The sequence below is a fragment of the Streptomyces sp. NPDC044003 genome, assembly GCF_056435185.1.
Genome location: NZ_JBWKFA010000005.1, coordinates 510,339 through 624,946, shown reverse-complemented (window position 1 = coordinate 624,946; position 114,608 = coordinate 510,339). Strand labels below are relative to the sequence as shown.

Annotated in this window: 96 protein-coding genes and 1 pseudogene (2 of these 97 cut by a window edge); 61 read left to right on the top strand and 36 right to left on the bottom strand. The window is 73.2% G+C overall.

Annotation, left to right across the window (positions count from 1 at the left end):
• The 3 genes from recN to AC07AW_RS23310 all read left to right on the top strand — a co-directional run.
• Nucleotides 1–1,241, top strand: the 3' portion of a protein-coding gene (gene recN, locus AC07AW_RS23320; RefSeq protein WP_478817375.1) for a DNA repair protein RecN. It extends 502 nt beyond the left edge of the window; 1,241 of the gene's 1,743 nt are visible here — the last part of the coding sequence; the start codon falls outside the window, past its left edge; it ends in the stop codon at nt 1,239–1,241.
• Complete coding sequence (locus AC07AW_RS23315; protein ID WP_478817374.1) at nt 1,238–1,993, top strand: hypothetical protein; 756 nt, start codon at nt 1,238–1,240, stop codon at nt 1,991–1,993. The genes recN and AC07AW_RS23315 overlap by 4 nt, the downstream gene beginning before the upstream one ends.
• Before the next feature lie 159 nt (nt 1,994–2,152).
• Nucleotides 2,153–3,235: a glycosyltransferase family 4 protein gene (locus AC07AW_RS23310; protein ID WP_478817373.1), complete on the top strand. Its 1,083-nt coding sequence runs from the start codon at nt 2,153–2,155 to the stop codon at nt 3,233–3,235.
• A 290-nt stretch (nt 3,236–3,525) separates the two neighbouring features.
• Here the strand turns inward: AC07AW_RS23310 and AC07AW_RS23305 are convergent, their stop codons facing one another.
• Entirely contained in the window at nt 3,526–5,148 is a 1,623-nt protein-coding gene (locus tag AC07AW_RS23305) for a PucR family transcriptional regulator (RefSeq protein WP_478817372.1), read from the bottom strand.
• Nucleotides 5,149–5,309: 161 nt separating this feature from the next.
• On the opposite strand from AC07AW_RS23305, the gene AC07AW_RS23300 reads away from it, so the two are divergent.
• Nucleotides 5,310–6,824, top strand: a complete 1,515-nt coding sequence (locus tag AC07AW_RS23300) for an APC family permease (protein ID WP_478817371.1) — start codon at nt 5,310–5,312, stop codon at nt 6,822–6,824.
• Between the two features lie 28 nt (nt 6,825–6,852).
• On the top strand, nt 6,853–8,490 hold the full coding sequence (locus AC07AW_RS23295; protein ID WP_478817370.1) for a flavin monoamine oxidase family protein: 1,638 nt from the start codon (nt 6,853–6,855) through the stop codon (nt 8,488–8,490).
• 6 nt (nt 8,491–8,496) lie between these two features.
• On the opposite strand, the gene AC07AW_RS23290 is transcribed toward AC07AW_RS23295, so the two are convergent.
• Nucleotides 8,497–9,879: an FAD-binding oxidoreductase gene (locus tag AC07AW_RS23290; protein ID WP_478817369.1), complete on the bottom strand. Its 1,383-nt coding sequence runs from the start codon at nt 9,877–9,879 to the stop codon at nt 8,497–8,499.
• 68 nt (nt 9,880–9,947) lie between these two features.
• Nucleotides 9,948–11,750, bottom strand: a complete 1,803-nt coding sequence (locus AC07AW_RS23285; RefSeq protein ID WP_478817368.1) for a glycoside hydrolase family 15 protein — start codon at nt 11,748–11,750, stop codon at nt 9,948–9,950.
• Between the two features lie 581 nt (nt 11,751–12,331).
• Between AC07AW_RS23285 and AC07AW_RS23280 the strand changes: the two genes are divergently transcribed.
• The 13 genes from AC07AW_RS23280 (at nt 12,332) to AC07AW_RS23220 (ending at nt 27,488) form a co-directional block, all read left to right on the top strand.
• On the top strand, nt 12,332–13,981 hold the full coding sequence (locus AC07AW_RS23280) for a CTP synthase (protein ID WP_392154903.1): 1,650 nt from the start codon (nt 12,332–12,334) through the stop codon (nt 13,979–13,981).
• 75 nt (nt 13,982–14,056) lie between these two features.
• The gene (locus AC07AW_RS23275; RefSeq protein WP_478817367.1) at nt 14,057–14,683 is read left to right on the top strand and encodes an NUDIX domain-containing protein; all 627 of its coding nucleotides are present in this window, start codon (nt 14,057–14,059) and stop codon (nt 14,681–14,683) included.
• A 630-nt stretch (nt 14,684–15,313) separates the two neighbouring features.
• Entirely contained in the window at nt 15,314–17,299 is a 1,986-nt protein-coding gene (locus AC07AW_RS23270) for an AAA family ATPase (RefSeq protein WP_478817366.1), read from the top strand.
• A 147-nt stretch (nt 17,300–17,446) separates the two neighbouring features.
• Entirely contained in the window at nt 17,447–18,562 is a 1,116-nt protein-coding gene (gene ald, locus AC07AW_RS23265) for an alanine dehydrogenase (protein WP_478817365.1), read from the top strand.
• A 460-nt stretch (nt 18,563–19,022) separates the two neighbouring features.
• Nucleotides 19,023–20,048 (top strand): ParA family protein, encoded by a 1,026-nt coding sequence (locus AC07AW_RS23260; RefSeq protein WP_030212665.1) that lies wholly within the window; start codon nt 19,023–19,025, stop codon nt 20,046–20,048.
• Nucleotides 20,045–20,539, top strand: a complete 495-nt coding sequence (locus AC07AW_RS23255) for a hypothetical protein (RefSeq protein ID WP_478817398.1) — start codon at nt 20,045–20,047, stop codon at nt 20,537–20,539. Before AC07AW_RS23260 ends, AC07AW_RS23255 begins: the two co-directional genes overlap by 4 nt.
• 46 nt (nt 20,540–20,585) lie before the next feature.
• The gene (locus tag AC07AW_RS23250) at nt 20,586–21,788 is read left to right on the top strand and encodes a segregation and condensation protein A (RefSeq protein WP_478817364.1); all 1,203 of its coding nucleotides are present in this window, start codon (nt 20,586–20,588) and stop codon (nt 21,786–21,788) included.
• Nucleotides 21,785–22,378 (top strand): SMC-Scp complex subunit ScpB, encoded by a 594-nt coding sequence (gene scpB / locus AC07AW_RS23245; protein WP_392154250.1) that lies wholly within the window; start codon nt 21,785–21,787, stop codon nt 22,376–22,378. The genes AC07AW_RS23250 and scpB overlap by 4 nt, the downstream gene beginning before the upstream one ends.
• Nucleotides 22,378–23,643 (top strand): pseudouridine synthase, encoded by a 1,266-nt coding sequence (locus AC07AW_RS23240; RefSeq protein ID WP_478817363.1) that lies wholly within the window; start codon nt 22,378–22,380, stop codon nt 23,641–23,643. The genes scpB and AC07AW_RS23240 overlap by 1 nt, the downstream gene beginning before the upstream one ends.
• Nucleotides 23,644–23,890: 247 nt before the next feature.
• Nucleotides 23,891–24,961: an AAA family ATPase gene (locus tag AC07AW_RS23235; RefSeq protein ID WP_478817362.1), complete on the top strand. Its 1,071-nt coding sequence runs from the start codon at nt 23,891–23,893 to the stop codon at nt 24,959–24,961.
• Nucleotides 24,958–25,695 (top strand): NUDIX hydrolase, encoded by a 738-nt coding sequence (locus tag AC07AW_RS23230; protein WP_478817361.1) that lies wholly within the window; start codon nt 24,958–24,960, stop codon nt 25,693–25,695. The genes AC07AW_RS23235 and AC07AW_RS23230 overlap by 4 nt, the downstream gene beginning before the upstream one ends.
• Nucleotides 25,692–26,723, top strand: a complete 1,032-nt coding sequence (locus AC07AW_RS23225) for an ADP-ribosylglycohydrolase family protein (RefSeq protein ID WP_478817360.1) — start codon at nt 25,692–25,694, stop codon at nt 26,721–26,723. Before AC07AW_RS23230 ends, AC07AW_RS23225 begins: the two co-directional genes overlap by 4 nt.
• Before the next feature lie 3 nt (nt 26,724–26,726).
• Nucleotides 26,727–27,488: a nucleotidyltransferase domain-containing protein gene (locus AC07AW_RS23220; RefSeq protein WP_478817359.1), complete on the top strand. Its 762-nt coding sequence runs from the start codon at nt 26,727–26,729 to the stop codon at nt 27,486–27,488.
• Here AC07AW_RS23220 and AC07AW_RS23215 read toward each other — a convergent pair.
• Together AC07AW_RS23215 and AC07AW_RS23210 are read right to left on the bottom strand one after the other, a co-directional pair.
• Nucleotides 27,468–28,157 (bottom strand): nucleotidyltransferase domain-containing protein, encoded by a 690-nt coding sequence (locus AC07AW_RS23215; RefSeq protein ID WP_478817358.1) that lies wholly within the window; start codon nt 28,155–28,157, stop codon nt 27,468–27,470. The two genes, AC07AW_RS23220 and AC07AW_RS23215, sit on opposite strands and share 21 nt — an antisense overlap.
• A gap of 10 nt (nt 28,158–28,167) precedes the next feature.
• Nucleotides 28,168–28,686 (bottom strand): Rieske (2Fe-2S) protein, encoded by a 519-nt coding sequence (locus AC07AW_RS23210; RefSeq protein WP_478817357.1) that lies wholly within the window; start codon nt 28,684–28,686, stop codon nt 28,168–28,170.
• A gap of 133 nt (nt 28,687–28,819) precedes the next feature.
• On the opposite strand from AC07AW_RS23210, the gene AC07AW_RS23205 reads away from it, so the two are divergent.
• From AC07AW_RS23205 to der, 6 genes are all read left to right on the top strand, one after another.
• Entirely contained in the window at nt 28,820–29,251 is a 432-nt protein-coding gene (locus AC07AW_RS23205; RefSeq protein WP_478817356.1) for a YidB family protein, read from the top strand.
• A gap of 107 nt (nt 29,252–29,358) precedes the next feature.
• Nucleotides 29,359–29,721, top strand: a complete 363-nt coding sequence (gene aroH, locus AC07AW_RS23200; protein ID WP_359511260.1) for a chorismate mutase — start codon at nt 29,359–29,361, stop codon at nt 29,719–29,721.
• Complete coding sequence (locus tag AC07AW_RS23195) at nt 29,718–30,806, top strand: prephenate dehydrogenase (protein ID WP_478817355.1); 1,089 nt, start codon at nt 29,718–29,720, stop codon at nt 30,804–30,806. Before aroH ends, AC07AW_RS23195 begins: the two co-directional genes overlap by 4 nt.
• A gap of 424 nt (nt 30,807–31,230) precedes the next feature.
• A complete protein-coding gene (gene cmk, locus AC07AW_RS23190) occupies nt 31,231–31,989 on the top strand; it encodes a (d)CMP kinase (RefSeq protein WP_478817354.1) in 759 nt (252 codons plus the stop codon).
• Nucleotides 31,986–32,630: a lysophospholipid acyltransferase family protein gene (locus tag AC07AW_RS23185; protein ID WP_478817353.1), complete on the top strand. Its 645-nt coding sequence runs from the start codon at nt 31,986–31,988 to the stop codon at nt 32,628–32,630. The genes cmk and AC07AW_RS23185 overlap by 4 nt, the downstream gene beginning before the upstream one ends.
• A 70-nt stretch (nt 32,631–32,700) precedes the next feature.
• Nucleotides 32,701–34,149: a ribosome biogenesis GTPase Der gene (der, locus tag AC07AW_RS23180; protein WP_478817352.1), complete on the top strand. Its 1,449-nt coding sequence runs from the start codon at nt 32,701–32,703 to the stop codon at nt 34,147–34,149.
• Between the two features lie 75 nt (nt 34,150–34,224).
• On the opposite strand, the gene AC07AW_RS23175 is transcribed toward der, so the two are convergent.
• On the bottom strand, nt 34,225–34,494 hold the full coding sequence (locus AC07AW_RS23175; RefSeq protein ID WP_392154269.1) for a hypothetical protein: 270 nt from the start codon (nt 34,492–34,494) through the stop codon (nt 34,225–34,227).
• 197 nt (nt 34,495–34,691) lie between these two features.
• A complete protein-coding gene (locus tag AC07AW_RS23170) occupies nt 34,692–35,474 on the bottom strand; it encodes a hypothetical protein (protein ID WP_478817351.1) in 783 nt (260 codons plus the stop codon).
• A gap of 217 nt (nt 35,475–35,691) precedes the next feature.
• Here AC07AW_RS23170 and AC07AW_RS23165 point away from each other — a divergent pair, with 217 nt between their 5' ends.
• On the top strand, nt 35,692–36,321 hold the full coding sequence (locus AC07AW_RS23165) for a LysM peptidoglycan-binding domain-containing protein (protein WP_478817350.1): 630 nt from the start codon (nt 35,692–35,694) through the stop codon (nt 36,319–36,321).
• Between the two features lie 4 nt (nt 36,322–36,325).
• Here the strand turns inward: AC07AW_RS23165 and AC07AW_RS23160 are convergent, their stop codons facing one another.
• From AC07AW_RS23160 to AC07AW_RS23150, 3 genes are read right to left on the bottom strand one after another with little or no spacing between them, the layout of a single operon-like run.
• Nucleotides 36,326–36,982 carry an ABC transporter ATP-binding protein gene (locus tag AC07AW_RS23160; protein WP_478817349.1) on the bottom strand — a complete coding sequence of 219 codons (657 nt, stop codon included), beginning with the start codon at nt 36,980–36,982 and terminating at the stop codon, nt 36,326–36,328.
• Nucleotides 36,979–39,684, bottom strand: coding sequence for an ABC transporter permease subunit (locus tag AC07AW_RS23155; protein ID WP_478817348.1), 2,706 nt, complete (start codon nt 39,682–39,684; stop codon nt 36,979–36,981). Before AC07AW_RS23155 ends, AC07AW_RS23160 begins: the two co-directional genes overlap by 4 nt.
• Nucleotides 39,672–40,070, bottom strand: coding sequence for a hypothetical protein (locus tag AC07AW_RS23150; protein WP_478817347.1), 399 nt, complete (start codon nt 40,068–40,070; stop codon nt 39,672–39,674). The genes AC07AW_RS23155 and AC07AW_RS23150 overlap by 13 nt, the downstream gene beginning before the upstream one ends.
• A 137-nt stretch (nt 40,071–40,207) precedes the next feature.
• On the opposite strand from AC07AW_RS23150, the gene AC07AW_RS23145 reads away from it, so the two are divergent.
• The 4 genes from AC07AW_RS23145 (at nt 40,208) to AC07AW_RS23130 (ending at nt 44,752) form a co-directional block, all read left to right on the top strand.
• On the top strand, nt 40,208–40,714 hold the full coding sequence (locus AC07AW_RS23145; protein WP_478817346.1) for an MTB12 C-terminal domain-containing protein: 507 nt from the start codon (nt 40,208–40,210) through the stop codon (nt 40,712–40,714).
• Nucleotides 40,692–41,984, top strand: coding sequence for an ABC transporter substrate-binding protein (locus tag AC07AW_RS23140; protein ID WP_478817345.1), 1,293 nt, complete (start codon nt 40,692–40,694; stop codon nt 41,982–41,984). Before AC07AW_RS23145 ends, AC07AW_RS23140 begins: the two co-directional genes overlap by 23 nt.
• Nucleotides 41,985–42,064: 80 nt before the next feature.
• A complete protein-coding gene (locus AC07AW_RS23135) occupies nt 42,065–43,339 on the top strand; it encodes a glycosyltransferase family 4 protein (RefSeq protein WP_478817344.1) in 1,275 nt (424 codons plus the stop codon).
• 444 nt (nt 43,340–43,783) lie between these two features.
• A complete protein-coding gene (locus AC07AW_RS23130; RefSeq protein ID WP_478817343.1) occupies nt 43,784–44,752 on the top strand; it encodes a helix-turn-helix transcriptional regulator in 969 nt (322 codons plus the stop codon).
• On the opposite strand, the gene ctaD is transcribed toward AC07AW_RS23130, so the two are convergent.
• Nucleotides 44,709–46,403 (bottom strand): aa3-type cytochrome oxidase subunit I, encoded by a 1,695-nt coding sequence (ctaD, locus tag AC07AW_RS23125; RefSeq protein ID WP_478817397.1) that lies wholly within the window; start codon nt 46,401–46,403, stop codon nt 44,709–44,711. The two genes, AC07AW_RS23130 and ctaD, sit on opposite strands and share 44 nt — an antisense overlap.
• A 308-nt stretch (nt 46,404–46,711) precedes the next feature.
• Here ctaD and AC07AW_RS23120 point away from each other — a divergent pair, with 308 nt between their 5' ends.
• Nucleotides 46,712–46,927, top strand: coding sequence for an I78 family peptidase inhibitor (locus AC07AW_RS23120; protein WP_478817342.1), 216 nt, complete (start codon nt 46,712–46,714; stop codon nt 46,925–46,927).
• A gap of 103 nt (nt 46,928–47,030) precedes the next feature.
• Here the strand turns inward: AC07AW_RS23120 and AC07AW_RS23115 are convergent, their stop codons facing one another.
• Nucleotides 47,031–47,861, bottom strand: a complete 831-nt coding sequence (locus tag AC07AW_RS23115; protein WP_478817341.1) for a phosphatase PAP2 family protein — start codon at nt 47,859–47,861, stop codon at nt 47,031–47,033.
• Nucleotides 47,862–48,332: 471 nt separating this feature from the next.
• Between AC07AW_RS23115 and AC07AW_RS23110 the strand changes: the two genes are divergently transcribed.
• Nucleotides 48,333–50,084: an MFS transporter gene (locus tag AC07AW_RS23110; RefSeq protein ID WP_478817340.1), complete on the top strand. Its 1,752-nt coding sequence runs from the start codon at nt 48,333–48,335 to the stop codon at nt 50,082–50,084.
• Between the two features lie 43 nt (nt 50,085–50,127).
• On the opposite strand, the gene AC07AW_RS23105 is transcribed toward AC07AW_RS23110, so the two are convergent.
• Nucleotides 50,128–50,562, bottom strand: coding sequence for a cell division protein SepF (locus AC07AW_RS23105; RefSeq protein WP_478817339.1), 435 nt, complete (start codon nt 50,560–50,562; stop codon nt 50,128–50,130).
• A gap of 322 nt (nt 50,563–50,884) precedes the next feature.
• On the opposite strand from AC07AW_RS23105, the gene AC07AW_RS23100 reads away from it, so the two are divergent.
• Nucleotides 50,885–52,123: a DUF5685 family protein gene (locus AC07AW_RS23100; protein ID WP_478817338.1), complete on the top strand. Its 1,239-nt coding sequence runs from the start codon at nt 50,885–50,887 to the stop codon at nt 52,121–52,123.
• Between the two features lie 28 nt (nt 52,124–52,151).
• Here the strand turns inward: AC07AW_RS23100 and AC07AW_RS23095 are convergent, their stop codons facing one another.
• Nucleotides 52,152–53,117, bottom strand: a complete 966-nt coding sequence (locus AC07AW_RS23095) for an ABC transporter substrate-binding protein (RefSeq protein ID WP_478817337.1) — start codon at nt 53,115–53,117, stop codon at nt 52,152–52,154.
• Complete coding sequence (locus tag AC07AW_RS23090) at nt 53,114–53,593, bottom strand: GNAT family N-acetyltransferase (RefSeq protein ID WP_478817336.1); 480 nt, start codon at nt 53,591–53,593, stop codon at nt 53,114–53,116. Before AC07AW_RS23090 ends, AC07AW_RS23095 begins: the two co-directional genes overlap by 4 nt.
• 406 nt (nt 53,594–53,999) lie before the next feature.
• On the opposite strand from AC07AW_RS23090, the gene AC07AW_RS23085 reads away from it, so the two are divergent.
• The 8 genes and pseudogenes from AC07AW_RS23085 (at nt 54,000) to AC07AW_RS23050 (ending at nt 62,344) form a co-directional block, all read left to right on the top strand.
• A complete protein-coding gene (locus AC07AW_RS23085) occupies nt 54,000–54,848 on the top strand; it encodes an amino acid ABC transporter permease (protein WP_478817335.1) in 849 nt (282 codons plus the stop codon).
• On the top strand, nt 54,845–56,662 hold the full coding sequence (locus AC07AW_RS23080) for an FAD/NAD(P)-binding protein (RefSeq protein WP_478817334.1): 1,818 nt from the start codon (nt 54,845–54,847) through the stop codon (nt 56,660–56,662). The genes AC07AW_RS23085 and AC07AW_RS23080 overlap by 4 nt, the downstream gene beginning before the upstream one ends.
• Before the next feature lie 46 nt (nt 56,663–56,708).
• The gene (locus tag AC07AW_RS23075; protein ID WP_478817333.1) at nt 56,709–57,593 is read left to right on the top strand and encodes an amino acid ABC transporter permease; all 885 of its coding nucleotides are present in this window, start codon (nt 56,709–56,711) and stop codon (nt 57,591–57,593) included.
• Complete coding sequence (locus AC07AW_RS23070; protein ID WP_478817332.1) at nt 57,590–58,438, top strand: amino acid ABC transporter ATP-binding protein; 849 nt, start codon at nt 57,590–57,592, stop codon at nt 58,436–58,438. Before AC07AW_RS23075 ends, AC07AW_RS23070 begins: the two co-directional genes overlap by 4 nt.
• A 202-nt stretch (nt 58,439–58,640) precedes the next feature.
• Nucleotides 58,641–59,536: pseudogene (locus AC07AW_RS23065) on the top strand (LLM class flavin-dependent oxidoreductase); the annotation flags it as partial.
• Nucleotides 59,533–60,321: a DUF1684 domain-containing protein gene (locus AC07AW_RS23060; protein WP_478817331.1), complete on the top strand. Its 789-nt coding sequence runs from the start codon at nt 59,533–59,535 to the stop codon at nt 60,319–60,321. The pseudogene AC07AW_RS23065 and the gene AC07AW_RS23060, both read left to right, overlap by 4 nt.
• Before the next feature lie 205 nt (nt 60,322–60,526).
• Nucleotides 60,527–61,381 carry a S1 family peptidase gene (locus AC07AW_RS23055; protein WP_478817330.1) on the top strand — a complete coding sequence of 285 codons (855 nt, stop codon included), beginning with the start codon at nt 60,527–60,529 and terminating at the stop codon, nt 61,379–61,381.
• An 81-nt stretch (nt 61,382–61,462) separates the two neighbouring features.
• Nucleotides 61,463–62,344 (top strand): S1 family peptidase, encoded by an 882-nt coding sequence (locus AC07AW_RS23050; protein ID WP_478817329.1) that lies wholly within the window; start codon nt 61,463–61,465, stop codon nt 62,342–62,344.
• 226 nt (nt 62,345–62,570) lie between these two features.
• Here the strand turns inward: AC07AW_RS23050 and AC07AW_RS23045 are convergent, their stop codons facing one another.
• Nucleotides 62,571–63,614, bottom strand: coding sequence for an ABC-2 transporter permease (locus AC07AW_RS23045; RefSeq protein WP_478817328.1), 1,044 nt, complete (start codon nt 63,612–63,614; stop codon nt 62,571–62,573).
• A 152-nt stretch (nt 63,615–63,766) separates the two neighbouring features.
• On the opposite strand from AC07AW_RS23045, the gene AC07AW_RS23040 reads away from it, so the two are divergent.
• The 3 genes from AC07AW_RS23040 to AC07AW_RS23030 all read left to right on the top strand — a co-directional run bounded on the left by AC07AW_RS23040 (nt 63,767) and on the right by AC07AW_RS23030 (nt 69,222).
• A complete protein-coding gene (locus AC07AW_RS23040; RefSeq protein WP_478817327.1) occupies nt 63,767–67,210 on the top strand; it encodes a DNA polymerase III subunit alpha in 3,444 nt (1,147 codons plus the stop codon).
• Nucleotides 67,207–68,184, top strand: a complete 978-nt coding sequence (locus AC07AW_RS23035) for a DNA polymerase Y family protein (protein ID WP_478817326.1) — start codon at nt 67,207–67,209, stop codon at nt 68,182–68,184. Before AC07AW_RS23040 ends, AC07AW_RS23035 begins: the two co-directional genes overlap by 4 nt.
• Before the next feature lie 168 nt (nt 68,185–68,352).
• Complete coding sequence (locus AC07AW_RS23030; protein ID WP_478817325.1) at nt 68,353–69,222, top strand: esterase/lipase family protein; 870 nt, start codon at nt 68,353–68,355, stop codon at nt 69,220–69,222.
• On the opposite strand, the gene AC07AW_RS23025 is transcribed toward AC07AW_RS23030, so the two are convergent.
• Both AC07AW_RS23025 and AC07AW_RS23020 read right to left on the bottom strand, forming a co-directional pair.
• Nucleotides 69,219–70,181 (bottom strand): lytic polysaccharide monooxygenase auxiliary activity family 9 protein, encoded by a 963-nt coding sequence (locus AC07AW_RS23025; protein WP_478817324.1) that lies wholly within the window; start codon nt 70,179–70,181, stop codon nt 69,219–69,221. The genes AC07AW_RS23030 and AC07AW_RS23025 overlap by 4 nt on opposite strands.
• Before the next feature lie 124 nt (nt 70,182–70,305).
• On the bottom strand, nt 70,306–70,974 hold the full coding sequence (locus AC07AW_RS23020; RefSeq protein ID WP_392154319.1) for a response regulator: 669 nt from the start codon (nt 70,972–70,974) through the stop codon (nt 70,306–70,308).
• A 135-nt stretch (nt 70,975–71,109) separates the two neighbouring features.
• Between AC07AW_RS23020 and AC07AW_RS23015 the strand changes: the two genes are divergently transcribed.
• From AC07AW_RS23015 to AC07AW_RS23000, 4 genes are all read left to right on the top strand, one after another.
• Nucleotides 71,110–72,093 (top strand): Bug family tripartite tricarboxylate transporter substrate binding protein, encoded by a 984-nt coding sequence (locus AC07AW_RS23015; protein ID WP_478817323.1) that lies wholly within the window; start codon nt 71,110–71,112, stop codon nt 72,091–72,093.
• On the top strand, nt 72,090–72,626 hold the full coding sequence (locus tag AC07AW_RS23010; protein WP_478817322.1) for a tripartite tricarboxylate transporter TctB family protein: 537 nt from the start codon (nt 72,090–72,092) through the stop codon (nt 72,624–72,626). Before AC07AW_RS23015 ends, AC07AW_RS23010 begins: the two co-directional genes overlap by 4 nt.
• Before the next feature lie 3 nt (nt 72,627–72,629).
• Nucleotides 72,630–74,120: a tripartite tricarboxylate transporter permease gene (locus AC07AW_RS23005; protein WP_478817321.1), complete on the top strand. Its 1,491-nt coding sequence runs from the start codon at nt 72,630–72,632 to the stop codon at nt 74,118–74,120.
• Between the two features lie 126 nt (nt 74,121–74,246).
• Complete coding sequence (locus tag AC07AW_RS23000; RefSeq protein WP_478817320.1) at nt 74,247–74,657, top strand: DUF6299 family protein; 411 nt, start codon at nt 74,247–74,249, stop codon at nt 74,655–74,657.
• Nucleotides 74,658–74,805: 148 nt separating this feature from the next.
• Here AC07AW_RS23000 and AC07AW_RS22995 read toward each other — a convergent pair whose 3' ends face one another.
• Both AC07AW_RS22995 and AC07AW_RS22990 read right to left on the bottom strand, forming a co-directional pair.
• Nucleotides 74,806–75,285: a ribonuclease FAU-1 family protein gene (locus tag AC07AW_RS22995; RefSeq protein ID WP_478817319.1), complete on the bottom strand. Its 480-nt coding sequence runs from the start codon at nt 75,283–75,285 to the stop codon at nt 74,806–74,808.
• Entirely contained in the window at nt 75,266–76,189 is a 924-nt protein-coding gene (locus tag AC07AW_RS22990; RefSeq protein ID WP_478817318.1) for an N-acetyltransferase family protein, read from the bottom strand. The genes AC07AW_RS22995 and AC07AW_RS22990 overlap by 20 nt, the downstream gene beginning before the upstream one ends.
• A gap of 74 nt (nt 76,190–76,263) precedes the next feature.
• On the opposite strand from AC07AW_RS22990, the gene AC07AW_RS22985 reads away from it, so the two are divergent.
• A complete protein-coding gene (locus AC07AW_RS22985) occupies nt 76,264–76,638 on the top strand; it encodes a GntR family transcriptional regulator (protein ID WP_392154332.1) in 375 nt (124 codons plus the stop codon).
• A 12-nt stretch (nt 76,639–76,650) separates the two neighbouring features.
• Here the strand turns inward: AC07AW_RS22985 and AC07AW_RS22980 are convergent, their stop codons facing one another.
• Nucleotides 76,651–77,781: a DUF5925 domain-containing protein gene (locus AC07AW_RS22980; RefSeq protein WP_478817317.1), complete on the bottom strand. Its 1,131-nt coding sequence runs from the start codon at nt 77,779–77,781 to the stop codon at nt 76,651–76,653.
• Nucleotides 77,782–77,961: 180 nt separating this feature from the next.
• Between AC07AW_RS22980 and AC07AW_RS22975 the strand changes: the two genes are divergently transcribed.
• On the top strand, nt 77,962–78,768 hold the full coding sequence (locus AC07AW_RS22975) for an SGNH/GDSL hydrolase family protein (RefSeq protein WP_478817316.1): 807 nt from the start codon (nt 77,962–77,964) through the stop codon (nt 78,766–78,768).
• On the opposite strand, the gene AC07AW_RS22970 is transcribed toward AC07AW_RS22975, so the two are convergent.
• Nucleotides 78,752–79,696, bottom strand: coding sequence for a protein kinase domain-containing protein (locus tag AC07AW_RS22970; protein ID WP_478817315.1), 945 nt, complete (start codon nt 79,694–79,696; stop codon nt 78,752–78,754). The genes AC07AW_RS22975 and AC07AW_RS22970 overlap by 17 nt on opposite strands.
• A gap of 321 nt (nt 79,697–80,017) precedes the next feature.
• On the opposite strand from AC07AW_RS22970, the gene AC07AW_RS22965 reads away from it, so the two are divergent.
• Entirely contained in the window at nt 80,018–80,290 is a 273-nt protein-coding gene (locus tag AC07AW_RS22965) for a hypothetical protein (RefSeq protein WP_478817314.1), read from the top strand.
• Between the two features lie 262 nt (nt 80,291–80,552).
• On the opposite strand, the gene AC07AW_RS22960 is transcribed toward AC07AW_RS22965, so the two are convergent.
• The 3 genes from AC07AW_RS22960 to AC07AW_RS22950 are packed head-to-tail and all read right to left on the bottom strand — an operon-like array spanning nt 80,553 to nt 83,510.
• Nucleotides 80,553–81,749 carry a CaiB/BaiF CoA transferase family protein gene (locus AC07AW_RS22960; RefSeq protein ID WP_478817313.1) on the bottom strand — a complete coding sequence of 399 codons (1,197 nt, stop codon included), beginning with the start codon at nt 81,747–81,749 and terminating at the stop codon, nt 80,553–80,555.
• Nucleotides 81,750–81,798: 49 nt separating this feature from the next.
• Nucleotides 81,799–82,575, bottom strand: a complete 777-nt coding sequence (locus AC07AW_RS22955) for an ABC transporter permease (RefSeq protein ID WP_478817312.1) — start codon at nt 82,573–82,575, stop codon at nt 81,799–81,801.
• The gene (locus AC07AW_RS22950; RefSeq protein WP_478817311.1) at nt 82,572–83,510 is read right to left on the bottom strand and encodes an ATP-binding cassette domain-containing protein; all 939 of its coding nucleotides are present in this window, start codon (nt 83,508–83,510) and stop codon (nt 82,572–82,574) included. Before AC07AW_RS22950 ends, AC07AW_RS22955 begins: the two co-directional genes overlap by 4 nt.
• A gap of 63 nt (nt 83,511–83,573) precedes the next feature.
• Here AC07AW_RS22950 and AC07AW_RS22945 point away from each other — a divergent pair, with 63 nt between their 5' ends.
• Nucleotides 83,574–84,302 (top strand): TetR/AcrR family transcriptional regulator, encoded by a 729-nt coding sequence (locus tag AC07AW_RS22945; RefSeq protein ID WP_478817310.1) that lies wholly within the window; start codon nt 83,574–83,576, stop codon nt 84,300–84,302.
• Here the strand turns inward: AC07AW_RS22945 and AC07AW_RS22940 are convergent.
• From AC07AW_RS22940 to hmgA, 3 genes are all read right to left on the bottom strand, one after another.
• Entirely contained in the window at nt 84,289–85,533 is a 1,245-nt protein-coding gene (locus tag AC07AW_RS22940; protein WP_478817309.1) for a type ISP restriction/modification enzyme, read from the bottom strand. The two genes, AC07AW_RS22945 and AC07AW_RS22940, sit on opposite strands and share 14 nt — an antisense overlap.
• Before the next feature lie 189 nt (nt 85,534–85,722).
• Nucleotides 85,723–86,472, bottom strand: coding sequence for a GntR family transcriptional regulator (locus AC07AW_RS22935; RefSeq protein ID WP_351190500.1), 750 nt, complete (start codon nt 86,470–86,472; stop codon nt 85,723–85,725).
• A 40-nt stretch (nt 86,473–86,512) separates the two neighbouring features.
• Nucleotides 86,513–87,826 carry a homogentisate 1,2-dioxygenase gene (gene hmgA, locus AC07AW_RS22930; protein WP_478817308.1) on the bottom strand — a complete coding sequence of 438 codons (1,314 nt, stop codon included), beginning with the start codon at nt 87,824–87,826 and terminating at the stop codon, nt 86,513–86,515.
• 163 nt (nt 87,827–87,989) lie between these two features.
• Here hmgA and AC07AW_RS22925 point away from each other — a divergent pair, with 163 nt between their 5' ends.
• The 8 genes from AC07AW_RS22925 to AC07AW_RS22890 all read left to right on the top strand — a co-directional run bounded on the left by AC07AW_RS22925 (nt 87,990) and on the right by AC07AW_RS22890 (nt 98,680).
• The gene (locus tag AC07AW_RS22925; RefSeq protein ID WP_478817307.1) at nt 87,990–90,092 is read left to right on the top strand and encodes a right-handed parallel beta-helix repeat-containing protein; all 2,103 of its coding nucleotides are present in this window, start codon (nt 87,990–87,992) and stop codon (nt 90,090–90,092) included.
• A complete protein-coding gene (locus tag AC07AW_RS22920; RefSeq protein WP_478817306.1) occupies nt 90,089–91,066 on the top strand; it encodes a hypothetical protein in 978 nt (325 codons plus the stop codon). The genes AC07AW_RS22925 and AC07AW_RS22920 overlap by 4 nt, the downstream gene beginning before the upstream one ends.
• Nucleotides 91,063–92,367 carry a hypothetical protein gene (locus tag AC07AW_RS22915; protein ID WP_478817305.1) on the top strand — a complete coding sequence of 435 codons (1,305 nt, stop codon included), beginning with the start codon at nt 91,063–91,065 and terminating at the stop codon, nt 92,365–92,367. Before AC07AW_RS22920 ends, AC07AW_RS22915 begins: the two co-directional genes overlap by 4 nt.
• Before the next feature lie 170 nt (nt 92,368–92,537).
• Entirely contained in the window at nt 92,538–93,200 is a 663-nt protein-coding gene (locus AC07AW_RS22910) for a TetR/AcrR family transcriptional regulator (RefSeq protein ID WP_478817304.1), read from the top strand.
• 75 nt (nt 93,201–93,275) lie between these two features.
• Nucleotides 93,276–95,474, top strand: a complete 2,199-nt coding sequence (locus tag AC07AW_RS22905; RefSeq protein WP_478817303.1) for a molybdopterin-dependent oxidoreductase — start codon at nt 93,276–93,278, stop codon at nt 95,472–95,474.
• Between the two features lie 148 nt (nt 95,475–95,622).
• Nucleotides 95,623–97,065, top strand: coding sequence for a CitMHS family transporter (locus AC07AW_RS22900; RefSeq protein ID WP_478817302.1), 1,443 nt, complete (start codon nt 95,623–95,625; stop codon nt 97,063–97,065).
• Between the two features lie 162 nt (nt 97,066–97,227).
• Nucleotides 97,228–97,956, top strand: a complete 729-nt coding sequence (locus AC07AW_RS22895; RefSeq protein WP_478817301.1) for a hypothetical protein — start codon at nt 97,228–97,230, stop codon at nt 97,954–97,956.
• A complete protein-coding gene (locus AC07AW_RS22890; RefSeq protein WP_478817300.1) occupies nt 97,943–98,680 on the top strand; it encodes a class F sortase in 738 nt (245 codons plus the stop codon). The genes AC07AW_RS22895 and AC07AW_RS22890 overlap by 14 nt, the downstream gene beginning before the upstream one ends.
• A 69-nt stretch (nt 98,681–98,749) precedes the next feature.
• Here AC07AW_RS22890 and AC07AW_RS22885 read toward each other — a convergent pair whose 3' ends face one another.
• From AC07AW_RS22885 to AC07AW_RS22875, 3 genes are all read right to left on the bottom strand, one after another.
• Complete coding sequence (locus tag AC07AW_RS22885; RefSeq protein ID WP_478817299.1) at nt 98,750–102,097, bottom strand: ATP-binding protein; 3,348 nt, start codon at nt 102,095–102,097, stop codon at nt 98,750–98,752.
• A gap of 109 nt (nt 102,098–102,206) precedes the next feature.
• Nucleotides 102,207–105,071, bottom strand: a complete 2,865-nt coding sequence (locus AC07AW_RS22880) for an FG-GAP-like repeat-containing protein (RefSeq protein WP_478817298.1) — start codon at nt 105,069–105,071, stop codon at nt 102,207–102,209.
• A complete protein-coding gene (locus AC07AW_RS22875; RefSeq protein WP_478817297.1) occupies nt 105,071–107,638 on the bottom strand; it encodes a S8 family serine peptidase in 2,568 nt (855 codons plus the stop codon). The genes AC07AW_RS22880 and AC07AW_RS22875 overlap by 1 nt, the downstream gene beginning before the upstream one ends.
• A 573-nt stretch (nt 107,639–108,211) precedes the next feature.
• Here AC07AW_RS22875 and AC07AW_RS22870 point away from each other — a divergent pair.
• On the top strand, nt 108,212–109,603 hold the full coding sequence (locus tag AC07AW_RS22870) for an aldehyde dehydrogenase family protein (RefSeq protein ID WP_478817296.1): 1,392 nt from the start codon (nt 108,212–108,214) through the stop codon (nt 109,601–109,603).
• 20 nt (nt 109,604–109,623) lie between these two features.
• A complete protein-coding gene (locus AC07AW_RS22865; protein WP_478817295.1) occupies nt 109,624–110,706 on the top strand; it encodes a Zn-dependent alcohol dehydrogenase in 1,083 nt (360 codons plus the stop codon).
• A 51-nt stretch (nt 110,707–110,757) separates the two neighbouring features.
• On the opposite strand, the gene AC07AW_RS22860 is transcribed toward AC07AW_RS22865, so the two are convergent.
• The 5 genes in view from AC07AW_RS22860 to AC07AW_RS22840 are tightly spaced (at most 4 nt apart) and all read right to left on the bottom strand, a layout consistent with a single transcriptional unit that may run on beyond the window.
• A complete protein-coding gene (locus AC07AW_RS22860) occupies nt 110,758–111,684 on the bottom strand; it encodes a PDR/VanB family oxidoreductase (RefSeq protein WP_478817294.1) in 927 nt (308 codons plus the stop codon).
• Nucleotides 111,685–111,688: 4 nt separating this feature from the next.
• On the bottom strand, nt 111,689–113,140 hold the full coding sequence (locus AC07AW_RS22855) for a purine-cytosine permease family protein (RefSeq protein ID WP_478817293.1): 1,452 nt from the start codon (nt 113,138–113,140) through the stop codon (nt 111,689–111,691).
• A complete protein-coding gene (locus AC07AW_RS22850; protein WP_478817292.1) occupies nt 113,137–113,448 on the bottom strand; it encodes a Rieske (2Fe-2S) protein in 312 nt (103 codons plus the stop codon). The genes AC07AW_RS22855 and AC07AW_RS22850 overlap by 4 nt, the downstream gene beginning before the upstream one ends.
• A complete protein-coding gene (locus tag AC07AW_RS22845; protein WP_478817291.1) occupies nt 113,445–114,317 on the bottom strand; it encodes an iron-containing redox enzyme family protein in 873 nt (290 codons plus the stop codon). The genes AC07AW_RS22850 and AC07AW_RS22845 overlap by 4 nt, the downstream gene beginning before the upstream one ends.
• On the bottom strand, nt 114,314–114,608 hold the 3' end of the coding sequence (locus tag AC07AW_RS22840) for a dihydrodipicolinate synthase family protein (RefSeq protein WP_478817290.1). 512 nt of this gene lie beyond the right edge of the window; the window shows 295 of its 807 coding nt (coding positions 513–807); the start codon falls outside the window, past its right edge; its stop codon occupies nt 114,314–114,316. The genes AC07AW_RS22845 and AC07AW_RS22840 overlap by 4 nt, the downstream gene beginning before the upstream one ends.

Sequence of the window (114,608 nt, the reverse complement as noted above, 5' to 3'; positions counted from 1 at the left end):
AGGCGTACCGGCGGCTGCGCGCCGTCACCGCCGAGCTGGACGAGATCACCACCCGGGCCAGGGAACGCGCCCAGGAGGCCGATCTGCTGCGCTTCGGGCTCGGCGAGATCGAGGCCGTCGCCCCGCTGCCCGGGGAGGACGCCGAACTGGCCGCCGAGGCGGAGCGGCTCGGGCACGCCGAGGCCCTCGCCTCCGCCGCCGCGCTCGCGCACGGCGCGCTCGCGGGCAACCCCGAGGACCCCGAGGCCGTCGACGCGACCACCCTGGTCGCGGGTGCGGGCCGGGCCCTGGAGGCCGTACGGTCGCACGATCCGGCGCTCGCCGGGCTCGCCGACCGGATGGGCGAGATCTCCATCCTGCTGTCGGACGTGGCGCAGGAACTGGCCGGATACGCCGACGACCTGGACGCCGACCCGCTGCGGCTCGCCGCCGTCGAGGAGCGGCGGGCGGCCCTCACCCAGCTCACCAGGAAGTACGGCGCGGACATCGCCGCCGTCCTCGCCTGGGCGGAGGAGAGCGCCGGGCGGCTCGGTGAGCTCGACGGCGACGACGACCGGATCGAGGAGCTCACCGCCGAGCGGGACCGGCTCCGCGACGAGCTCTCGGTGCTCGCGCAGGCGCTGACCGACGCGCGCACGGAGACGGCCGCGCGGTTCGCCGACGCGGTCACCGCCGAGCTCGCCTCGCTGGCCATGCCGCACGCGCGCGTGTCCTTCGCCATCGCGCAGACCGAGGACGAGGAGGGCGTGGAGGTCGGCGGCCGCCGGGTCGCCTACGGCCCGTCCGGGGCCGACGAGGTGGAGCTGCTGCTCGCCCCGCACCCCGGCGCCCCGCCCCGGCCGATCGCCAAGGGCGCGTCCGGCGGTGAGCTGTCCCGCGTGATGCTGGCCGTGGAGGTCGTCTTCGCCGGGGTCGACCCGGTGCCGACGTACCTCTTCGACGAGGTCGACGCGGGTGTCGGCGGCAAGGCGGCCGTCGAGATCGGCCGCCGGCTCGCCAAGCTCGCCAAGTCCGCGCAGGTCGTCGTCGTCACCCACCTCCCGCAGGTCGCGGCCTTCGCCGACCGGCAGCTGCTCGTCGAGAAGACCAACGACGGCTCCGTGACCCGCTCCGGCGTCACCGTCCTGGAGGGCGAGGAGCGCGTCCGGGAGCTGTCCCGGATGCTCGCCGGCCAGGAGGACTCCGAGACGGCCAGGGCCCACGCGGAGGAGCTGCTCGCCACGGCCCGGGCGGACGCGTGACCCGGGCCCCCGGGCGGACCGGCGCCGGGCGCGCCGGTCTCGGGCGGATCGGGACCTTCGCCGCGGCCTTCGGCGCGACCCGGCTCGCGTACGGGCAGCTGCGGCGGCGGCCGCCGGGGAATCCGAAGAGCTGGGACCGGACCAACTACGCGGAACGGCCGGTCTCCCTGCTGGCCGGTCCGGCCGTCGCCCTCGGCTCGGCCGCCGCCGTGCTGCCCGTCGCGCCCGCCGCCTCCCTCGCCGTCGCCGCGGCCGCCGTGTGCGGGCGGTACGACGACCTGCGGGGCGACCACCGACGCGGGTTCCGCGCGCATCTGGGGGCGCTTCGGGGCGGTGAGGTGACCAGCGGGGCCGTGAAGTTGTTCGGGATCGGTGCCGCCTCGCTCGTCGCCGGGGCCCTCCTCAAGGAGAAGCCCCTCGACAAGGTTCTCGCCGGCGTCGTCATCGCCGGCACCGCGCACCTGGTGAACCTCGTGGACGTACGGCCCGGGCGCGCGAGCCTGCTCGTGCTCGGGCTCGGCGCGCCGGGGCTGCTGCGGGGGTCGCTCGCCGCCGCGCCGATGGGGGCCGCGGCGGCGCTCCTCGGCGAGGACCTCGGCGAGGAGACCATGCTCGGCGACCTGGGCGCGCACGCGCTCGGCGCCGCTCTCGGCAGTGCCATCGTGGGTTCCAACGGGCGGCTCGGGCTCGCCGCGCACGCGGGCGGTCTGGTCGCCGCCGCGGTGTGGGGGGAGCGGGCGGCTTCCGCCTGAGGGTGCCGGGGGCGTGGGCCGCGTGCTTACGCGCTCACCCTTGTGGGTGAACCCGTGGGGTGCGTGCCCGCCCCGTACTCCTTCCGCGCAGGGGAACGACGCCACTTCGGTGCCGGAACGTGCGTACGGTCCGGGGCACGGGCTGGCATCCTTGGGCGCGTGACACAGCTCCGTACGGTCCAAGTGCTGGGCGGCGGCGGCGCGGGCAGCAGCGCGCACGTCCGATCACTTGCCTCGGGGCTGGTGGCGAGGGGCGTGCGGGTGACCGTGTGCGCCCCGGCCGAACTCGACCACGCATACGACTACCTGGGCGTCGGCGCGCACTTCGTGCCGCTGCCGCGGCTCGGCGACCCCGCGACCATCACCGCGCTCCGCAACGCCTGCATCGGCGCCGACGTGGTCCACGCACACGGCCTCCAGGCCTCCGTACGGGCCGCGCTCGCGCTCGCCGGCGGCGGCGGGCGGGCCCCACTCGTGACCACCTGGCACAGCCGGAACCACGTCGACGGGGCGCGGGGCGGGGTGCTGCGGCTCCTCGAACGGAAGACCGCGCGCGCCGCGACCGTCGTCCTCGGCACCTCCTCCGAACTCGTCGACCGGGCCCGGCGGCGCGGGGCCAGGGACGCCCGCCTCGCCCCCGTCACCGTGCCCGCCGCGCGCGGGCCCGTCTGCCTCCACGACGGCAAGGCCCGCGCCGAACTCGGCGCCGTCGACCGGCCCCTGCTCATGGCCGTGGGGGCGCTCCAACGCGGCCGGGGGTACCGGACGCTGCTCGACGCGGCGCGGTTGTGGCGGGGGCTCGATCCGGAACCGCTGCTCGTGATCGCGGGGGAGGGACCCGAACGGGCCTTCCTGCAACGGCGGATCGTCGAGGAACGGCTCGCCGTGCGACTCATCGGGCGGCGGGACGACGTCGCCGAGCTGCTCGCGGCCGCCGACGTCGCCGTGCTGCCCTCGCGGTGGGAGGCCCGCTCCCTGCTCGCGCAGGAGGCGCTCCGGCTCGGGGTGCCGCTCGTCGCGACGGCCGTCGGCGGCGTACCGGAACTCGTCGGGGACGCGGCGGAACTGGTGCCGTACGGGGACGCGGGGGCCCTGGCGGGGGCGGTACGGGGGCTGTTGGAGGACGCGGACCGACGGATGGACCTGGCGGCGGCGGGGCGGGTGCAGGCGGGGTCCTGGCCGACGGAGGACGAGACGATCGCGCATGTGCTGTCGGTGTACGACGAGTTGTCGGGGCGGTGACGTCCGTTTCCGTTGTGGGCCGCGCCCCACTCCCCTGTGGGCAATCGTCCCGCTGGGGCGGGACGGGTGGGCACACGGGACGGCGCCCTCAGCGGCGCCTCCGCCTTCCGAGCCTGGACCCGCACGACAAGCGACGGTGCACACGGGGTGCGGGTCAGGGCGCGGAAGCCTCTGGCGCCGGCAGGGCGCGGGTCCGTTGTGCCCACCCTCCCCCAAGCTCTCGGCTTCGCTCGAGCAGGGGGGACCCCCATCGCCCCGGCGGAACGATTGCCCACAACGGGGTGGGGCGCCTACGGCGTGTGGCGGCGGGCTCTGAGGGCCAGGGAGAGGGCCAGGACCGTCTGGGGGTCGTCCAGGTCCGTGCCCAGGAGTTCGGAGATGCGGGCCAGGCGGTTGTAGAGGGTCTGGCGGTTGAGGTGCAGCTCGCGCGCCGTCTCCGCCTTGCGGCCCGCGTGCGCCAGGTACGTCTCCAGCGTGGGGAGCAGCGGGGGGCGGGACGTCTTGTCGTGGTCCCGCAGCGGGCCGATCGCCCGGTCCACGAAGGCCGCCAGGTCCGGGTGGTCGCGCAGGCGCCAGAGGAGCAGGTCGATGTCCAGGCGTCGGGCGTCGTACCAGGGCAGGTCCGAGAGGCCCTGCGCCGCCGTCGCCGTCTCCGCCGCGTGCCGCAGGCCCGCCGACGCCGCCGCCCAGCCGCCCGCCACGCCGACCACGACGACCGGCGGGTGCACCCCGGCGCGTTCCAGGCCCGCCCGCTCCACGCCCGCCCGGAGCGCCGCCGCCACCCGGTCCGCGACCGCCGTGCGTTCCGTCTCCGAGCGCAGGCCCAGGAGCAGCGGGACGCGGCCCTCCACCGGGCGGACGCCCAGGAGGGCCGGGACGCCCACCGAGGACAGTTCCTCCAGGACCGCCCGGGCCAGCAGGGCCCAGTTGCCCGAGGGGGAGAGTTCCGAGGCCAGGCGCATCACCACCGGGAGCAGGGGGCCGTCGCCCGGCTTGAAGCCCAGGACCCTCGCCTGCGCCGGCGCGTCCTCCGCCGAGATGCGGCCCTCCGCCAGGTCCGTCAGGAAGTCGCCCCGGCCGCGCGCCGCCAGCTCCTCCTCCTGGCGGGCCTGCATGAGGACGACCGCGAGGAGCCCCGCCGCCCGCTCGGCCGCCATCCGGTGGACGGGGGAGAGGGCGCCGGAGACCGCGAGGAGGACCAGGCGGGCCCGCACCGAGCCCGTACCGGGGCCGCCGCCGGGGACGTCGACGAGGACCGTGCCGGTGGGCGGGCCGGACTCGCGGGCCGCCCGCTGGCCGCGCAGCCCGTCCCACACCTGGAGCGGGTCGGCCGGCGCGGACTCGGTGCCCGCCGCGTACAGCAGCTGCCCGTCGGCGGTCTCCAGGAAGACCGGGTTGGCGGCGAAGTCGGAGAGGATGCGGAGGACCTGCGGCACCCCGCCGCCGCCGAGCAGCGCCTCCGTGCACTGCCGGTGGACCTCCTCGGCCTGCCGCTGGAGGGCGTAGTGGCCGTTGACGATCTCGGTGTGGATCTCCTCCGTGACGGCGACGAAGGGGACCTCGCGGTGGAGCTGGACGAGGGGGAGACCGGCTGCCCTGGCTGTTTCCACTATCGTCGCCGGGAGGCGGGCGAAGCGCGGGCCCAGTTCGACGACGAGCGCCGCGATGCCCCGGTCGGCGAGCCGGCGGACGAAGGCCCGCTGCTCGGCCGGGCGGGTGCCCAGGCCGAGGCCTGTCGTGAGGAGCAGTTCGCCGCCCTTGAGCAGCGACGCGATGTTCGGCACCTCGCCCGCGTGCACCCAGCGCACCGTGCGGTGCAGCCGGTCCGCGCCGGCCACCACCTCCGGGAGCCCGCCGCGCAGTCCGGGGAGTTCGAGCGCCCGCTGCACGGTGATCCCGCCCTGATTGTCCATGGGGCCGGACGCTACCCGCGTCCGTGTTCCGGCGACATCACCTGACGGTTACGGGACCGGACAGTTCGTACACCAGGGCGACAACTCGTCGCCCCGTGGCGGGAATTGTGCGACCGCATGTCGATTGTGGCCTACGTCACTCGCGAGGATCCTCTCGGCCCATGGCAGAGAATCCCACCCCAGAGGTCCACCGGCTCAAGGCGAACTCGGTCGGACTCGTCGGCGTCGTCTTCATGGCCGTCGCCACCGCCGCCCCGATCACGGCGATGACCGGAAACCTCCCCATCGCCGTCGGCTTCGGCAACGGCACCGGCGCCCCCGCCGGATATCTCTTCGCGACGCTCGTCCTGACCGTCTTCTCGGTCGGCTACGTCGCCATGGCCAAGCGGATCACCGCCGCCGGCGCCTTCTACGGCTACATCTCGCACGGCCTGGGCCGGATCGCCGGCATGGCCTCCGGCATGCTCGCCGTCCTCGCGTACATCGTCTTCGAGGCGTCGATCGTCGGCGTCTTCGCCTACTTCGCCAAGACGACCGTCGCCGACCAGCTCGGCGTCGACATCCCGTGGATCCTGTACGCGGCGGTCATGCTGGCCGTCACCGCCGTCCTGTCGTACTTCGACATCAACCTGACCGCCAAGGCGCTGGGCGTGATGCTGGTCGCGGAGATCGCCGTCCTCTTCGCGGTCGCCACCGCCGTCCTGATCGCCGGCGGCGGCCCCGACGGCATCCCCGTCGAGCCGATCAACCCGAAGAACGCCTTCACCGGCACTTCCGCGGGACTCGGCCTCTTCTTCGCCTTCTGGTCCTGGGTCGGCTTCGAGTCGACCGCGATGTACGGCGAGGAGTCCCGCGACCCCAAGCGGGTCATCCCCAAGGCCACCCTGATCTCCGTCATCGGCGTCGGCCTCTTCTACATCTACGTCTCGTGGATGACGATCGCCGGGAACGGCCTCGCCGGCTCCGTGAAGCTGTCCGCGTCCGCGAGCCCCCTCGACCTGTTCTTCGCGCCCACCCAGACCTTCATCGGCGCCTGGGCCGTCGACGCCTTCCAGTGGCTGCTGCTCACCGGCTCCTTCGCCTGCGGCATGGCCTTCCACCAGTGCGCCTCGCGCTACCTCTACGCCATCGGCCGGGAGGGCTTCCTCCACCCGGCGCTCGGCCGGACGCACGCGAAGCACGGCTCGCCGTACATCGCCTCGTACGTGCAGAGCGCGATCGCCGTCGCCCTCGTCGCCGCCTTCTGGCTCACCGGCCAGGACCCCTACATCCACCTCTACACGCTGCTCGCGATCCTCGGCACGATGGCGATCCTCATCGTCCAGACCCTCTGCTCCTTCGCCGTCATCGGCTACTTCCGCAAGAACCACCCCGAGGACCGGCACTGGTTCAGGACCCTCACGGCCCCGCTCCTCGGCGGTGTCGGCATGATCGCCGTCGTCGTCCTGCTGGTCATGAACATGGAGACAGCGGCCGGTCTCGCCGCCGACTCCCTCTTCTTCAAGGCCATCCCCTGGATCGTCGGCGTCGTCTTCTTCGGCGGCCTCGGCCTCGGCTTCTACCTCAAGGCCAAGCGGCCCGAGCGCTACGAGATCATCGGCCGGATCGTCCTGGAGGACGCCACCGAGCGCACCGACGAGGAAGCCGCCGTCCCCGCCTCCGTACCCCAGAGCTGAACACCCCCTCACCCTCCAGGAGCGCCCCATGGCACGCACCAACCCGATGCACCTCCTGAAGAACCTCGCCGCCGAGCACGCCGCCGCCCGCCGCCTCGGCATCCCCGTCGACGAACTCCGCGGCATGAGAGCCGACACCCTCGGACGCCGGTCCCTCCTCAAGTACGCCACCGCCGCCGGCATCGCCGTCGGCGTCGGATCGGCCGTGCCCGCCGCGGCCGCCACCACGCCCGCCCCGCCGGTCAAGAGCACCGCCCGGATCGCCGTCGTCGGCGCCGGGATCTCCGGCCTCACCGCCGCCCTCACCCTCCAGGACGCCGGACTGAGCCCGGTGCTCTACGAGGCGAACCCGTCCCGGGTCGGCGGCCGCATGTACACCCAGCGCGACCACTGGGCGTACGGCCAGACCTCCGAGATCGGCGGCGAGCTGATCGACACCAGCCACAAGAAGATCCTGGAGCTCTGCCGCCGCTTCGGCCTCGCCACCGAGGACTTCCTCGGCGGCGGGCCCAACGGGGCCGAGGAAGTCCTCTGGTTCGGCGGCACCTACTACCCGCGCGCCCAGGCCGACGAGGACTTCAACGCGGTCTACCAGTCACTGCGCCGCGACCTCTCCGAGGCGGGCGAGGTCACCTGGAACCAGACCACCCCCACCGGCACCACCCTCGACAACATGTCCCTGTACGAGTGGATCGAGAGCCGCGTCCCGGGCGGACACTCCTCACCGCTCGGGAAGTTCATCGACGTCGCCTACAACGTCGAGTACGGCGCGGACACCACCGAACAGTCCTCGCTCGCCCTCGTCCTGCTCATGGGCTACCAGACCAATCCCGGCAACTTCAACGTCTGGGGCCTCTCCAACGAGCGCTACCACATCGTCGGCGGCAACGACCGGCTCCCGAACGCCGTCGCCGGGGCGCTCGCCCCCGGCACCCTCCGCATGGGCTGGTCGCTGACCGCCGTACGGGCCAACGCCGACGGCACCCAGACGCTCACCTTCACCGAGGCGGGCGCCACCAGGACCGTCACCGCCGACCACACGATCCTGTGCGTCCCGCTGCCGATCCTCCAGCAACTCGACACCTCCCAGGCCGGGTTCGACCCGCTCATGCGCAACCTCCTGCGGGACGCGCGCATGGGCTACTGCACCAAGCTCAACATGCAGTTCGGCACCCGGCCCTGGCGCGGCACCGGAGCCTGGCCCGGGGTCTCCGCCGGCGACTGCTTCACCGACACCGAGGTCCAGCAGACCTGGGACACCACCAAGGTCCAGGGCGGCACCGGCGGAATCCTCCTCCAGTACGGCGGCGGCAGCCTGGCCCGGAACCTGAACCCGGCCGGGCCGTTCTCCACCGAGTCCGACCCGTACGTACGGAACCTGGTCACCCGCTACCTGGCCGGCATCGACGCCTTCTTCCCCGGCACCTCCCGGGCGTACACCGGCCGCGCCCAGCTCTCCGCCTGGCACAGGAACCCCTACTCCCTCGGCGCGTACTCCTGCTGGCCCGTCGGCTACCTCCACCGGTACGCGAAGTACGAGGGCACCGCCCAGGGCAACGTCCACATCGGCGGCGAGCACTGTTCGTACGACTTCCAGGGCTTCATGGAAGGCGGCGCGACCGAGGGCGAGCGCGCCGCCCAGGAGGTGATCGCCGTGCTGAGGTGAGCCGGTTCAGCCGGCCGGGACGATGTTCTGGTTGTACCGGAACACGTTGTCGGGGTCGTACTGGGCCTTCACGGCGGAGAGCCGGCGGTAGTTCCTCTCCCCGAAGGAGGAGACAATCCGCTGCTCGCCCTCGGCGCCGACGAAGTTCAGATACGTCGCGTCGAGCGCCCACGGCCGCACATCGGCCCGCACATCGCGCACCCACTGCTTCGCCTGCTCGTCGTACGCCGGGTCCTCCCAGGTCGCGAACGGGTGCACCGCCCACGGCGCGGTGCGCCACGGCTGCGGGTACTGGGAGGGCCCGGCGGCCACGGCCCCGCCCATCAGGAACAGCACGTGCTGGGTGGCCGTGCCCGCCGGGATCCCCGCGCCGCGGGAGCAGAAGACGTCCACGGCCTCGTCGCCGAACTCCCGCAGGTACTCGGCCGACCAGTAGTTCCGCAGCCCCGGCGGGTCGTCCATCATCGACTGCAGGTCCACGTACGGGATGTCCGTGACGATCTCCACCACGGGCTTCAGCGCGAACAGCGGCGCCGCGAACTCGCGGACCTCCTCCACCGGCCCGGCGTACGTGAACACCGCCCCGCACACCAGCTTCCCGACCAGATCCTCGGGTATGAACGGTTCCGGGGGCGCCGGCATGTAGATCGCGCCGCCACCCATCTCGTCGGGTGCCGTCAGCCCGAGGTCGCGGAACGTGCGCACCACCTCGGGCGCGTTCTCCGGCAGGAACAGCAGCATGACGAGGCTCATCCGGGGCAGCGGGTGCAGCCGCATCGTCAGCGAGGTCGCCACCCCGAAGTTGCCGCCGCCGCCGTGCAGCGCCCAGAACAGCTCCGGGTTCTCCTCCGCGTCCGTGTGGACGTGCTTGCCCTCGGCGGTGATCAGGTCGGCGGCCAGCAGATTGTCGCTGGCGAGACCGAACTTCCGCTCCAGCCAGCCGGATCCGCCGCCGAGCGTGAAACCGCCGACGCCGGTGGTGGACACCCGGCCGCCGGTGGTCGCCACCTGGAACGGCTGGCAGGCGTGGTCCAGATGGGCCATCGTGGCCCCGCCCTCGATCCGTACCGTCATGTCCTCCGGATCCACCACGACGCCGTGCATCCGGCGGAGGTCGACGATCAGCGCGCCGTCGATCATGGAGGTCCCGGCGACGCTGTGCCCGCCGCCGCGGACCGCGATCGGCAGCTCGGCCTCGCGGCCGAACAGGATCGCGTTGGACACGTCGGCCTGGGTGGTGCACTGGGCGATCACCGACGGACGCCGGTCGATCATGCCGTTGTGCAGGGCGCGGGCCTCGTCGTAGACCGGATCACCGGGCGTGATCACCTCGCCGGCCAGATCCTCGACCAGTCCGGCCAGGGCGCTCTCGGAGACATGGGGAGCCATGGGAGCCCCCCTTTCGTACGGGGGGACGGGACCTTCTCATCGTAGGTCCGGCCCCCTGGGGGCGCCCCTCAGCCGCCGTACGCCCCGCTCGCCGTCAGCCGCAGCGCCGTGTCGATCAGCGGGACGTGGCTGAAGGCCTGCGGGAAGTTCCCCACCTGCCGCTGCAGCCGCGGGTCCCACTCCTCGGCGAGCAGCCCGAGGTCGTTGCGGAGTGCGAGCAGCTTCTCGAAGAGGGTGCGCGCCTCGTCGACCCGGCCGATCATCGCCAGGTCGTCCGCCAGCCAGAAGGAACAGGCGAGGAACGCGCCCTCGTCGCCCTCCAGGCCGTCCACTCCGGCCTCCTCGCCGGCCGTCGGATAGCGCAGCACGAAGCCGTCCTCCGTGGACAGCTCGCGCTGGATCGCCTCGATCGTGCCGATGACCCGCTTGTCGTCCGGGGGCAGGAAGCCCATCTGCGGGATCAGCAGCAGCGAGGCGTCCAGCTCCTGGGAGCCGTACGACTGCGTGAAGGTGTTCCGCTCCTTGTCGTAACCCTTCTCGCAGACGTCCCGGTGGATCTCGTCGCGCAGCTCGTGCCAGCGCTCCAGCGGGCCGTCGGCGTCCCCGGACTCGATCAGCTTGATCGTGCGGTCCACGGCCACCCAGGCCATCACCTTGGAGTGCACGAAGTGGCGGCGCGGGCCGCGGACCTCCCAGATGCCCTCGTCGGGCTGGTCCCAGTGCTTCTCCAGGTAGTTGATCAGCTTGATCTGGAGCAGGGAGGCGTAGTCGTTCCGGGACAGGCCCGTCATGTGCGCGAGGTGGAGGGCCTCCGTGACCTCGCCGTACACGTCCAGCTGGAGCTGGTTCGCCGCGCCGTTGCCGACCCGGACCGGGCCGGAGTTCTCGTACCCCGGGAGCCAGTCGAGCTCCGCCTCGCCGAGCTCCCGCTCACCCGCGATCCCGTACATGATCTGCAGGTTCTCCGGGTCGCCCGCGACGGCACGCAGCAGCCAGTCCCGCCAGGCGCGGGCCTCCTCGCGGTAGCCGGTGCGGAGCATCGAGGAGAGGGTGATCGCCGCGTCCCGCAGCCAGGTGTAGCGGTAGTCCCAGTTCCGTACGCCGCCGATCTCCTCCGGCAGCGAGGTCGTCGGCGCGGCGACGATCCCGCCCGTCGGCGCGTACGTCAGCGCCTTCAGGGTGATCAGCGAACGGATCACGGCCTCCCGGTACGGGCCGTGGTACGTGCAGTGCTCGACCCACTCGCGCCAGAAATCGGCGGTCGCCTCCAGCGAGCCCTCCGGGTCCGGCAGCGCCGGCGGCTCCTTGTGCGAGGGCTGCCAGGAGAGCGTGAAGGTGATCCGCTCCCCGGGCGTGACCGTGAACTCGGAGTACGTCGTCAGGTCCTTGCCGTGCGTCTCCACGTCGGTGTCCAGCCACACCGAGTCGGGCCCGGCGACCGCGACCGTACGCTCCCCGACCTTGTGCACCCAGGGCACGATCCGGCCGTAGCTGAACCGCATCCGCAGCGAGGAACGCATCCGCACCCGGCCCGAGACGCCCTCGACGATCCGGATCAGCTGCGGCGCGCCGTCGCGCGGCGGCATGAAGTCGATCACCCGGACCGTGCCGCGCGGGGTGTCCCACTCGGACTCCAGGATCAGCGAGTCGCCCACGTAGCGGCGCCGGTCGGCCGGGGCCGCCTCCGCGTCCGCCGGACCCGCCGGGCCCACCCGCCAGAATCCGTGCTCCTCGGTGCCGAGCAGCCCGGCGAAGACCGCGTGCGAGTCGAAGCGGGGGAGACACAGCCAGTCGACACTGCCGTCCCGGCAGACCAGGGCGGCGGTCTGCATGTCTCCGATGAGTGCGTAATCCTCGATGCGCCCGGCCACGTGCTTCACTCCAGTCGTACGGCCACGTCCGCCCCCGAGGGGGCGCTTGCTGCTGATGTGCGTGATGTCTGTGCGATTGTCGGCAAGGCCAGTGTGCGGGACGAACCGGTCTGTTCGGCGGGTCGAACGGGCCGGCCCGACGTTTCGAGCGGGTCGGCTCGACATGACGAGCGGGTCTGCTCGACGGGACGGGCCTGCCTGAGCGGCGGGCGACGCCGGCCTCCTCGGCGGGACGGGCCTGCCTGAGCGGCGGGCGCGCCGGCCTCCGCGGCGGACGGTTCCGAGCAGAATACGTGCCACCCCGGCGACCGAAGTGATCACACGGGCCGCGCGCTGCTCCACCCGGGTGAGCTGCGCCTTCCCCCGGCACGGACGGCCGCGTCGCCGTCCGTGAACACCCGACTGCCGCGTGTGGCCGGAAGCGGTCTCCCGATGTCGCTGATACCCTGGTACCCCGTGGACCGGTGGGAAACGGCGACAGCCGAGGACCCCGAAACCGCAGCGACGGCACCCCCCGATTCTTCCGGAGGGGACGCCGGTACGCACCTCCAGAACGCGACCACGGGAGCCCCCTCTTGGCGATGCCGCCCAACACCACGACGACCAAGCACATCTTCGTCACCGGGGGTGTCGCCTCCTCCCTCGGCAAGGGCCTGACCGCCTCCAGCCTGGGTGCGCTCCTCAAGGCCCGGGGTCTGCGGGTCACGATGCAGAAGCTCGACCCGTACCTGAACGTCGACCCGGGCACGATGAACCCCTTCCAGCACGGTGAGGTGTTCGTCACCAACGACGGCGCCGAGACCGACCTGGACATCGGCCACTACGAGCGCTTCCTCGACGTCGACCTCGACGGCTCGGCCAACGTCACCACCGGCCAGGTCTACTCGCAGGTCATCGCCAAGGAGCGGCGTGGCGAGTACCTCGGCGACACCGTGCAGGTCATCCCGCACATCACCAACGAGATCAAGGGCCGCATCCGCCGCATGGCGACCGACGACGTCGACGTCGTCATCACCGAGGTCGGCGGCACGGTCGGCGACATCGAGTCGCTGCCCTTCCTGGAGACCGTCCGCCAGGTCCGCCACGAGGTCGGCCGCGACAACGTCTTCGTCGTGCACATCTCGCTGCTGCCCTACATCGGCCCCTCCGGCGAGCTGAAGACCAAGCCGACCCAGCACTCCGTCGCGGCCCTGCGCAACATCGGCATCCAGCCCGACGCGATCGTGCTGCGCGCCGACCGCGAGGTCCCGACCGCCATCAAGCGCAAGATCTCGCTGATGTGCGACGTCGACGAGGCCGCGGTCGTCGCGGCCATCGACGCCCCGTCGATCTACGACATCCCGAAGGTCCTGCACACCGAGGGCCTGGACGCCTACGTCGTCCGCAAGCTCGACCTGCCCTTCCGTGACGTGGACTGGACCGTCTGGGAGGACCTCCTGGACCGCGTCCACAACCCGGAGCACGAGGTCACGGTCGCGCTCGTCGGCAAGTACATCGACCTGCCCGACGCCTACCTCTCGATCACCGAGGCCATGCGCGCCGGCGGCTTCGCCAACAAGGCCCGCGTCAAGGTCAAGTGGGTCACCTCCGACGACTGCAAGACGCAGGCCGGTGCCGAGAAGCAGCTCGGCGACGTCGACGCGATCCTGATCCCCGGTGGCTTCGGCGACCGCGGTGTGAACGGCAAGATCGGCGCGATCCAGTACGCCCGTGAGAACAAGGTGCCGCTGCTCGGCATCTGCCTCGGCCTGCAGTGCATCGTCATCGAGGCCGCGCGGAACCTGGCGGGCATCCCGGACGCCAACTCCACCGAGTTCGACCCGGCCACCGCGCACCCCGTCGTCTCCACGATGGAGGAGCAGCTGGCGTACGTCGAGGGCGCCGGCGACCTGGGCGGAACGATGCGCCTGGGCCTCTACCCGGCGAAGCTCGCCGAGGGCTCGATCGTCCGCGAGACCTACGCCGACGAGCCGTACGTCGAGGAGCGTCACCGTCACCGCTACGAGGTGAACAACACCTACCGCGCGGAGCTGGAGAAGAAGGCCGGCCTGGTCTTCTCCGGCACCTCCCCGGACAACAAGCTCGTCGAGTTCGTCGAGTACCCGAAGGACGTCCACCCCTACCTGGTCGCCACCCAGGCGCACCCGGAGCTGAAGTCCCGCCCGACCCGCCCGCACCCGCTCTTCGCGGGCCTGGTCAAGGCTGCCGTGGAGCGCAAGACGGCGAAGTAGTACGGCGTAACGTTGCCGGGGTGCGGGTCCCTCTGGGGGACCGGCACCCCGGTTTTCGTCTGTGGGAGGCAATTGATGCAGGTGCAGGACACCCCGGAGGAGTGGCGGGTCGTCGCCACCACCACCCCCTTCACGGGCAAGAAGACGAGTGTCCGCACGGACGACGTGGTCATGCCGGACGGCTCCGTCGCCCGCCGCGACTACCAGGTCCACCCCGGCTCCGTCGCCGTCCTCGCCCTCGACGAGCAGGACCGCGTGGTCGTCCTCCGGCAGTACCGGCACCCCGTGCGGCAGAAGCTCTGGGAGATCCCGGCCGGGCTCCTCGACGTGCCCGGCGAGAACCCGCTGCACGCCGCCCAGCGCGAGCTGTACGAGGAGGCGCACGTCAAGGCGGAGGACTGGCGGGTCCTGACCGACCTCTACACCTCGCCCGGCGGCTCCGACGAGGCCGTACGGATCTTCCTGGCGCGGGACCTCGCGGAGGCGGAGGGCGAGCGGTACGAGGTCGCCGACGAGGAGGCCGACATGGAGCTGGCGCGAGTGCCGCTGGGGGAGCTGGTGCGGGGGGCGCTGGCGGGGGAGCTGCACAACAGCTGCCTCGTGGTGGGGGTCCTGGCGGTGGCGGCGGCGCGGGCGGGGGGCGGCCTTGAGGTACTCCGCCTGGCTTCCGCGCCTTGGCCGGCCAGGCCGTTCGAGGCGTAGCCCTACCGGACCGGGGCCCGCGCCCTGCGCTGGGCGGTGCCCCCGCCCGTGTGGGCAATCGTCCCGCTGGGGCGGGACGGGTGGGCACACGGGACGGCGCCCTCTAGCGGCGCCTCCGCGTTCCGAGCCTGGACCCGCACCCCAAGCGGCGGTGCACATCGTGGTGCGGGTTCAGGCGCGGAAGCCTCTGGCGCCTGCAGGGCGCGGGTCCGTTGTGCCCACCCGTTCCGCCCCTTGCGGAACGCCTGCCCACAACGGGGTGGGGGTGGGCGCAGCCCCGGCGGAACGATTGCCCACAACGGGGTGGGCGCCGCCCCGGCGGAACGGGTGCCCGCAACGGGGTGGGCGCCGCCCCGGTGGAACGGGTGCCCGCATCGGGGTGGGCGCCGGCCCGGCGGAGCGCATGCCCGTAACGGGTGGGCGGGTGTCGACCCGGTGGAACGGTTGGCCACAACGGCGGGGCGTGGGCCCGTAATCGGGGGTGCGGTATGACGATCTGCTGATCCGATCGGGGGAACTGTCCGCGCTGCTCCGCCAGGTCCGCCTTCCGCCCTGAACTACGCTCGGGATCGCCCGTGCGGAGCCCCCCGCGGGATCGGCTCGTGCGCAGGTGAGACGGGAGCGTGGCCCGTGACGGATCAGGCTGTGGCGGCAGCCGGCAGCCGGCAGTTCTTCGGCCGGCAGCGGGAGTTGAAGGCCCTGCGCGCCGACATCGAGCGGACCGGCCTCGACACCCTCACCGGCCGCAAGGCGCCCCGCGCCCGGGTCCTGCTCATCGCCGGCAAGCCCGGCTCCGGACGGACCGCCCTCGCCGAGGAGCTGGCCGCCGGGCTCGCCGACCGCTACCCCGACGGCGTCTTCCGCGCCCGGCTCACCGAGCCCGGCGGCGACCCCGTCCCCACCGCGCGCGTCGCCCAGGAACTCCTCGCCGCGCTCGGGGTCGCCGAGCCGCCGGGGGCGGGGGAGGACGAGTTGACCGAGCTCGTCAGGGGCGCGCTCGCCGACCGTCGGGCCGTGCTCGTCCTCGACGACGCCGTCGATGCCGAGCAGGCCGACCCCCTCATCCCCGACAACCCCGACGCCCTGGTCGTCGGGGTCGCCCGGGGGCCCCTCACCGGCATCCCCGACGTCCGGCCCTGCACCCTCGGCGGGCTCGACCCCAAGTCGGCCATCGAGCTGCTGACCGGCTTCACCGGCTCCGTCCGCATCACCGTCGACCCGCAGGCAGCCGAGACCCTGGTCGAGGAGTGCGGGGGACTGCCCGCCGCCGTCGTTCTCGCCGGTGGCTGGCTGTCGAGCCGGCCCAAGGCCTCCGTCGCCGATCTCGCCAAGCGCCTGCGCGGGCGCACCGGCGACCCCGTCACCCGGACCTTCCTCCTCGCGCACGAGGCGCTGCCCGCCACCGCCGCCCGGATACTGCGATTCCTCGCCCTGGCCCCGCTGGGCCGGGCCGACGCCCACACCGCCTCCGCGCTGGCCGGCTGCTCGGTCTCCGCGGCCGCGACCACCCTCGCCGACTTCGCCGCCCTGGGGCTCGTCTCGGGCGGCGAGGACGGACAGTACGAGGTGCGCGCGCATCTCGTACCCCTCCTTCGTGCTCAGCTGGAGGAGCACGACCGGCCCGCCGAGGTGCAGCTCGCCCGGGCCCGGATGCTGGAGCGGACCGTACGGCTCCTCCAGTCCTGCCGTGCGGTCACCGAACCCGAGGGCTCGCCCGCCCGCCGGAAGCTGGCCGGCCTGCCGCGCGCCCTGCGCTTCCCGAGCGCGGCCGCGGGCGCCGCCTGGCTGGACTCCCGGCAGGCCGTACTCCTGGCCTCCGCCCGGCTCGCCGTCGCCGACGGGGAGCTCGACACCCTCGCCCGCCGACTGGTCGCCTCGCTCGTCAGGGCGCTCGCGGCGCACCGGGGCGCCGAGGCCGCCGCCCCCGAGCTGTACGGCCTCCACCGGCTCGTCCTGGACGTGGCCGAGCGGCGCGGGCTGCACCGCGAGCGGGCCGCGGCCCTGCTGAACCTGGCCGATCTCGATGCCAGGACCGGCAGGACGAAGGACGCTCTGCTGCGATATCGGTCGGCTTTGGATGCCGGACGCAAAGCAAATGACCCGTATGCGACCGGTCGCGCAATGGAATCCGTAGGTGGCTCGTATCAGGAGCTGGGGGACTGGCAGCGGGCCGGCGACTGGTACGGGCGGGCGCTCGCCCAGCGCCTGGCCCGGGACGAGCGTGCCGACCAGGCCCGCCTCTACGCCCGCCTCGGAGCCGTACAGACCTATGCCGGGCGGTACGGGGAGGCGCTGCGGAGCTGGCGCGCCGCCGCGGCCGGCTACCGGAGGCTCTCCGATCTCCCGGGCCACGCGCGGGCGTTGAGCGAGGCGGCCCGCGTCCAGGAGTACGCCGGACGGCCCGAGGAATCCCTGCGGACCTGCGAGGAAGCGGTGGAGTGGGCCCGTCGGGCCCAGGACACCCGGCTCCAGGCCGCGCTCCAGCTGCGGCTGGCCGACACCCTCGACCGGCTCGGCGACCCCGCGGCGGCCGGGCTGCACAGGTCTGCGGCCGAGAGACTCCTGGAAACGGAACCATCAGCCTACGAAATCCGCAGTGGCTCCGGCGAAGATTAGTACTTTGAAAGGCTAGACAGCAGGAACTCCTTCATTAGACTGGGTGCGCCGCGTTCGAACGTGGTCTGCCCCGGTGCGCCGCAGTGCATCCGGGTATGTATCGCAGTGCCCCAGATATCCCCCCTGATTCAAGGACCGTGATCGACGATGAAGGTCGGCATCCCCCGCGAGGTCAAGAACAACGAGTTCCGTGTGGCCATCACCCCTGCCGGTGTCCACGAGCTCGTCCGCAACGGCCACCAGGTCTTCATCGAGCAGAACGCCGGTGTCGGCTCCTCCATCACGGACGAGGAGTACGTCGCCGCCGGCGCCGAGATCCTCGCCACCGCCGACGAGGTCTGGGCCACGGCCGACCTGCTGCTCAAGGTCAAGGAGCCCATCGCGGAGGAGTACCACCGCCTCCGCAAGGACCAGACCCTCTTCACCTACCTGCACCTCGCCGCCTCCAAGGAGTGCACGGACGCGCTCCTGGAGTCCGGCACCACCGCCATCGCGTACGAGACGGTCGAGACCGCGAACCGCGCGCTCCCGCTGCTCGCCCCGATGTCCGAGGTCGCGGGCCGCCTGGCCCCGCAGGTCGGCGCCTACCACCTGATGCGCTCGGCCGGCGGCCGTGGCGTCCTCCCCGGCGGCGTCCCCGGCACCCACGCCGGCGAGTGCGTCGTCATCGGCGGCGGCGTCTCCGGCTGGAACGCCGTGCAGATCGCCATCGGCATGGGCTTCCACGTGACCCTGCTCGACCGTGACATCAACAAGCTCCGCGAGGCCGACAAGATCTTCGGCACGAAGGTCAAGACGATCGTCTCCAACGCCTTCGAGCTGGAGAAGGCCGTCATCGAGGCCGACCTCGTCATCGGCGCCGTCCTCATCCCGGGTGCCAAGGCCCCGAAGCTGGTCACCAACGAGCTCGTCGCCAAGATGAAGCCCGGAAGTGTCCTTGTCGACATTGCGATCGACCAGGGCGGCTGCTTCGAGGACTCCCACCCGACCACCCACGCCGAGCCGACCTTCCAGGTCCACAACTCGGTCTTCTACTGCGTCGCCAACATGCCGGGCGCGGTCCCGAACACCTCCACCTACGCCCTCACCAACGCCACGCTGCCCTACATCGTGTCGCTGGCGAACAACGGCTGGGTCGAGGCGCTGCGCCGCGACGCCGCCCTCGGTCTGGGTCTCAACACCCATGACGGCAAGGTGGTTTACAAGGAGGTCGCCGAGGCGCACGGCCTCGAGCACGTCGAGCTGAGCAGCCTCCTCGCCTGACCCCGAAGGCTCTTTGACGGAGGCCCCGTCAACGCGTGCCGTCAATATCACGCACCCGGCCGGACCTTGTTCGACAAGGTCCGGCCGGGTGCGTCTGCGGCCCCGCCGAAACGTTCGGGCAACTCGCCTCGAACGTAACCCTTTAACCGTTTCGCACACCCCTGAAACGTGTGGATGCATGCCTGCGCACCCTTGACAGAGACGTGTTCGGTTGCCGACACATCGGGCCGGGTCCGGCGGATTGTGTTGCTGCGGAGCGGTGACACGCCATAGAGTCGCCAACCGTCGGCATGGTGCCACGCTGACCTATCGATAAATGTTCCTGGTCACATCCAAGGAGGTAAGACGACTTGTGAATGAGTCGACATTTACTCCCGGGAGCGGTGCGCCAGGTGCCCCGATCGGCTCCGTCGCGGTGCGGACCTTCGCGACGCACCAGCCCATGACGAGTGCCCACACGATGAAGACGATGGACGGCCTACACGTGAACGCCACGGCCGGCAACGAGATGGGCCGAGAGTCCACCCACTTCGCCGCCTACGACGAGGTGCCCGAGGGGCACTTCTACGACCCCGACGCCGAGTACGAGCCCGACCCGGAGTACGCGGCCACCCTCGCACCCGACGCTGCCCGCCAGCGCCGCGAGCGGATCGGCCCCACCGGACGGCCCCTGCCGTACTTCCCGATCCCGGGTCCCCTGACCGACCACGGACCCGCGAAGATCATCGCGATGTGCAACCAGAAGGGCGGCGTCGGCAAGACCACGTCGACCATCAACCTGGGTGCCGCGCTCGCCGAGTACGGACGACGGGTGCTGCTCGTCGACTTCGACCCGCAGGGAGCCCTGTCGGTCGGCCTCGGCGTGAACCCGATGGAGCTCGACCTCACCGTCTACAACCTGCTCATGGAGCGGGGCATGTCGGCGGACGAGGTGCTCCTCAAGACCGCCGTGCCCAACATGGACCTGCTGCCGAGCAACATCGACCTCTCGGCCGCCGAAGTCCAGTTGGTCAGCGAGGTCGCGCGCGAGTCCACGCTCCAGCGCGCCCTGAAGCCGCTGATGAACGACTACGACTACATCGTGATCGACTGTCAGCCCTCGCTCGGCCTGCTGACCGTGAACGCCCTGACGGCCGCTCACAAGGTCATCGTGCCGCTGGAATGCGAGTTCTTCGCGCTGCGCGGTGTCGCGCTGCTCACCGAGACCATCGAGAAGGTGCAGGAGCGGCTCAACCCCGAGCTGGAGCTCGACGGCATCCTCGCCACGATGTACGACTCCCGGACCGTGCACAGCCGTGAGGTCCTCGCGCGCGTCGTCGAGGCCTTCGACGACCACGTCTACCACACGGTCATCGGCCGTACGGTCCGCTTCCCGGAGACCACGGTCGCCGGCGAGCCCATCACCACGTACGCCTCCAACTCCGTGGGCGCCGCCGCCTACCGCCAGCTCGCCAGGGAGGTGCTCGCCCGGTGTCACGCCGAGTGAGTCTGCCCGGAGCCGACGAACTCTTCCGTACGACAGGGGGGACGGCGCTCCAGGCGTCCGCACCCCGCCGGGCGGTCCCGGCACCGGCGGCCGAGAGCGAGCCGCCGGCGGCCGAGGGCTCCGCCGAGCACGCCCCGGCGGACTCCGAGGCCACGGAGCCCCGCGCCCGGACGGCCGAGCCCGAGGGGCCGGCCGCCAAGGCCGCGCCCACCGCCTCCGTGCCCGCCCCCGCGGGGGCGGCCCGGCGGCGCGGCGCCCGGACCCCGAACCGGCGGCCCAGCGGCCGCGAGCGTCACGACGAGAAGATCACGGTCTACGTCTCCGCCGAGGAGCTGATGGACCTGGAGCACGCCCGGCTCGTCCTGCGCGGCGAGCACGGCCTGGCGGTCGACCGCGGCCGGATCGTCCGTGAGGCGGTCGCCGTGGTCCTGGCGGACCTGGAGTCCCGCGGCGACGCGAGCATCCTCGTCCGCCGCCTCCGCGGCCGCTGACGGTAGCCTGCGGGCTGCCGTCCTCCTCGTTCCCCCTGGACCCTCCGTGCACCACACCCCTGACGAAACGTCCCGCCCACGCCGCCGCCTCCTGGGCCGCGGCCCGGGCGCGACGGCGGGGGCGCCGGCGCCGGTCGCACAGCCCGCACCCGCCGATGCCCCCGGGGTCCCGGAGGTGCGCGAGGTCCCCGTGACGCCCGGGGCGTCCGAGGTCTCCGAGGTCTCCGAGGTACGAGAGCACCCCGAGGTTCCGGACGTACGAGAGGTCCCCGCGGCGTTCGGGCCGTCCGCGGTGTCCGAGGTCCCGGAGGTACGCGAGCACCCCGAGGTCCCGGAGGTACAAGAGAGCCCCGCGGCGCCCGCGGTCCCGGAGGTACGGGAGGTCCCCGTGGCGCCCGGGTCGCCTGTGGCGCCCGAGGTCCCCGAGGTTTCCGGGGCCGCGGAGGTGCCCGAGGGGCGGGACGGGCGGTTCACCGTGCGGCTCTCGAACTTCGAGGGGCCCTTCGATCTGCTCCTCCAGCTGATCACCAAGCACAAGCTCGACGTCACCGAGGTCGCCCTCTCCCAGGTCACCGACGAGTTCATGGCGCACCTGCGGGCCCTCGGGCCCGACGGGGACCTCGACCAGACCACCGAGTTCCTCGTCGTCGCCGCCACCCTGCTCGACCTCAAGGCCGCCCGGCTGCTCCCCGCCGCCGAGGTGGAGGACGAGGCCGACCTCGCCCTCCTGGAGGCCCGCGACCTGCTCTTCGCCCGGCTCCTCCAGTACCGCGCGTACAAGCGGATCGCCGAGATCTTCGAGGAGCGCTGGGAGGCCGAGGGCCGCCGCCACCCCCGCACCGTCGGACTCGAACCGCACCACGCCGAGCTCCTTCCCGAGGTCGTCATCTCCATCGGCGCCGAGGGCTTCGCCAAGCTGGCCGTCAAGGCCATGCAGCCCAAGGCCGAACCCCAGGTGTACATCGACCACATCCACGCCCCGCTCGTCAGCGTCCGGGACCAGGCCGCCGTGGTCGTCGCGCTGCTCCGGGAGCGAGGGACGGCCGTCTTCCGGGAGCTGATCGAGGACGCCGGCGACACCCTCACCGTCGTCGCCCGTTTCCTCGCCCTCCTGGAGCTCTACCGGGAGAAGGCCGTCGCCCTCGACCAGGAGACCGCCCTGGGCGACCTCACGGTCTCCTGGACCGGCGGCGAGACGGACCCTTCCGGGTCCGTGACCGACGAATTCGACCAGGAGGCCACCGCATGAGCGACCTCAAGCCCGCCCTCGAAGCCGTCCTCATGGTCGTCGACGAGCCCGCCACCGAGGCCCACCTCGCCAAGGTCCTGGAGCGCACCCCGCGCGAGGTGGCCGACGCCCTGCACGAGCTGGCCGACGAGTACACCTCCCAGGGCCGCGGCTTCGAGCTGCGACGGGTCGCCGGGGGCTGGCGCTACTACACCCGCGCCGCCTTCGCCCCGGCCGTCGAGGCCTTCGTCCTGGAGGGGCAGCAGGCGCGGCTCACCCAGGCGGCTCTGGAGACCCTGGCGGTCGTCGCGTACCGCCAGCCGGTCAGCCGTTCGCGGGTCTCCGCGGTGCGCGGGGTGAACTGTGACGGGGTCATGCGCACCCTCCTCCAGCGGGGTCTGGTGGAGGAGGCGGGCGCGGAACCCGAAACAGGTGCGATCCTGTACAGGACGACGAACTACTTCCTGGAGCGGATGGGCCTGCGCGGCCTGGACGAACTCCCCGAACTCGCCCCCTTCCTCCCCGAGGCCGAGGCGGTCGAGCCGGACTCCCTGGAAGGCGTCCCGTCGTTCGACCCGGACGCAGACGTAGACGACAAGACGGAACTTTGATGCGAAGCAGCAGCGGCAGGAACAGCAGCGGAAACAACGGCGGGAGCCGTGGTGGCAACAGCGGCGGCCGCGGCGGCAGCGGCGGCGGCCGCGGCAACAGCGGCGGTGGCGGCGGGCGCGGGAACTACCGCGGCGCCGGCAACGGCCGCGACGACCGGCAGGGCCAGGGCGGCGGACGTCCCGGCCAGGGCGGCGGGCGTCCGGGCCAGGGCGGCGGGCGTCCGGGCCAGGGCGGCGGGCGTCCGGGCCAGGGCGGCGGCGGCCGGCCGAGCGGCTCCTCCTCCAGCCCGCGCAAGGCGCGCCCGGAGGAGCGCACGTACGACGAGCGCTACAGCCCCTCCTCGGACGGCCCCAAGCGCGGGCGTGGCGAGGCCGCGCGCGGCGGCGCCAAGGGCGGCCCCCGGCAGTCGCCGCAGCGCGGCGGCGGCCGTACGGCGCCCGCCCGCTCGCGCGAGTACGACGCCCGCACCGAGGAGCGCAACCGGGAGCGGTACGCCGGCAAGCCCGAGATCAAGACCCCCAAGACCTTCCCCGGCGCCGAGCAGGAGGGCGAGCGGTTGCAGAAGGTCCTCGCCCGCGCCGGCATGGGCTCGCGCCGCGCCTGCGAGGAGCTCATCGAGCAGGCCCGCGTCGAGGTCAACGGCGAGATCGTCCTGGAGCAGGGCATGCGCGTCGACCCGGAGAAGGACGAGATCAAGGTGGACGGCCTGACCGTCGCCACCCAGTCGCACCTGTTCTTCGCGCTGAACAAGCCGTCCGGCGTCGTCTCCACCATGGAGGACCCCGACGGCCGCCAGTGCCTCGGCGACTACGTCACCAACCGCGAGACCCGGCTGTTCCACGTCGGCCGGCTCGACACGGAGACCGAGGGCATCATCCTGCTCACCAACCACGGCGAGCTGGCCCACCGCCTCACGCACCCGAAGTACGGCGTCAAGAAGACCTACCTGGCCGCCATCACCGGCCCGCTGCCCCGCGAGGTCGGCCGGCGCCTCAAGGACGGCATCCAGCTGGAGGACGGCTACGCGCGCGCCGACCACTTCCGCGTCGTCGAGCAGACCGGCAAGAACTACCTGGTCGAGGTGACCCTCCACGAGGGCCGCAAGCACATCGTGCGCCGGATGCTCGCCGAGGCGGGCTTCCCGGTCGAGAAGCTGGTGCGCACCGCCTTCGGCCCGATCGCCCTCGGCGACCAGAAGTCGGGCTGGCTGCGCCGCCTGACCAACACGGAGGTCGGCATGCTGATGAAGGAAGTCGGCATGTAAGGCCCCCCGCCGTACCGACGAAGCCCGTGACCGCCCGGCGGTCACGGGCTTCGTCGTGCCCGGGCCTTGTGGGTGATGACCCGATCGCTTTATAGTCAAGGTGACTCTTAAAGAGATCGGAGGTGAGCCCCGCCATGTACGGCCGGAGGACCTGGACCCACGGGGGTGGATCAGGTCTCGACGTCCTTCCGGCGCGCCGCACGACGCGCGCCGAAGGGGCATGGCCGCCCATGGCGGGGGGCACCGAATGAAGCGCCACGGCCACGGCCTCGTCCCCGGCAGGTTCCATCCGCCGCACGCCGGCCACCACCACCTCGTCCGCACCGCGCGCGACCGCTGCGAGCGCCTCACGGTGCTCGTGCGCGGCGCCTCGGCGGACACCCTCTCCCTGGAGGACCGGGTCTCCTGGATGCGCGAGATCCACCCGGACGTGCTCGTCGTCGGCGCCGCCTGGGGTGACGCCTGGGACGCCGCCGTGCCCGAGCGCGTCGACGCGGTCTTCACCTCGTCGTACGGGGAGTCGTCCGGGGAGGAGTCGTACGGGGAGAGGGAGTCGTACGAGGACGAGCTCGGTCGCCACTCGCCCGCCGAGACCGTCCTCGTCGCCCGGGAGCCCGCACACCTCACCGACACCGCCGTCAGCGCGGACCCCGCCCGCTTCTGGGACCACCTGGAACCGCCGGTGCGGGCCGCCCTCACCCGGCGGGTCGTCATCCTCGGCGCCGAGTCCACCGGCACCACCACCATGGCCCGCGCCCTCGTCGACCACTACCGGCGGCGCGGCGGCGTCTGGGCCCGCACGCGCTACGTACCGGAGTACGGACGCGAGTACGCCGCACTCAGATTCGCCGAACTCCGCGCCGAACGCCCCGGCGCCGACCGGTCCGAGCTCGTCTTCCGCTCCTCCGACTTCCCCGTCATCGCCCAGCGCCAGTCCGAGCTGGAGGAGGAGGCCGCCCGGGACGGCTCACCCGTCCTCTTCTGCGACACCGACGCCTTCGCCACCACCATCTGGCACGAGCGGTACATGGGCACCACCAGCCGCGCCACCGGCGAGATCGCCGCCCTCGGCCGGCAGCACCTCTGGCTGCTCACCGACCACCGGGGCGTCGACTTCGAGGCCGACGGACTGCGCGACGGGGAGCACCTGCGGCCCTGGATGACCGCGCGCTTCCTCACCCAGCTCGCCCACACCGGCCGCCGCACCGCCGTCCTCACCGGCCCCCACGAGGAGCGGCTCGCGGCGGCCGTCGCCGCCGTCGACGCGCTGCTGGCCGAGGGCTGGCACCTCACCGACCCCCAGCCGGAGCGCCGATGACCGCCCACCGGGCCCCCGAGGGCTACGACCCGTACGCCTTCGAGCCGTTCGCCGTCACCGTCGACCTCGCCGTCCTGACGATCCGCGAGGAGCGCCTGCACGTCCTGCTCGTCGAGCGCGGGCAGGAGCCGTACGCCGGGTCATGGGCCCTGCCCGGCGGCTTCGTGCTGCCGCGCGAATCCGCCGAACGGGCCGCCCGCCGCGAACTCGCCGAGGAGACCGGGCTCTCCGAGGCCACCGTCGCGGGCCTCCACCTCGAACAGCTCCGCACCTACACCGAACCGGACCGCGACCCGAGGATGCGGGTCGTCTCCGTCGCCTTCACCGCGCTCGTACCCGACCCACCCGAACCGCGCGGCGGCGGCGACGCGGCACAGGCCCGGTGGATCCCGTACGGGACGCACGGCGGTCTCGCCTTCGACCACGACCGGATCCTCGCCGACGCCCACGAACGGGTCGGCGCCAAGCTGGAGTACACCTGCCTCGCGACCGCCTTCTGCCCGCCCGAGTTCACGCTCGGCGAGCTGCGGCAGGTCTACGAGACGGTCTGGGGCGTCGAACTGGACCGCCCCAACTTCCGGCGCAAGGTCCTCACCACGCCCGGCTTCGTGCAGGCCGTGGAAGGACCGCCGCGCCTCACCGGCGGACGGGGGAAACCGGCCGCTCTCTACCGGGCGGGCGGGGCCACGACCCTCCACCCGCCCCTCCTGCGACCGGAAGGACGCCCCGCATGAACCTCACCCGCACCGCCACGAAGCAGGCGGCGACCGGCTCCCTGATCGGGCTTGCGCTCGGCGACGCGCTGGGATTCCCGACCGAGTTCAACGACGTCCCGTCGATCCTCTCGAAGTGCGGATCCTGGCGGGAGATGGCACTGCCCGTCAGGAACGGCAAGGCATACGTCACCGACGACACCCAGATGACCCTCGCCTTCGCCCGCGGCATCCGTACCGCCATGGACCGGGGCGTGCTCGCCCCGCTGCGGCTCGCCCGGCCCGTCCGTGACGAGTTCGTCGACTGGTACCACTCCCCGGAGAACAACCGCGCCCCCGGCAACACCTGCCTGCGCGCCTGCATGCTCCTCGACGGCGACCGGCTCTGGCAGGACGCCAGCCAGATCCACTCCAAGGGCTGCGGCGCCAACATGCGCGTCGCGCCCATCGGGCTCGTCCCCGGCCTCAGCGAGGAGCAGCGGGCCGGCGCAGCGCAGCTCCAGTCGGGCCTGACCCACGGTCACCCCACCGCGCTCGCCGCCTCGGACCTCACCGCCCGCGCCGTGTACCTGCTCGCGCAGGGCGTGGACCCGGCCGGGCTCGTCGGACAGCTGCGCTCCTACGCGTACGAGAACCGCTCCCGCTACCACGAGCACTGGCTCGGCGACCTGTGGACCCGCTCCCAGGACCCCGACGCCCTCCACTTCATCCGGCGCGGCTGGGACGAGTGCCTGGCCGTCCTGGAGCGCCTCGACGCCGTCCAGCGCACGGCCGACCCGGAGCTCGACCCCTGCGAGTACACCGGCGACGGCTGGATCGCCGAGGAGGCCCTCGCGACCGGGCTCCTCTGCTTCCTGCTCTTCCCCGACGAGCCCCTCACCGCCCTCCGCCGCGCCGCCTGCACCCGCGGCGACTCCGACTCGATCGCCGCCCTCGCGGGCGCCTTCGCCGGCGCCCACCTCGGCGCGGACGCCTGGCCGAAGGAGTGGGCGGAGCGCGTCGAGTACCGCAGCGACCTGCTGACCTTCGGTGCGCTCTGGGACGCTTGATCCATGACGCTCACCCTGGACCTGGACCTCTCCGCCGTCGTCGCGGAACAGCCCGACCCCCTGCTCTTCGCGACGGTCTCCGGCGCGCACCTGTACGGTTTCCCGTCCCGCGACTCGGACGTGGACCTGCGCGGCGCGCACCTGCTGCCCGTGGACGCCCTCATAGGCCTCCGCGAGCCGGAGGAGACCCGGAGCCGGATGTGGGACCGGGACGGCGTCGAGATGGACCTCGTCACCCACGACCTGCGGAAGTTCGCCCGGCTGATGCTGCGCCGCAACGGCTACGTCCTGGAGCAGCTCACCTCCCCGCTCGTGGCCCACACGACGGAGACCCACGCCGAGCTGGTCTCCCTCGTGCCGGAGATGCTCACCCGCCACCACGCTCATCACTACCGCGGCTTCGCGGGGACGCAGTGGCGGCTCTTCGAGAGCAGTGGCGAGCTCAAGCCGCTGCTGTACACCTACCGGGCCCTGCTCACCGGCATCCACCTGATGCGTTCGGGTGAGGTGCAGGCCCATCTGCCGACCCTGGTCGAGGAGGTGGCCGAGGCGCCCGCCCGGCTGCCCGGCCTCGTCGCGGCGAAGGCTGCGGCCGAGCACGGGCGGGCCGAGGTGGACCCCGATGCCGTACGGGCCGAGACGGAGGCCCTGCACGGGGTCCTGGACGAGGCTCAGGCGGCCTCGGGGCTCCCGGAGGCGACCCGAGGCCACGACGCGCTGCACGACCTCGTCGTACGGGCCCGGCTAGAGCTCGGTCACGGCTGAGGCGCGGCGGGCGCGGATCAGGAAGTCCTGGATGCGGGGTTCGTCGGGGGCGTCGGGGAGCGGGGTCGTGTCGTGGGCACGGTCCGCCTCGTCCTGGAGGCGGTTCATCCAGGACTCGACCTCCGGCCAGGGCACCTCGCCGTGCTTGACCGCGAGGAGACGGTCGCGGTCCTCGCCGACGTCGATGCGGAGCTCGCCCGTGCGCAGCAGGTCGCGGCAGCTGGTCAGGAGCCGCAGCAGGTGCATGGCGTGCTTCCAGCGGGGATGCCCGTACTGGCGGACATCGGCGTCGAGCTTGCGGCGCTGGCCGGCCGCGTACCGCACGAAGGTCCGGTGGGCCCGGCGGGACAGAAAGGCCCCGCGCAGCGAGAGCAGCTCGCGGCCCCAGTCGTCGACGTGCTCGACGACGGGGGAGTGGAGGCACTCCAGGACGTTCGGGTTGTTGCGCAGGGCGAGCTCGCAGAAGCGTTCCAGCTCCCAGCTGAACTGCTCCTCGCCCGGGCCCTCCACATGCGCCGGGGGCTTGTCGAAGTGCCAGAAGAGCGGCGTCGGGGCGAGATAGACACCCCGTACGTCCGTGTCGCTGCCCTCGGTCGCCAGACCGAAGGCGCGCGAGCCCATCACGCAGGAGTAGATCGTGTGCTCGCGCACCAGCTCGTCCGGAGTCATGCCCGGCAGATTACGCGAGGGTGATCGTCTCCCCCGAGACAATAATCTGTTCCGCCGGGAGGGGACGGGGAGCCGGGCCCGCCGCCACCGAACCGTCGGCGATGCGGTACTTGGAGCCGTGGCACGGGCAGTCGATCGTGCCGTCCACGACCTTGTTCACCGTGCAGCCCTGGTGGGTGCAGATCGCCGAGAACGCCTTGAACTCGCCCGCCGCCGGCTGCGTCACGACCACCTTCTCCTTCGCGAAGACCGTGCCGCCGCCGACCGGGATCTCGGAGGTCCTGGCAAGGGGCGCGGGGCCGCTCGGAGCGGCCGTGCCGGTCGGGGAGGAAGTGGCCGTCGGGGTGGCCGCGCCCGTCGGGGTGGCCGTGCCGGTCGAGGTCGGTCCGCTCGCGGTGGGGGCCGGTTCGCTCGCGGTCGGCGCACTCGTGTTCGTACCGCTGCCGTCGCCGCCGCCCGAGCCGCAGCCCGTCGTCAGGGCCGCCGTGGCGAACAGGACGGTACGGCGAGTCGTGGAGCTTGAAGTCATGCCGCCAGCTTCGTCGCGCATCGCCCCCGGGGCCCGCAACACGCCTGCCTGCGCCCGCCGCCTACTCCGAGTGGCGGAACACCCCGGTTCGGGTGAGATTGGGCGTGTTTCGTACCGAACGAAAGGCAGGACCATGGCGGGCAACGACCTCGGCGGTCTCCTCGGGAGCCTCCTCGGCGGCAGCAGCAGCAGTGGCGGCGGGCAGGGCGGCGGCAACCTCCTCGGCTCCCTCCTGGGCGCCCTCATGGGCGGGCAGGGCGGCAGCGGCAACGGCTCGAACCCGCTCGGCGGCCTGCTCGACATGCTCACCAGGTCCGGCCTCACCGACCAGACGCAGTCCTGGGTCGGCACCGGCGAGAACCAGGCCGTCAGCGGTGCCCAGATCGCCGAGGCCCTCCCCGACGACACCCTCCAGAAGGTCGCCGCGGAAGCCGGCCTCACCCCGCAGCAGGCCGCCGACGAGATCGCGCAGACCCTGCCCCAGGCCGTCGACCAGCTGACCCCGAACGGCTCGCTGCCCCCGGGTGCCTCCCTGGAGGAGATCATCCGCCGGCAGCGGCTCTGACCGCGTCCGGACGCCCGCCCGCCGTCTCGGAGGGCGGGCGGTACGGCGCGCCGCCCCCGCCGCTGACTAGGCTGAACGGAGCACTGACGCAGGCGAAGGAGCACGACGTGGCGGTACGAGCGGTCCGAGGAGCCGTCCAGCTGGAGCGGGACGAGGCCGGACACATGCGCGAGCAGGTCGAGGAGCTGCTCACCGCCGTCCTCGAACGCAACGGGCTCACCACCGACGACCTCATCAGCATCTGGTTCACGGCCACGCCCGATCTGCACAGCGACTTCCCCGCCGCCGCGGCCCGGCACATCGGGATCGTCGACGTCCCCCTGATCTGCGCACAGGAACTCGACATCGAGGGTGCGATGCCGAGGGTCGTCCGGCTCCTCGCCCACGTCGAGACCGAACTGCCCAAGTCGTCGATCGCGCACGTCTACCTCGGTGCCGCGGCCGCCCTGCGCAAGGACATCGCCCAGTGAGAACAGCGCTCGTCATCGGTACCGGTCTCATCGGTACCTCCGCCGCCCTCGCCCTCGCCGGCCGGGGCGTCACCGTCCACCTGCGCGACCACGACCCGGCGCGCGCCCGCACCGCCGCCGCGCTCGGCGCGGGCACCGACGAGGCGCCCGAAGGCCCCGTGGACCTCGCCGTCGTCGCCGTACCGCCGGCGCACGTGGCCGCCACCCTCGCCGAGGTCATGACGGCCGGGCTGGCCCGCGGCTACCTGGACGTGGCCAGCGTCAAGGGCGGGCCGAAGCGGGAGCTGGAGGCGCTGGGCCTCGACCTCACCGCGTACATCGGCACGCACCCCATGTCCGGCAAGGAGCGCTCGGGGCCGCTCGCCGCCACCGCCGACCTCTTCGAGGGCCGGCCCTGGGTCCTCACCCCGACCCGGGACACCGACACCGAGGTCCTCAACCTCGCCCTGGAGCTCGTCGCCCTCTGCCGGGCCGTCCCCGTCGTCATGGACGCCGACGCCCACGACCGGGCCGTGGCCCTGGTCTCCCACACCCCGCAGCTGGTGTCCTCGATGGTCGCCGCGCGCCTGGAGGAGGCCGACGAGTCCGCCGTACGGCTCTGTGGGCAGGGCATCCGCGACGTCACCCGGATCGCGGCCTCCGACCCGCGCATGTGGGTCGAGATCCTCTCCGCCAACCCCGGGCCCGTCGCCGACGTCCTCTCCGGCGTCGCCGCGGACCTCGACGAGACCGTGCGCGCGCTGCGGTCCCTCCAGTCCGCCTCCGCGGACGAACGGCGCGACGGGGCGACGGGCGTCGAGGACGTCCTGCGGCGCGGGAACGCGGGGCGGGCCCGCGTTCCCGGCAAGCACGGTGCCGCGCCCGCGGTCTACGAGACCGTCGCCGTCCTCATCAGCGACCAGCCGGGCGAGCTGGCCCGCATCTTCGCCGACGCGGGGCGTGCGGGGGTCAACATCGAGGACGTCCGCATCGAACACGCGACGGGGCAGCAGGCGGGCCTGGTCCAGCTGATGGTCGAGCCGTCGGCGGCGCGGGTTCTGGGCTCGGCCCTGCAGGAACGGGGCTGGTCCCTCCGCACGGGCTGATCCGTTGCGGGCGCGCCTCCCGCCGGGGCGGCGCCCACCCCGTTGTGGGCAATCGTTCCGCTGGGGCGGAACGGGTGGGCACAACGGACCCGCGCCCTGCCGGCGCCAGAGGCTCCCGCGCCCCGACCCGCACCACCTTGTGCGCCGCCGCTTGGGGTGCGGGTCCAGGCGCGGAATGCGGAGGCGCCGCTGGAGGGCGCCGTCCCGTGTGCCCACCCGTCCCGCCCCAGCGGGACGATTGCCCACACGGCGGTGTGCGCCGCCCCGCATGGGCGCGGGTCCCACACGGGGGGTGGGCCGGGGTGCCGCCCAGCGCGGGCGCGGGCCCACACGGCGGGTGGGCACCGCCCAGCCGGGCGCGAGCCCGCACGGGTGCGGGCCCACACGGCGCGGGTGTGGGCCGGGGCCGTGTGGGCGGGGCCGAATGGGGGCTGGGGACTCGGTAACCTTGTGGGGGTCCCCGCATCCCGCCGGGCCTGCCGCTCACCCCCAGGAAGGTGTTCCCACCGTGGAATCCGTGATCGTCGCCATCGACGGGCCCTCCGGCACGGGCAAGTCCAGCACCTCGAAGGCGGTCGCCGCCAAGCTGGGGCTGAGCTACCTCGACACCGGTGCCCAGTACCGGGCGATCACCTGGTGGATGATCAGCAACGGCGTCGACGTCACCGACGCCGAGGCCGTCGCCAACGCCGCGTCCAAGCCGGTCATCGTCTCCGGCACCGACCCGGCCCGGCCCACCATCACCGTCGACGGCGCCGACGCCTCGGGCCCGATCCGTACCGAGGAGGTCACCTCCAAGGTCAGCGCCGTCAGCGCCGTCCCCGAGGTGCGGAGCCTGATCACGGAGCTCCAGCGGTCCATCGCCAAGAGCGCCGAGATCGGCATCGTCGTCGAGGGCCGGGACATCGGCACCACCGTCCTGCCCGACGCCGACCTGAAGATCTTCCTCACCGCCTCGCCCGAGGCCCGTGCCGCCCGCCGCTCCGGCGAGCTCAAGGGCGTCGACGTGCACGCGACGAAGGAAGCCCTCATCAAGCGGGACGCGGCCGACTCCAGCCGCAAGACCTCCCCGCTCGCCAAGGCCGGCGACGCCGTCGAGGTCGACACCACCGACCTCACCCTGGACCAGGTCATCGAGTGCGTCGTCACCCTGGTGGACGAGAAGCGGGCGGCCGCCAAGTGACCCTGCCCTCCGAGAAGGGCGCCGCCGTCGGCCGCCGCATCGGCATCGGCCTGATGTACGGCTTCTGGAAGCCGCGCGTCCTCGGCGCCTGGCGGGTGCCGGCCTCCGGCCCCGTCATCCTCGCCGTCAACCACGCGCACAACATCGACGGCCCCATGCTCATGGGCACCGCCCCGCGTCCCGTGCACTTCCTCATCAAGAAGGAGGCGTTCGTCGGACCGCTCGGCAGCTTCCTGGAGGGCATCGGGCAGCTCAAGGTGGACCGGGAGAGCACCGACCGCACGGCGATAGGCAATGCGCTCGGCGTCCTGCAGCAGGGCGGCGTCCTCGGGATCTTCCCCGAGGGCACCCGCGGCGACGGCGACTTCGCCTCGCTGCGTGCGGGCCTGGCGTACTTCGCCGTCCGCAGCGGCGCGCCGATCGTCCCGGTCGCCGTCCTGGGAAGCACCGAGCGCAGCGGACGGTTGGTCAAGGCACTGCCTCCGCTGCGCGGCCGCGTCGACGTCGTCTTCGGCGACGCCTTCGACGCGGGGGACGGCTCCGGCCGCCGCACCCGCAAGGCGCTGGACGAGGCCACCGTACGCATCCAGGAGCGGCTCACCGGCCACCTGGAAAACGCCAGGCGTCTCACCGGGCGCTGAGCGAGACTTTCAGTAGTGGGCCCCGGTGACCGGGGACCCACCGACCACGAATGATCAAGGAACGGACTTCATGAACGACCAGCACGACCACGGGGCACTTGGCGACGCCGAGTACGCGGAGTTCATGGAGCTCGCCGCGGAAGAGGGCTTCGACGTCGAGGACGTCGAGGGCGCGATCGAGGAGGCCGGCCACGGCCCGCTCCCGGTCCTCGCCGTCGTCGGCCGCCCGAACGTCGGCAAGTCGACCCTGGTGAACCGCATCATCGGCCGCCGCGAGGCCGTCGTCGAGGACAAGCCGGGCGTCACCCGCGACCGCGTCACGTACGAGGCCGAGTGGGCCGGCCGCCGCTTCAAGGTCGTCGACACCGGCGGCTGGGAGCAGGACGTCCTCGGCATCGACGCCTCCGTCGCCGCCCAGGCCGAGTACGCCATCGAGGCCGCCGACGCCTGCCTCTTCGTCGTGGACGCCACCGTCGGCGCCACCGACACCGACGAGGCCGTCGTCAGGCTGCTCCGCCGCGCCGGGAAGCCCGTCGTCCTGGCCGCCAACAAGGTCGACGGCCAGTCCGGCGAGGCCGACGCGACCATGCTCTGGTCCCTGGGACTCGGCGAGCCGTTCCCCGTCTCCTCGCTGCACGGCCGCGGCACCGGCGACCTCCTCGACGAGGTCCTGAAGAAGCTGCCCGAGGCCCCCGCGCAGCGCTTCGGCAACGCGGTGGGCGGCCCCCGCCGCATCGCCCTCATCGGCCGCCCGAACGTCGGCAAGTCCTCCCTGCTCAACAAGGTGGCGGGCGAGGACCGGGTCGTCGTCAACGAGCTGGCCGGCACCACCCGCGACCCGGTCGACGAGCTCATCGAGCTCGGCGGCGTGACGTGGAAGTTCGTCGACACCGCCGGTATCCGCAAGAAGGTCCACCTCCAGGCGGGCGCGGACTACTACGCCTCCCTGCGGACCGCCGCCGCCATCGAGAAGGCGGAGGTGGCCGTCATCCTCATCGACACCACCGACAACATCTCGGTCCAGGACCAGCGCATCATCACGATGGCGGTCGAGTCGGGCCGCGCCATCGTCATCGCCTACAACAAGTGGGACGAGCTCGACGAGGAGCGCCGCTACTACCTCGAGCGCGAGATCGAGACCGAGATGCAGCAGGTCGCCTGGGCGCCCCGGGTCAACGTCTCCGCCCTGACCGGCCGCCACATGGAGAAGCTGGTCCCGGCCATCGAGACCGCCCTCGCCGGCTGGGAGACCCGCATCCCCACCGGCCGGCTCAACGCCTTCCTGGGCGAGATCGTCGCCGCTCACCCGCACCCGGTCCGCGGCGGCAAGCAGCCCCGCATCCTCTTCGGCACGCAGGCCGGCACCAAGCCGCCGCGCTTCGTGCTCTTCGCCTCCGGCTTCCTGGAGGCCGGCTACCGCCGCTTCATCGAGCGCCGGCTGCGCGAGGAGTTCGGCTTCGAGGGCACCCCGATCCACATCTCGGTCCGGGTCCGCGAGAAGCGCGGCCGCAAGAAGTAGCCCGCGCGGGAACGACACACGGCGGAGGGCCGGGACTCGATCGAGACCCGGCCCTCCGCCGTGTGCGCTTCCGCCCTAGAGGCCTCTTCGGGGTCCCGGTGGCAGTGCCGCCTGGGCGGGCGGGTGCTGCTGCGCCGACCATGCCGTCGGATACGCCGCCGCGTGCCGGTGGACCTGCCCGTACACGGCGGTGCTCAGGACCGTGCCGAAGGCCCGGAAGCCCAGCTCCTCCTCGCCGCTGCGGTCGCCCGGCAGCGTACGGAACGACCTGCGGTACTCCGAGTACAGGGCGTCGTAGATCGGCGTGGGCGAAGGGCCCGCCGTGACGTCCTGCGCGGGGCGCATCGCAGGGATCGGGCTCGGATACGGCTGCAGGAACGGGTCGTATGGGTGCACATAGGTGCCAACGACACCGCCGCCCGTCGGATGCGGGCGGCTCTCCGAAAGGGGAGCGCTCCGGGGACGCGGCACGGTCGGCACACCCGGTCCCGCCCCCGTCCTGGGGAGCCGCGCCCGCCCTATGCCGGGCCGGCCGTCTTCCATCAGGTGCCGGCCAGCGGCATCGCGGCGGCGACCAGGCGGCCGTTCGCGGCGGCCTTCTCCAGGGCGTCGCGCAGCAGGTCCTCGCGCGGCTGCTGGCCGATCGAGCCCACCGGGGCGGCGAAGACCAGGACCGTGTGCGACTTGTTGGCCGCCGCGCGCCAGCCCTCGGTGACCTGGAGCGGCTGGTGCGCCTGCCACCAGGCGGCCTGACCGGCACCGCCGGGACCCGGCTGGAGCACGGAGTGCAGCTGGCCCATGGCGACCAGGACCGACCAGCCCGGCAGCACCGCCGGCTTCTCGTCAAGCGTCATGACCGGCCGGAAGCCCTGCTCGGCCAGGAGCGGCAGGAACTCGTCGGTGAGGCCGTCCGAGCCGGGACGGGCCACCGGCGCGGTCGGCTCCACGACGAGCGCCGGGTGCAGCTCGCCCTCGATCAGGACGAGCCCGCTGGTGACCCCGAGCACCGCCTGCTCGGGGTGGGCGGCGGAGAGCGCGTCGGCGGCGTCGGAGGCCGTGATGGAGGCGACGGCGCCCTGGAGCTGCTCCTCGGCGACCCGGACGACCTGCGAGGGGATGCAGCTGGCGTGGGCGAACGCGAGGACCGCGGTCTCCTCGCCGACGAACAGCACCGTGCTGGTGCGCTCCTGCTCGGAGTCCCCCGGCGTGCGGCAGGAGGTGCAGTCGTAGCTGCCCGGGGCGTTGTCGCCGGCGAGCAGCCGGTCCGCTTCTTCGTCGCCGATCTCGGCGCGTACGTCCTCGCTGACGTCGAGCATGCGCGGCACGGGGGGCTCCCTGGACTCGGTACGGGGGGACGCCGGGCCGTTCCCGGGCGTCTCATGACGAGTTCAACGGGTCAGCCTCGGCCGGGGTCACGCGCGGAAGCGAGGCAACTTGCCAGTGGCGTGTGCGAGGGGGCGCGTGACTCCGACCGGGTGGGGTGTGAACAGTGTTCCGCGCGGCACGGGCCGGGGGTGCCGGGGGGCTGCCTAGCCTTCCCCGATGTCGAAGATCCGATTTTGGACGGCCGGTTCCCTCGTGGCGGCGTCCGCGGCCGCGCTCCTGACCCTGGCCCCGGCGGCCCAGGCCCGGGAGGTGTCTCTCGAGCCCGGGGACGTGACTGCTGTGGTGGCCGCCCGGGAGGAGGTGTCCGATGTGCTCCAGGGTGTGTCGGACACGCTCCGGGAGGCCGCCTCCGTGCCCTCGTACGCCTGTGCGGGGGACCAGTGGCCGTGGGGCTGCGTCGCCGAGTGCGAGAGCAGCGGGAACTGGCACATCAACACCGGCAACGGGTTCTACGGCGGGCTCCAGTTCTGGCACCCCACCTGGGTCGAGCACGGCGGACTGAAGTACGCCCGGCGCGCCGACCTGGCGACCCGTCAGCAGCAGATCACCGTTGCCGAGCAGGTGCTGCGCACCCAGGGGTGGGGGGCCTGGCCCGTCTGTTCCAAGCGGTACGGCCTGTACGGCCGGGTCCACACCATCCAGCCCGGCGACACCCTCGCCGCGATCGCCCGCCGCTTCGCGATCAAGGGGGGCTGGCAGGCGCTGTACGCGGCGAACCGGAGCGTGATCGGGGCCGATCCGAACCGGATCGCCGTCGGCTCCATGCTGCGGATCGCCCCGCTCTGAGGCGTCACCCGTACTCGGCCGGCTCCCCGCTCGACGTGCACGAGCCGCGCCGCAGCTCGTGCACGAGCGAGCCCGGCGGCAGCCCGTCCGGGACACGCTGCTCGGCCAGGACCACGGCCGCCCCGCGCTCCACGGCGAGCGCGGCGAGCATCCGGTACGTACGGGCCGCGACCGGCGGGGCCATGCCGAGCGACGGCTCGTCGACCAGCACCACGCGCGCGCGTGCGAGCAGTGCGCGGGAGAGCGCCAGCATCCGGCGCTCCCCGCCGGAGAGGGTCCCGGCGGTCCTGGGCAGCAGCGGGACGAGCTCGGGGTACGGGGCGGTGGCGTCGGGCGCGGGGACCCCGGGTGCGGCGAGCGCGAGGTTCTCGGCGACGGTCAGGCCCGCGTACACCGCCCGCAGATCCGGTACGAAGCACAGGCCGCGGCGCGCCCGCGCGTGCGCCGACAGGCGGCTCACGTCCGTCCCGCGCCACTCCACCCGGCCGGCCGTGAGGCGCACGGTCCCGGCGAGCGCGCGCAGGGCGGTCGTCCGGCCCGCGCCGTTGCGGCCCAGGAGAACGGTGACCGTCCCGGCCGGCACGGGCAGGTCGAGGCCGTGCAGGGCCTCCAGGGGGCCGTAGCGGACCCGGGCGGCGCGCAGGGCCATCTCGACGCTCACGACAGGATCCGGCCTCCCTCCATGGTGTGCACCGTGTCCGCGATCCCGGCGACCAGGTCCGGGTCGTGCTCCACCACCAGGACCGTCAGGCCGTCCGCCGCGAGGGCCGCCAGGATCCGGGCCAGCGCGGCGATCTCGGCGGCGTCGAGGCCGGCGGCCGGTTCGTCGAGGAGCAGTGTGTGCGGCCGCCCGGCCAGCGCGCGGGCCAGTTCCACCCGGCGCAGGGTCCCGGTGGGCAGGTCCGCCGCGGCCCGGTGCCGTACGGGTCCGGCGAGCCCGAACAGTCGCAGGCTCCGCTCCACGGCGGCCGGGTCGGCGCCTCTCCTGCTCTGCTCCTGGCCGAGGCGGACGTTCTCCTCGACGGTGAGCGACGGGAAGACGGCGAGCCGCTGGAAGCTGCGGGCGATGCCGAGACGGGTCCTGGCGTGCGCGGGCCGGGCGGTGATGTCGGTGCCGTCGAGCGTGATCCGGCCCTGGCCGCGGCGGGGCCGGAGGGTCCCGGCGAGACAGTCGAAGAGGGTGCTCTTGCCGGCGCCGTTGGGGCCGACGAGGGCGGTGACGCGGGCGGGGGAGAGGGCGAGGGTGACGTGGGAGAGGGCGGTGACCCCTCCGGGGTAGGTGAGGGTGAGGTCGTGCACGCGGAGGCCCGTGCGGGGGGCCGTGCGGGGCGGGGGTTCCGTCGGGCGGGGCTGGGCTTCGTCGCCGGGCGGCGGGCCGTGGGCGTGCGTCCGGCCTTCGGCCGGACCGGGGTTCCCAGCCGCACCGCCCGTGCGGGTGGTCGACAGAGGTGCGGGTCTTCCCGTGGGGGGTTTCGCGGCTTCGGCGGCCGCCCGACTGTGGGGGGGCTTCCGGCCTTCGGCCGGAGCGGGTTCCGCGCCGTCGGCGGCCTGCGGGGCGTGGGCGTGCTTCCGGCCCTCGGCCGGTGGGCCTTGGGTGGGCGGCCGGTGGGTCGGCAGCAGGTTCATCAGAGGGGGCAGGCGGCCCGTCAGCGTTGCCAGGAGGCCTATCAGGGCCGCCGCCGTGCCTGCTTGAGGGCCCGCGTCCAGTGTGGTCAGGAGGGCGGCCGCGGCCAGCGGGGTGAGGAGGCTGTCCGCGCCCAGGACCAGGACCGCCGCGAACCAGAGCAGGCCGCGTACCGGGTCGTACTGCTCCGGGTCGAAGGCCCGCAGGCCCATGCCCAGGAGCCCGCCGCCCAGGGCCGCCAGGGCCGCGCCCAGGACGAAGGCGAGGAGCTTGAGACGGGGCACCGGCACGCCCGCCGCCTCGGCCCCCGGTTCGTGGTCCCGCAGGGCGGCGAGCGCGCGGCCCGTACGGCCCCGGCGCAGGGCCGCCACCAGGGCCAGGCAGCCGGCCAGGACGACCAGCTCCAGGGCGTAGTAGGCGCGGTCGTCGGAGAAGCCCGCCGGGCGGCCCAGGGCCACGCCCGCCGTCGCGTACGGCTGGGTGAGGACGAAGCGGCTCACCGCCACCCCCACGGCCAGGGTCGCCAGGGCGAGCGCCAGGCCGTGCCGCCGGATCGCCGGCCACCCCGTCACCAGGCCCGTGACCGCCACCATCGGCACCGCGAGGACCAGGGCCAGGAGCGTGGGGATCCCCGCTGCCGCCAGGAGGGCCGTGAACAGGGCGCCGAGGCCCGCGTACGCCGCCTGGCCCAGCGCGATCTGGCCGCCCCGGCCCGCCACCACGACCAGCGACAGCAGGATCACGGCGAGCGCCGGGACCTGGATCGCCGTGTGCAGGTCCGATCCCGCGAGGCCCAGGGGGAGGAGGAGCAGGACGCCCACCACGAGCCACAGGGCCGTCGGCACGCGTGTGGCGCGCGTCGGCGGCGGCAGCGCGTCCCGTCCCTTGCCGCCGACGCCCGGCAGGACGAGCGCCGCCACCAGGAGCGCCACCACGAACAGGTTCGCCCCGACGGCCTGGAGCAGCGGTCCCGCCCAGCCCTCCGGGTGCAGCCGGGTCAGCTGCGCCTGGGCCACCCCGATCGCGAGCGCCGCCCCCACCGCGACGGGCAGCGACCGCATCCGGGCGATCACCGCGACCGCGATCACCTCGATGACGAGCAGCGGCATCCCGTACGGGTCGAGCCGTACGTACGGGGCGAGCAGGACGCCCGTGAGCCCGGCCGTGAACGAGCCGAACGCCCAGCCCGCCGCCGCGACCCGGTCCGCGTCGATCCCCGCCAGGACGGCGAGCGGCCGGTTGTCCACGACCGCCCGCAGCTCCCGGCCGAACCGCGTCCACCGGGTCACCGCCCCCACCAGGCAGGCCAGCGCCACCACTGCCGCGAGCTGCGCCCAGGGATCGTCGCCGAGCAGCACCGGCGCGTCGTCCCGGGCCCCCGGGCCCCACAGCAGCACCGCCGCGCCCACCAGGAGGACGAAGATGCCGATCGTCGCGACCAGGGTCTGCGCCGGGTTCGAGCCGCGGAGCGCCAGGGGACGGAAGACGCCGCGGTCGAGGGCCAGACCGATCGCGGGGGCCACGACCAGGAGCGTGACCAGGGCGCCCAGGGGCAGCGGCCAGCCCCAGCCGACCACCAGCTGGCGGAGCACGTACGCGCAGATCATGGCGACGGCGCCGTGCGCCAGGTTCAGCACCCCCGTCGCCCGGTAGGTGACGACGAGGCCGATGCCGGTGAGCGCGGCGGCGCTGCCGACCGCGAGGCCGGCGAGCGTCAGCTCGTACGTCAGGGAGGCCACGGCTCACACACCGGGCAGGGGGCGAGCTCCGCGTCCCCCACCGGCACGGCCTCCGCCTTGCCCGCCACCAACGGGCAGTCCGGGCGGTGCGCGAGCGTCCCCTCGGGGACCCGAAGGAGGGGGCCGTCCGAGGACGGCCGGGGAGTCTCCTCCGGTGGTGGGGGACTCGGCTCCGGAGGGCGTACGGGGAGCAGCGCGGCCGTCCCCACGAGGACCGCGCCCGCCACCAGGAGCGCCGCCCCCGGCACCGTGCACGAGGCCAGATAGGGCAGCTGCCGCTCCGCGAAGCGCTCGCCCGAGATCCCGTACCAGCCGAGCGCACAGAGCACCGCGCCCCCGGCGGCCGCCGCGAGACCGCTCCACAGCAGGATCCGGGATGTCGGCACCGCGGCCTCCCTCGTCTCCTCCCCCGCTCTTTCCCTGCTCTCCCCTTGCTGTCCCTTTCCTTGCACTATGCCCCGATCCGGCCCACCCTGGTAACACCAGCCGCTCCGGACTGGAGGGACACCCGATGGTGAGCCAGATGGATGTCGTACGACGCGGTGGACGCTCCCGTCTCGCGGTCCTCGGGGCCGTCGCCGTCCTCGCCGTGGCGCCCGCCCTCGCGAGCTGCTCCGACGACAACGGCGGGAAGACGGGCGGTACGGCCTCGTCCTCCCCGCCGATGGCCGGTCCCGCCGATCCGGTCGCCGCCAAGGCCCAGATCACCAAGAACTGGACGGCGTTCTTCGACCCCAGGACTCCCGTCGCCGAGAAGGTGAAGCTCCTGGAGAACGGGGAGCAGATGCAGCCGGTGCTCGCTGCCTTCGCCGGCGACAAGAACGCGGCCATGACCTCCGCGAAGGTCACCGGCATCGAGTTCACCTCGGCCACCGGCGCGAACGTCACCTACGACCTGCTGGTCGGCGGAGCCCCGGCCCTGCCCGGCTCCCAGGGCACCTCCGTCCTCCAGAACGACACCTGGAAGGTCTCCGTGAAGACCCTGTGCGGCCTGGTCGAGCTGAGCGGTGTCACCGTTCCGGGCTGCTGAGGCGGTCGCGGCGCTGCTCCTGGCCGCGCTGCTCACCCTCCTCGCGGGATGCGGCAGCCGGCTCCCGGAGAGCGCCTTCGAGACGCGGCCCACCGTCAACCCCTCCGGCGGTGAGCCGCTCCGCGTCGGCATCATCACCAGCACCACCAGCCCGGTCGGCGGAGAGACCTTCACCGGCCCGCGCGACGGAGCCCGCGCCTGGTTCGACGCCCTCAACGCGCGCGGTGGCCTCGACGGACGCCGGATCGAGGTCGAGACCTGCGACGACGGCGGCAGCGGCGTCGGCAACAACGCGTGCGTGCACCGGCTCGTCGACGAGCGCGGCGTCTTCGCCCTCGTCGCCACCACCGCCCTGAACTACGCGGGCGCGCCCCTCGTCGCCCGGGCCGGCGTCCCCGACATCGGCGGCCAGCCCCTCACCCCCGCCTACGACACCTATCCGCACCTCTACGGCATCTACGGCAGCTCCGCCCCCCGCACCGGCCGCGCACCCGGCTGGGGCGGCACGCTGTACGGCGGCACCGAGGTCTACCACTGGTTCCGGGAGGAACTGGGCGCGCGGACCGCCGCCGTCGTCTCCTACAACCAGGCCGCCTCCGCCGCCTACGCCCGCCTCGTCGCACGCGGCCTGCGCGCCGAGGGCTACCGGGTCGTCGAGGAACAGGTCGACTTCGCGCTGCCCAACTTCCGCGCCGTCGCCGCCGATCTGCGGGCCGAGCACGTCGACCTCCTCTTCGACGCCATGGACACCCACGGCAACGTGCGCCTGTGCGAGGCGATGGAGACGCTCGGCGTCCGGGTCGCCGCCAAGGTGACGAACGTGCAGAACTGGTCCTCGGCCGTCCCCCGCGACTACGCCCGGGCGCCCGGCTGCCGGGCCTCGCTGTGGGTGACGGGCTCCAGCCGGAACTACGAGGACACCGGGCAGCCGGCGGTCCGTGAGTTCCGGACGGCGATGGGGAACCGGCCGCTGTCGCAGTGGCAGTTGGAGGGCTGGGCGGCCGCCATGTGGTTCACCGACGCCGCCCGCTCCTGCCTCGCCCGGGGCGCGCTCACCCGGGGCTGCGTCGAGGAGTTCATGAACCGTCCGGAGCCGTACACCGCGCGTGGCCTGCTGCTCCCCGTACGGTTCGAGCGCCTGGCCCGGCCGCCCGCGACCCGGAACACCTGTCTGTCCGTGGCCCGTTGGCAGGACGACCGGGGCTGGGTGAGCCAGGGAGACATGACGAAGAACTGCGCGACCGTCCCCCAGCTCGGCTACCGCCCGTGAAGGCGCACCCGGACCGGCAGTACAGTCGGGCACCGACCGATCCGATGAACAGCGACTGACCGGGGGGAACCGGCAGCACGATGCGTATCTCCTTTCTGCTTCACAACGGCTACCACTACGGCGGCACGATCCGGACCACGTTCACGCTCGCCGAGGAACTGGCGGAACGTCACGAGGTCGAGATCGTCTCGGTGTTCCGCCACCGGGACCGGCCGCACCTCGGCCTCCCGTCGGGGGTGACCCTGCGCCACCTCGTCGACCTGCGCCGGGACAGCCCCGGATACGACGGCGACCACCCCGACTTCCACCGCCCCGCCCAGGTCTTCCCGCGCGGCGACGGCCGCTGGAAGCAGTACAGCGCGCTCACCGACACCCGGATCGGCGAGCACCTGCGCGGCGTGGAGGCCGACGTCCTCGTCGCCACCCGCCCCGGGCTCAACGTGCACCTCGCCCGGCAGGCCCGCCGGGGGCCCGTCCTCGTCGGCCAGGAGCACCTGATACTGGACGGCCACAGCTACCGGCTGCGCCGGGACATCGGCCACGAGTACGCGCTCCTCGACGCCGTCACCACGGTCACCGAGTCCGACGCCCGCGCCTACCGGCGGCTCGCCCTGCCCGGCGTCCGCATCGAGGCCGTCCCCAACAGTGTGCCCGCGCCCTCGGCGCCGCCCGCCGACCTCACGGCGCGGACCGTCGTCGCGGCGGGGCGGCTGACCGGGGTCAAGCGGTACGACGTGCTGATCGACGCCTTCGCCGAGGTGGCCGCGGACCACCCCGACTGGAAGCTGCGGATCTACGGCTCCGGCGACGCGGTCCAGGACCTGAAGGCCCCGCTGTCCCGGCAGATCAAGGACCGGGGCCTGGAAGGGCGGGCCTTCCTCATGGGCTCCGTCACCCCCATGGAACCGGAATGGGCCAAGGGCTCCATCGCCGCCGTGACCTCCGAGCGGGAGTCCTTCGGCATGACGATCGTCGAGGCGATGCGGTGCGGGCTGCCCGTGGTCTCCACCGACTGCCCCTACGGGCCGCGCGAGATCATCGAGGACGGGGTCGACGGGCGGCTCGTGCCGGTCGGCGACGTGGCGGCCGTCGCGGCGGCGCTGCGGGAGCTCGTCTCGGACGACGAACTCCGGGCCAAGACGGGACGGGCGGCGCTCGCCGCGTCCGAACGCTTCGACCCTTCGCGGGTCGCCGCGCGGCACGAGGCGCTGTGGGGGGAGCTGGTGGCTCGGGGTGCGGGGCGTCGGGTGCATGCTCCGGGGCGTGTTCGGGTCCACTCGGCGGTGGGGCGGGTGATCGACGCGGTGTACGCCCAGAAGGCGAGAGCGGGCCGCCTGCTCCGCCGCCTCCGCTGACGGACCCGCCCCGCCGGTGTGGCCGCGCGCCTGCGGGGCGGTGCCCCGGCCACCCGTGTGGCCGCGCGTCTGCGGGGCGGCGCCCCGGCCCACCCCCCGTGCGGGCCCGCACCCGTGCTGGGCGGTGCCCACCCGCCGTGTGGGCAATCGTCCCGCTGGGGCGGGACGGGTGGGCACACGGGACGGCGCCCTCTAGCGGCGCCTCCGCGTTCCGCGCCTGGACCCGCACCACGAGTGCGCCGTACCTGTGGGTGCGGGTCAGGGAACGGAAGCCTCTGGCGCCGGCAGGGCGCGGGTCCGTTGTGCCCACCCGTTCCGCCCCAGCGGAACGATTGCCCACAACGGGGGCGGGTGGGCACCGCCCCGGCGGAGGGCATGCCCGCAACGGGGGTGGGTGTCGCCCCGGCGGAGTGGGTGCCCGCGGTGCGCTGGGAGACTTGGGGCATGTTGGAGACCTCCGCGCGGCTTTTGCGGCTGCTGTCCTTGCTTCAGGCTCATCGCGAGTGGTCCGGAGCCGATCTCGCTCGGCGGCTCGGGGTGACCGCGCGTACCGTGCGGCGGGACGTCGAGCGGTTGCGGGAGCTCGGTTATCCCGTGCATGCCAGTCCCGGCACGGGCGGTGGGTACCAGCTCGGGGCCGGGGCCGAGCTGCCGCCGCTGCTCCTCGACGACGAGGAGGCCGTCGCGGTCGCGGTCGGGCTGCGGTCCGCCGCCGGGCAGGGCGTCGAGGGGATCGGGGAGAGCTCCGTACGCGCCCTGGCGAAGCTGGAGCAGGTCCTGCCGAGCCGGCTCCGGCGGCGGATCGGGGCGCTCAACGCCTTCACGGTCCCCCTGCTCCGTACCCCCGGAGCGCGCGTCGACCCGGCCGTCCTCACCGAGCTGGCCAACGCCTGCCGGGACAGCGAGCGGCTCCGCTTCGCCTACCGCGACCACGGCGGCACGGCCACCCGCAGGACCGTCGAGCCGCACCGTCTGGTCTGCACCGAGCGGCGTTGGTACCTGGTCGCCTGGGATCTGGACCGGGGCGACTGGCGTACGTTCCGGGGGGACCGGATCGAGCCGACCCCGCCGCACGGTCCGCGTTTCCCGCCCCGCGAGCCGCCCGCCGAGGACCTGGCCGCCTATGTGGCGAAGGGGTTGTCCGGCTCCGCCTACGCGGAGCGGGCGGTCGTCCGGCTCTTCGTCCCGCTCGCCGAGGCGGCCGCCGCCGTCGGCCCGCTGGACGGGGTCCTGACGGCGGACGGCGAGGACGCCTGTCTGCTGCGGACGGGCGCGCGGAGCCTCGACGTCATGGTGTTCCACGTGGCGTTCCTGGGCTTCGACTTCGAGGTGGTCGAGCCGCCCGAGCTCGCCGAGTCGGTGCGGGCGCTCAGGGACCGTCTGTCCCGGGCCCTCGACCGGGCGGAGAGCTGATCCGCATCCGCTCGTACGCGGCGAACTCCGGGTGGTGGAGGTCGAAGGCGGGCGCCTCGGAGCGGATCCGGGGCACGGACTCGAAGTTGTGCCGGGGCGGCGGGCAGGAGGTCGCCCATTCCAGGGAGCGCCCGAAGCCCCAGGGGTCGTCGACGTCGACCTTCTCCGCGTACCGCCAGGTGCGCCAGACGTTGTAGAGGAACGGCAGCGTGGACGTGCCGAGCAGGAAGGCGCCGATGGTGGAGACGGTGTTGAGCGTGGTGAAGCCGTCGGCCGCGAGGTAGTCGGCGTAGCGGCGGGGCATGCCTTCCGCGCCGAGCCAGTGCTGCACCAGGAAGGTGGTGTGGAAGCCGACGAAGAGGGTCCAGAAGTGGATCTTGCCGAGCCGCTCGTCGAGCATCCGGCCGGTGAACTTGGGCCACCAGAAGTAGAAGCCGGCGAAGGTCGCGAAGGCGACCGTGCCGAAGACCGTGTAGTGGAAGTGGGCGACGACGAAGTACGAGTCGGTGACCTGGAAGTCCATCGGCGGCGAGGCGAGGATGACGCCGGTGAGCCCGCCGAAGAGGAAGGACACGAGGAAGCCGACGGACCAGAGCATCGGGGTCTCGAAGGAGAGCGAGCCGTGGAGCATCGTCCCGGTCCAGTTGAAGAACTTCACCCCGGTGGGCACGGCGATGAGGAACGAGAGCATCGAGAAGAACGGCAGCAGCACCGCGCCGGTGACGAACATGTGGTGGGCCCAGACCACCACGGAGAGCCCGGTGATCGCCATGGTGGCGCCGACCAGGGTCGCGTACCCGAAGATCGGCTTCCGGGAGAAGACCGGGATGATCTCGCTGATGATCCCGAAGAACGGCAGCGCGATGATGTAGACCTCGGGGTGGCCGAAGAACCAGAAGAGGTGCTGCCAGAGCAGCGCCCCGCCGTTCTGGGGCTGGAAGACCACGGCGCCGAGGCGCCGGTCGGCCTCCAGGACGAGCAGCGCCGCCGCGAGGACGGGGAAGGCGATGATCACCAGGACTGCGGTGAACAGGATGTTCCAGGTGAAGATCGGCATCCGGAACATGGTCATGCCCGGCGCCCGCATCCCGATGATGGTGGCGAGGAAGTTGACCGAGGTCAGGATCGTGCCGAAGCCGGAGAGTGCGAGTCCCATGATCCACAGGTCGGCACCGATGCCCGGCATCCGCTCCAGACTGTTCAGCGGGGCGTAGGCGGTCCAGCCGAAGGCCGGTGGCCCGGTCGGGGTGAAGAGCGAGCCGAGGACCATCAGGCCGCCGAAGAGGAACAGCCAGTACGAGAACATGTTCAGTCGCGGGAAGGCGACGTCGGGCGATCCGATCTGCAGCGGCACCAGCTCGTTCGCGAAACCGGCGAAGGTGGGCGTGGCGAAGAGCAGCAGCATGATCGTGCCGTGCAGGGTGAAGGCCTGGTTGAACTCCTGGTTCGAGACGAACTGGAGTCCGGGGCGGGCCAGCTCGGCCCGCATCAGCATCGCCATGAGCCCGGCGATCAGGAAGAAGACGAACGAGGTGGCCAGATAGAGGTGGCCGATCTTCTTGTGGTCGGTCGTGGTGAGCCAGTCGATCAGGATGCGTCCGTGCCGTTGCCGGCCCGATTCGACGGTCGCGGCCGCTGTCCCGTTGCCCATCCCTGCCTCCGCCTCGCCGTGGTCCCGGCTCCGCGTCTCCGGGCGTTCGGCCAGCGTAAGCATTGTGTAAGGGAAGAGTGTGCGCCTCGGGTGCGCGTCGCCGAGGCAATTCGGGACGAGCTTGCGGAAGAGGGGAATTGGAGGCGCCTTACCCGTGCTTCCGAACCCTTCGTGCGAACTGATGGGGGCCCTTCGGAATTACTGGAGAAACGGCCGGAAACAGGCCCCGGGAGGGGTGTCGGACCGGGCAGACATATGTCGAGAACTTGTGACACAAGCGTGACCGCCGAGGGACTAACGTGAGGTTCATGTCACCCACTTCGCGCACTCCCGAACCGCCACGCGACGCTCCCGAGTCCTATGTGGGCCTCGACGCCGGAGGGGCCGAGCGGCTCGCCAGGACCCGTGGCTGGAGCGTCGTCCGGTCCCTGCCGCCGGGCTCGATCATCACCATGGAGTACCTCAACGGGCGCATCAACTTCGAGGTCGAGGACGGCACCGTCACTCGCTGCTGGCTCGGCTGAGGAGCCGGCGGGACCGCACGCGGAAGGGCCCCGGCCGACATGGCCGGGGCCCTTCCGCGTACGTGCTCCCGTACGTGTTCCCTGCGCGGAGGAGGGGTGCGGATCAGCCGCGGGTCACCGGCGCGCGCCGGCCGCCCGCCACCCCCACGGGCTCCCGGACCGGGTCCCTGACCGGCTCCTCGGACGCGGGCGGACGCGGCGGGAAGAACCCGGGACGCGGTCCTCCGGAGGCCACGGGCAGCGAGGGCACCAGCCGGCGGCGCTCCCGCAGCCGCTCCCGTACCCGGTCGCGCGCGGCGAGGATCCAGGCCTCCGCCACCGCCAGGACCGGCTCGCACCAGGGCAGGGCGAGCAGGACCAGGAGTCCGGCGGCCCAGCCGAGCAGCACGTCGCTCAGCCAGTGCGTGCCCAGGTAGACGGTGGTGAGGCCGACGCCGAGGGCGACCACCGCGGAGAGCGCCGACAGATAGCGCCTGGCCCTCGGGGTGGTCGCCAGGTAGGCGAGGATGCCCCAGGTCACGACCGCGTTGGCGGTGTGCCCGGAGGGGAATATGTCGCCGCCGGCGAACAGCTCGGGGGAGCCGATCTGGGTCGCGTAGTGGGGGCCGAGGCGGCCGAGTCCGAGCTTGACCGCGCCCACCGAGACGTTGAGCAGCAGGAGGGCGGCGCCGAGGCACAGCAGGGGGCGCAGGGTGTGCTGGCGCCAGGAGCGCCAGCCCAGCCAGGCGGCCACCATGACGGCCGTGGGGCCGCGCTGGCCGAGGACGACGTAGTAGTCGAGGAAACCGTGGATCTCGGGCCACTGCTGGTACGGCCGGAAGAGCATGATCTTCCAGTCGAGGGTCACCAGCCATGTCGACAGCAGGACGGCCACGACGCTGGCGAGATAGAACGCCGACGTCCCGCCGAAGAGGGCGAGACGCGTGCGGGTCATCCGCGGGACCTCTATCTTCGGCGGTTCCGGCTCCCGGTCCAGCCGGGCAAAGATGTCGGTACGCACCCAATCGACGTTACAGGGAGTGAGAAGCAGACCCGGTCGTTCCGCTCCCTTCGTGATGATCGTGTGATGTGGAGTGGGTCTCACCGGGTGGTCTATTCCAGGTGTCCGTCGGGAAATCCGATGACCTTCGGCCCTATTGCCGCACGGGCGATTTCGGAAGGGTGTTTGAACGCCGGGGAATTTCTTCAAACAGACGTCCGTGCGGAATTCCATGCGACGCGCGGTCCGCGCCGAGTGGCGTACGCCACACCGTGAGCCCCGCCGGGGTGAGAGCTGCACCACGCGCTCGGGCCTTGAACTCGCGTACGCTGACGGCTCACTCGCCCGTCGATGCCGGGCCGCCCCAGGGGCATACGCCCTGGTCACAGCCCACCGAGCGCGAGAGCTTCACTGGGAGGTACGTACATGCAGCGGACGAACACGGCCCCAGGGCGACCGCGTGTCACCGTCGGCGCCGGCGCCAACCGCTGGGTCGTCCTCGTCGTCCTCTGCGTCAGCCTTCTCCTGGTCGCCCTCGACGCGACCATCCTCCACGTCGCCGTCCCCTCGCTCACCGAGGACCTGCGCCCCAGCTCCACCGCGCTGCTCTGGATCGTCGACGCCTACCCCCTGGTCTGCGCGTCGCTGCTGATCCTCTTCGGCACCCTCGGCGACCGGGTCGGCAGACGCAGGATCCTCCTCCTCGGCTACGGGCTCTTCGGCATCGCCTCGGCGGTCGCCGCGCTCGCCACCGAGTCCGGGGTCCTCATCGGGGCCCGCGCGCTGCTCGGCGTCGGCGGCGCCATGATCATGCCCGCCACGCTCTCCATCCTCCGGACGGTCTTCCCCGACCGGCGGGAGCGGGCCACCGCGATCGGCATCTGGACCGCGACGGCGGCGATCGGCGCCGCGACCGGACCCGTGCTCGGCGGCTTCCTCGTCGAGAACTACTGGTGGGGCTCCGTCTTCCTCATCAACATCCCGCTGATGGCGCTGATCCTGCCGCTCGGCCGGCGCCTCCTGCCCGAGTCCCGGGGCGCCACCGACGGCCCCTGGGACGTGCTCGGCGCGCTCATGGCCGCGGCCGGGGTGCTCGGCTGTGTCCTCGGCGTGAAGCACATCGGGGCCGGCGCCTCGCCGCTCGCCCTGCCGAGCGCCGGACCGCTGCTGCTCGGTGCCGGCCTCCTCGTCCTCTTCGTACGGCGGCAGAAGCGGCGCCCGCACCCGCTGATCGACATACGGCTCTTCTCCCGGGCCGCCTTCACCACCTCGGTCGGCTGCATCGTCATCGGCATGCTGGCCCTGGTCGGCCTGGAGCTCATCGCCGTCCAGTACCTTCAGCTGGTCCTCGGCCTCAGCCCCCTGGAGACCGGGCTCCGGCTCCTCCCGCTGACCTTCGCCGCCATGGCCGCCGGCGCCACCGGCTCGTACACCCTGCGCCGGATCGGGCCGCGCCGGATGGTCGGCTGGGGCTTCCTGCTCACCGCCGCGGCGGTGCTGCTGCTCACGCTCATGGGGCAGCACGACCGGCCGCTGCTGCTCACGGTGGGCTTCGTGCTGCTCGGCTTCGGTCTGCAGACCACGCTCTTCTCGGCGTACGAGTCGATGCTCAGCGAGGCGCCACCGCGGAGCGCGGGCGGCGCGGCGGCGATCGGGGAGACCTCGTACCAGCTCGGCGCGGGCATGGGCATCGCGCTGCTCGGCAGTGTGATGAACGCGGCGTACGCCCCCGGGCTCGCCTCGGTCCCCGGGGTGCCCGCGGAGGCGAGCCGGGCCGCCGCGAACTCGCTCGGCGAGGCGTACAAGGTCGCCGATCAGCTCGGCGGTACGGCCGGTGACGCCCTGCACCAGGCCGCCCGGCACTCCTTCGTGACCGGTCTGCACATCACGCTCTGCGTGAGCGCCGCGCTGCTGCTCGTCGGCGCGCTGATGGCCCGGCGGCTGCCCCGGATCATGGAATGCCCGGTGGACCAGGAGGAGGCCTTCGACGCGCTGGAGCGCGAGGGCTCGGCCGCGGCCCCGGAGGGGCTGGACCGGGATGCGGAGCCCCGGGCCACGGCGGGGACGGCCGGGCCGGCGGAGGCGGCACCCGCTCCGTCCGAGCGGTCCGCGTCGCCGCGTGTGCCCGCGACGCGGGAAGCGATCGAGCCCGCCGGCTCGGGACGTCCGGCACACTGACCCGACCCCGTCGGGAGGCGCCCGGCCGGGCCGGCGGACTCGCTCAGCTCTGGTTGAAGAAACCGTCCTGCTGGCGCCGGCCCGACTCGCCGGTGACGATCTGGGTGTCGTGGGGGGTCAGCAGGAAGACCCGCGTCGCCACGCGCTCGATCGAGCCGCGCAGACCGAAGGCGAGACCCGCGGCGAAGTCGACCACGCGCTTGGCGTCGTTCCCCTCCATCGCGGTCAGGTTCACGATCACCGGAACCCCGTCCCGGAAGAGCTCGCCGATGCCCCGGGCGTCCCGGAAGCCGTCCGGGGAGACGGTGGCGATCCGACGGCCCCGCTCCTCGGCGGTGTCCGTGGCCACCCGGACCCGGGGGTCCGTCACCCAGGCGTCGCCGCCCTCGGCACCGTCGGCGTACTCGTCGTCGTAGTAACGCTCGTCGTTGTCCTCGACGAGTCCCAGCCAGGCACTTGCCTTGCGCACCGATCCCATGGACGCCTCCTTTCAGCGCGGTCACTTGTGGTTCCGCAATCCCTATCGTCGTCCATGATGCGGATCGCGCGCCAAGTGGATAGCCGCCGCGCAGGGGATTCGTGACGGTACTGGTGCAGAACGTGAGGGCCGTTTCCTGGCGATTCGTCAGGAAACTTGCGGTATACGAGGCCTGACGGAGGGCCATGTAGCTGAAAATATGAAAGTCGGGTCACAAGGGTGATGGCGGGCGCGTACGGGTGAACGACCCCACTCGCTACGATGCCGCGGGGCCGCTCGGCGGACCTCCGCCCGCCACGGCCCACGACTCACGGGGGAGTCCTTGTTCGGAATCGTCAGACCCTGCACCCATCGGCTCACCGACGGACTCAAGACCGAGTGGATGGCCCACCTCTGCGGCCTCTGTCTGGCGCTCCGCGCCGACCACGGGCAGTTCGCCCGTGTCGTCACCAACTACGACGGGCTCATCGTCTCCGTCCTGACGGAGGCTCAGACCGGGGTGACCGAGGCGAGCCGCCGCACGGCCGGGCCCTGCGCGCTGCGCGCCATGCGGACCGCCCCCGTCGCCCGCGGCGAGGGCGCCAGGCTCGCCGCAGCCGTCTCCCTCGTCCTCGCCTCGGCGAAGGTACGGGACCACGTCGCCGACCGGGACGGCCTGTTGGCCCGCCGGCCCGTCGCCGTCGCCGCCCGCCGGGTCGCCCGCTCCTGGGACAGGGCGGGGGCCAGGACCGGCCGCGCCCTCGGCTTCGACACCGCCGTCCTCGTCGACGCCGTCGACCGCCAGACCGGCATCGAGGCCCTCGCGGGACCCGGCACCCCCCTGCTCACCGGCACCGAGCCGACCGAGACGGCGACGGCGGCCGCCTTCGCGCACACCGCCGTCCTCGCCGGCCGGCCGGGCAACGCGGCGCCGCTCGCCGAGGCGGGCCGCCTCTTCGGCCGCCTCGCCCACCTCCTCGACGCCGTCGAGGACCAGGCCGCCGACGCCGAGACCGGCGCGTGGAACCCGCTCACCGCCACCGGCACCTCCCGCGAGGAGGCCCGCCGGCTCGCCGACGACGCCCTCCACGGCATCCGCCTCGCCCTCAAGGACGCCGAGTTCGCCGACGGCAAGCTCGCCCATGTCCTCCTCGCCCACGAGCTGCGCGCCTCGATCGACCGCGCCTTCGGCACGACGAGCTGCTCGCACGGGGCGCCGGGGCCGGGCCAGGGACCGGTGCCGGGGAACCCGTACGCGGGCGGGGGCTCCGGCCCGTACAACCCCTACGGCGGCGGGAACCCCTACGGCGGCGGACCGATGGGCCCCGGCGGCCCCGGCGGCCCCGGCGGTCCCGGCGGCCTCCCGCCGCAGTTCGGCGGCGGTGCGCCCCAGGCCCCCAAGCCGCGCGGCTTCCTCGCCGGCTGCGCCATGTTCACCTGGCTCTTCTGCACCTGCCAGATCTGCTGCGCCAGGGAGTACGAGGGCCCCTGGTCCCGCAAGAAGCGCGAGGGCTGCTGCTATGACTGCGATTGCCCGGACTGCTCGGGCTGCGACTGCTGCTGCCCCTGCGACGGCTGCTGACACCCCGTCGGAGTCCCGTGCGCCGTGGCTACTTCTTCGGCGCCGGGATCTCCGGCGGGGAGATCTCCGACCGCTCGATGCCCGAGGCGGTCACCCCCCACTTCTTCAGGATCCGGTCGTAGGTGCCGTCGGCCTTCAGGCCGTTCACCGCAGTCTGGAAGGCCGGCGCCAGGGGGGTGCCCTTCTTGAAGGCGAAGCCGACGTCCAGGCGCCGGTACTCGTTGAGGAACTTCACGTTCTTCTGCTGCGTCACCGCGTACCGCACGCCGTTGATCGTGCTCATCACGACATCGCTGCGCCCCTGCTGGAGCGCCATCCAGACCGCCCCCGTCTCGCTGAAGACGTTCACCTCGTACGGCGGCTTCCCGGCCTCGGCGCACCGGCCCTTGTTCTGCTCCAGGGTCCGTTCGAAGGTGGTGCCGGCGCCCGTCGCGACCTTCAGGCCGCACAGCTGGGTGAGGTCGGTGACGGCCTTCAGCGGGGAGTCGGACCGGGTGGCGAAGCCCTGGCCGTCGTTGATGTACGTGACGAAGTCGATGGTCTTGCGCCGCTCCTCGGTCACGCCGAAGTTGCCCGTGCCGACGTCGTACTTGCCGCTGCCGAGCGCCGGCAGGATCGCCTCGAAGCCCACCACCTCGCGCTTCGCCTCCAGGCCGAGGGCCTTCGCCACGGCGGCCGAGAAGTCGGCGTCCACCCCGACGACGGTCTTGCCGTCCGGCAGGTACGTGGAGCTGGGCGGGGTCCCCACCGAGGAGGCGAACGTGAGGCTGCCGCGCTGCCGCACATCGGCGGGGAGCAGCTTCGCCGCCGCCTCGTTCTTCTTCACGGCCGCCACCACGTCCTCGGTCGGGAGCGCGCCCTGCGCTCCGCTCGCTCCGGCCGGGGCGGTCGCGGGCTCGCCGCCCGAGCAGGCGGTGAGGCCGAGCGCGGCCGCGGTGATCAGGGCGAAGGCGAGGGTGGTGCGTGCGGTGCCGGAACTCGTGCGCGTACTCATGGCTTCGGGTTCTCCAGGAATTTCTCGAACGGCAGTGGGCCGATCGACTCGGGATCGGCGGACACGTCGAAGAGCGGGCGGTAGCCGCCGGCCAGGTAGAGGCCCTTGGCCTCGGGCTGGCGCGGTCCCGTCGTGAGGTAGATGCGGGAGTAGCCGCGGGCGGCGGCCTCCCGTTCGAGGACGGTGAGGACGCGGCGGGCGAGGCCGCGTCTGCGGTGCGCCGAGTGGGTCCAGATCCTCTTCAGTTCGGCGGTGTTCTCGTCGTAGCGGCGGTAGGCGCCGCCCGCCACGGGCCGGCCCTGCTCCAGGAGGAGCAGGAAGGCGCCGTGCGGAGGGGCGAACTCCGCCGCCGGGTAGCGGCTCAGATCGTGCGCATCGCCGTACCGGGTCGTGTACTCGTACGCCAGCTCGTCCAGGAGCGGGCGGGCCAGGGGATCGGTGGTCGTGGTCCGGTGCACGGACAACGCGAAGGTCATGACGGTCCTTCAGGGCGAAGGAAGGCGAAAGGAGGGAACGGTGAGGGGAGGGGAGAGCTCAGGCGCTCACGAGGGGCCCGGGTGTGAAGGCGCCGCGGAATACAGCACGCGGGCAGGGAGAAGCAGAGGGTCGGCTCAACAGGAAGAGGACCACACGCGACCGAAGTCGATGTGGGAGCGCGTGACCAGCTGCTGCGGGTGCATGGCCCCAGTGGAACAGGCATCCGTTCCCGCGTCAACCACGGTGAGACGTACGGCTCACAGTGCGGACACCCTTGACAGTGGGCCGTGTTGACCGCATAGCCTCGAAGGGCGGATCGGGCTGAGGGGCCCGGATCCGCGGCTCAGCGCGTGTGAAGGCGCACCCCGTGTTCGATCCGCCCTCTGGCATCCACGGAGCCCTCGCATGTCCGCGACCCTCGTCAAAGCCCCTTCCGCGGCCCCGCCGGCCGAGCCACCCCCGCGCATCGTCCCCAGCCGCCGCACCGGCCAGTGGGCCGCCGCCGTCGTCGTGCTCGTCCTGCTCGCGCTCGCGCTCGTCTCGGTCGTCCGCAACAAGGCCTTCCAGTGGGACGTCGTCGCCGAGTACTTCACCTCCGCGTCCGTCCTGCGCGGCCTCGGCCTCACCCTGTGGCTGACCGCGCTCGTCATGGTCCTCGGCTTCGTCCTCGGCACCCTGCTCGCGGTCCTCAGGCTCTCTGCCAACCCCGTGCTCCGCGCGGTCAGTTGGGGTTACGTCTGGTTCTTCAGGTCCACCCCGATCCTGGTCCAGCTGCTCTTCTGGTTCAACATCGGCGTGCTCTACCCGCAGATCCTCGGCGTCAACACGGTCAACCTCCTCGGCCCCGTCGCCGTCGCCGTCATCGGCCTCACCCTGCACGAGGCCGCCTACGCCGCCGAGGTCGTCCGCGGCGGCATCCTCTCCGTCGACCGGGGCCAGATCGAGGCCGCCGAGTCCCTCGGCCTCGGCCGGTGGCGCCGGCTCACCCGGATCGTGCTGCCGCAGGCCATGCGCGCGATCGTCCCGCCCGCCGGGAACATGCTGATCGGCACCCTCAAGGGCACCTCGATCGTCTCCGTCATCGCCGTCCAGGACCTGCTCTACTCGACCCAGCTCATCTACCACCGCACGTACGAGGTCGTCCCGCTGCTGCTCGTCGCCACGCTCTGGTACGTCGCCGTCACCTCGGTCCTCGGTATCGGCCAGTACTACGTCGAGCGGCACTACGCCCGCGGAACGGCCGGTGCGCGATGAGCCGGCATCCGTCGATCGCCCCGTCGATCGTGATCGTGGGCGCCGGGCCGCGGGGGACCGGCTTCCTCGAACGCCTCGCCGCCAACCTGCCCGAGCTGTACGGCGACGCGCCCCTCGACGTCCACCTCGTCGACCCGCACCCGCCCGGCCCCGGCCGGATCTGGCGCACCGCGCAGTCCCCGCTGCTCTGGATGAACTCCCTGGCCGAGGACGTCACGATGTTCACCGACGAGACCGTCGCCCTCGACGGCCCCGTCCGCCCCGGACCCACCCTCGCCGAATGGTCCGGCATCGACGGCCGCACCTTCGCCACCCGCCCCCAGCAGGGCGCCTATCTGCGCTGGGTGTACGAGCGGGCCCGCGCCGCCCTGCCCGCCAACGTCACCGTGCACGAGCACCCCACCACCGTCCTGCGGATCGGCGGACCCCGCGAGGGACGCCAGCGGGTCTGGCTGGAGGGCTCGGCCGTGCCGCTCCTCGCCGACCTCGTCGTCCTCACCGTCGGCCACCTCGACGCCGAACCCGACCGGGAACAGCGGGAACTCGCCGGCTTCGCCGCCCGCCACCGGCTCGTCCACCTCCCTCCCGACTTCACCGCCGACGCCGACCTCGCCGCCCTGCCCGCCGGCGAACCCGTCCTCGTCCGCGGCTTCGGCCTCGCCTTCGTCGACCTGATGGTGCTGCTCACCGAAGGCCGCGGCGGACGGTACGAGGGCGAGGGCGACGAGCTCGTCTACGTGCCCTCCGGCAGGGAGCCGGTGCTGCACGTCGGATCACGCCGGGGCGTCCCGTACCACTCGAAGATCGGCTACGTCCTCGACGGCGAACGGCCCCCGCTGCCCCGCTTCTTCGGCACCGCACAGACCGACGCCCTGCTCGCCCGCCGCGGGCCGGTCCACTTCCGGCGCGATGTGTGGCCGCTCATCGACAAGGAGCTCGGCTGGGCCCACTACCACCGGCTCTTCTCCACCCACCCCGAGCGGACCACGCTCGGGTGGAGCGACTTCGAGAAGGCCTACGAGCAGGCGCCGCCGCGCTCGGCCGAGCTCGGCGCGGTCGTCGCCGCCGCCGTCCCCGACCCCGCCGACCGGCTCGACCTCGACGTCCTCGACCACCCCCTGGACGGCATCCGCTACGACTCCGCCGAAGCACTCCAGCAGGGCCTGCGCGACTACATCACCGACGACCTGACCCGCCGCCACGACCCCGCCCACAGCCCCGACGCAGCCGTCTTCGCCGGACTGCTCTCCGTCTACGGCCAGCTCCTGCGGCTCGGCGAGCGCCTGGAATCCGACGGCTGGTGGCACGGCTTCTTCAGCTACCTCGCCTCCGGGCCGCCCGGCCCCCGGCTGCGGCAGCTCCTCGCGCTCTCCCGCGCCGGCGTCGTCCGCTTCCTCGGCCCGCAGGTCAGCGTCGAGGCCGACGAGGAGCGCGGCGTCTTCCGGGCCGCCTCCGCCGCCGCACCGGGGGAGTGGACCGAGGCCCGCGCCCTCGTCGAGGCCCGGATACCCGACCCCACCCTGGAACTCACCGCCAGCCCGCTCCTGCGCGCCCTGCACGAGGAGGGGACCCGCACCACCACCGACGGCCTTCTCGTCGTCGACCCCGCCGACGGCCGGATCCTGGGACACCACGGGCGCCCCCACCCGCGCCGCTTCGCCCTCGGCCCGCACACCACCGGCCGCACCGGCAGCGGCTTCGCCCGGCCCCGTACCGGCGCGCCCGCCTTCGGACAGAACGACGTCACCGCGCGGACCGCCCTGACGTTCCTGCGCGACCGGGAGTGTCGCCTCCCCGCCCCGCTGAGCGCCTGATCCGCGCCTCCGTCTCCTCCCCGTGCCCCGTTCCCGAGGAACCGCCATGTCTCTCACCAGCGATCCGCCCGTCACGAAGGACCCGGTCGCCACACCGTCCGCGTCCGCCGAACTCGTCGTCGTCCCGGTGCGCCGCCCCTGGCGCTGGGTGGCCGTCGCCGTCACCGCCGTGCTGCTCGTCCAGTTCACGCACGGGCTCGTCACCAACCCCGGCTGGGAATGGGACGTCTTCGCCGCCTTCTTCACCACCGAGACGATCCTCCGGGCCGTCTGGGTCACCCTCCAGCTCACCTTCTACGGCACCGCACTCGGCTTCGCGATCGGCATCGTCCTCGCCTTCATGCGCCTGTCCGCGAGCCCGTTCCTGCGGTCGGTCGCCTTCGGCTACATCTGGGCCTTCCGCTCCATCCCGCTCATCGTCCAGCTGCTCTTCTGGTTCAACCTGGCCTACCTCTACAAGGAGCTGAGCATCGGCATCCCCTTCGGGCCGAGCTTCCTCTCCTTCGACACCATGGGCCTCGTCGGCGAGATGAGCGCCGCCGTCCTCGGGCTCGCCCTGCACCAGGCCGCCTACGCGGCGGAGATCGTCCGGGGCGGTGTGCTCGCCGTGGACGAGGGACAGCTGGAGGCCGCGGCCTCCCTCGGCATCCCCCGGCTCCGGCAGGTGCGGCGGATCGTGCTGCCGCAGGCGATGCGCTCGATCCTGCCCAACGCCGCCAACGAGATCATCTCGCTCTTCAAGGGCACCTCGATCGTCTCCGTCATGGCGATCGGCGAGCTCTTCTACCAGGTCCAGGTCGTCTACGGCCGCAACGGCCGGGTCGTCCCGCTCCTCATGGTCGCCACCGCCTGGTACGTCCTGCTCACCACGGCGCTCTCCGTCGTCCAGCACTACGTCGAACGCCACTACGCGAAGGGGAGCGTCCGATGAGCTCCGTCACCAAGACCGCCGAGACCGCCGAGACCGCCGAGACCGCCAAGACCACCAAGACCGCCGAGACCGCCGAGGCCACGACCACGGCCAAGGTCGAGATCCGCGCCGTCCACAAGCGTTTCGGCGCCCTCCACGTGCTGCGGGGCATCGACCTCGACGTCCGGGCCGGCGAGGTCACCGTCGTCCTCGGCCCCTCGGGCTCCGGCAAGTCCACCCTGCTGCGGACCATCAACCACCTGGAGAAGGTCGACAGCGGCACGGTCGGCGTGGACGGCGTCCTCGTCGGCTACCGCCGCTCCGGGAACAAGCTCTACGAGCTCCGCGAGCGCGAGATCCTCAAGCAGCGCACCCGGATCGGCTTCGTCTTCCAGAACTTCCACCTCTTCCCGCACCTCACCGTCCTGGAGAACATCGTCGAGGCGCCCGTCTCGGCCCTGAAGCGCCCCCGCAAGGACGCCGAGGCCACGGCCCTGGCCCTGCTGGAACGCGTCGGCCTCGCAGACAAGGCGGCGGCCTACCCCAAGCAGCTCTCCGGCGGGCAGCAGCAGCGGGTCGCCATCGCCCGCGCGCTGGCGCTGGAGCCGAGCCTGCTCCTCTTCGACGAGCCGACCTCCGCGCTCGACCCCGAACTCGTCGGCGAGGTCCTCGACGTCATCAAGGACCTGGCCGCCTCCGGCACCACCATGATCGTCGTCACCCACGAGATCGGCTTCGCCCGCGAGGTCGCCGACACCGTGGTCTTCATGGACGAGGGCCGGATCGTCGAGCAGGGCCCGCCGGGCGAGGTGCTCGACAGTCCGCGGCACGAGCGGACCCGCGCCTTCCTCTCCAAGGTTCTCTGACCACCACTCACCCGCCGCCCGCCCACCACTCGTCCACAGGAGCAGTACTGCCATGAAGACCCGTCGCGCCGTCCTCACCGCCCTCGCCTCGCTCACCGCCCTCGGGCTCCTCACCGCCTGCGGCTCGGGCGACGCCGCCGTCGAGCAGATCAAGCCGGAGGGACAGAAGGACACCGGCATCAACGTCGGCCCGAACCAGAACCGGCGCGGCGGCTACCTGGACCGCGCCGACCGGTACACCCGGGCCGCCGAGTTCCTCGGCACGGTCCGGGAGCTGTGGGACTCCTGGACCCCGGACGGCGTGGCGAGGCCCTTCGCGCACAGCGGGCCGCAGTTCCGGATCGAGGGCGAGTTCCCCGTACCGCGCTCTCCGCAGGGGCAGCCGGTCGTCATCCAGGCCGGGGACTCCGCCGAGGGACGGGAGTTCGCGGCCTCGGCCGCCGACGTGATCTTCACGAGGCACTCGACCCTGGAGGCCGGCCGGGAGTTCTACGCCGACGTCAAGGGGCGGCTCGCCCGGTACGGGAGGGACCCCGGCGACCTGAAGATCATGCCGGGGGTGACGTACGTCCTCGGCGACACGGACGCCGACGCGCGGGAGCGGGCGAACGTGATCCGCCGGCAGCAGGTCTCCCCGCAGAACGCGATCCTCGCGCTCGAACAGATCTGGGGCCGTGACCTGTCCGGCTACGACCCCGACGGGCCGCTTCCGGACGTCGACCCCGATCCGGACTCCACGCTCGTCCAGGGCCGGGTGCGGGTCGCTGACCCCGTCGCGGTGCCAGGAGGTGGCGGGCGCTCTCGGAGGCCAAGGGGCTGTCGATCCGTCAGACGGTCATCGAGTCGACGACCCGGCAGTCGTTCGTGGGCTCCCCGGCGACGGTCGCGGCGGCCCTGGAGGAGTTCGTCGCCACGGACGCCGCCGACGGCTTCATCCTCGTCCCGCACCTCACCCCCGGCGGGCTCGACGAGTTCGTCGACCGGGTCGTCCCGCTGCTCCAGGAACGCGGGGTCTTCCGTACGGAGTACGCGGGCACCACGCTGCGTTCGCACCTCGGGCTCAGGCCCTGGCCCGTATGGAAAGGTGGAACACCATGAGCACGGATCCACAGCAGGACTGGCAGCACTGGCACGAGCAGCGCGAGGCGGCGGTCGCCTCCTCGTACGGCCCGCTCTCCCTCACGGGCACCCACTGGCTCGCGGACTTCCCCGAGGGGCGGCTGCCGGCCGTTCCCGGCGAGTGGCGGGAGGACGGTGACGAGGTGGTCCTGACGGCGGGCGCCGAGGACGGGCTCACCGTCGACGGCAAGCCCTTCGCCGGTACGGTCCGGCTCACCGCCGACCACGGCCCGATCCACGAGTCCCGGGTCGAGTCGGCGGGCCGGCGGCTGGTGGTGCTGCGGCGCGAGGGGCTCTGGGCCGTGCGGGACTTCGACCCCGGCTCGGAGGCGCGCGGCGCCTTCCGGGGCATCGAGGCCACCCCGTACGACGAGCGCTGGGTGGTGCCCGGCGTGTTCCGTCCGTACGCGGAGACGCGCAGCGTACGGGTGGAGAACGCCGACGGCCGGGAGCGCGGCCTCGGGCTCTCCGGGGAGCTGGTCTTCGAGCTGCACGGCGGCGAGCACGTCCTCCAGGTGGCCGTCGAGGACGACGGTTCCCTGTGGGCGGTCTTCGCGGACGCCACCAGCGGCCGGGACAGCTATCGCTTCCGTTTCCTGCGGCCCGAGGCCCCGGCGGCGGACGGCTCGGTGACGGTCGACTTCAACCGCGCGCTGCTGCCGCCGTGCGCCTTCGTGGACCACTTCATCTGCCCCTTCCCGCCGCCCGGGAACACGCTCGACACCGCGGTGGCGGCGGGCGAGCGGCGGCTGAACCCGGCCTGACCAGGGTTCTTCACCCACGCGCGTAGATGACGGGCGCCTCCGGCCACGACGGCCGGGGGCGTCCGTCCGTACGGCGGTCTTGTGCGTCCGCTCAGGGAGGGCCACTATCACTGGCGGTGCATGTCAGGAACACGTCACCTGACAGCGCCTCACGGGCCCCATACCCGGGGCCCCTCCGCTTTCCCAGAAGGATGTGAGGAGCACTGTGAGGAACAAGCGCACCCGACTGCTCGCCGTCGCCGCCGGACTCGCGGCCGCCACCGCCCTCGGCCTCCCCGCCGCCCAGGCCGCCCCGGCTCCCGGCCCGGCCGCGGCCGCGCAGCTCGCCCGCGCCGAGGCCGCCGTCGACGCCGCCGGAGTCGGCGGCACCGCCTGGTACGTCGACAGCGCCTCCGGACGGGTCGTCGTCACCGCCGACTCCACCGTCACCGACGCCGGACTCGCCAAGATCCGGAGAGCGGCCGGCGCCGACGCCGGGGCGCTCAAGGTCCAGCGCACCTCCGGCGTCTTCAAGCCGCTCCTCGGTGCCGGAGACGCCATCTACGGCGGCGGCTACCGCTGTTCGCTGGGCTTCAACGTGCGCAGCGGTTCCACGTACTACTTCCTGACCGCGGGACACTGCGGCAACGTCGCCAACACCTGGTACACCAACTCGGCGCAGTCGACCCTGATCGGCGCCACCGTCGGCTCCAGCTTCCCGGGCAACGACTACGCCCTCGTCCGTTACGACAACACCTCGCTCGCCCACACCGGCGGCTTCACCGCGGCCGACGCCTACGTGGGCGAGTCCGTCAAGCGCTCCGGCTCCACCACCGGCACCCGCAGCGGCACGGTCACCGGCCTCAACGCCACCGTCCACTACTCCAGCGGCGGCACCGTCAAGGGCCTCATCCAGACCAACGTCTGCGCCGAGCCCGGCGATTCGGGCGGCGCGATGTACGACGGCACCAAGGCGCTCGGCCTCACCTCCGGCGGCAGCGGCAACTGCTCCTCCGGCGGCACCACCTTCTTCCAGCCGGTGCCGGAGGCCCTCGCCAAGTACAACGTGAGCCTCTTCTGATCCCCAGGCTCTTCCGCTCCCCAGCCCCTTCTGGTCCCCGCACGGACACCCACTGATCCCCCCCCACAGGAGGAACACGAAGTGACCACCCCCACGAAGAAGTTCCGGCTGCTCGCCCTCAGTGCCGGTCTCGTCGCCGCCGCCGCGACGCTCGGCGTCCCCACCGCCAGCGCCGACTCCGCGCAGACGTTCAGCGCCACCCAGCTCTCCGCCGCGGGCGACGCCGTCCTCGCGGCCGACGTGGCCGGCACCGCCTGGCGCGTCGACAGCGCCACCGGCCAGGTCGTCGTCACCGCCGACTCCACCGTCTCCCCGGCCGAGATCGCCAAGATCAAGCGCCAGGCCGGGGCCAACGCCGGTGCGCTGCGCATCGAGCGCACCCCCGGCACCTTCAACAAGCTGATCTCCGGCGGCGACGCCATCTACGCGAGCAGCTGGCGCTGCTCGCTCGGCTTCAACGTCAAGGACAGCGCGGGGAACTACTACTTCCTCACCGCCGGCCACTGCACCGACGGCGCGGGAACCTGGTGGTCCAACTCCTCGCACACCACCGTCCTCGGCTCCACGGCCGGGTCGAGCTTCCCGACCAACGACTACGGCATCGTCCGCTACACCAACACCTCGATCACCAAGTCCGGCATGGTCGGCAGCGTCGACATCACCAGCGCCGGCAACGCCACCGTCGGCATGTCCGTCACCCGCCGCGGCTCCACCACCGGCATCCACAGCGGCACGGTGACCGGCCTGAACGCCACCGTGAACTACGGCGGCGGCGACATCGTCTACGGCATGATCCAGACCAACGTCTGCGCCGAGCCCGGCGACTCAGGCGGCTCGCTCTACTCGGGCAGCAAGGCGATCGGTCTCACCTCGGGCGGCAGCGGCAACTGCTCCTCGGGCGGGACGACCTTCTTCCAGCCCGTGACGGAGGCGCTCAGCGCGTACGGGGTCAGCGTCTACTGACCGCGTACGGAATCGGAGTCCACCGACCGCGTACGGGTCGGCGTCCCCTGACCGCGTACGGGTCGGCGTCCCCTGATTCCCGGGTTCGAAAGCGGTCCCTCCGGCAGCCTCGCGGCGGCCGGAGGGACCGCTCATTCCAGGACCTTCGGCTCTCTCTACGGCGCGCAGGCCCGCCCCGGCACGGAGAAGGCCCCCGCCCGGACGGCGGGGGCCTTCGGCGCGTCCCCTAGGCCTTGGTCTCGCCCGCCCCGGAGGGGACCGGTGTCATCGGCCTCGGCTTCCACTTCACCGAGGACATCACCAGGGTCACGGCCGAGCCGACGACCGCCCAGACCGACAGGACCACCATCGAGGCGGTCATGCCGTTGCCCTTGAAGTACGCGATCGAGCGCGCCGCCCAGGTGCCCGCGCCCGGTGGCAGGTACGGGCCGATCGCCCGCCAGAACGGCGGCAGCATCGGCAGCGGGAAGGCGCCTCCCGCGCTGGGGTTGCCGGCGATCACGATGAGCAGGATCGCCAGGCCGATGCCGACGATCCCGAAGACGGACTGGAGGGCGAGGGTGGCGGCGCCGACGGCGAAGACCACCAGGGTGCCCAGGCCCCACAGGGCCGCGACGCTGCCGGGCAGGGCGCCGAGGATCGGACCGACGATGATCGCGCCGCAGAGCCCGCCGAGGGCGGCGTAGAGCGCCAGGACCCCGAGGCGGATGATCGCGCGCTCTCGGTTCGCGGGGCGGGAGCCCGCGCTGATCGCCAGGATCGCCGCGCAGATGTAGCCACCGACGCACCAGCCGATGACCAGGTAGAAGGCGGAGAGCCCGTTGAAGTCCTGGGAGGAGGACGGGGCCACGTCGACGGTCCGCACGAGGCGCTGGTTGGCCGCCTCCAGCTTCGTCACCATCGCCTCCAGGGTCGCGGAGAGCACCTTGCCGCCGCCGGAGGCGACGAGCAGGGTGTCGGTGCGGCCCCGGGGGTCGACGATCAGGGCCCCGTCGATGTCCCGGTTCATGATCTGGTCGCGGGCCTCGGCCTCGTCCGCGACCACGCGCGGGTCGAGGGGGTCGCCGGGCAGCTTCTCCAGCCGGTCCGTCAGGGCGGTGGCGATCTGCTGCTGAGGGGCGACCACGCCGAAGGGGACGTCCGTGGGCTTCGGGTTGTGCAGGGCCCCTACGTACGAGGTGATGAACAGGAGCTGGAGGGCGAAGACGCCGACGACGAGCAGGAAGGCTCGAGGAGTGACGGCGCTTTTCAGTTCATCGACGAAGCTCATGCCCCCCAGGCTCCGGGCCGGAGGGCGTTTCCGCAGGTGGGATGGGTCTGAACGAGTTATCGCACGAACGTTCGAAAGTGAGCTAGGGTGGGGACGAGGGGATGGGAACGTATGTACGAATTCAATGCGGGAGTGCGGGAGGTGCGCCGGCCATGCCAGGTTTCACGCATCTGCACACCGCCTCGGGCTACTCCCTGCGCTACGGCGCCTCGCATCCCGAGCGCCTCGCCGCCCGCGCTGCCGAGCGGGGCATGGACGCCCTCGCCCTGACCGACCGCGACACCCTCTCCGGCGCCGTCCGCTTCGCCAAGGCGTGCGAGAAGGAGGGGATCCGGCCCCTGTTCGGCGTGGACCTCGCGTACGAGGCCGCCGCCCCCGAGCAGGCCCCCGCCGACCGAGGCTCCGCCCGTCGGGTCCCCGTCCGGGGCGGGGCCTTCGTCGACGAGTCCGCGCCCCGCGCCCTCTTCCTCGCCCGCTCCCGCACCGGCTGGGCCGCCCTCTGCGCGATGATCACCGCCGCCCACGCCGGGGGAGCGGAGCACCCCCTGCTGCCCAGGGCCGCCCTGGGCGGCGACGGTCTGTTCGTCCTGCTCGGGCCCGCCTCCGACGTCGGCCGCGCCCTCGCCGCCGGCCGCCCCGACCGGGCCGCCCGGCTGCTCGCACCCTGGCGCGAACGGTACGGCGACGCGCTCCGCCTGGAGGCCGTCCACCACGGGCGCACCGGCACCGGGCCCGGCTCCCTGCGGCTCGCCGCCCGTACCGTCGGCTTCGCCGCCGAGCAGGGCGTCCGGCCCGTCCTCACCAACGCCGTCCGGTACACCGACCCCGGCCAGGGCCCGGTCGCCGACGTCCTCGACTCCGCCCGCCGCCTCGTCCCCGTCGACCCCCGCAAGGAGCTCGACAGCGGAGAGGCCTGGCTCAAGGGCGCCGAAGGGCCCGACGGCATGTCGGCCGCCGCCGAGCGGATCGTCGAGGCCGCGGGCTTCCGCCGGGACGCCGCCCACCGGCTCCTCGACCGGACCGCGGAGGTCGCCGCCGGGTGCCTGGTCGACCCCGAGGACGACCTCGGCATCGGCTCCGCGCACTTCCCGGAGCCGTACCTCGTCGGCGCGGAGCACCGCACCGCCCAGCGCGTCCTCGCCTCCCGGGCCGCCGCCGGCATGGTCCTGAAGGGGTACGAGAAGCGGCGCGACTACTGGGACCGGATGCACCGCGAGCTGGACATCATCGCCCACCACGGCTTCGCCACCTACTTCCTGACGGTCGCCCAGGTCGTCGACGACGTCCGGTCCATGGGGATCCGGGTCGCCGCCCGCGGCTCCGGCGCCGGCTCCCTCGTCAACCACCTCCTCGGCATCGCCCACGCCGACCCGGTCGAGCACGGCCTGCTGATGGAACGGTTCCTCTCCAAACGCCGCACCGCCCTGCCCGACATCGACATCGACGTGGAGTCCGCCCGCCGCCTGGAGGTCTACCGGGCGATCATCGGCCGCTTCGGCACCGAACGGGTCGCCACCGTCTCCATGCCCGAGACCTACCGGGTCCGCCACGCCGTACGGGACGTGGGCGCCGCCCTCTCCCTGGACCCGGCCGAGACCGACCGGATCGCCAAGGCCTTCCCGCACATCCGCGCCCGGGACGCGCTCGCCGCCCTCGACGAACTGCCCGAACTGCGCGAACTCGCGGGCGAACGCGAGAAGTTCGGGCGGCTCTGGGAGCTGGTCGAGGCGCTCGACGCGCTGCCGCGCGGCATCGCCATGCACCCCTGCGGCGTCCTGCTCTCGGACGCCTCGCTGCTCACCCGTACCCCCGTGGTCCCCACCAGCGGCGAGGGCTTCCCCATGTCCCAGTTCGACAAGGAGGACGTCGAGGACCTCGGACTGCTCAAGCTCGACGTCCTCGGCGTGCGCATGCAGTCCGCGATGGCCCACGCCGTCACCGAGGTCGAGCGCGCCACCGGCACCCGGCCGGACATCGACGCTGTCCCGGAGGGCGACCCCGAGGCGTACGCGCTGATCCGCTCCACCGAGACCCTCGGCTGCTTCCAGATCGAGTCCCCGGGCCAGCGCGACCTGGTCGGCCGGCTCCAGCCCGCGACCTTCCACGACCTCGTCGTCGACATCTCGCTCTTCCGGCCGGGACCGGTCGCCGCCGACATGGTCCGCCCCTTCATCGAGGCCCGGCACGGCCGCGCCCCCGTCCGCTACCCGCACCCCGACCTGGAGGAGACGCTGAAGGAGACGTACGGCGTGGTCGTCTTCCACGAGCAGATCATCGAGATCGTACGGATCATGACCGGCTGCGACCGGGCCGAGGCCGACCAGGTCAGGCGCGGGCTCTCGCACCCCGAGTCGCAGGGCCGGATCAGGCTCTGGTTCACCGGACAGGCCTCGGCCCGGGGGTACGCCGACGAGGTCGTCGCCCGCACCTGGGAGATCGTCGAGGCCTTCGGCTCGTACGGCTTCTGCAAGGCGCACGCGGTGGCCTTCGCCGTGCCGACCTACCAGTCGGCCTGGCTCAAGGCGCACCACCCGGCCGCCTTCTATGCGGGGCTGCTCACCCACGACCCCGGCATGTACCCCAAGCGGCTGCTGCTCGCGGACGCCCGGCGGCGCGGGGTGCCGGTGCTGCCGCTGGATGTGAACAGGTCTGCGGTCGCCCATCGTATCGAACTGGTGTCCGAGAGCCCTGTGGTGTGGGGCCTCCGGCTCGGCCTCGCCGACGTCCACGGCATCAGCGAGACCGAGAGCGCCCGCATCGATAGCGGACAGCCCTACGCCTCCCTGCTCGACTTCTGGGAGCGGGCCCGCCCGCGCACCCCCGTCGCCGAACGGCTCGCCCAGGTCGGCGCCCTCGACGCCTTCGGCGCCAACCGCCGCGACCTGCTCCTCCACCTCACCGAACTCCGGCGCATCCACCGGGGAGCCGCCTCCCACGGCGGCCAACTCCCCCTCGCCCAGGGCGGGAAGACCGCCCCCGTCGGCCTGCCCGACCTCGACGACACCGAACGCCTCAGCGCCGAACTCGGCATCCTCGGCATGGACGCCTCCCGCCACCTCATGAGCGACCACCACGCCTTCCTCCGCGAACTCGGCGTCGTCTCCGCCCAGCGGCTGTGCTCCGCCGCCCACGGACAGACCGTCCTCGTCGCGGGCGCCAAGGCCGCCACCCAGACCCCGCCCATCCGCTCCGGGAAACGCGTCATCTTCAGCACCCTCGACGACGGCACCGGCCTGGTCGACCTCGCCTTCTTCGACGACGCCCACGAAGCCTGCGCCCACACCGTCTTCCACTCCTGGCTGCTGCTCGTCCGGGGCGTGGTGCAGCGGCGCGGCCCGCGCAGCCTCAGCGTCGTCGGCTCCGCCGCCTGGAACCTCGCCGAACTGGTCGAACTGCGGGCCTCCGGCGGCCTGGACGCGGTGGGGGAGCGGCTGTCCGAACAGCCGCAGGAGACCGGCCCGGCCGACAGCGGCCGCCGGATCACCCTGTCCACCGGCTACGAGATGAACCCCTGGGCCGACCTCCGGCCGGCCGGGGAAGGCTCCGCGACGCCGTCGCGGAAGCTGTGGCACAGCAGCCCGGGGAGCGCCGGATGATCCTCTGCGTACGTTTCCGCCTGGAGCCGACGTCCTTCGAAGGCGGCGGGGCCGAGGCGATGCTGCCCCGACTGGTCGATCTGCTCGGCGAGTTCACCCCCGTCGTCGAGGCCGCCCCGCCCTGCGAGGCGCTCGCCGACGTGCGCGGGGCGCTGCGCTACTTCGGCCGGGACCCCGCCGAACTCGCCTCGGTCATCCGGGTCCGCGCGCTCGCCCTCTACGGCGTCGACTGCGTCATCGGCGCCGGACCCAACCCGATGCTGGCCCGGCTCGCGGCCCGCGAGGCCCGGCCCGGCGTCACCCTGGTCGTCGAGGACCCGGCGGCCTTCCTGCGCGACCGGCCGGTCGTCGCCCTCGACGGCGTCGGCCGCGCCACCGCCCGTACCCTCTGCGGCTACGGACTCGACTCCGCCGGCCGCGTCGCCGACGCGCCGCTCGCCGTGCTCCAGCGGCTCGTCGGCGCGAAGGCCGGCCGCGAGCTGTGGGAGAAGGCCCGGGGCATCGACCGCACCCCCGTCGTCCCGAACGCGGCCTCCCGGTCGATGGCCGCCGAGCGCGCCTTCCCGCACGACGAGACCGACCGGACCGAACAGCGCAGGGCCCTCCTCTCCCTCGCCACGGAGCTGGGCACCCGGCTGCGGACCGAGTCCCAGGTCTGCCGGGGTCTCGCGGTCACCGTGCGGTACGCCGACCGCAGCACCACGACCCGCAGCCGCACCCTGCCCGAAGCGACCGCCCACTCGGCGGCGCTCACCGCCCTCGCGTACACGATCCACGACTCCTTCGGCCTCCAGCGGGCCCGGGTACGGGGCATCGCCCTGCGCGCCGAGGGGCTGAGGGACGCCGAGGGGGCCGCGTACCAGCTGTCCCTGGACCCGGTGGACGAGAAGACCCGGCGGATCGAGGCGGTGGCGGACCGGGCGCGGGCGAAGTACGGGCCGCGGGCGATCCTCCCGGGCTCACTGGCGGCCTGAACACGCCCCTGACGACGGCGCGGTGGCGACACCTCACTTTTTACCGACGCGTAACTTCCCAGCCGAGGCTACTCGTGCGTAGCTTGGCTGGAGAGCATCCCCACTTGTGGTCCGGACCGCAGGGCACAGCACCCCCACCTTCCCCTTGAGCCGCAAGGAGATCGCCCGATGCTGTCCGCGAAGTCCTGGAAGCGCACGGTCAGAGCGCTGTCCGTCCTGCTCCTCACCGCCGCCGCCACCCTCGCCCCGACCGCCGCCGCCCAGGCTTACACCGCCCCCAGCCGCGGCTGGAACGACTTCTCCTGCAAGCCGTCCGCCGAGCACCCGCGGCCCGTCGTCCTCGTCCACGGCACCTTCGGGAACTCCGTCGACAACTGGCTGGCCCTCGCCCCCTACCTGGTCAACCGGGGCTACTGCGTCTTCTCCCTCGACTACGGCCAGCTGCCGGGCGTGCCCCTCTTCAACGGGCTCGGCCCCATCGCCGCGTCCGCCGGACAGCTCGACACCTACGTCGACCGGGTCCTCGCCGCCACCGGCGCCCCCGAGGCCGACCTCGTCGGACACTCGCAGGGCGGCATGATGCCCCGCTGGTACCTCAAGTTCCTCGGCGGGGCCGAGAAGGTGAACACGCTCGTCGGCATCGCCCCCGACAACCACGGCACCACCCTGTCCGGCCTCACCAAGCTCCTGCCGTACTTCCCCGGCGCCGAGGACCTCATCAGCTCCACGACCCCGGGCCTCGCCGACCAGATCGCCGGCTCGGCCTTCATCACCCGGCTCAACGAGGGCGGCGACACCGTGCCCGGGGTCCGCTACCACGTCATCGCGAGCCAGTACGACGAGGTCGTCACCCCGTACCGCACCCAGTTCCTGACCGGACCGAACGTCACCAACGTCCTCATCCAGGACAAGTGCGCGCTCGACCTGTCCGAGCACGTGGCGATCGGCACGGTGGACCGGGTCACCTTCCACGAGGTGGCCAACGCCCTCGACCCGGCCCACGCGACCCCGACCACCTGCCTCTCGGTGATCGGCTAGCCGCGGGTCCGGCGCCGCCGGGCCGTCCCGAAGAGCACCGCCGCACCGAGCGCGAGCACGGCGGCGCCACCGACCGCGAGATACGGGGTCGTGGCGTCGCCGCCCGTCTCGGCGAGCTCCACACCGGAACCCGAACCGGTGGCCGGGGCGGGCACATCGGGCGCGGGAGCCGTCGTGCCGCCCGCGGTAGCCCCGTGCCCGCCGTGGCCGCCGTGCTCGACGGTGGACTCGCCCTCACCGGCCTGGATCTGCTCGTCGGTGGGCGCGGAGGCGGTGGGCGCGGAGGCGGTCGGGGCGGGAGCGGTCGACGCCGGGGCCGTACCGCCGCCGTCCTGCCCGAACACCACGTCCGAGCAGGTGTAGAACGCCTCGGGGGAGTCGGACCGCTGCCAGACCGAGTAGATGAGATGACGGCCCGACTTCTTCGGCACGGTCCCCTGGAACACGTAGTCGCCGTCCCGCATCCCCGGATCGGTCACCGTCACGAACGGCTCGGCTTCCAGGTCCGACCACTTCAGCGGCTTCGACGGGTCGTACCCGTCCTTCGTCACGTACAGCGCGAACGATCCCTTGTGCGGGGCGGTCCCCTTGTACCGGAAGGTGTGCGACCCGGAGGTCATGCGGCTCGCCGGCCAGTCGGCCCGCGCCAGGTCGAGCCCCCGGTACTTGTCGTTGCCCGCGCTGCACAGCTTGCCGTCCGGGATCAACTGCCGGTGCTGCCCGGCGGCGTTGGCGATGTTCACGGCGTTCCAGTCGTAGAACGCCTGCGCCCCGCTCGCCGCCACGGCCGCCCTGCACGCCGCCGACCTCGGCGCCTCGGGCCCCTCCGCGTAACAGGCCGCGACCCGGCTCACCGGATCGGTCATCGACCCGTGCGCGAACGCCCCGGGCGCACCGGCGAGCCCGGACAGGACCAGAGCGGCGGTGGCGGCGGCTGTTGCCGTACGGCGAGAGGTCATGGGGGGACAACTCCTTCACGAGGGTGTGTGTGGGGGGTTGCCGAGCAAACTAGCCCCGGAAGAAGCGCGGACGACGGCCTTTAGGGCCGCGTTAAGGCGGAGGTAAGAGGCGGCTCAGGAACAGCTAGCCCAGCCGCCGGTAGCGGCGCTCCGGGCGGCCCGTTCCGCCGTAGCGGAGGGTGACCTCCGCGCGGCCCGTCTCCGCGAAGTACTCCAGGTAGCGGCGGGCGCTCACGCGGGAGAGGGAGCCCGCTTCGGCGCACTCCGTGGCCGAGAGGCCCTCCGGGTGGGCGCGGAGGACGGAGTCGACCAGGTCGGCCGTGTGGGGCGCGAGGCCCTTCGGGAGCTCGCGGGAGCCTCGGGGGCGGGCGCCGAAGATCTGGTCGACGTCCTCCTGGCGGGCCTCGTCGAGCTCGTCGAGGCGGCTGCGGAGGGAGGCGACATGGCGCAGCTGCTCGTGCAGGGCGGCCTGGGTGAACGGCTTGATCAGATAGTGCAGGGCGCCCGCGCGGAGGGCCGAGCGGATCGTGCCGACGTCCCGGGCCGCGGTGATGAACAGCGCGTCCATGCCCAGGCCCGCCGCGCGCAGCTCCCGCAGCACCCGGACCCCGTCCATGTCGGGCAGGAAGACGTCGAGCAGGACCAGATCGGGACGGAGCCGCTCGGCCTGGCGGAGCGCCTCGGCGCCGCTGTGCGCGACCCCGGACACGGTGAACCCCGCCACCGCCGACACGTAGCGGCAGTGCAGCTTGGCGACCATGAAGTCGTCGTCCACGACCAGCACCTTCGTCACGCCGACCCACGCTAGGTCCCGACCACAACGACCACAACGTCCGTTGATTGCGGAAGAGAGACAGCTTCTTAACGCGAGGGCAACATGTGGGCCACCTCACACCCCCATTTCCCTTCTACCTGAGAGGCGGCACACGTGCGGTTGCGCACCCCCTTCGCCCTCCTCGGGGCGGCTCTCCTGGTGCTCGTCGGCCCGCCGCTGCTCAGCCCGGGCACCGGCTCCGACACGGGCACCGCGATACCCGGCCTGCGCTTCATGGTCCCCAACACCCCCGGCGGCGGATACGACATCACCGCCCGCACCGCCGCGAAGAACGTCGAGGAGGCCGGCCTCACCGGCGACATCGAGGTCTTCAACCTGCCCGGCGCGGGCGGCACCGTCGGCCTCACCCGGCTCGTCGGCGAACGCGGCAACGGCCGCCTCGCCATGTCCATGGGCCTCGGTGTCGTCGGCGCCGTCCACACCAACAAGACCCCCAGGACCCTCGCCGACACCACCCCGATCGCCCGGCTCACCGAGGAGCAGGACATCGTCGTGGTCGGCAAGGACTCCCCGTACAAGACGATCCAGGAGCTGCTCGCGGCCTGGAAGAAGGACCCCGGCAAGCTGCCCGTCGGCGGCGGCTCCTCGCCCGGCGGCCCCGACCACCTCGCCCCGATGCTGATGGCCCAGGCCGCCGGGATCGCGCCGAAGGACGTCAACTACGTCCCCTTCGACGGCGGCGGCGAACTCCTCGCCTCCATCCTCGGCAACAAGGTCGGCTTCGGCGTCTCCGGCGTCGGCGAGTACCTCGACCAGATCAAGGCGGGGGAGCTGCGCCTCCTCGCCGTCACCGGACCCGAGCGGGTCCCCGGCCTCGACGCCCCCACGCTCCGCGAGGCCGGCCTCGACACCGAGTTCACCAACTGGCGCGGCATCGTCGCCCCGCCCGGCCTCTCCGACGCCGAGCGCGAGAAGCTCGTCGCCCTCGTGACCGGGCTGCACGGCTCCCCGCAGTGGCGCGAGTCGCTGAAGACCCACGGCTGGAACGACGCCTTCCTGCCCGGCGCGGAGTTCGGCACCTTCCTCACCGAGCAGGACCGGCGGGTCGGCTCCGTCCTCAAGGAGCTCGGACTGTGACCACGACCACCAACAACCGGACGTCGACCGACCCCACCGTGAAGACCCGGCTGCGGGGCCGCTCCGAACTCGGCGTCGGCGCCCTCCTGTTCCTTCTCGGCGTCCTCGTCCTCACCGACGCCCTCACCCTCGACGCCGACGTCGCGGGGCGCGGCCCCGTCGGCCCCGCGACCGTCCCCCTCGTCGTCGGCTGCGGCCTCCTCGCCGTCGCCGTCCTCCTCGCCGTCGACGTGCTGCGCGGCGGCCGGGGCGAGGCCGAGGGCGGCGAGGACATCGACCTGACCGAACCCGCCGACTGGCGCACCGTCCTGCTCCTCACCGGGGTGTTCCTCGCCTTCGCCGTCCTCATCGGCCCCCTCGGCTTCCCCATCGCCGGCGCCCTCCTCTTCTGGGGCGCGGCCTACGCCCTCGGCAGCCGCCACCTCCACCGCGACCCGCTGATCGCCGCCGCCCTCTCGCTCCTCACCTACGCCGTCTTCGACCAGCTGCTCGGCGTCCCGCTGCCCGGCGGCCCGCTGATGGGAGTGATCTGACCCATGGATTCCCTGAACTCCCTCATCGAGGGCTTCGGGACCGCCCTCACCCCGATGAACCTGCTGTGGGCCGCCATCGGCGTGCTCCTCGGCACCGCCATCGGCGTCCTGCCCGGCATCGGCCCCGCCATGGCCGTCGCCCTGCTGCTCCCGGTGACCTACGGACTCGAACCGACCGGCGCGTTCATCATGTTCGCCGGCATCTACTACGGCGCCATGTTCGGCGGCTCCACCACCTCGATCCTCCTCAACACCCCCGGGGAGAGCGCGGCCGTCGTCGCCGCCATCGAGGGCAACCCGATGGCCAAGGCCGGGCGCGGCGCACAGGCCCTCGCGGCCGCCGCCGTCGGCCACTTCGCCGGCGGCATGATCGGCACGATCCTGCTCGTCGTCCTCGCTCCGACCGTCGCCGCCCTTGCCGTCGACATCGGCGCCCCCGACTACCTCGCCCTCATGGTCCTCGCCTTCATCGCGGTGACCTCGGTCCTCGGCTCCTCCCGCATCCGCGGCCTCGCCTCGCTGCTCATCGGCCTCACCATCGGCCTGGTCGGCCTCGACCAGATGACCGGGCAGCAGCGCCTCACCTTCGGTTCGCTCCAGCTCGCCGACGGCATCGACGTCGTCATCGTCGCGGTCGGCCTCTTCGCGATCGGCGAGGCCCTCTGGGTCGCCGCGCACCTGCGCCGCACCTCGGGCGAGGCCATCCCGGTCGGCCGCCCCTGGCTCGGCAAGGACGACGTGCGGCGCACCTGGAAGTCCTGGCTGCGCGGTCCCCTCATCGGCTTCCCGTTCGGCGCGATCCCGGCCGGCGGCGCGGAGATCCCGACCTTCCTCTCGTACGTCACGGAGAAGCGTCTCTCGAAGCACCGGGACCAGTTCGGCAAGGGCGCCATCGAGGGCGTCGCCGGACCCGAGTCCGCCGCCTCGGCCTCCGCCGCCGGCACGCTCGTCTCCATGCTGACCCTGGGGCTGCCCACGACGGCCGTCGCCGCCGTGATGCTGGCGGCGTTCCAGCAGTACGGGATCCAGCCCGGCCCGCTGCTCTTCGAGCGGGAACCCGAGCTGGTGTGGGGCCTCATCGCCTCGCTGTTCGTCGGCATGGTGCTGCTGCTCGCGCTCAATCTGCCGCTCGCGCCCGTCTGGGCCAAGCTGCTGCGCATCCCGCGCCCGTACCTGTACGCCGGCATCCTCTTCTTCGCCGCCGTCGGCGCGTACGCGGTGGGCGGCGAGGCGTTCGACCTGATCGTGCTGCTCGTCATCGGCCTGATCGGCCTGGGGATGCGGCGCTACGGCCTTCCGGTGCTGCCGGCCGTCATCGGCGTCATCCTCGGCCCGGCCGCCGAACAGCAGCTGCGCCGCGCCCTCCAGATCAGCGACGGCGCCCTGACGGGCCTGGTGAACACCCCGTTCTCGGTCACCGTCTACACGGTCGTCCTGGTGCTGCTCGCCTGGCCGCTGGTGAGGAGGGCGACTGCCCCGCGCGCCGCGCACTGACCGTACGACGGTATGCGTACCGGCCCCCAAATCGCCCCCGATGGGGTGAGATTCGGAGGGTCGGCGGCCGGATCCGGTATCCCTGGCGGGCAGCAGCTTCCCCCCACCCCCGAAGGGACCCCGCCCATGCGCGTCCGCCTCGTCCTCGCCGCAGCGACCCTGCTCACCGCCGCCGTCGCCCCTCTCGCCCACGCGGGAGGGGCCGACGGCCTCACCGTCGACACGTACGGCACCCTCGCCGCCGACGCGACGGTCACCGTCTCCGGCACCTACCGCTGCCTCGACGACAGCGAAGGGCCCGTCTTCGTCAGCTCCACCCTCAAGCAGGGGAGCCGCTCCACCGGCATCGGCGGCACCCGCGCCGTCTGCGACGGACACCTCCACAGCTGGGCCAACAGCGCCGTCGTGAAGGACCCCGGCTACAAGCCGGGCGCCGCGCGGGTGGAGGCCACCCTCCTGCAGCTCACGGCCGGCGAGTCGGGCCTGCCGCTGCCCGGCTTCCTCGCCGCCGAGCAGGCGGACGTCGAACTGCGCTGACCGAGCAGCTCGATCGGGCGGACGTCGAACTGCGCTGACCGAGCAGTTCGATCGGGCGGATGTCGAACGGCGCTGACCGAGCAGTTCGATCGGGCGGATGTCGAACCGCGCTGACCGAGCAGTTCGATCGGGCGGACGTCGAACCGCGTCAACCCAGCAGGTCGATCAGGCCCTCCCGGCCGAGCACCTCCAGCTCGTCCAGGGCCACCACGGCACGGGCCGCCGCCTCCGGGTCGGAGGCGGCGAGACCGCTCGCCGCGAACTCGTCCTCGTCGAGCCGCAGCACCTCGCTGCCGTCCGCCGACACCCACAGGTCCAGGTCCAGGTCCTCGACGACCACCCCGGAACCGTCGATCACGGCAGGCCGGGTGATGTCGCAGTACCAGCCCTTCAGCGCCCCGTCGGCCGACCACACCTCCTTGACCGTGAACCAGCGGTCGCGCCAGTAGTGCTCCACGAAGACGTCACCCGGCTCGAACCGCACGAAGCCGAAGTCCCGCACCCCCTCGGCCGCCCACGGGGCGCGCACCGAGAGCCGGGCACCCTCCTCCGTCAGCACCTCGGCCGGGTAACGGATCTTCGTCCGGCCCGCCTTCGTCAGGGTGATCTCAACCGATCGTCCGGACATACCGCACCTCCGTCGCGCCGACTTCGTAACCGAACCACTTGTTGATCGCGAGCATCGGCCCGTTGCCGGCGTCGTTGCTCGTGAACGCCTCGACGCAGCCCGCGGCCCTCGCCCGGTGCAGCGAGGCGTTCTTGGCGAGCTTCGCGAGCCCGCGGCCCCGGAACGCGGGCGCGGTGCCGGTCATCCCGGAGGAGTACCGGCCCAGACCGTCGGACTGCGCCGCGCTGAACGCCGCCGGCACCCCGTCGACCACCGCGACCGTCGTCAGCGCCCGGTCGAGCAGTGGGTGGTCCCAGGTGGTCTCCCGCCAGTGCGCGTAGTCGTCCAGCTCCGTGCCGACATCGCTCGGCTCGTCCGCCGTCGTCACCGCGTCCAGCTCGAACAGCGGCCGGGGATCGGCCGCGAAGTCCTCCGCCGTGCGCAGCTCGACACCGGCCGGGAGGTCCTCCAGCGGCGGCAGCTCGGCCGTCGTCAGGTCGAGCCGGAGGAAGTGGGCGCTGCGGCTGGGCGCGTACCCCCGCCGCTCGGCCCACGCACGGTTCGCCGGCTCGTCCAGGACCCAGCTGTACAGCGTCCGCGCGCCCCGCTCGACGAGGTGCTCCTCGGCGGCGCGCAGCAGCAGCGTCCCCGCGCCGAGGCCCTGGTGTGCGGGGTCCACGTACACGTTGACGGAGCCGATCCCGGGCTCCGGAGCGTCGTGGGCGATCCTCAGCTGCACGGTCCCGATGATCACGTCGTCCTCGGTCACGGCGACGAGCGGGCGGGCGTGGCTGTCGGGGTGGGCGTGGGCCCAGTCGAAGGCGCACTGCTCGGCGGTGGCGAGCATGAAGGGCACAGCGGCCCGGCGTACCCGGGCGAAACCCTCGGCGTCCTGGGCCTGTACATCACGGACGATCACAGTCATGTGGTGGCACGCTACGGGCGCGGGACGCACCACCGCCTCCCATTTTCCGGTGGGGTGGGGGCAGAATCGGCGGGGTGACACTCACCATCGCCGTGGACCACGGATCCACCACCGCTCCCTACGAACAACTGCGAGCCCAGATCTCGGAGCGGGCCCGGTCGGGCAGACTGCCGGTCGGATACAAGCTGCCGACGGTACGAGGGCTCGCGGAGCAGCTGGGCCTCGCCGCGAACACGGTCGCCAAGGCGTACAAGGCCCTGGAGGCGGACGGAGTCATCGAGACGCGCGGGCGCCACGGCACCTTCGTCGCCGCCGCCGGTGACGCGGCGACCCGCCGTGCCGCCACCGCCGCCGCCCAGTTCGCGGAGGAGGCCCGCCGCCTGGGCCTCAGCCGCGAGGCCGCGGAGGCCGCGCTGAACGAGGCCCTGCGGGCGGCGTACGACAACTGACGGTCCCGCCCGTCAGAGATAGAGACCCGCCCCCGCCGTACGGGGCTCCGGGAGGTCCGCCGAGGGCGTGCCGCGGCGCAGCGCGAACAGCTCCGCCAGCGTCGCGCCCTCGCGCGGCACGTCCTCCTCGCGGCCGAGCCACTCCACCGACTCGGCCCGGCTCAGCGGCCCGACCTCGATCCGGGCCAGGCAGCGGCCCGGCCGGACCACGGCCGGGTGCAGGCGCTCCAGGTCCTCGTTGGTGGTGACCCCGACCAGGACGTTGCGCCCCTGGCCGAGCAGCCCGTCCGTCAGGTTGAGCAGCCGGGACAGGGCCTGCCCCGCGGTGTGCTTCGCCCCGCCGCGGATCAGCTCGTCGCAGTCCTCCAGGAGCAGCAGCCGCCAGCGCTCCTTCGAGGTGCCGTCGTCCTCGCCGATGGCGATGTCCATCAGATAGCCGATGTCGTTGAAGAGCCGCTCCGGGTCCAGTACGCAGTCGACCTGGCACCAGTCCTGCCACGCCCGGGCCAGCGTCCGCAGCGCCGAGGTCTTGCCCGTCCCCGGCGGGCCGTGGAGGAGCAGGAGCCGGCCGGCGATGTCCTCCGGGGTCACCTTCATCAGCCGGTCCATCGCGTCGGCCACCGGCGCCGAGTAGTTGGGCCGGACCTCCTCCCAGGTCCCGGCGCTGATCGGGCGGGTCATCCGGCGCGGGCCGCGCTGCGGAGCGACGTACCAGAAGCCCATCGTCACGTCCTCGGGCTCCGGTTCGGGCTCGTCCTTCGCCCCGTCCGTGGCCTCGGCGAGGATCCGCTCGGCCAGTTCCGGGTCGGTCGCGGTGACGGTCACGTCCGCGCGCCGGTTCCAGCGGGAGGAGAGGATCGTCCAGCCCTCGCCCTCGGCGAGGACCGAGCTGCGGTCGTCGTCCTTCGCGGCCCGCAGCACCCTGGCCCCCTCGGGGAGCAGGGTCGCGTCGGGCTTCGCCCGGTCCAGGGTGGTGCTGTGCGCGTGCGGTTGTTCCCCGGTCGCGAACCGGTCGAGGAACAGCGCGTCCAGGACGTCCCCGGGCGAGTCGCTGTCGTCGAGGTTGACGATGACGGGCAGCGACGTGGTCGTCGGCTGCCGTGGGGTGGACGGTACGGCGGGGGTGTCGGACATGACGCCCATGATCGGGCAAGCGACGGGGTGGCGCACCGGGTTTTGCGTGCGTCCCGGTTGGCCGGATATCGACGGTCTCTGACGGAGGATCAGCCGCTGTTCACCCTTACTTTTGACATGAACACTTCCGGCGAGGCGGATCCGATGCTACTACCTGGTAACGCAGAGATCCTGCTACAGGGAGGTTCCATGAGACTGTCCCGTTCTGTCGCCCTTTCGTCCTCGCTCCTCCTCGGTGCCGTCCTCGCCCTCACCGGGGCGGGCGCCGCCCAGGCCGCCGAGACCGCCGCACTCGACTACGTGGCCCTGGGGGACTCGTACTCCTCCGGTGTCGGATCCGGGAGTTACGACAGCGCCAGCGGCGACTGCAAGCGCTCCACGAAGGCGTATCCGGTCCTCTGGAAGAACGCGAACGCCCCCTCCTCGTTCGCCTTCACCGCCTGCTCGGGCGCCCGAACGGGTGATGTGACCGCGAATCAGCTCGGACCCCTCTCGGCCGCCACCGACCTGGTCTCCATCTCGATCGGGGGAAATGACGCCGGTTTCGCCGACGTCATGACGACCTGTGTGCTCCAGTCCGAGGCCACCTGTATCAACCGCGTGAATCAGGCCAAGGCCTACGTGGACTCCACGCTCCCCGGCAAGCTCGACTCCGTCTACAACGCCATCAGCAGCAAGGCGCCCGCCGCCCATGTCGTCGTCCTCGGCTACCCGCGCTTCTACCAGCTCGGCGGCAGCTGCATCGCCGGCCTGAGCGAGAACGAGCGCAGCGCCATCAACAACGCCTCCGACTACCTCAACGCGGCCACCGCCAAGCGCGCGGCCGACCACGGCTTCACCTTCGCCAGCGTCGTCCCCGCCTTCACCGGACACGAGATCTGCTCGGGCTCCGCCTGGCTGCACAGCGTCAACTGGCTCAACATCGGCGAGTCGTACCACCCGACCGCCGCCGGACAGTCCGGCGGCTACCTGCCCTCGCTCAACGGGGCGCTGTAGCCGTCCCGCCGGGTCCCGCCGGAGCGGTGCTCGTGACACCGCCCGGTCCCGGCCCGGTGTCCGGTCCCTCGTCCCGTACCGCCTGATACGTCAACGCACCCGCGATCAGCAGCGCCCCGACCAGCCCGGCCACCAGGACGGGTCCCCGGCGGGGCGCTGTGCGTGCCGGCCCCGACCGCCGGGAGGGCGCGGGCCGCGCTCCGGTGCCGGCGTCGTCGTCGCCCCGGTCCGTGCGGGCCGGGGCCGAAGCCTCCACCGGCGCCTCCCCGGTCCTCGGCGTACCGCCCGCCGCCACCCGGCGCAGCTCCCGCTCCACCTGATCGGCCGTCACGGCGAGCTCCTCGCCCGTCAGCTCGTCGACCACGGCCCCCAGCGGCCCGGACCGGTCGTCCGCCGCCGCCTCCAGGAGCGCCCCGATGCCGCGCAGCTCCGCCTCCGGGCCCCCGTCCTCGTCCGATGCGCCACCGAAGCCGGTGACCACGACCCGCCCGTCGTTCGCGAGCAGCACCTGTCGGGGCGTCACGCCCCGGTGCGGTACGCCCGCCTCCCGCGCGGCCCGCAGACCGGCGAGGACCTCGGCGCCGACGCGCGCGGCCTCCCGTGCGGACAGTGGGCCGGCCGCGTCGAGGGTCTCGGCGAGGGTGAGGCCGCGGACCAGTTCTGTCACGACCCAGGGCCGGCCGTCCTCGGTGACCACGCCGAGGACCCGTACGACGGAGGGGTGGGAGATCCGGGCGGCGGCCCGCGCCTCCCGCTCCCGCCGCGCGTGGAACAGGGGCACCTCGTCCGCCGGGAGTCCGGCCGGGGCGCGGAACTCCTTGAGCGCCACCTCGTGCCGGTCCGTCTCGTCCAGGGCACGCCAGACGGTGCCCGTCGCCCCCTCGGCGAGGACGTCGAGAAGCCGGTAACGACCCGCGATCACCGTCATGGATCCACGGTAGCCGAGCGGCGTCCGCACGGCTCCGGTCCTGCGCGCGTCCCTCCGCGGACGGTCCGGACGATCTTGGTGGTGGAGATCACACCCGTCCACGTGTCCGTGGATGACGGTCCGGAGTGCAGGATGGTTCGTGACGGTTCGGCAGGTGTTCGAGTGCTGTCCAACTCGCCCTGGAATCAGATGGATTCAGACAGTCACCGTCAACCCCCGTACGAGTGCGGTGAATCCCGCCGCCGGGATACACGGGTGTCACGATGGGGCGATAGGGTTAACCTGCCCGGGCCGGGTGCCCTTGTACGGGTGGGGAGTGACATGGAACAGATAGCAATGCGCAGCAGGCCGCGAGTGCCTGCCATCACCTGCGGGAGCAGCGCGACCAGTTCGCGACTCGACCGCCATCTCGCGGTGCTCGGCGGCCCCGCCGTGCCCCAGCGCGACGTGGCCGAGGCGACGCTGCTCATGCGGGAACTGACGACACGTACGCATGAGGCGCCGGTGCACGGTCACCGCAGCCGCAGCGCGCGGGTCTCGCTCTTCGCCCCGCTCCGCCGCCTGCGCCGCTCGCTCTTCGGCGCGCGCCGCTAGCCCGGACCTCCCGGCCGCCCGTACGGCCCCGACCACGACCCCGCCGGACGTGTCCCCGCCCGTCCGGCCTCCGTCGTACCCGGGTCTTCGCATGTACCGGGGCCTCCCGAGCGCCTGGGGCCTCCCGAGCACCCGGGACTTGCCACGTACCCGGGAGTGCCACGTACCTGGGACTTGCCCCGTACCTGGGACTTGCCCCGTACCTGGGACTTGCCCTGTACCCGGGACTTGCCACGTACCCGGAACGCCCGCCCGCGCCCCGTCAGGCGATCACCCCCGCGCTCCGCAGCTCCTTCACCTCCGCCTCCGGCACCCCGAGCTCGGCGAGCACCTCGTCCGTGTCCTGGCCGAGCGCCGGGATCCGGTCCATCCGGGGTTCCGGCGCGTCCGGGAACACGATCGGCGGCAGCAGCGAACGCAGCGGCCCCACCGGCGACTCCACCGCCCGCCAGCGGTCACGGGCCGTCAGCTGGGGGTGGTCCGCGAGCTCCGCGACCGAGTTGAGCCGCGCGCAGGCGATGCCGGCCGCGTCCAGGCGGGCCAGCGCCTCGCCCGTCGTCAGCGGGGCGAGCGCCGCCGCGACCACCGCGTCCGTCGCCCCGCGCCCCGCCACCCGCGCCGTGTTCGTCGCGAACTCCGGGGCCTCGGCGAGCTCGGGCCGGCCGAGGACCTGTTCGGCGAGCCGCCGCCACTCCCGGTCGTTCTGCACGGAGAGCAGGACCAGACCGCCGTCCGCCGTCGGATAGGCGTCGTACGGGGCGATCACCGCGTGCGCGAGCCCCGTGCGCGCCGGGGAAGTGCCCCCGTGCATCCCGTGGTGCAGCGGATGCCCCATCCACTCGGCCAGCGAGTCGAGCAGGGAGACCTCCACCGGACCGCCCCGGCCGGTCGTGCCGCGCCGGACGAGGGCGGCGAGGACGCCGGAGAAGGCGTACATCCCGGCCGCGATGTCGGCGGCCGGGATCCCCGACTTGACGGGCTGCTCGGGCGTGCCGGTCACCGAGACGAGACCCGCCTCGCACTGGACGAGCATGTCGTACGCCCGCTTGTGCGCGTACGGTCCTTCCGCCCCGTACCCCGAGACGTCCACCGCGATCAGCCACGGGTGCGCGGCGCACAGGGTGGCGGCGTCGAGGCCGAGGCGGGCCGCCGCGCCCTGCGCCAGGTTCTGCACGAAGACGTCGGCGCCGGCCACCATCTTCCGGACGAGCGCCAGGCCCCGGGGGTCCTTGAGGTCGACCGCCACCGACTCCTTGCCGCGGTTGCACCACACGAAGTGGGAGGCGAGGCCCCGGGCGGCGGTGTCGTACCCCCGGGCGAAGTCCCCGCCGTCGGGGCGCTCGATCTTGACGACCCGGGCGCCGAGGTCGGCGAGCTGGCGGGTGGCGAAGGGCGCGGCGACGGCCTGCTCGACGGCGACGACCGTGACCCCGGCGAGGGGGAGTGGCTGGGTGCTCATGACCGTCCTGCCTACCGTGCCCGGCCGGTCCTTGTCATCAGGGGGTGCGTCACCCCCGGGCGTATCTGCGCACCGCGAGCGGGGCGAAGACGGCGACGAGGCCGAGGGACCAGAGCAGGGCGCCCGCGACGGGGTGGGCCACCGGCCAGGCCGCGTCCGCCGGGACGGGCGCGTTGCCGAAGAGCTCGCGGACCGCCGTGGTGACCGCCGAGATGGGGTTCCACTCGGCGACCGTCCGCAGCCAGGCGGGCATGCCGTCGGTGGGGATGTACGCGTTGGAGAGCAGCGGCAGCATGAACGTGGCGCTGCCCAGCTGCCCGGCCGCCTCCTCGCTCTTCGAGGCCAGGCCGAGCAGGATGCCGACCCAGGTCGTCGCGAAGCGGAAGAGGAGCAGCAGGCCGAAGGCGCCCAGGGCCTCGGGGAGCGTGCCCTCGATCCGCCAGCCCATGGCGAGGCCGACCAGGATCAGCGGGATCGTGCCGACGGCGCTCGCGAGGAGGTCGGCGAGGGCCTGCCCGAGGGGGACGGCGGCGCGGCTCACGGGCATGGTCCGGAAGCGGTCCATGACGCCGCGGTGCGAGTCCTGCGCGGCCTGGAACATGCCCGTCATCAGGCCGCCCGCCGCCGTCGCCACGAGCATGCCGGGCACCAGGAAGGCCCGGTACTCGGCGCCGGGCGCGGCGAGCGCGCTGCCGAAGACGTATCCGAAGAAGAGCAGGAAGACGATCGGCATCGTCTGCGTCATGACGGTGATCGCGGGCGCGTGCCGGATCCGGTGGAGGTGGCGGCCGAGGACGGCGGTCCCGTCGTGCACGAGGGCGCTCACGCGACGAGCTCCTTCCGGTCGGTGAGGCGCAGGAACACCTCGTCGAGGGTGGGGGGACGCAGGGAGGCGTCGACGATGTGGACCCCGGCGGCGTCGATCTCGCGGACGATCCGGGGGAGGGTGAGCGTGGTGTCCGTGGTCACCGCGCCGACCGTGCGCCGCTCGGCGTCCAGGGCCGGCGCCGAACCGGTCAGCTGGTCGAGGACGGCGGCGGCCGCTTCGAGGGCGGACGGGTCGGCGACGACGACCTCGGCGTAGCTGCCGACGAGCGCCTTCAGTTCGGCCGGGGTGCCGCGCTGCGCGGCCCTTCCCTCGTCGATCAGCACGATGTCGTCGGCGAGCTGGTCGGCCTCCTCCAGGTACTGGGTGGTCAGCAGCACGGTCGTGCCCTGGCCGGCCAACTCCCGTACGGCGTCCCAGATCCCGTTGCGGCTGTGCGGGTCGAGTCCGGTCGTGGGCTCGTCGAGGAAGAGCACCCGCGGCGGCACGAGCAGGCTCGCGGCCAGGTCGAGGCGGCGCCGCATGCCGCCGGAGTAGGTGCGGGCGGGCCGTCCGGCAGCCGCGCTCAGGCCGAAGCGCTCCAGGAGCTCGTCGGCGCGGGAGCGCGGGGCGCGCAGGAGCCGGGCGAAGAGCCGCAGGTTCTCGGCGCCGGTGAGGTCGCCGTCGACGGAGGCGTACTGCCCGGTGACCGCGATCCGCTTCCGTACCCCCGCCGGGTCGCGCACCACGTCGTGGCCCGCGACCAGGGCGCTGCCCGCGTCGGGCCTGACCAGGGTGGTGAGGACGCGGACGGCGGTGGTCTTGCCGGCGCCGTTGGGGCCGAGGACACCGCAGACGGTGCCCTCGGGGACGGCGAGGTCGAGGCCGCGGAGGGCGTGGACGTCGCCGTAACGCTTCCGCAGACCTTCACTAAGTACAGCGTACGTAGTAGGCATGGCGCGACCATACCCCACTACGTACGGCGTACGTAACTACGATGGAGGGCGAGGTGATGATCCATGGCGGGCCGAGCGGCCGAACCGGAAGTGATCTGGGCGCGGCCCGAGCGCGCGGGCCGCGGCCCCAAACCGGCCTACAGCCGGCGGGACATCGTGGCCGCGGCCGTCCGCATCGCCGACGCCGACGGCATCGACGCGGTCTCCATGCGCCGCGTCGCCGCCGAACTCGGCTGCGGCACCATGTCGCTCTACAACTACGTCCCCCGCAAGGAGGACCTGTACGAGCTGATGGTCGACGCGGTCAGCGGCGAGTACGAGCTCCCCGAGGAGCCCAGCGGCGACTGGCGCGCCGACATGACCGCGATCGCCCACCAGAGCCGCGCGATCATGTACCGCCACCCCTGGCTCGCCAGGGTGATGACCACCGCCTACGGCTTCAGCCCCAACGCCCTGCGCTTCCTGGAGTGGTGCCTCGGCTGCCTCGCCCCCCTGGACCGGCCCGCCGGACTCAAGATGCAGCTGATCGCCATGGTCAACGGCACGGTCATGGCGACCGTCGCCAACGAGCAGGCCATCGCCGAACGAGCCCGCGGACTGCCCTGGTCCGAGGCGGAGGAACAGGCGGTGCGCGGCGCCTACCTCATGGGACAGGTGGCGAGCGGCCGGTACCCGCACCTCGCGGCACTGCTCGCGGGGGCCCCCGCGGCCCCCGTCGACGCGGACGAGATCTTCGCGATGACCATCGCCCGGCTCCTGGAGTCCTTCGCGCCCCCGGTCACAGGAGCATGAACTGGCCCTCCGGGCCCTCCTCCTGATGGTCCAGGACGGAGGCGGGACGACGGGACCAGGACGGCGCGGGAAGGACTCCGGCCGCGTCGAGCTCCGCCCTCCCGATGCCTCCGGCGGCCGGCCCCGCGGGGGTCGGGGTCGTCCGCCCGGCAAGCTCGGCCCGTTCCGGCTCCCGCGCCCCGAGGAGGGCGAGCACCGTGACCAGGTCCAGCAGCTCCGAGGTCCACTCCTGCGGCCAGGCGGCCGGCCCGATCGCCTCCAGGGAGCCCGGCTCCGCCGGGGCCGTCCGGTGCGCGAACCACTGCTCCAGGACCCGCACCCCGCCGACCCGGTACTCCCAGGCCTCCGCCGGTACCGGGGAGATCCGGCCCTCGCCGAGAGCGAGAGTCTCGCCCTCGGAGTCGTACGAGATCGTCGTCGGCCGCGCCGGGACCGCCGCCCGCACATAGGGCCGGCGCCCGCCCGGCAGCCGGGGCCTCGTCCCGCTCAGGGCGCCGCGCAGCTGCACATCGGCGAGCTCCCGGCCCAGCGCCACGCCCGCCGCCCACACCTCCGGGTCCGCGGTGAGCGGGACACGGCAGCCGGCGGGGGAGGGGAGGGCCGCGGCCACCGTCCACGCCAGCCAGTCATGGGCGTCGACCTCGCACCCGTACCGCTTCCCGAGGAAGTCCAGGAGGCCGGGCGCGAGATTGGGCTCCCGGCCGCCGGGGCGCCGGAACAGCGGCCGGATGCGGCCCGGCCGGCCCGCGGGCGAACGGCCCTCCGGCAGCGCCGCCGTCACCAGGAGCGCGGGTCCCGCCGCCCCCGGCACGTACCCCTGCTCGACGGCGAAGAGCTGCGGCTCCCCGGAGACCCGCCACAGTTCCGGGCGGGCGGTGTCGATCAGCCGGTGGTCCGGCAGCAGCCACTGCTCGTCGAACGGCCCGTGCGCCACCCGCACCGGCTCCGGGCACGGCCCCGACTCACGCGCGAACCGCGTGGTGCCGGTCCGCTGCCCGGGCAGCGCGCCCACCGCGCTCGCCTGGGTCCGCGCCCGGCTCGGCCGGAACAGCGCCTCCCGCTCGGCCCCCTCGGCGGCCACGAGCCGGTCCCAGCGGGTCCGCAGGGTGCGGGCGTCGGGGGCGACGATCCAGGACCGCCCGAACCGCAGCGGGGCCACGGACCACGGCATCAGCTCGTCGAGGAGCGGCGGGACGTCTTCGGCTCGGGGGGCTTCCGTCACGCCCCGCATGCTAATGAGGGCTGTCCGTACGGGGCCAGAGCGGGTGGGGCCGTCAGTGGCGGTGCCCGCCCGGAGGTTTCGCACGCCGCCTCGGTCGGGATCAGGTCCGCCGGCAGGCGGTGGTACGGGTCGGGATCCCGCTCGCAGTCCGTCCCGGCCGCGAGCGCCGCCCGGTCGGCGTCCTGCCCCCGGAGGTGCTCAGTGCGCTTCCACCGTGACCGTGAAGGAGAAGCGGTCGCCGCGGTAGCGGATGCGGGCCACGTCGACGACCCGGCCGTCCTCGTCGTACGTCACGCCCGTGTAGTGGAGGATCGGGGAGAGCAGCGGGACCTGGAGCAGCCCCGCCGTCTCCGGGTCCGCGAGACGGGCCTCCACCGTGTCCGTGATGCGGCTGATCCGCACCCCGACCACGTCCCGCAGCACCTTCGTCATCGGCCAGCGCTCCAGATCGGCCGGGTCGATCGCGGCGGCGAGCTCGGGCCGCACCGCGTTCTCCGCCCAGTTCGTCGGCTCGCCGCTCTCCCCGTCGCTGCGCAGCCGGCGGTACGCCACGACCTCCGGCACGTCGGGGAAGTACTCCGCGAGCTCCCCGGGCACCGGCTCCGTGCCGTGCCCGAGGACCGTCGTCCGCTCGCCCGACTGCTGGGCCACGATCGCGTCGATCGAGCCGAGCAGCCGGCGCGGGGTGGACCGCCGCGCGCCCGGCTCGATGAAGGTGCCGCGCCGCCGGTGCCGGCTGATCAGGCCCTCCTCCTCCAGTTCCTTGAGGGCCTGGCGCATGGTCAGCACGCTCACGCCGTAGTGGGCGGCGAGCTGCTCCTCGGTGGGCAGCCGCAGCGAGGCGTCGGGCGTGCGGCCCAGTATCGAGGCGCGCAGCGACTGCGAGACCTGATACCAGAGCGGCAGCTTGCGGTTCAGGACCAGCGAGTCGGGAGCGAAGGCGGTCACGGGTTCTCCGTACGAAGGCTACGGGCTTACGGCCGTGACATTACGGCCGGAAGTGGCGCTCAAGACCCTGCCATACGTCGTCGTATCCCTTCTGCAGGTGGTCGGCGGTCGCGGCCTGCGGGGTCGCGGTCACCGGCCAGCGGGTCTCGAACATGAAGGCCAGGCCGTCGTCGATCTTCTGCGGCTTCAGCTCGGCGGCGCTCGCCTTGTCGAAGGTCTCCCGGTCGGGGCCGTGCGCGGACATCATGTTGTGGAGCGAGCCGCCGCCCGGCACGAAGCCCTCCGCTTTGGCGTCGTAGGCGCCTTCGATGAGGCCCATGTACTCGCTCATCACGTTCCGGTGGAAGTACGGCGGGCGGAAGGTGTCCTCGCCGACCAGCCAGCGCGGGGCGAAGACGACGAAGTCGACGCCCGCGAGCCCCGGGGTGTCGGAGGGCGAGGTGAGGACCGTGAAGATCGACGGGTCCGGGTGGTCGTACGAGATGGTGCCGATGACGTTGAAACGGCGCAGGTCGTAGACGTACGGGGTGTGGTTGCCGTGCCAGGCGACGACGTCGAGCGGCGAGTGGCCGTACATCGCCGACCAGAGGTTGCCGCAGTACTTGTTGATCACCTCGACCGGGCCCTCGACGTCCTCGTAGGCGGCAACCGGGGCGCGGAAGTCACGCGCGTTGGCGAGACCGTTGGCGCCGATCGGGCCGAGGTCCGGGAGCTGGAAGGGGGCGCCGTAGTTCTCGCAGACGTAGCCGCGGGCCGTCTCGTCCAGGAGCTCGACGCGGAAACGGACGCCGCGCGGGATCAGCGCCACCTCGCCCGGGTGGGCGGCGAGCAGGCCCAGCTCGGTGCGGAGGAGGAGGCCGCCGCGCTCCGGGACGATCAGCAGCTCGCCGTCGGCGTCGCCGAAGACCCGCTCCATGGAGGCGTTGGCGTGGTAGAGGTGCACGGCCATGCCGGTCCGCTGGGTCGCGTCGCCGTTGCCGCCGAGGGTCCACAGACCGGCCAGCCAGTCGGTGCCCGGGGCCGGCTCGGGCAGCGGGTTCCAGCGCAGCCGGTTGGGGTCGGGCACGGTCTCGGTGAAGGGGGCACCGACGAGGGCGCCGTTGTCGATCCGGGTGAACGGCGGGTGCGCGGCCGAGGGACGGATCCGGTAGAGCCAGGAGCGGCGGTTGTGGGACCGCGGCTCGGTGAAGGCGCTGCCGCTGAGCTGCTCGGCGTAGAGGCCGAGGGGGGCGCGCTGCGGCGAGTTACGGCCGTCCGGCAGTGCGCCGGGGACCGCCTCCGAGCTGTGCTCGTTGCCGAAACCGGTGCTGTAGGTGAGCGCCTCGGCCGTCTTCCTGGCCTGCTCCGTGGTCATCGCCCGCTCCTGTCCTGAGCCCCTGTTCCGAGGCCGCAAGGGAATCCTATGGATGACCGTAGGATTCCGCGCGTCCTACGTCAACGGGGCATCGATCCCGGCCGGCGGTTTGGTGCGTGCACGAGGGGTCCAAAAAGATGAACAATCCTCTACTCTCACGCGCATGTCGTGGACCTCGTGGACCCGAAGATTCGTCTCCGTGCTCTCGGTCGTGCTCGTGGCGCTTGCCGCGGCCCTGTTCACCGCTCCTCTCGCCCAGGCCCACGAGGAACGGCCCGTCACCCTCCCCGACGGATCCGGCACCGTGCCGGAACTCCGCACCGGCGAACCCGACCTCCTCGTCTGCAAGACCGACCGGGCCGACTTCGCACGCCGGATCTCCGGCTTCCCGGCCGCCCTCAAGGCCCGTAACCTCGCCCTCTTCGCGCGCTGCGCCGGAAGCGGCTACCGCCACCTCCAGCAGGCCGTCGATGCCGTCGACCGCCCCGGCATGACCATCGCGATCCTCCCCGGCCTCTACGAGGAGGAGCCCTCCCTGCCGCGGCCCACCGGTGCCTGCGCCACGCTCAAGGCCCCGAACTCCGCACTCGGCTACCAGATCCTCAGCTACGCCCAGCAGCGGCAGTGCCCGCACAACCAGAACCTGGTCGCGATCCTCGGCAAGAAGAACCTCCAGATCGAAGGCACCGGCGCCTCCCGCCTCGACGTCGTCGTCGACGCCAAGTACCAGAAGCTCAACGCGATCCGCGCCGACGGCTCCGACGGCGTCTACTTCCGCAACTTCACCGCCCAGCGCACCACCTTCAACTCCCTGTACGTCCTCGCCGCCGACGGCTTCGTCATCGACGACGTCCTCACCCGTTGGAACGACGAGTACGGCTTCCTGACCTTCGCCTCCGACCACGGCCTCTACAAGAACTGCGAGTCCTACGGGAACGGCGACTCCGGCATCTACCCCGGCTCGGCCTCGAACATCAACGACGGATACGGCTACGACGTCCCCCGCTACTCCATCGAGATCACCGGCTGCCGCAGCCACCACAACATGGTCGGCTACTCCGGCACCGCCGGGGACTCCGTCCACATCCACGACAACGAGTTCGACCACAACATGGGCGGCGCCTCCATGGACTCCGCCTTCCCCGGCCACCCCGGACTCCCGCAGAACCACGCCCGCTTCGAACGCAACCTGATCCACGACAACAACCAGAACTACTACCCGTACGTCGCCGACGGCACCTGCGCCAAGCCGCCCGTCGACCGTGGCTACGAACAGGGCGTCGTCTGCCCCCAGATCTCCATGCCGCCCGGCACCGGCATCATCACCGCGGGCGGCAACTGGAACCTCTACGAGAACAACTGGGTCTACGGCCACCAGCGCGCCGCCTTCTTCCTCAGCGCCGTCCCCGCCTTCATCCGCGGCGAGTCCGCCTGGGGCAAGCAGACCGACACCTCCCACCACAACCGCTACGCCGGCAACCACCTCGGCGTCGACAAGGCCGGCAACGCCCGCCCCAACCGCAGCGACGTCTGGTGGGACGGCCAGGGCGACGGCAACTGCTGGCAGTCCGACGCCGGCGCCGCCACCCCCGGCGCCCCGCCCGGCTGCGGAGCCCGCCGCGGCGAGGTCTCCGGCAACACCGACCGGCTCGTCGGCGAACCCGTCAAACTCGCCCAGCTCCTCGTCTGCGCCGACTACAACGTCCAGGCCCGCCGCCTCCCGGCCGGCTGCGACTGGTACGGCGCCCGGGGCCTCCAGCGCGTCGAGACCCAGCTCGCCCTCGGCACCGCCCTGGTCCTCGCCCTCGCCGGCGGCGCCCTCTGGTGGCGCCGACTGCGCGGCAACCGCCTCGCCGGCGCGGCCACCCTCCTCGGCCTCGTGGGCCTCGCCCTCGACGTCGCCGGCTCCACCCTCGCCCTCACCCCCACCGCCCTCCCCGCCGTCGCGCTCCTCCTCATGGGCGCCTGGTGGACCCTCGTCGGCCTCGCCCTGCGCCCCACCCGTCCCGTCCTCGCCTGGACCACGGTGGCCCTGGGCGCCCTCACCCTGCTCGACGCCTTCGACAAGGCGGTCCTCATGGTCCCGGGCATCCCCGTGAGCCCCGCCTGGCTCCGCCTCCTGCTCGGCGTCGTCTGGGTGCTGTGGGCAGTGATCGCATCGGGCACCCGCCCCGCCCGCCCCGACCGTCCCGCCTCCACCACCGAGCCTTCGGCCGACCGCGGGACCGAGCCCCCGACCGAAAGCCCGGAAGCGGTGACGCCATGAGGCCACCACGCGGCACCGCCCGCCTGGTGGCGGCCCGCCCCGCTGCCGCCCCTCCGGCCACCGCGCGCCAGGCCATCACACGCGCGGCCACCGCCCCTCCGGCCACCGCCCCTCCGGCCACCGGCCGCCTGGCGACCGGCCGCCCGGCGACCCCACGTCAGTCCACCGCCCGCCTCGCCGCCGCCCCTCTGGTCGCCGCCGTGACCGCCGTCGTGCTGCTCCTCGCCGGCTGCGGCGGCCGGGCCACCACCCACCACAGGCCCGGCACCAGCCACCAGGAGGCCACCGGCAGCAGCGGCGCCCTGCTCCCCGCCCGGGACGAGGGCGGACACCAGCTCCGTGAACTCCCCGCGGCGGACGCGCCCACCGTCAGTGTCGAGGCCCGCCCCGACCCCGAGGGCGGTTGGAACGTCCACCTCACGGTGGAGAGGTTCCGCTTCACCCCGGAGAGCACCGGCGGCGCGGCCCTCCCGGGCCGGGGCCACGCCCGCCTCCTCGTCGACGGCCGGGAGGCCGCCCGCCTGTACGGCCCCTGGGGCTACGTGCCGCCCGGCGCCCACACCCTGACCGTCCGGCTCCACGCGGACGACCACACCGTCTGGGCCGTCGCCGGCGCCCCCGTCCAGGCCACGGTCCGCCTCGACGGAACCCCCGCCGCCACCTCCCCTTCCGCTTCCGCCTCCGCGCCGCCGAGCCCCCGGCCCACCGACCCCGGCCGGACCGTCACCCTCACCATCACCGGAACGACCGTCCAACCACCTCCCTCCCGCATCGAGTTGAAGAAGGGCGAGCGCCTCACCCTCCGTGTCACCAGCGACCGCGCCGACACCCTCCACGTGCACGGCTACGACCGCGAACTCCCCCTCCCTCCCGGCATGCCCGCGACCCTCACCCTCACCGCGGACCGCACCGGACTCTTCGAGGTCGAGACCCACGAGTCCGGACTCGTGCTGACCCAACTCGTCGTCCGATGACCACCCCCCTCACGGCCGATGCCCACGCCGGCCCCCTCGGGCTCCCGCTCGCCCACGGCGTGGGCTCCCGGCACGACCTCCCCCTCTCTCCCTTCTACGCCTACGCCGGCGCCTTCACCGCCCTGCTCGTCTCCTTCCTCGCCCTCGGACTGCTCTGGTCCTCCTCCCGCTTCCGCGGCGACCTCTCCGGCCGCCCGCTCCCCGCCGCCCTCCAGCGGGTGGCCGACGCCCCGGCCACCCGAACCGCCCTCCGCCTCCTCGGCGCCGCCGTCACCCTCTTCTTCCTTCTCCACCTCCTCCTCGGCCCCGACGACCCCGACCGCAATCCCGCGCCCGGCGCCCTCTACGTCCTCCTCTGGGTCGGACTCGTCCCCGCCTCCCTCCTCCTCGGCCCCGTCTGGCGCCTCCTCAACCCCCTGCGCGCCCTCCACTCCCTCCACCCGCCCAGGAACCCCCGCCCACTGCCCGCCACCCTCGGCATCCGGCCCGCCGCCGCGGGACTCCTCCTCTTCACCTGGCTGGAGCTCGTCGCCCCCGACAACGCCTCCACCACCACCCTCCTGATCGCCCTCGCCGCCCACACCGCCGTCCACCTCGTGGGCGCCGCCCGCCACGGCGACCGGTGGTTCGCCCACGCCGACCCCTTCGAGGTCTACTCCTCCCTTCTCGCCCGGCTCTCACCCCTCGGCCGCCGCGCCGACGGCCGGCTGGTCCTGCGCTCCCCCTTCCACGGCCTCGACTCCACCCCGCAGACCCCCGGCCTCGTCGCCACCGTCTGCGTCCTCCTCGGCTCCACCGCCTACGACGGCCTCTCCGACAACCCCCGCTGGATCACCACCCTCCAGACCTCCTCCCTCGGCCCCGTCCCCACCGCCACACTCGGCCTCCTCGCCTCCGTCGCCCTCGCCGCCGCCTGCTACGGGCTCTGCGCCGGCGCCCTGCGCCTGATGAACCCCGGACTCACCACTCCGCTCACCTCCTTCGCCCACTCGCTCCTGCCCATCGCCCTCGGCTATCTCGTGGCCCACTACTTCTCACTTCTCGTGATCGAAGGGCCACGTACAGTCATCTTGGCAGGGGGCACTGACAACGCCCCCTCGCCCGCTCCACCACTGGGTCCCGGGGGCCTCGCCACCCTCCAGGTCGCCGCGATCGTCACCGGTCACGTCCTCGGTGTCGTCGCCGCGCACGACCGGTCCGTGCGCCTCTTCCCGCCCGCCCGGGCCATCGCCGGCCAACTCCCGCTGTTCGTGCTGATGATCGCGTACACCCTCGGCGGCATCGGCCTGCTGATCGCCTGACCTCCGGGTCGCCCGACCACTGGATCGACCGACCGCCAGATCGACGGCTTCCAGATCGACCGGCTTCCAGAGCGCCTGACCTCCAGCGCGCCTGACCTCCAGCGCGTCCGACCTCCAGATCGTCCGACCTCCCGACCGACTGATCGCCTCGACCGGACCGGAGCGGCATCATGGACCCCGTGCCCCAGACCCGCCCCCGAACCCAGCCGGCCCTCCGTCGTGCCCCCGTGCAGCAGCGGAGCGCCGAGCGGCTGGCCCGGATCCTCGACGCCTGTGCCGTACTCCTCGACGAGACCGGGTACGAGCAGTTGAGCACCCGCGCCGTCGCCGCCCGCGCCGGCGTCCCCATCGGATCCGTCTACCGCTTCTTCGGCAACAAGCGGGCGATGGTCGCCGCCCTCGCCCACCGGAACCTCGACCGGTACGCCGAGCGGGTCTCGGACCGCCTCGCCGGGGCGCCGATCCTCGACGCGCACGGCGCCATCGACGGCGTCCTCGACGAGTTCATCGAGATGAAGCGGACCGTCCCGGGCTTCGCGCTCGTCGACTTCGGCGTCCCCGCCGCCGCACCCGGAGAAGCCGCGGCGGACGGTCCGGAAGAAGCCGTCGTCGAGGACCCCAACCGGCTCGTCGCCGAACGGCTCTGCGCGCTCCTCGCCACCCATCTGGGCCGCACCGCCGACGAGGACCTGCACCGGAAGGTCCTCGTCGGCGTCGAGACCGCCGACGCCCTCGTCCGGCTCGCGTTCCGCGCGGACCCCGCCGGAGACCCGGCGCTCGTGGCCGAGACGCGGTGCCTGCTCCACGCCTACCTGGTGCCCTCGCTCTCGTGATCTTCCGCAGGCCCCTCCCGTCCGTGCCTACCGGTCGGTAGGCTCGGCGTCACCCGACGCACCCAGGGAGACGCCATGCCCACCGCCCTGCGCATCTGCCCCCTCTGCGAAGCGACCTGCGGACTCACCCTGACCCTCGACGAAAGCCGCGTCACCGGGGCGCGCGGCGACCGCGACGACGTCTTCAGCAAGGGGTTCATCTGCCCCAAAGGAGCCTCCTTCCCCGAGATAGACGCCGACCCCGACCGGCTGCGCACCCCGCTGGTCCGCAAGGACGGCAGACTCCAGGAGGCCACCTGGGCCGAGGCGTTCGACACGATCGCCGCCCGAATCCGCCCGCTCATCGAGGAGTACGGGCCGGACTCGGTGGGTATCGTCCTGGGCAACCCCAACGCGCACACCATCGCCGGCGCCCTCTACCCGCCCCTGCTGATCGGCGCGTTGCGCACCAGGAACCTCTTCACCGCGTCCACGCTCGACCAGATGCCCAAGCACGTCTCCAGCGGACTGCTCTTCGGGGACCCCTTCGCCGTCCCCGTGCCGGACCTGGACCGCACCGACCACCTGCTGATCCTCGGAGCCAACCCGCTGGACTCCAACGGCAGCCTGTGCACCGCCCCCGACTTCCCCGGCAGGCTCAAGGCGCTGCGCCGGCGCGGCGGCACCCTCACCGTCGTCGACCCCCGTCGCACGCGCACCGCCCGCCTCGCCGACCGGCACGTCGCGATCCGCCCCGGCGCCGACGCGCTGCTCCTCGCCGCCCTCGTCCACACCCTCTACGACGAGGAGCTCACCGACCTCGGCCCGCTCGCCGCCCATGTGGAGGGCGTCGAGGAGGTACGGGCCGCGGTGCGGGAGTTCAGCCCCGAGGCGGTCGCCGCCGCCTGCGACGTGGACGCGGACACCATCCGCGCCCTCGCCCGGGAGCTCGCCGCCGCGCCCACCGCCGCCGTCTACGGGCGGATGGGCAGCTCCACCGTGGCGTACGGCAGCCTCGCCAACTGGCTCGTCGACGTCCTCAACGTCCTCACCGGCAACCTCGACCGGCCCGGCGGAGCGCTCTTCCCGCTCTCCGCCACCGCGCCCGCCCCGCGCCCCGCGGGCCCCGGCAGGGGCTTCGCCCTCGGCCGCCGGCACAGCAGGGTCTCGCACCATCCCGAGGCCAAGGGTGAGTTGCCGCTCGTCGCCCTCGCCGAGGAGATCGAGACGCCGGGGGAGGGGCGCATCCGCGCCCTGATCACCGTCGCCGCCAACCCCGTCCTCTCCGCGCCCGACGGGGACCGCCTCGACGGGGCGCTCGGTTCCCTCGACCTGATGGTCGCCGTCGATCCGTACCTCAACGAGACCACCCGCCACGCCGACGTCCTGCTGCCCCCGCCGCCGCCCTCGCGGAGCCCCCACTTCGACTTCGCCTTCAACGCCTTCGCCGTCCGCGACCAGGCCCGCTACACGCCGGCGGCCGTCCCCCTCGAAGCGGACCGCATGGACGAGTGCGAGATCCACGCCCGGCTGATCCTCGCCGTCTCGGGGATGCACGGCGCCCCGCCGTCCGCCGTCGACGACCTCGCCGTCGACACCACCCTCGCCAAGGCCGTGACGCAGGAGCACTCGCCGGCGTACGGCGCGGATCCCAAGGAGTTCGCCGCCCGGCTCACCGGGGCCACCGGGGCCGAGCGGCGACTCGACCTGATGCTGCGGCTCGGCCCGTACGGCCTCACCCTCGACGAGCTGAAGGCGCACCCCCACGGCATCGACCTCGGGCCCCTGAAGCCGCGCCTGCCGGCGCTCCTCAAGACCCGCAGCGGACGGGTCGAACTGTTCCCGGCACCCCTCGCCGCCGACCTGCCCCGGCTGCGCGCCGCCCTCGACGCCGTACCGGAGCCGGGGACCCTCCAGCTCGTCGGGCGCAGGCACCTGCGCTCCAACAACAGCTGGCTGCACAACACCCCCGCCCTGGGCGGGGGTTCGAACCGCTGCACCCTCCAGGTGCACCCCGAGGACGCGGAGCGGCTCCGGCTGGCCGATGGCGGGCTCGCCCGGGTCAAGGGGGAGGGCGGTGAGCTGGAGGTGCCCGTGGAGGTCACCGACGGCGTGCGGCCGGGGGTCGTGAGTCTCCCGCACGGCTGGGGTCACGACCGGCCGGGCACCCGGCTGGCCGTCGCGTCCGCGCGCCCCGGTGTCAACGTCAACCAGCTGCTCGACGGGTCCCGGATCGACCCCCTCTCCGGGACCGCCGTCCTGAACGGTTTCCCGGTGGAGGTGTCGCCCCTGTAGCACGGCTCTGCGTGTCGCCACCGCCGTGACCTGGGGTTTTGCTCGTATTGCTCACGCGTCAACATCTTGTTAACGGCAGAAGAGGGCACCTACCGTCATCCGCACCGCCGCTCGGCGGCAGTTCAAGGGTGAACGTGAGGTGTCCTCCATGCTGACCGTCCTCGGCTTCGCCATGATCGCGACCTTCCTGGTTTTGATCATGCTGAAAAAGATGTCGCCGATCGCGGCGCTCGTACTGATTCCCGCGCTGTTCTGCGTCGCGGTCGGGCAGGGGGCCCAGCTCGGCGACTACGTCATCGAAGGCGTCGGCAAGCTGGCGCCGACCGCCGCGATGCTGATGTTCGCGATCGTCTACTTCGGCGTCATGATCGACGTCGGACTCTTCGACCCGATCGTCCGGGGCATCCTGCGCTTCTGCAAGGCCGACCCCGTGCGGGTCGTCGTGGGTACGGCGGTGCTCGCCGCGATCGTCTCCCTGGACGGCGACGGCTCCACCACGTTCATGATCACCGTTTCGGCGATGTATCCGCTCTACAAGCGGCTCAAGATGAGCCTGGTGGTCATGACGGGTGTCGCCGCCACGGCCAACGGCGTCATGAACACGCTCCCGTGGGGCGGCCCCACCGCCCGCGCGGCGACCGCGCTCAAGCTGGACGCCGGTGACATCTTCGTGCCGATGATCCCCGCGCTCGGCGTGGGCCTGCTCTTCGTCTTCGCCCTGGCGTACGTGCTCGGTCGCCGTGAGCGCAAGCGCATCGGCTACCTGACCCTCGACGAGGTCCTGGCCCCGGAGGCCGACGCGGTGCTGGTGGCGGCGGGCGGCGGCACGGGCGACATCAAGGGCAAGGGCGACACCAAGAGCAAGAGCAAGGGTCAGGCCGGGGGTGCGGCGGCGACGGGTGCCGCGGGCGGCACGGGTTCGGGCGTCGGCGTCGGCGCCGGTGACGGATTCCGGGGGCTCGACCCGAACCGTACGACGCTCCGGCCCAAGCTGTACTGGTTCAACGCCGGTCTCACGATCGCGCTGCTCACCGCGATGATCCTCGAACTGCTGCCGATCCCGGTGCTGTTCCTCCTCGGCGCCGCGCTCGCGCTCACCGTCAACTACCCGAAGATGGCCGAGCAGAAGGAGCGCATCGCCGCCCACGCGGACAACGTCCTCAACGTCACCGGCATGGTCTTCGCCGCCGCCGTCTTCACCGGGGTCCTCACCGGCACGGGCATGGTCAAGCACATGGCCGACTGGCTCGTCGGCGCCATCCCCGAGGGCATGGGCCCGCACATGGCCCTGGTCACCGGCGTGCTGAGCATTCCGCTCACGTACTTCATGTCGAACGACGGCTTCTACTTCGGTGTGCTGCCGGTCCTCGCCGAAGCGGGCGCGGCGCACGGCGTGTCGCCCCTGGAGATCGCCCGGGCCTCGCTGGTCGGCCAGGCCCTGCACATGTCGAGCCCGCTGGTGCCCGCCGTGTACGTGCTCGTCGGCATGGCGAAGGTGGAGTTCGGCGACCACACCAGGTTCACGGTGAAGTGGGCCGCGCTGACCTCGCTGGTCGTGCTCGCGGCCGGGATCCTCTTCGGAATCATCTGACCTGGTCCGGAGTACTCCCCGGCCGCCCGTGGCCGGGAGTGCGCCGGACGGGTGGAAGACGGAGGGTGGCGACGCGTCGCTACCCTCCGTGTCCATGTTGTGACGGATAGTCGGATTATCGCACTAGGCGTCCGATGAGTTCACGACTGGAGGACTTTCCTCATGACGACACCCCCCACCCGCACCCTGCTCCGCGCCACGCTCGCCACCATGGCGCTCAGCGCCGTCACCCTCGGGGGTGCACAGGCGGCCTTCGCCGCGCCCGGCGACGATGGCGACGTCAAGGTCCACCAGTCGACGACGGCCGACACCAGCCCGGTCAACGAGCCCCGCGTCGACTGCCCCTTCCGCCTCGCCGCCCTCAACTTCGACGGCCTCCCGAGCATCGACTACGCCATCTACCCGCAGCCCGGCCCGCCCGGAAACAACCAGGGCAACCCGTTGCGGTCCGGGACCGTCGTGCTCAACACCAACGGTGACGGTGCCGCGGGACCGATCTCCCTGCCGATCGGCATGTACAAGGTCGAATGGACCTGGGAGGGCAAGCTCGGCGCACCGAAGTCGAAGGTCTTCAACGTCATCAGCAACTGCCAGAACAACGGCAACGGAGGCAACGGGAACGGCGGCAACGGGAACGGCGGTAACGGCAACGGAGGCAACGGCAACGGCGGCAACGGCAACGGAGGCAACGGCAACGGAGGCAACGGCGGCCACGGACACGGCAGGCCCCCGCACGGCCCGGTCGGCGCGGGCGGCGGCGGCAGCGCGCAGCTCGCCGCCGAGGACTCCTCCGCCTTCGGCGTCGGGGCGGCCGTCGCCGCCGGCCTCGCCGGCACGGCCGGACTGGTCCTGATCCGCCGCTCGCGCCGCCGCGACAATGGCGCCGCGTAGGTCCCGCTTCACGCGCAGGCAGCGGCGCCTGCTCCGGCTCACCAGGACCGTGGTCGTGACCACCGTCCTGGTGACCGGGGGCGTCTGGTGGACCGGTGACGAGGAACCGGCCGCCCCGCCGCTCGCCGCAGGCCCCGCCGCTTCCGGCCGGGCGACGGCGGCGGCCGGAGCACCCGCCGCCCTGGACCACAAGGCGAAGACCAGGGCGCTGCCCAAGGCCAGGCCCACGCCGCGGCCCGCGCCCCCGCCCGCGCCGCTGGCCCGCTCGCGCCCCGTCACCGTCGCCGTCCCGGCCATCACCATCGAGGCCCCCGTGATCGAGCTCGGCCTCGACGCCACCGGCCGGCTCGGCACACCGCCCGTCGACGACCCCCGCGTCGTCGGCTGGTACGCCAAGGGGCCCGCCCCCGGCGAGCGCGGGACCGCCGTCGTCGTCGGTCACCGCGACACCCGCACCGGGCCCGCCGTCTTCCTCAACCTCAACTCGCTCAGCGCCGGCAACACCGTCCGGGTCGCCCGCGCCGACGGCAAGGTCGCCGTCTTCACGGTCGACCGGATCCGGACGTTCGCCAAGAGCGACTTCCCCGACAAGGAGGTGTACGGAGACACCGGGCGGCCCGAACTCCGGCTGCTCACCTGCGGTGGAACCTTCGACCGAGGCAAGGGCTACGAGGCGAACATCGTCGTCTTCGCCCACCTCACCGAGATCGCCCAGAAGATCTGACCACCGCCACGAACCCACGCCCCCGGCCGACGGAATCCAGCCGCTCCGTCGGCCGGGGCGTGCACGGCGTCAGACCGGCCCGGGCGCGCCGTCCGTCCACCTCACCCCGCGGGCCCACGCCACCCGGCGCGCGCCCGCCGGATACGGCAGGGCCTCCGCCAGGGCGGCCGCCCGGTCGAAGCCGGCCGCCGACTCCCGCTCCCGGCCGAGCGCGGCGAGCGCGGCGGCGTGCGCCGTACGGGCCTCCGTCTCCGCGAGCCGCTCCCCGGCCCGTTCCGCACGCTCCACCTCGACTCCCGCCGTCTCGGCGGCCTCCGCGGACCGGCCGCACGCGAGGAGGGCCCAGGCCGTCAGATGCGCGGCACCGGTCTCCCGGCAGTCCGCGAGCAGCCGCAGCGCCTCCTCGGGCCTGCCCTCCCGCACGGCCAGTTCGGCGCGCGCGAACCGCACCTCGTACCCGGCCTGGTGGTCCCCCTGGGCCCGGGCCGTCCGTTCGGCCGGATCGAGGAGTTCGCCACCGCCCGGCTCGGCCGCCCGCATCCGCACCCTGGCGAGCGCCACCAGGGCGTACGGCGCGCACCACCCGGCGTGCGAACCGGTGTCCCGCACCGCCGTCTCGGCCAGCTCCTGCGCCTCCTCCACCTCCTCCACGAGAAGGTGGAGCTCCGCGAGGTTCGCCCGCTCGAAGACCGTCGCCGTCGGATCGCCCGAGCGCTCCGCCAGCGCGAGCGCGCGGCGGCCCGTGTCGATCGCCTCCCGCAGCCGCCCCGCCCGCCGGGCCGTCTCGCGCAGCACCGAGAGCACCGAGGTGAGCAGCTGCGGATCGCCGTACGCCTCCGCGTGCGGCAGCGCCCGGTCCGCGACCGGCCCCGCCTGCCCGAAGCGGCCCGCGAGCCCCAGCGAGGTCGCCTGCGCCGCGAGCGCCCTGGCGAGCAGCCCGCGCCGCTCCGGTCCCGTCACCGCCTGCGCCGCGTCCTCCGCGGCCCGCGCGGCGACGACCCCCTCCTCGTACCGGCCCGCGACGAAGCACAGCACGCCGCGGGAGAGATGGTGGGCGCTCGCGACCTCCGCCGGGGTGTCCGGGGAGGGCGGGCAGGAGTCGAGCAGCCGGAAGCCGTCCTCCGTGCCCCGGGTCTTCGGCATGAGCTCCGCGAGCCGCGCCGCCGCCAGGACACGGCCGTCCGCGTCCCCGCGCCGGCCCAGCTCCTCCAGCGCCTCGCCGAGCAGCCGCGCCGCCTCGTCGAACCGGCCGAGCCGGCGCAGCACGGCGCTGCGGTCGATCCGGGCCCGGGCCGAGTCGGCGGCCAGCGCGTCGAGCCGGTCGGTGAGTTCGGCGTAGTAGCGGTCGGCCGTGTCATTGGCGTAGAGCGCCGCCGCCCGCTCGGCGGCCTGCCGCAGATAGCCGGTGGCGCGCGGGTCGTCCGCCCGGGTCAGATGGGCGGCCAGCGTGTCCACGGCCTCCGGGCGGCGGCGGAGCACGGCCTCCGCGTACGCCGAGTGCAGCAGCCGGCGGCGGGCCGCCGACAGGCCCTCGTAGCAGGTGAGCCGCACCAGCGGATGACGGAAGGCGAGTCCGGCGACCGGCCGGCCCTCGGAGACCACCTGCCGCTCCTCGACCACCGAGGCGGCGACGGCCGCCTCCACGGCCTCCGTGGCCTCGGCCGCCGAGAGCCGCGGATGCCCGCCGCGCCGGGCCACGTCGAGGACCTCGGTGAGGGCCGCGTCCTGACCGGCGACCGCGACCGCGTCCACCACCCGTCGGGCCTCGGGGCCGAGCCGGCCGAGGCGCTCGGCCACCAGCTGGCGCACGCCCTCGGGGGCGCCGGCCCGGCCGTCCCCGTCCCGGACCGCACGCGCCAGTTCGAGCGCGAACAGCGGGTTGCCGAGGGACAGTTCCCACACCCGCTCGGGGGCGGGGCTGCCGGTGCCCAGCGCGTCGGCCGTCAGGGCCAGACAGGCCCCGCGGGAGAGCCGGGGGAGTTCGACCGCGCCCGCCAGCGTCTGGCGGACCAGCAGATCGAGCACCTGGCGGCGCGGGTCGGCGGCGGGAAGTTCCTCCGGGCGGACAGTGGCGAGAAATCGCCAAGCCCTTCCGGACTCCCGGGCCCGGCGGGCAAGATGGCCGAGGAGCTGGAACGAGCCCGCGTCCCCCGCGTGGAGGTCGTCCAGCACCACCATGACGGGCCGCTCCGACGCCAGTTCACCGAGCAGCCCCGCCGTCGCCCGGAACAGCCGGTCCCGCTCCTCCTCGGGACTGCGCCCACCCCCGGCGGGCACCCGCCCCAAGGACGGCAGGAGCGCCGCCAGTTCGGGATACTCCGCCCCCGTCCTGGCCCGCTCCGCAGTCGGCCGGCCGGCAAGCCAGCCGTCCAGCGCCTCGGCGAACGGGCCGTACGGCGTGTGCCCCTCCGCGTCGTGGCCCGCGCCCCACAGCACGGCCGTACCCTCGGCGGCCGCCCGCCGGGCCACCTCCCCGGCCAGCCGCGTCTTGCCGAGCCCGGCCTCCCCGGTGAGCAGGAGTACGGGCGGGGAGCCGGCGGCGAGCAGTCGGGCGAGGAGCTCGTCCCGGCCGCGCAGCGGAGTGCCGGGCGGCCGGCGCACCACGGCCGGCAGAGTGGGCCCCACCGACCGGGAGGCCGGCGGGGTGGTGGCGAGCGCCGCCCGGTGCAGCCGCTCCGTCTCCGGTCCCGGCCGCACGCCGAACTCCGCGTCCAGCGCCTCCCGGCACAGGTGGTACTGGGCGACCGCCCGCCGGCGCAGCCCCTGCCGGACGTACGCCTCGATCAGGAGCCGGTGCGCCTCCTCCTCGGCGGGGGCCGCCATCAGGACCTGCTCGGCCGCCGCCACCGCCTCCTCGGGGCAGTCGGCCGCCAGATGGGCGGCGGCAAGGGCGACCAGGGTGCGTTCCCGCAGGGCGGTCAGCCGCTCGCGGCGGGCCACCGCCCAGGGCGCGTACCGGTCCTCGGGCAGCAGGTCGCCCGTGAACGCCTCCACGGCGGCCGCGAGTCCGGCGCGCCCGCCGTGGGCGAGTGCCGCCTCCGCGAGGGCCTCGGCCTCGTCGGCGTCGATCCGTACCGTCCGCGGATCGAGGCGCAGCAGTGCGCCCTCGCCCGTCAGATAGGAGGAGGCCGCCCGGGGCGCCAGCTCGGGTTCGATCGCCCGGCGGGCCGCGTGGAGCGCCACCCGCAGACTACCGAGCGCGGCCTGCGGATCCGCGTCCGGCCAGCAGATCTCCAGCGCCTGCTCACGGTGGAGGCTGTGCCCGGGGGAGACCGCGAGCAGCTTCACCAGCGTCCGGGCGCTCGGGCGCGGCCACCGCTCGGAGAGCGGCGGCCCGCCGTCCCGGTCCACCCGGAACCCGCCGAGGAGGTGCACCCGCAGCACCGGAGGTGCGCCCGCTGGTATGTCTGCGCTCATGAGGGCGCCCACTGTAATGGGTGGCCCGTGCACCGGAATGGTGCGGTCCGGGGAAAGCCGGAGGCCCCCGGCCGGTGGTCCGGACGGGGGCCTCGGGGCGGTGCGTGGGTTACTGGGCGGTCAGGCGGCCCGTCACCATGCCGTGCATCTGGTCGTCCGACAGCAGGTAGCGTCCGCCGGACAGCTCGATCGTCCGGTCGAAGCCGGTGTCGTCCTTGCCCAGGCCGACGACCTCGTCCACCCCGTCGCCGTCGAGGTCCGCGACGACCAGGTTCTGCGTCGCGTACCCGGCCAGCTTGGTCAGGTGGTTCGGGTAGGGGTGGCCGGCGGTGAGCACCGCCGGGTCCCACACGTAGGCCGCACCCTCGGTGCCGCCGACGATCAGCCGCCGGCCGCCCGGGCCGGTCGCGAACTCCGCCCGGTGCAGGGTCGGCAGCGTGTAGGTCTCGTACTCCTGGCCGTCCTTGGCGAAGGTGCGCAGCGAGGCCGTGCCGGCGAGGACGAGGCCCTCGTCGCCGGTGAACCAGTTGCCGAGCGTCCAGGCGCCGCCGCCGGTCGTGGTGCGCACGACCTGCCCGGTGCGCAGGTCACGGAACTCGAAGAAGGTGACCCAGAAGCCGTCCTGCCGCGCGATCCAGGAGTAGACGGCCGCGTGCCCGTCGGCGTACGGGATGCCGGGCGAGGCGTACACCCCGTGGTAGAGCTGCGCCGCGTAGACCTTCGTGTCCGGGTCGCCGGTCCAGGTCGGGTCCGCCGACCAGAGGACCTTGCCCGTACGGGCGTCGAGCGCCGTCCCGCCGACCACGGCGGTCCCGTCGCTCACACCGCGCGTCTGGTACGAGCCGAGGACCTTGCCCTCGGCGACGGCGAGGTCGGAGAAGACCAGGCCGGGCGCGGGCGCGTACTCCCAGAGCGCGTGCCCGTCGCCGGCGTAGGCGCGCACCGCGTCGGTCGGCACGAGGATCTCGTCGTCACCGTCCCCGTCGAGGTCCCCGACCGTCACCGAGCGGACGAACTGCCCCTCGCCGTCGATGGTCCTGCGCACCCGGCCGGTGCCGGAGTCGACGACCACCGCCGCCGTGTCGGCCGCGACGACGAGCTCGTCACGCCGGCCGTCGCCGTCGGTGTCGGCGATCCGGATGTCGCCCTGCACGGAGCCCGGCAGGGTCGTCCGCCACAGCAGACGGGGCTTCCCGGAGGCGAGGGAGGGGCCGTCGTAGGCCCACAGGCCCTGGGACTGGCCGCCGACGATCACGTCCTTGCGTCCGTCGCCGTTCACATCGGCGGCGAGGCCGGTGGTCAGGTTCGCCTGGAGCGGGGTGACGGAGGTCTGCCGCCCGCTGCCGAGCCCGTACGAGCGGATGTTCTGCTCGCTGTCGACGGTCCGGACCCGCCACTCGTCGCCCTCGCGGTACGGCTGGGCGTAGATCGGGGAGGCGTCCGCGCCCTTGTGCTGCCAGCGGACCTCCCCGTCCCGGCCGTTCAGCGCGGCCAGGGTGCCGAAGCGGGTGCCGCCCGGGTTGGCGGCGGACTCCTTGCCCTCGGTGGTGAAGTACGAGGCGAGGACCTTGCCGTCGACGATCTTCAGACCGAGCGCGGAGTCGCCGTCCTTGGCGTTGTCCGCGCCGCGCTTCACGGTGTGGGACCAGAGCTCGGCCGCGTCGCCGCCGTCCAGGGCGCGGACGGTCGCGGTGTTGACGTACAGGTACTCGTCGAGCGTCGACTCGCTGATCGCGTACTCCGGCGCCTCGTCCCCGCGCAGCTGGCCGATCCGCAGCCCGATCCCGAGCGCGTTGACGCGGGTGTCGAGGGTGGTGCGGGTGCCGTCGGCCGGGTCGTAGGCGGCGAGTTCGTACCGTACGCCGTCCCGGTAGTCCGCCTGCTCCAGGGCGACCAGACGCCGGCGGGCCGGGTCGTAGGCCAGCTGGCGGGAGTACAGCTCGTTGTCCGTCCGCCAGATCACCGAGCCGTCGGCCGTGTCGAGGACCAGGGTGCGGCCCATGGCGGGGGCCGTCGCCGTCTTCTTCACGTACCAGGAGACCGCGACGCGTCCGTTCCCCAGGGGGAGGGTGGAGCCCCATCGGCCGTTGCGCTGCCCCGTCTCGTAGCTCCAGGTCGCCGAGGGGGAGAGCTTCCCGTCGGCGTACGAGAAGCGGAAGGCACGGAGGGCGGCGGTGGCGTCCTTCGCGGAGTTGAGGTTGGTCGAGGGCTGGTCGCCGACGAGCAGGGTGTCGCCGACCAGCGTGACCTGCTGGGCGTCGGCGAAGAGTTTCGACCACAGCGTCCGGCCGGTGGCGCCGTCGAGGACGGTGACGAAGGTGCCCGTGGTGAGCGGCGAGCCGGGGGAGGTGAAGGGGCGGTACGGGCTGGTGCCGACGTCGGCGGTGAAGACGACGTCCGCGACGCCGTCGCCGGTGAGGTCGCCCTGCGCCCAGCCCCGGTCGGAGCTGTCCGCGAAGGGGCTGTTGGCGTGGAAGCCGGTGGTGATCCGGGCCGGGTACGGCTCGGTCTGCCACGGCCGGATGTTCGTGACCTGCCAGTCCGCGTAGAGCGAGGCGTTGTCCCGCTTCCAGACCGTGCGGCCGTCCGCGGCGAGCCGGGTGACGGTGCCGAGGCTGTGCACGGCGAGGAAGTCGCCCTGCCCGCCGTCGAGCTGGGCGGTGTCGGCCTGGCCCCGGTAGGTCTCCACGGCGGAGGCCTGGCCGAGGCTCACACCGGCGGTGGAGTCGTCCTCGGTGGCCGCCGCGGCGGGGCCGGTGGACTGCTCGTTCTGCGGGGTGACGTCCAGGGGCTGCGGGGCCTCGGCGCGCTGCTCCAGGGCGTCGGCCTGGGCGTCGGTGAGGATGCGCGCGCCGTCGGGGGCGACGGGTTCGCCGGCCGCGTGGGCGGCGGTCGCGGGGAGTGCGGTGAGGGCGAGGCCTGCCGCGACGAGGGCGGAGGCGAGGCGCACGCCGCGCCGGGAACGGTGGGTCATCACGCCGCCTTCGGGAAGATACGGAGGGCCGAACGGTCCTTCAGGACCGGTTCGTCGAAGGAGTACTGGAGGGCGTCCGTCCCGGCCTGGTTCTCGATGCCGACGGTCGCGCCGCCGCCGGCCTCCAGGGGGTCGGCGCCGATCGACTGGTACTGCAGGACGATCGCGCCGGTCGCCTCCTCGAAGACGGCCTCGAAGGTGACGCGCTTGCCGGTGTCGGCGGCGAAGGCCGCGTTCTCCCAGAGGATCGTGAACCTGCGCTGCCCGGCGGTCCCGCTGGTCCCGGTCCTGACCGCCGACTTGGCGTCCAGGGTCAGGTCGTCCCAGTACGCGGCGAGGATGCCGTTCGGCTGGCCGGGGGAGGGCAGCGCGGTGTTGGCGTAGTCGCCGAGCCGCGGGGCCAGGAAGTTGACCAGGCCGTTGGTGGTGACGCTCGCCTGGCTGTACGTGACGCCGTAGAAGGAGACGGGGAACGGCAGGGCGATCGTCTTCGCGTTCTCGTCGCCGGAGAGCGCGAGCTTCGTCGACGCGGTGGTCCAGGCGTACGAGGCGGGCAGGCAGCCGTTGCCGGACGCGTCGGTACGGGCGGGCAGCGCGGCCGTCACGCTCTCGTCGCCGTCCACCGGGAGGACGGCCTGGTAGGTGCCGTTGCAGAGGACGGGCGCGGCCGGGGTCGCGGTGAGGGTGAAGGAGCCCTCGGCGACGGCCGGGAAGCGGAAGGCGCCGGAGGCGTCGGTGACGACCGGGGCGAGCGGCGCGTCCGTGAAGCGGACGGTGGCGCCCTTCAGGGGCTTTCCGGTGACGTCGAGGACGGTGCCGGTGACGGCGTGCGCGGGCACGGCGTCCAGGGCGAGGTCGTGGGAGAGGGCCTGGCCGGTGGTGACGGTGAGGCCGTTCTCGGTGAGGTCCCGGTAGCCGTAGCCGCCGGCGGTGAGGGTGTACGTGCCGGCGGGGAGTGTCAGCCGGTAGGCGCCGGCCGCGTCGGTGGTCACCGTGCGCCGGGTCCCGTCGGAGGAGGCGGAGTCCGAGGCGGCGGCCGTGACGGTGACTCCGGCGAGCGGGGAGCCGGTGGCGCGGTCGGTGACCGTGCCGGTGACGGTGGCCGCGGTGTGCGGGGCGCGGTCCACGGCGGCGAGGACGTCCAGCTTGCCCTCGCCCCACACGTTGTTGGCGGCCGCGGTGCCGCCGCAGTGGGTGTCGTCGACGTCACGGGCGGAGCCGTTCAGGGCGGCCCGGGTGGCGTCGATGTCGCCGATGAGGGAGGGCGCCGAGGACCAGAGCAGGGCGACGGCGCCGGCGACGTGCGGGGTCGCCATCGACGTACCGGAGATCGCGCGGTAGGTGCCGCCCGGCCAGGAGGAGCGGACGTCGACGCCCGGGGCCGAGATGTTCGGCTTCATCGAGCCGTCGACGAGGGAGGGGCCGAAGCCGGAGAACGAGGCGATCTTCCCGTTCACGTCGTAGGCGCCGACGCCGTAGGCCGGGGCCTGGGCGCCGGGGGCCTCGGTGGTGGAGCAGCTGACGCCGTTGCCGGAGTTGCCGGCCGCGAAGGCCTCGAAGATCCCGGCGGCGTTCCAGGAGGTGATGATGTCCTGGTAGAAGGTGGTGTTCCCGCCGCCCCAGGAGTTGTTGACGATGTCCGGGGCGAGGTCGGGGCGCGGGTTCCGCCCGTTGCGGTCGGTCGGCGCGAGGATCCACTGACCCGACTTCAGGAGCGCGGAGTCGGAGCAGCTGCGGGCCTCGCAGCCCTTGGCCGCGATCCACTTCGCCCCGGGGGCGACGCCGACGCCGCCCGCGCCGGCGATGGTGCCCATGGTGTGGGTGCCGTGGCCGTTGTTGTCGCAGGGCGTGCCGCCGGTGCACTGGCCGGTCGGGTCGTACCAGTTGTAGTCGTGGCTGAAGGTGCCGTCGCCGAGGTTGCCCCGGTAGTTGCCCTTCAGGGCGGGGTGGTCGAACTGCACGCCCGAGTCGACGTTCGCGACGACGATGCCCTCGCCGCGGTTGTCGTACTGCGACCAGACCTGGTCGGCCTTGATGTCCTTGACGCCCCACTCGGGGGTCACGGCCTCCTCGGCGGCCGTGGAGCTCTGCTCGACGGTGTCGAGGGCGTAGTGCCGCTCTTGGCGGAGGGCCGCCACATCGGGGCGGGCGGCGAGCTGCTCGACGAGGGCCTTGCCGCCGGTGACCTTGACGGCGTTGGCGATCCAGTACGACTCGTAGCCGACCTTGGCGCGGTCGAGGAAGCGGGTGAGGGAGGCCTGGCTGCGGCCGGCCTCGGCCCGCAGGGTCTCGAAGGCCGTCCGGGCCTTCTTCTCGTGACCGCGCTGGGCGCGGGCCCGGGAGAGGTCGGCGCGCTCGGCGAGGACCACGAAGAACGTCGCCTCGCCGCCCGCGTCGACGGTCGCGGTGACACCGGGGTCGACGGTGGCGTGGGGGGAGGGTGCGGAGGCCGGTGCCGCCGTCGCGGCGGGCGCCGCGAGCAGGGCCGCGGCGGTGGCGGCGGCCGCGGCCCAGGCGGTGGTTCCGCGCCGGAGGGGTGACCGGAGCGGCGAGCGGGGCGGGTGCATGTGGGTGGCTCCTCCATCGCTGGTACGGGGGAAGCCGGCGCCCCGCCGCCCCGGGGCCTCGGCGGGAGGCTCGACGGGCGGTGGGGCGGGCTCGGTCGGGGACGCTAGGACCGGGGCGTTACTGGGGAATTACTGACGCGCGCGGCCTGCGGCCCGCGGCCGTTGTGGGCATGCGTTCCGCCGGGGCGGTGCCCCCCCGTTGTGGGCATGCGTTCCGCCGGGGCGGAACGGGTGGGCACAACGGACGGCGCCCTTGCCGGCGCCAGAGGCTTCAGCGCCTGAACCCGCACCGGCAGTGCGCCCACCTGGTGGTGCGGGTCCAGGCTCGGAAGGCGGAGGCGCCGCTAAGGGCGCCGTCCCGTGTGCCCACCCTCCCCCAAGCTCTCGGCTTCGCTCGAGCAGGGGGGATCCCCATCGCCCCAGCGGGACGATTGCCCACACGGGGGGCAAGGCGGCACGATCGTGCCGTGCCGCCCAGTGAGACCGGGGGCACTCCGGTGGGATCTGGCGCGCGAAAACTAACAGCGCTAGTTTGGGGCGGACGAGGAAGCGGCGACGCAGAGGAGACAGCAGATGAAGGCCCACGACGCGATGTACATCGGCGGGGAGTGGCGCCCCGCCTCCTCCACGGACACCGTCCCGGTGATCAACCCGGCGGACGAGCAGGTCATCGGCCACGTCCCGGCCGGCACCGCCGAGGACGTCGACGCCGCCGTCCGCGCCGCCCGCGCCGCGCTCCCCGGCTGGGCGGCCACCCCGCCCGCCGAGCGCGGAGCCCGTATCGCCGCCCTCCGCGACGCGCTCGCCGCCCGCGCCGAGGAGATCGCCGCCACGGTCACCGCCGAGCTCGGCGCCCCGCCGCAGCTCGCCGCCGCCGTCCACGCCGGACTGCCGATCGCCGTCGCCGGCTCGTACGCCGAACTCGCCGCCACCCACCCCTTCGAGGAGAAGGTCGGCAACTCCACGGTCTACGCCGAGCCGGTCGGCGTCGTCGCCGCGATCACCCCCTGGAACTACCCGCTCCACCAGATCGTCGCCAAGGTCGCCCCGGCCCTCGCCGCCGGCTGCACCACGGTCCTCAAGCCCGCCGAGGACACCCCGCTCACCGCCCAGCTCTTCGCCGAGGCCGTCCACGAGGCCGGTCTGCCCGCCGGCGTCTTCAACCTGGTCACCGGCCTCGGCCCGGTCGCCGGGCAGGCGCTCGCCGAGCACCCCGACGTGGACCTCGTCTCCTTCACCGGCTCCACCGTCGTAGGAAAGAAGATCGGCGCCCTCGCCGGCGGTGCCGTCAAGCGGGTCGCGCTCGAACTCGGCGGCAAGTCCGCCAACGTGATCCTCCCGAGCGCGGACCTCGCCAAGGCCGTCGCCGTCGGCATCGCCAACGTCATGTCCAACTCCGGCCAGACGTGCAGCGCCTGGACCCGGATACTGATCCCCGCCGACCGGTACGAGGAGGCGGTGGCGCTCGCCGCCGAGGCCGTCGCCAAGTACGTCCCCGGCGAGCGCGTCGGCCCCCTCGTCAACGCCAAGCAGCAGCAGCGGGTGCGCGGCTACATCGAGAAGGGCATCGAGGAGGGCGCCCGGCTCGTCGCCGGCGGCCCCGAGGCGCCGCGCGAGACCGGCTACTACGTCTCCCCGACCGTCTTCGCCGACGTCACCCCCGACATGACCATCGCCCAGGAGGAGATCTTCGGCCCGGTCGTCTCGCTCCTGAAGTACGAGGACGAGGACGAGGCCCTCGCCATCGCCAACGGCACCGTCTACGGCCTCGGGGGAGCCGTCTGGGGCGAGCAGGCCGAGGCCGTCGCCTTCGCCCGCCGCATGGACACCGGCCAGGTCGACATCAACGGCGGCCGCTTCAACCCGCTGGCCCCCTTCGGCGGGTACAAGCAGTCCGGCGTCGGCCGGGAGCTCGGCGCGCACGGCCTCGCCGAGTACCTCCAGACCAAGTCCCTGCAGTTCTGAGCGCAGAAGGAGCAACGAGAGTGATCCGCGCCGCCGTCCTGCCCGCCGTCGGCTCTCCGCTGGAGATCACCGGCATCGAACTCCCCGAGCCCGGACCCGGTCAGGTCCGGGTCCGGCTCGCCGCCGCCGGGGTCTGCCACTCCGACCTCTCCCTCTCGAACGGCACCATGCGCGTGCCGGTCCCGGCCGTCCTCGGCCACGAGGGCGCGGGCACCGTCGTCTCCGTCGGCGAGGGCGTCACCCATGTCGCCCCCGGCGACGGCGTCGTCCTCAACTGGGCGCCGTCCTGCGGCAGCTGCCACCCCTGCTCGCTCGGCGAGGTCTGGCTCTGCGCGAACGCCCTGACCGGCGCGGCGAACATCCACGCCCGCACCGAGGACGGCACCGAGCTCCACCCCGGCCTCAACGTCGCCGCCTTCGCCGAGGAGACGGTCGTCGCCGCGAACTGCGTCCTCCCCGTCCCCGACGGGGTGCCGCTCACCGACGCCGCCCTCCTCGGCTGCGCCGTCCTCACCGGCTGGGGCGCGGTCCACCACTCCGCCCGGGTCCGCGAGGGCGAGACCGTCGCCGTCTTCGGCGTCGGCGGGGTGGGCCTCGCCACGCTCCAGGCCGCGCGGATCGCGGGAGCGTCGACGATCGTCGCCGTGGACGTCTCCCCGGAGAAGGAGGCGCTCGCGAGGGCGGCGGGCGCCACCGAGTACGTCGTGGCCTCCGAGACCACGGCCAAGGACATCCGGAAGCTGACCGGTGGCCAGGGCGTCGACGTCGCCGTCGAGTGCGTCGGCCGCGCCGTCACCATCCGGACCGCCTGGGAATCCACCCGGCGCGGCGGCCGCACCACGGTCGTCGGCATCGGAGGCAAGGACCAGCAGGTCACCTTCAACGCCCTGGAACTCTTCCACTGGGGCCGCACCCTCGCGGGCTGCGTCTACGGCAACTCGAACCCGGCCGAGGACCTGCCGGTGCTGGCCGAACACATCCGGGCCGGCCGGCTGGACCTCGGCGCACTCGTCACCGAGCGGATCACCCTGGACGGCATCCCGGGCGCCTTCGAGAACATGCTCGCGGGCAAGGGCGGCCGCGCCCTGGTCGTCTTCGACTGACAGCGTGCGGAAGCCCGTACCGGCACAGCGGCCGGTACGGGCTTCCGCGGGTCAGAGATCCAGCACGAGACGGGGGCCGCACGACCGCCCCACGCAGATCATCATCGTCGTCCCCGAGGCCTTCTCGTCCTCGCCGAGGACGGTGTCGTGGTGCTCGGGCGTCCCGGCGAGCACCTTCGTCTCACAGGTGCCGCACCAGCCCTCCTCGCAGGAGTACGCCACCCCCGGCACCACCTCGCGCACGGTGTCGAGCAGGGTCCGGCCGGGCTCCACCCGCAGGGTCCGGCCGCTCCGCCGCAGCTCCACCTCGAAGCCGTCCTCGCCGACGGGCCTCTCCGCCGGCGCCGCCCCGAACCGCTCCGTGTGCAGCGGACCCTGCCACCGCTCCTCCACCGCCCGCAGCAGCCCCTCCGGGCCGCAGCAGTACACGGCCGTCCCGGCGGGCTGCCCGGCCAGGACGGCGTCCAGGTCGGGCAGCCCCTCCGTGTCCTGCGGGACGAGCGTGACCCCGGGGAGTACGGAGAGCTCCTCGCGGTACGCCATGGAGGCCAGGCTCCGGCCGCCGTACAGCAGCGACCACGTCCCCGGCGGCAGGGAGCGGACCATCGGCAGCAGTGGGGTGATGCCGATGCCGCCCGCGACGAAGAGGTACCGCTCGGCGGGCAGAAGCGGGAAGCGGTTGAACGGGCCCCGCACCCCGAGGAGCGTGCCCTCCCCGACGGCGGTGTGGAGCTCCTCGGAGCCTCCCCGGCCGGCCGGTTCGCGCAGCACCCCGATCCGGTACGTGCTCCGCTCCGCCGGGTCGCCGCAGAGCGAGTAGTGCCGGACCGTCCCGGACGGCAGCGTCACCTCAAGGTGCGCACCGGGCTCCCAGGGCGCGAGTGCGGCGCCCGCGGGATCCGCCAGGAGCAGCCCCCGTACGCCTTCCGCCTCCTCGACGACCGACCGGACAGTCAGCCGGCCCGTTGGCATCGACATGGCATCACCTCGCAGTTCGTGACGGCGGAAGCAGCGGCTCCGGCCACACCCGGCACAGCGCCCCGTACAGCACGGCGGCGACCACGAAGGAGGCCGGCAGACTCAGGTCCACCCCGCCCGTGAGGCCGGTCAACGGGCCGGTGTACAGGGGGTTGTTGACCCACAGCACGCCCACGAACGAGCCCGCCGCGAAGGCCGTGACGGCCCTCGGGTTGACCCCGCCCTTGTACCAGTACCGTCCGCCGCCGCCCGTGGCGAACGCGCGCAGTGCCTCCGCGTCGTACCGGCCCCGGTGGAGCACGTACCCGACGGAGAGCACGGCCGCCCACGGGGCCACGACCGTGAGCAGCAGCGTCACGAACGCCGACATCGCGTCCATGGCGTCGTACACCACCGCCCCCAGGTACAGCACGGCCGCCGCGAGCAGCGCGACGACGGTGGTCACGGCCGCCCGCGAGGAGCGCCAGAACACCGAGTTGGCGGAGAGCCCGGCCGCGTACAGACAGAGCCCGGCCTGCGGCAGGGTGCCCGCGAAGCCGAACACGACCACCGCCACCGCGAACCAGCCCGGCACCGCGTCCGTCAGGCCCTGCAGCCAGGGCTCGTCGGGCACGGGGAACAGCGTCGTCACGTACGCGCCGGTGAGCAGTGCAGCGAGACTGCTGAGGAACATGGAGATCCCGCTGGCCCGGACCACCCGGCCGGTGGGGGTCGTGGCCGGCATGTAGCGGGTGTAGTCGCCCTGGAACGTGGCGTACGACAGCGGCACCGTGGCCGACGCGGTCGCCGCGAGGAGCCAGGTGTGCAGGGTGCTGTCGAGCGCCAGGGGCCCGCCCGCGTATCCCGCGTCGAACTTCGGCGCGAGCACGAGCGCGGTGCCGAGCAGGACCGCCCCGCCGGTGACCGCCGTGATCCGGTACGTGCGGACCAGCGTCTCGTGACCGCGCACGGCGACCAGGGCGACCGCCGCCGCCGTCACGAACATCGCGACGGTCAGCGCGCCCGGACCCGTCGGCGTGGACAGCAGCCGGTGCCCCGCGACCATCACGGCCGTGCCACCCGTCCACACCGCGATCGCGAAGAAGCCGAGCGCCGTCACCACCGTGATGAGGTTGCCGACGACCCTGCCCCGCACGCCGAAGTGCGCCCCGCTCGCCACCGGATCGTTGGTGCCGGTGCGGACCCCGAACCGGGCGAGCGGCGCGAGCAGCGCCGTGCCGACGGCGACGCCCGCCGCGATCGCGCTCGCCGACGCCCACCAGCCCAGACCGAAGACCACGGGCAGCGCGCCCAGCACCACCGTGCCGAACGAGAACTGCGCCGAGGGCCAGATCCAGCCGAAGTCGCCCGGCGTCGAGGTGCGCTCCGCGTCGGGCACCGGCGCGATGCCGTCGTGGTCGACCGCCGCACGGGGCGGCGTCACGGTGGACGCCGCCCCGGTCGGTGTGGTGGTCATGAGGCGCCCCCGGCGAGGTCCTCGGGACCGTCCTGGCCGGGCAGCACGTCGACCACCCGGAGAGCGGCGCAGGCCGCCCCCGAGGTGCGCTCGCCGCTGGTCAGGTCGAAGGTCGTGTGGTGCAGGGGGCAGGTGATCCGCAGCCTGTCCCCGTCGACCCTGCCGTACTTGAGCCGGCCCCCGCGGTGGGGGCAGACGGCGGCCGCGAGGACCTTGCGGCCGCCGACCTCGACCAGCACCAGGTCGTCGGTCACCTGGCGGACGGTGGGCTCGCCGGAGCCCCGCCGCCCGGCGGGCACGGCCGTCATGCGACGGTCTCCCGCGCCCGTGCGATCGCCGTCTCCGTGGCCTCGCCGACGATGTCGGAGGCCAGCCGCACGCCCGCCCAGATCTTCGCGAAGTCCGGCTCGTCGAGCGCGCGGATCGCCGTCCGCATGTGGTTGCTGTGGTACGAGTCGATGTACAGGTGCTCGGTGTAGTAGGCGTCGTGGACGATCCCGAGCCGCCGCGCCGCGCGGGCGAAGCTCTGGAAGGCGTACAGGACGCTGGTCTCGAAGTAGGCGTACGCCCCCAGGAAGTACTGCGGGGACGGCGCCCGGCTCGCCAGCCAGTGGAACATGTTGACGTACGCGTAGCACTCCGGCGACGTGTCGTCGAGGTAGTCGTCGAGCTTCAGGCTCATGCCGAGCTCGGTGAGCAGGTCCCGGTAGAGCTGGGAGTGCGCCTTCTCCTCGTTGCCGCAGCCGAGTTCGTCGATGAGGACCCGGAAGACCGCCATCGCCGAGCGGTACGGAAGGCGGGGGACGACCGGGAGCAGCGACTCGGACTCGGTGAGCCCGTCGAGCGCGAACTCCCGCACGACCACCTTGAACTGGTCGAGCGTCGCGTGCTCGGCGAGGAAGGTCGCGCTCTCCGGGAGCGCGGCCTCCTCCTCGGCGAGGAACTCCTTGAGCGCCTGGAGCAGTTCGCCGGCGGAGCCGAACCGGGGCGCGGAGGCCTCGTAGGCGCGGGCCTTCGGCAGGATCCACCGCTCCTCGATCGAGGTCATCGAGCCGTAGTCGCCGAGGTTGGGCACCCGCCGGTAGAGGGTGTGGAGTTCGCGGTGGGCGGTCGCGGGCGGGGTCGCGAACGAGTGCGCGGGCGCCGGGGCGGTGGCGGGGGACGAGGGCGTGCTCATGCCGCCTTCGCCTCCTCGTGCGTGGTGGGGGAGCTGATCACACCACGCTCGTGCAGCTCCTTCTTGACCCACCGGTACCAGTCGTCCTTGAAGACGCCGTACTTCTCGCAGACGGTGTTGATCTCGGCCTGGCGGTCCGGGGTCGGGTCGACCAGCATCGCGTTGCACAGACCGGGTTCGAGGTTGGCCAGCGGGCCGATGAAGCCCTGGATGCCGCGGGCGTCGACGAGGAGGTTCTCCCAGCCCTCGAAGACCGGGATGCCGGTGCCGGCCTCGGCCATCCGGCGGGTG

Bases quoted from the DNA above. Each gene is read 5' to 3' on its own strand.
- AC07AW_RS23305 (WP_478817372.1), bottom strand. From the start codon at position 5,148: ATGGACAATCAGGGCGGGATCACCGTGCAGCGGGCGCTCGAACTCCCC.
- AC07AW_RS23300 (WP_478817371.1), top strand. From the start codon at position 5,310: ATGGCAGAGAATCCCACCCCAGAGGTCCACCGGCTCAAGGCGAACTCG.
- AC07AW_RS23295 (WP_478817370.1), top strand. From the start codon at position 6,853: ATGGCACGCACCAACCCGATGCACCTCCTGAAGAACCTCGCCGCCGAG.
- AC07AW_RS23290 (WP_478817369.1), bottom strand. From the start codon at position 9,879: ATGGCTCCCCATGTCTCCGAGAGCGCCCTGGCCGGACTGGTCGAGGAT.
- AC07AW_RS23280 (WP_392154903.1), top strand. From the start codon at position 12,332: ATGCCGCCCAACACCACGACGACCAAGCACATCTTCGTCACCGGGGGT.
- AC07AW_RS23275 (WP_478817367.1), top strand. From the start codon at position 14,057: ATGCAGGTGCAGGACACCCCGGAGGAGTGGCGGGTCGTCGCCACCACC.
- ald (WP_478817365.1), top strand. From the start codon at position 17,447: ATGAAGGTCGGCATCCCCCGCGAGGTCAAGAACAACGAGTTCCGTGTG.
- AC07AW_RS23260 (WP_030212665.1), top strand. From the start codon at position 19,023: ATGAAGACGATGGACGGCCTACACGTGAACGCCACGGCCGGCAACGAG.
- scpB (WP_392154250.1), top strand. From the start codon at position 21,785: ATGAGCGACCTCAAGCCCGCCCTCGAAGCCGTCCTCATGGTCGTCGAC.
- AC07AW_RS23240 (WP_478817363.1), top strand. From the start codon at position 22,378: ATGCGAAGCAGCAGCGGCAGGAACAGCAGCGGAAACAACGGCGGGAGC.
- AC07AW_RS23235 (WP_478817362.1), top strand. From the start codon at position 23,891: ATGAAGCGCCACGGCCACGGCCTCGTCCCCGGCAGGTTCCATCCGCCG.
- AC07AW_RS23230 (WP_478817361.1), top strand. From the start codon at position 24,958: ATGACCGCCCACCGGGCCCCCGAGGGCTACGACCCGTACGCCTTCGAG.
- AC07AW_RS23225 (WP_478817360.1), top strand. From the start codon at position 25,692: ATGAACCTCACCCGCACCGCCACGAAGCAGGCGGCGACCGGCTCCCTG.
- AC07AW_RS23220 (WP_478817359.1), top strand. From the start codon at position 26,727: ATGACGCTCACCCTGGACCTGGACCTCTCCGCCGTCGTCGCGGAACAG.
- AC07AW_RS23215 (WP_478817358.1), bottom strand. From the start codon at position 28,157: ATGACTCCGGACGAGCTGGTGCGCGAGCACACGATCTACTCCTGCGTG.
- AC07AW_RS23210 (WP_478817357.1), bottom strand. From the start codon at position 28,686: ATGACTTCAAGCTCCACGACTCGCCGTACCGTCCTGTTCGCCACGGCG.
- AC07AW_RS23205 (WP_478817356.1), top strand. From the start codon at position 28,820: ATGGCGGGCAACGACCTCGGCGGTCTCCTCGGGAGCCTCCTCGGCGGC.
- cmk (WP_478817354.1), top strand. From the start codon at position 31,231: ATGGGGGCTGGGGACTCGGTAACCTTGTGGGGGTCCCCGCATCCCGCC.
- der (WP_478817352.1), top strand. From the start codon at position 32,701: ATGAACGACCAGCACGACCACGGGGCACTTGGCGACGCCGAGTACGCG.
- AC07AW_RS23175 (WP_392154269.1), bottom strand. From the start codon at position 34,494: ATGCGCCCCGCGCAGGACGTCACGGCGGGCCCTTCGCCCACGCCGATC.
- AC07AW_RS23165 (WP_478817350.1), top strand. From the start codon at position 35,692: ATGTCGAAGATCCGATTTTGGACGGCCGGTTCCCTCGTGGCGGCGTCC.
- AC07AW_RS23145 (WP_478817346.1), top strand. From the start codon at position 40,208: ATGGATGTCGTACGACGCGGTGGACGCTCCCGTCTCGCGGTCCTCGGG.
- AC07AW_RS23135 (WP_478817344.1), top strand. From the start codon at position 42,065: ATGCGTATCTCCTTTCTGCTTCACAACGGCTACCACTACGGCGGCACG.
- AC07AW_RS23130 (WP_478817343.1), top strand. From the start codon at position 43,784: ATGTTGGAGACCTCCGCGCGGCTTTTGCGGCTGCTGTCCTTGCTTCAG.
- ctaD (WP_478817397.1), bottom strand. From the start codon at position 46,403: ATGGGCAACGGGACAGCGGCCGCGACCGTCGAATCGGGCCGGCAACGG.
- AC07AW_RS23120 (WP_478817342.1), top strand. From the start codon at position 46,712: ATGTCACCCACTTCGCGCACTCCCGAACCGCCACGCGACGCTCCCGAG.
- AC07AW_RS23115 (WP_478817341.1), bottom strand. From the start codon at position 47,861: ATGACCCGCACGCGTCTCGCCCTCTTCGGCGGGACGTCGGCGTTCTAT.
- AC07AW_RS23110 (WP_478817340.1), top strand. From the start codon at position 48,333: ATGCAGCGGACGAACACGGCCCCAGGGCGACCGCGTGTCACCGTCGGC.
- AC07AW_RS23105 (WP_478817339.1), bottom strand. From the start codon at position 50,562: ATGGGATCGGTGCGCAAGGCAAGTGCCTGGCTGGGACTCGTCGAGGAC.
- AC07AW_RS23095 (WP_478817337.1), bottom strand. From the start codon at position 53,117: ATGAGTACGCGCACGAGTTCCGGCACCGCACGCACCACCCTCGCCTTC.
- AC07AW_RS23090 (WP_478817336.1), bottom strand. From the start codon at position 53,593: ATGACCTTCGCGTTGTCCGTGCACCGGACCACGACCACCGATCCCCTG.
- AC07AW_RS23085 (WP_478817335.1), top strand. From the start codon at position 54,000: ATGTCCGCGACCCTCGTCAAAGCCCCTTCCGCGGCCCCGCCGGCCGAG.
- AC07AW_RS23080 (WP_478817334.1), top strand. From the start codon at position 54,845: ATGAGCCGGCATCCGTCGATCGCCCCGTCGATCGTGATCGTGGGCGCC.
- AC07AW_RS23075 (WP_478817333.1), top strand. From the start codon at position 56,709: ATGTCTCTCACCAGCGATCCGCCCGTCACGAAGGACCCGGTCGCCACA.
- AC07AW_RS23070 (WP_478817332.1), top strand. From the start codon at position 57,590: ATGAGCTCCGTCACCAAGACCGCCGAGACCGCCGAGACCGCCGAGACC.
- AC07AW_RS23060 (WP_478817331.1), top strand. From the start codon at position 59,533: ATGAGCACGGATCCACAGCAGGACTGGCAGCACTGGCACGAGCAGCGC.
- AC07AW_RS23045 (WP_478817328.1), bottom strand. From the start codon at position 63,614: ATGAGCTTCGTCGATGAACTGAAAAGCGCCGTCACTCCTCGAGCCTTC.
- AC07AW_RS23040 (WP_478817327.1), top strand. From the start codon at position 63,767: ATGCCAGGTTTCACGCATCTGCACACCGCCTCGGGCTACTCCCTGCGC.
- AC07AW_RS23035 (WP_478817326.1), top strand. From the start codon at position 67,207: ATGATCCTCTGCGTACGTTTCCGCCTGGAGCCGACGTCCTTCGAAGGC.
- AC07AW_RS23030 (WP_478817325.1), top strand. From the start codon at position 68,353: ATGCTGTCCGCGAAGTCCTGGAAGCGCACGGTCAGAGCGCTGTCCGTC.
- AC07AW_RS23025 (WP_478817324.1), bottom strand. From the start codon at position 70,181: ATGACCTCTCGCCGTACGGCAACAGCCGCCGCCACCGCCGCTCTGGTC.
- AC07AW_RS23005 (WP_478817321.1), top strand. From the start codon at position 72,630: ATGGATTCCCTGAACTCCCTCATCGAGGGCTTCGGGACCGCCCTCACC.
- AC07AW_RS23000 (WP_478817320.1), top strand. From the start codon at position 74,247: ATGCGCGTCCGCCTCGTCCTCGCCGCAGCGACCCTGCTCACCGCCGCC.
- AC07AW_RS22995 (WP_478817319.1), bottom strand. From the start codon at position 75,285: ATGTCCGGACGATCGGTTGAGATCACCCTGACGAAGGCGGGCCGGACG.
- AC07AW_RS22990 (WP_478817318.1), bottom strand. From the start codon at position 76,189: ATGACTGTGATCGTCCGTGATGTACAGGCCCAGGACGCCGAGGGTTTC.
- AC07AW_RS22980 (WP_478817317.1), bottom strand. From the start codon at position 77,781: ATGGGCGTCATGTCCGACACCCCCGCCGTACCGTCCACCCCACGGCAG.
- AC07AW_RS22975 (WP_478817316.1), top strand. From the start codon at position 77,962: ATGAGACTGTCCCGTTCTGTCGCCCTTTCGTCCTCGCTCCTCCTCGGT.
- AC07AW_RS22970 (WP_478817315.1), bottom strand. From the start codon at position 79,696: ATGACGGTGATCGCGGGTCGTTACCGGCTTCTCGACGTCCTCGCCGAG.
- AC07AW_RS22965 (WP_478817314.1), top strand. From the start codon at position 80,018: ATGGAACAGATAGCAATGCGCAGCAGGCCGCGAGTGCCTGCCATCACC.
- AC07AW_RS22960 (WP_478817313.1), bottom strand. From the start codon at position 81,749: ATGAGCACCCAGCCACTCCCCCTCGCCGGGGTCACGGTCGTCGCCGTC.
- AC07AW_RS22950 (WP_478817311.1), bottom strand. From the start codon at position 83,510: ATGCCTACTACGTACGCTGTACTTAGTGAAGGTCTGCGGAAGCGTTAC.
- AC07AW_RS22945 (WP_478817310.1), top strand. From the start codon at position 83,574: ATGGCGGGCCGAGCGGCCGAACCGGAAGTGATCTGGGCGCGGCCCGAG.
- AC07AW_RS22940 (WP_478817309.1), bottom strand. From the start codon at position 85,533: ATGCGGGGCGTGACGGAAGCCCCCCGAGCCGAAGACGTCCCGCCGCTC.
- hmgA (WP_478817308.1), bottom strand. From the start codon at position 87,826: ATGACCACGGAGCAGGCCAGGAAGACGGCCGAGGCGCTCACCTACAGC.
- AC07AW_RS22925 (WP_478817307.1), top strand. From the start codon at position 87,990: ATGTCGTGGACCTCGTGGACCCGAAGATTCGTCTCCGTGCTCTCGGTC.
- AC07AW_RS22920 (WP_478817306.1), top strand. From the start codon at position 90,089: ATGAGGCCACCACGCGGCACCGCCCGCCTGGTGGCGGCCCGCCCCGCT.
- AC07AW_RS22915 (WP_478817305.1), top strand. From the start codon at position 91,063: ATGACCACCCCCCTCACGGCCGATGCCCACGCCGGCCCCCTCGGGCTC.
- AC07AW_RS22910 (WP_478817304.1), top strand. From the start codon at position 92,538: ATGGACCCCGTGCCCCAGACCCGCCCCCGAACCCAGCCGGCCCTCCGT.
- AC07AW_RS22905 (WP_478817303.1), top strand. From the start codon at position 93,276: ATGCCCACCGCCCTGCGCATCTGCCCCCTCTGCGAAGCGACCTGCGGA.
- AC07AW_RS22900 (WP_478817302.1), top strand. From the start codon at position 95,623: ATGCTGACCGTCCTCGGCTTCGCCATGATCGCGACCTTCCTGGTTTTG.
- AC07AW_RS22895 (WP_478817301.1), top strand. From the start codon at position 97,228: ATGACGACACCCCCCACCCGCACCCTGCTCCGCGCCACGCTCGCCACC.
- AC07AW_RS22890 (WP_478817300.1), top strand. From the start codon at position 97,943: ATGGCGCCGCGTAGGTCCCGCTTCACGCGCAGGCAGCGGCGCCTGCTC.
- AC07AW_RS22885 (WP_478817299.1), bottom strand. From the start codon at position 102,097: ATGAGCGCAGACATACCAGCGGGCGCACCTCCGGTGCTGCGGGTGCAC.
- AC07AW_RS22880 (WP_478817298.1), bottom strand. From the start codon at position 105,071: ATGACCCACCGTTCCCGGCGCGGCGTGCGCCTCGCCTCCGCCCTCGTC.
- AC07AW_RS22875 (WP_478817297.1), bottom strand. From the start codon at position 107,638: ATGCACCCGCCCCGCTCGCCGCTCCGGTCACCCCTCCGGCGCGGAACC.
- AC07AW_RS22870 (WP_478817296.1), top strand. From the start codon at position 108,212: ATGAAGGCCCACGACGCGATGTACATCGGCGGGGAGTGGCGCCCCGCC.
- AC07AW_RS22860 (WP_478817294.1), bottom strand. From the start codon at position 111,684: ATGTCGATGCCAACGGGCCGGCTGACTGTCCGGTCGGTCGTCGAGGAG.
- AC07AW_RS22855 (WP_478817293.1), bottom strand. From the start codon at position 113,140: ATGACCACCACACCGACCGGGGCGGCGTCCACCGTGACGCCGCCCCGT.
- AC07AW_RS22850 (WP_478817292.1), bottom strand. From the start codon at position 113,448: ATGACGGCCGTGCCCGCCGGGCGGCGGGGCTCCGGCGAGCCCACCGTC.
- AC07AW_RS22845 (WP_478817291.1), bottom strand. From the start codon at position 114,317: ATGAGCACGCCCTCGTCCCCCGCCACCGCCCCGGCGCCCGCGCACTCG.